At 69.3% G+C, this 108,340-nt stretch carries 94 protein-coding genes; 43 read left to right on the forward strand and 51 right to left on the reverse strand.

The genetic code is table 11. The annotated features are described in order from the left end of the window. Positions 1-27 precede the first annotated feature (27 nt). Positions 28-720 (forward strand): phosphorylase, encoded by a 693-nt coding sequence (locus tag E4V01_RS19230; protein ID WP_193763243.1) that lies wholly within the window; start codon positions 28-30, stop codon positions 718-720. Between the two features lie 215 nt (positions 721-935). Here the strand turns inward: E4V01_RS19230 and hpnH are convergent, their stop codons facing one another. Next, positions 936-2,099 carry an adenosyl-hopene transferase HpnH gene (gene hpnH, locus E4V01_RS19235; protein ID WP_003601722.1) on the reverse strand — a complete coding sequence of 388 codons (1,164 nt, stop codon included), beginning with the start codon at positions 2,097-2,099 and terminating at the stop codon, positions 936-938. A 747-nt stretch (positions 2,100-2,846) separates the two neighbouring features. Between hpnH and E4V01_RS19240 the strand changes: the two genes are divergently transcribed. Continuing rightward, the gene (locus E4V01_RS19240; protein WP_135299435.1) at positions 2,847-5,495 is read left to right on the forward strand and encodes an MMPL family transporter; all 2,649 of its coding nucleotides are present in this window, start codon (positions 2,847-2,849) and stop codon (positions 5,493-5,495) included. A gap of 113 nt (positions 5,496-5,608) precedes the next feature. Here the strand turns inward: E4V01_RS19240 and E4V01_RS19245 are convergent, their stop codons facing one another. From E4V01_RS19245 to E4V01_RS19270, 6 genes are all read right to left on the reverse strand, one after another. After that, entirely contained in the window at positions 5,609-6,133 is a 525-nt protein-coding gene (locus tag E4V01_RS19245) for a hypothetical protein (RefSeq protein ID WP_135299436.1), read from the reverse strand. Positions 6,134-6,505: 372 nt separating this feature from the next. Then, positions 6,506-7,348, reverse strand: a complete 843-nt coding sequence (gene hpnK / locus E4V01_RS19250) for a hopanoid biosynthesis-associated protein HpnK (RefSeq protein WP_135299437.1) — start codon at positions 7,346-7,348, stop codon at positions 6,506-6,508. A 130-nt stretch (positions 7,349-7,478) separates the two neighbouring features. Further along, positions 7,479-8,903 (reverse strand): hopanoid biosynthesis associated radical SAM protein HpnJ, encoded by a 1,425-nt coding sequence (gene hpnJ / locus E4V01_RS19255; RefSeq protein ID WP_003601712.1) that lies wholly within the window; start codon positions 8,901-8,903, stop codon positions 7,479-7,481. Positions 8,904-8,961: 58 nt separating this feature from the next. Then, on the reverse strand, positions 8,962-10,158 hold the full coding sequence (hpnI, locus tag E4V01_RS19260; protein ID WP_135299438.1) for a bacteriohopanetetrol glucosamine biosynthesis glycosyltransferase HpnI: 1,197 nt from the start codon (positions 10,156-10,158) through the stop codon (positions 8,962-8,964). Positions 10,159-10,331: 173 nt separating this feature from the next. After that, positions 10,332-10,955, reverse strand: coding sequence for a phospholipid-binding protein MlaC (locus tag E4V01_RS19265; RefSeq protein WP_135299439.1), 624 nt, complete (start codon positions 10,953-10,955; stop codon positions 10,332-10,334). After that, positions 10,946-12,079, reverse strand: coding sequence for an HpnL family protein (locus E4V01_RS19270; protein ID WP_135299440.1), 1,134 nt, complete (start codon positions 12,077-12,079; stop codon positions 10,946-10,948). Before E4V01_RS19270 ends, E4V01_RS19265 begins: the two co-directional genes overlap by 10 nt. A 211-nt stretch (positions 12,080-12,290) precedes the next feature. On the opposite strand from E4V01_RS19270, the gene E4V01_RS19275 reads away from it, so the two are divergent. Continuing rightward, positions 12,291-13,484 (forward strand): amidinotransferase, encoded by a 1,194-nt coding sequence (locus E4V01_RS19275; protein WP_135299441.1) that lies wholly within the window; start codon positions 12,291-12,293, stop codon positions 13,482-13,484. A 425-nt stretch (positions 13,485-13,909) separates the two neighbouring features. On the opposite strand, the gene E4V01_RS19280 is transcribed toward E4V01_RS19275, so the two are convergent. From E4V01_RS19280 to E4V01_RS19305, 6 genes are all read right to left on the reverse strand, one after another. Beyond that, the gene (locus E4V01_RS19280) at positions 13,910-14,122 is read right to left on the reverse strand and encodes a hypothetical protein (RefSeq protein WP_060770786.1); all 213 of its coding nucleotides are present in this window, start codon (positions 14,120-14,122) and stop codon (positions 13,910-13,912) included. 68 nt (positions 14,123-14,190) lie between these two features. Beyond that, positions 14,191-14,802: a glutathione S-transferase gene (locus E4V01_RS19285; RefSeq protein ID WP_135299442.1), complete on the reverse strand. Its 612-nt coding sequence runs from the start codon at positions 14,800-14,802 to the stop codon at positions 14,191-14,193. A 50-nt stretch (positions 14,803-14,852) separates the two neighbouring features. Next, a complete protein-coding gene (locus tag E4V01_RS19290; protein WP_135299443.1) occupies positions 14,853-15,995 on the reverse strand; it encodes an alpha/beta hydrolase fold domain-containing protein in 1,143 nt (380 codons plus the stop codon). A 124-nt stretch (positions 15,996-16,119) separates the two neighbouring features. Further along, positions 16,120-16,341, reverse strand: a complete 222-nt coding sequence (locus E4V01_RS19295; protein WP_003606993.1) for a hypothetical protein — start codon at positions 16,339-16,341, stop codon at positions 16,120-16,122. A gap of 93 nt (positions 16,342-16,434) precedes the next feature. Next, positions 16,435-17,283, reverse strand: coding sequence for a metallophosphoesterase (locus tag E4V01_RS19300; RefSeq protein ID WP_060772329.1), 849 nt, complete (start codon positions 17,281-17,283; stop codon positions 16,435-16,437). A 35-nt stretch (positions 17,284-17,318) separates the two neighbouring features. After that, positions 17,319-17,936, reverse strand: a complete 618-nt coding sequence (locus E4V01_RS19305) for a cation transporter (protein ID WP_060770782.1) — start codon at positions 17,934-17,936, stop codon at positions 17,319-17,321. Positions 17,937-18,135: 199 nt separating this feature from the next. Here E4V01_RS19305 and croR point away from each other — a divergent pair, with 199 nt between their 5' ends. The 14 genes from croR to E4V01_RS19375 all read left to right on the forward strand — a co-directional run bounded on the left by croR (position 18,136) and on the right by E4V01_RS19375 (position 33,382). After that, complete coding sequence (gene croR, locus E4V01_RS19310) at positions 18,136-18,609, forward strand: 3-hydroxybutyryl-CoA dehydratase (RefSeq protein ID WP_003606989.1); 474 nt, start codon at positions 18,136-18,138, stop codon at positions 18,607-18,609. Positions 18,610-18,616: 7 nt separating this feature from the next. Then, on the forward strand, positions 18,617-19,483 hold the full coding sequence (locus E4V01_RS19315) for an RNA methyltransferase (protein WP_135299444.1): 867 nt from the start codon (positions 18,617-18,619) through the stop codon (positions 19,481-19,483). 235 nt (positions 19,484-19,718) lie between these two features. Further along, on the forward strand, positions 19,719-21,218 hold the full coding sequence (locus E4V01_RS19320; RefSeq protein WP_135299445.1) for an ATP-binding protein: 1,500 nt from the start codon (positions 19,719-19,721) through the stop codon (positions 21,216-21,218). A 133-nt stretch (positions 21,219-21,351) separates the two neighbouring features. Beyond that, positions 21,352-22,944, forward strand: a complete 1,593-nt coding sequence (gene crtI / locus E4V01_RS19325; RefSeq protein ID WP_060770780.1) for a phytoene desaturase family protein — start codon at positions 21,352-21,354, stop codon at positions 22,942-22,944. Beyond that, positions 22,944-23,372 carry a DUF2141 domain-containing protein gene (locus tag E4V01_RS19330; protein WP_060770779.1) on the forward strand — a complete coding sequence of 143 codons (429 nt, stop codon included), beginning with the start codon at positions 22,944-22,946 and terminating at the stop codon, positions 23,370-23,372. The genes crtI and E4V01_RS19330 overlap by 1 nt, the downstream gene beginning before the upstream one ends. A 7-nt stretch (positions 23,373-23,379) precedes the next feature. Continuing rightward, a complete protein-coding gene (locus E4V01_RS19335; RefSeq protein WP_135299446.1) occupies positions 23,380-24,348 on the forward strand; it encodes an ABC transporter ATP-binding protein in 969 nt (322 codons plus the stop codon). Beyond that, positions 24,345-25,580: an ABC transporter permease gene (locus E4V01_RS19340; protein ID WP_135299447.1), complete on the forward strand. Its 1,236-nt coding sequence runs from the start codon at positions 24,345-24,347 to the stop codon at positions 25,578-25,580. Before E4V01_RS19335 ends, E4V01_RS19340 begins: the two co-directional genes overlap by 4 nt. An 88-nt stretch (positions 25,581-25,668) precedes the next feature. After that, positions 25,669-26,877: an ATP/GTP-binding protein gene (locus E4V01_RS19345; protein ID WP_135299448.1), complete on the forward strand. Its 1,209-nt coding sequence runs from the start codon at positions 25,669-25,671 to the stop codon at positions 26,875-26,877. Further along, on the forward strand, positions 26,874-27,452 hold the full coding sequence (locus E4V01_RS26705) for an RloB domain-containing protein (protein ID WP_135299449.1): 579 nt from the start codon (positions 26,874-26,876) through the stop codon (positions 27,450-27,452). The genes E4V01_RS19345 and E4V01_RS26705 overlap by 4 nt, the downstream gene beginning before the upstream one ends. A 189-nt stretch (positions 27,453-27,641) precedes the next feature. After that, positions 27,642-28,529 carry a type 1 glutamine amidotransferase gene (locus tag E4V01_RS19355; RefSeq protein ID WP_135299450.1) on the forward strand — a complete coding sequence of 296 codons (888 nt, stop codon included), beginning with the start codon at positions 27,642-27,644 and terminating at the stop codon, positions 28,527-28,529. 71 nt (positions 28,530-28,600) lie between these two features. Further along, positions 28,601-30,139 (forward strand): NAD(P)/FAD-dependent oxidoreductase, encoded by a 1,539-nt coding sequence (locus E4V01_RS19360; protein WP_135299451.1) that lies wholly within the window; start codon positions 28,601-28,603, stop codon positions 30,137-30,139. A gap of 11 nt (positions 30,140-30,150) precedes the next feature. After that, positions 30,151-30,966: a lysophospholipid acyltransferase family protein gene (locus E4V01_RS19365; RefSeq protein ID WP_135299452.1), complete on the forward strand. Its 816-nt coding sequence runs from the start codon at positions 30,151-30,153 to the stop codon at positions 30,964-30,966. Next, positions 30,963-32,108, forward strand: a complete 1,146-nt coding sequence (locus E4V01_RS19370) for a glycosyltransferase family 2 protein (protein ID WP_135299453.1) — start codon at positions 30,963-30,965, stop codon at positions 32,106-32,108. Before E4V01_RS19365 ends, E4V01_RS19370 begins: the two co-directional genes overlap by 4 nt. A 146-nt stretch (positions 32,109-32,254) precedes the next feature. Next, positions 32,255-33,382, forward strand: coding sequence for a Ppx/GppA phosphatase family protein (locus tag E4V01_RS19375; RefSeq protein ID WP_060770772.1), 1,128 nt, complete (start codon positions 32,255-32,257; stop codon positions 33,380-33,382). A 91-nt stretch (positions 33,383-33,473) separates the two neighbouring features. On the opposite strand, the gene E4V01_RS19380 is transcribed toward E4V01_RS19375, so the two are convergent. Next, positions 33,474-33,905: a nuclear transport factor 2 family protein gene (locus E4V01_RS19380; protein WP_193763238.1), complete on the reverse strand. Its 432-nt coding sequence runs from the start codon at positions 33,903-33,905 to the stop codon at positions 33,474-33,476. A 300-nt stretch (positions 33,906-34,205) separates the two neighbouring features. Here E4V01_RS19380 and E4V01_RS19385 point away from each other — a divergent pair, with 300 nt between their 5' ends. Beyond that, the gene (locus E4V01_RS19385; RefSeq protein WP_060770771.1) at positions 34,206-34,925 is read left to right on the forward strand and encodes an RlmE family RNA methyltransferase; all 720 of its coding nucleotides are present in this window, start codon (positions 34,206-34,208) and stop codon (positions 34,923-34,925) included. 190 nt (positions 34,926-35,115) lie between these two features. Next, positions 35,116-36,921 (forward strand): adenine deaminase, encoded by a 1,806-nt coding sequence (locus E4V01_RS19390; protein WP_135299455.1) that lies wholly within the window; start codon positions 35,116-35,118, stop codon positions 36,919-36,921. An 84-nt stretch (positions 36,922-37,005) separates the two neighbouring features. Here E4V01_RS19390 and E4V01_RS19395 read toward each other — a convergent pair whose 3' ends face one another. Beyond that, the gene (locus E4V01_RS19395; RefSeq protein WP_060770769.1) at positions 37,006-37,893 is read right to left on the reverse strand and encodes a DUF3313 domain-containing protein; all 888 of its coding nucleotides are present in this window, start codon (positions 37,891-37,893) and stop codon (positions 37,006-37,008) included. A 295-nt stretch (positions 37,894-38,188) separates the two neighbouring features. On the opposite strand from E4V01_RS19395, the gene E4V01_RS19400 reads away from it, so the two are divergent. Continuing rightward, positions 38,189-39,670, forward strand: coding sequence for an MFS transporter (locus E4V01_RS19400; RefSeq protein WP_135299494.1), 1,482 nt, complete (start codon positions 38,189-38,191; stop codon positions 39,668-39,670). Here the strand turns inward: E4V01_RS19400 and E4V01_RS19405 are convergent. After that, complete coding sequence (locus E4V01_RS19405) at positions 39,627-40,154, reverse strand: DoxX family protein (RefSeq protein ID WP_060770768.1); 528 nt, start codon at positions 40,152-40,154, stop codon at positions 39,627-39,629. The two genes, E4V01_RS19400 and E4V01_RS19405, sit on opposite strands and share 44 nt — an antisense overlap. Positions 40,155-40,364: 210 nt before the next feature. Here E4V01_RS19405 and E4V01_RS19410 point away from each other — a divergent pair, with 210 nt between their 5' ends. From E4V01_RS19410 to E4V01_RS19420, 3 genes are all read left to right on the forward strand, one after another. Then, on the forward strand, positions 40,365-40,616 hold the full coding sequence (locus E4V01_RS19410; protein WP_060770767.1) for an acyl carrier protein: 252 nt from the start codon (positions 40,365-40,367) through the stop codon (positions 40,614-40,616). Between the two features lie 19 nt (positions 40,617-40,635). Then, complete coding sequence (locus E4V01_RS19415) at positions 40,636-42,153, forward strand: AMP-binding protein (protein ID WP_135299456.1); 1,518 nt, start codon at positions 40,636-40,638, stop codon at positions 42,151-42,153. Positions 42,154-42,498: 345 nt separating this feature from the next. Next, entirely contained in the window at positions 42,499-43,794 is a 1,296-nt protein-coding gene (locus E4V01_RS19420; RefSeq protein ID WP_135299457.1) for a type III PLP-dependent enzyme, read from the forward strand. Between the two features lie 110 nt (positions 43,795-43,904). Here the strand turns inward: E4V01_RS19420 and E4V01_RS19425 are convergent, their stop codons facing one another. The 4 genes from E4V01_RS19425 to E4V01_RS19440 all read right to left on the reverse strand — a co-directional run bounded on the left by E4V01_RS19425 (position 43,905) and on the right by E4V01_RS19440 (position 49,877). Beyond that, entirely contained in the window at positions 43,905-45,581 is a 1,677-nt protein-coding gene (locus tag E4V01_RS19425) for a methyl-accepting chemotaxis protein (RefSeq protein WP_135299458.1), read from the reverse strand. Between the two features lie 285 nt (positions 45,582-45,866). Further along, complete coding sequence (locus E4V01_RS19430; protein WP_135299459.1) at positions 45,867-46,256, reverse strand: hypothetical protein; 390 nt, start codon at positions 46,254-46,256, stop codon at positions 45,867-45,869. Positions 46,257-46,362: 106 nt separating this feature from the next. Continuing rightward, entirely contained in the window at positions 46,363-47,886 is a 1,524-nt protein-coding gene (gene adh, locus E4V01_RS19435; RefSeq protein WP_135299460.1) for an aldehyde dehydrogenase, read from the reverse strand. Positions 47,887-48,074: 188 nt separating this feature from the next. After that, positions 48,075-49,877 carry a serine hydrolase gene (locus E4V01_RS19440; protein ID WP_135299461.1) on the reverse strand — a complete coding sequence of 601 codons (1,803 nt, stop codon included), beginning with the start codon at positions 49,875-49,877 and terminating at the stop codon, positions 48,075-48,077. A gap of 245 nt (positions 49,878-50,122) precedes the next feature. On the opposite strand from E4V01_RS19440, the gene E4V01_RS19445 reads away from it, so the two are divergent. Further along, positions 50,123-50,758: a hypothetical protein gene (locus E4V01_RS19445; RefSeq protein WP_135299462.1), complete on the forward strand. Its 636-nt coding sequence runs from the start codon at positions 50,123-50,125 to the stop codon at positions 50,756-50,758. 341 nt (positions 50,759-51,099) lie between these two features. Continuing rightward, the gene (locus E4V01_RS19450) at positions 51,100-52,266 is read left to right on the forward strand and encodes a multidrug effflux MFS transporter (RefSeq protein WP_060772327.1); all 1,167 of its coding nucleotides are present in this window, start codon (positions 51,100-51,102) and stop codon (positions 52,264-52,266) included. A gap of 38 nt (positions 52,267-52,304) precedes the next feature. On the opposite strand, the gene E4V01_RS19455 is transcribed toward E4V01_RS19450, so the two are convergent. Beyond that, positions 52,305-53,045, reverse strand: a complete 741-nt coding sequence (locus E4V01_RS19455; protein ID WP_135299463.1) for an SDR family oxidoreductase — start codon at positions 53,043-53,045, stop codon at positions 52,305-52,307. 81 nt (positions 53,046-53,126) lie between these two features. On the opposite strand from E4V01_RS19455, the gene E4V01_RS19460 reads away from it, so the two are divergent. Then, positions 53,127-53,783 carry a TetR/AcrR family transcriptional regulator gene (locus E4V01_RS19460; RefSeq protein WP_193763239.1) on the forward strand — a complete coding sequence of 219 codons (657 nt, stop codon included), beginning with the start codon at positions 53,127-53,129 and terminating at the stop codon, positions 53,781-53,783. A gap of 11 nt (positions 53,784-53,794) precedes the next feature. Here the strand turns inward: E4V01_RS19460 and E4V01_RS19465 are convergent, their stop codons facing one another. The 3 genes from E4V01_RS19465 to E4V01_RS19475 are packed head-to-tail and all read right to left on the reverse strand — an operon-like array spanning position 53,795 to position 60,593. Next, positions 53,795-54,697, reverse strand: a complete 903-nt coding sequence (locus E4V01_RS19465) for a transglutaminase family protein (protein WP_135299464.1) — start codon at positions 54,695-54,697, stop codon at positions 53,795-53,797. Beyond that, the gene (locus tag E4V01_RS19470) at positions 54,694-57,249 is read right to left on the reverse strand and encodes a circularly permuted type 2 ATP-grasp protein (protein WP_135299465.1); all 2,556 of its coding nucleotides are present in this window, start codon (positions 57,247-57,249) and stop codon (positions 54,694-54,696) included. Before E4V01_RS19470 ends, E4V01_RS19465 begins: the two co-directional genes overlap by 4 nt. Then, positions 57,246-60,593: a DUF2126 domain-containing protein gene (locus E4V01_RS19475; RefSeq protein WP_135299466.1), complete on the reverse strand. Its 3,348-nt coding sequence runs from the start codon at positions 60,591-60,593 to the stop codon at positions 57,246-57,248. The genes E4V01_RS19470 and E4V01_RS19475 overlap by 4 nt, the downstream gene beginning before the upstream one ends. Before the next feature lie 179 nt (positions 60,594-60,772). Here E4V01_RS19475 and E4V01_RS19480 point away from each other — a divergent pair, with 179 nt between their 5' ends. After that, entirely contained in the window at positions 60,773-61,933 is a 1,161-nt protein-coding gene (locus E4V01_RS19480; protein WP_060770755.1) for a putative zinc-binding metallopeptidase, read from the forward strand. Between the two features lie 114 nt (positions 61,934-62,047). Here the strand turns inward: E4V01_RS19480 and E4V01_RS19485 are convergent, their stop codons facing one another. From E4V01_RS19485 to msuE, 10 genes are all read right to left on the reverse strand, one after another. Then, the gene (locus tag E4V01_RS19485) at positions 62,048-62,740 is read right to left on the reverse strand and encodes a DUF2147 domain-containing protein (protein WP_135299467.1); all 693 of its coding nucleotides are present in this window, start codon (positions 62,738-62,740) and stop codon (positions 62,048-62,050) included. 238 nt (positions 62,741-62,978) lie between these two features. Next, the gene (locus E4V01_RS19490; protein ID WP_003606058.1) at positions 62,979-63,188 is read right to left on the reverse strand and encodes a hypothetical protein; all 210 of its coding nucleotides are present in this window, start codon (positions 63,186-63,188) and stop codon (positions 62,979-62,981) included. Positions 63,189-63,523: 335 nt separating this feature from the next. After that, on the reverse strand, positions 63,524-64,906 hold the full coding sequence (locus E4V01_RS19495) for an FAD/NAD(P)-binding protein (RefSeq protein ID WP_135299468.1): 1,383 nt from the start codon (positions 64,904-64,906) through the stop codon (positions 63,524-63,526). A gap of 34 nt (positions 64,907-64,940) precedes the next feature. Next, positions 64,941-65,903, reverse strand: coding sequence for an aliphatic sulfonate ABC transporter substrate-binding protein (locus E4V01_RS19500; protein WP_135299469.1), 963 nt, complete (start codon positions 65,901-65,903; stop codon positions 64,941-64,943). A gap of 82 nt (positions 65,904-65,985) precedes the next feature. Further along, positions 65,986-66,954, reverse strand: a complete 969-nt coding sequence (locus E4V01_RS19505; RefSeq protein ID WP_135299470.1) for a sulfonate ABC transporter substrate-binding protein — start codon at positions 66,952-66,954, stop codon at positions 65,986-65,988. Between the two features lie 16 nt (positions 66,955-66,970). Next, positions 66,971-68,146: an FMNH2-dependent alkanesulfonate monooxygenase gene (gene ssuD / locus E4V01_RS19510; protein ID WP_060772325.1), complete on the reverse strand. Its 1,176-nt coding sequence runs from the start codon at positions 68,144-68,146 to the stop codon at positions 66,971-66,973. Positions 68,147-68,174: 28 nt separating this feature from the next. Then, the gene (locus tag E4V01_RS19515) at positions 68,175-68,966 is read right to left on the reverse strand and encodes an ABC transporter ATP-binding protein (protein WP_135299471.1); all 792 of its coding nucleotides are present in this window, start codon (positions 68,964-68,966) and stop codon (positions 68,175-68,177) included. 39 nt (positions 68,967-69,005) lie between these two features. Beyond that, positions 69,006-69,854 (reverse strand): ABC transporter permease subunit, encoded by an 849-nt coding sequence (locus E4V01_RS19520; protein WP_135299472.1) that lies wholly within the window; start codon positions 69,852-69,854, stop codon positions 69,006-69,008. A gap of 8 nt (positions 69,855-69,862) precedes the next feature. Then, on the reverse strand, positions 69,863-70,846 hold the full coding sequence (locus E4V01_RS19525) for an aliphatic sulfonate ABC transporter substrate-binding protein (protein ID WP_135299473.1): 984 nt from the start codon (positions 70,844-70,846) through the stop codon (positions 69,863-69,865). Between the two features lies 1 nt (position 70,847). Beyond that, complete coding sequence (gene msuE, locus E4V01_RS19530) at positions 70,848-71,417, reverse strand: FMN reductase (protein ID WP_060770747.1); 570 nt, start codon at positions 71,415-71,417, stop codon at positions 70,848-70,850. 447 nt (positions 71,418-71,864) lie between these two features. Between msuE and E4V01_RS19535 the strand changes: the two genes are divergently transcribed. Further along, positions 71,865-73,040 carry an MFS transporter gene (locus E4V01_RS19535; RefSeq protein ID WP_060770746.1) on the forward strand — a complete coding sequence of 392 codons (1,176 nt, stop codon included), beginning with the start codon at positions 71,865-71,867 and terminating at the stop codon, positions 73,038-73,040. Positions 73,041-73,046: 6 nt separating this feature from the next. Here the strand turns inward: E4V01_RS19535 and E4V01_RS19540 are convergent, their stop codons facing one another. From E4V01_RS19540 to argS, 7 genes are all read right to left on the reverse strand, one after another. Next, positions 73,047-73,751 (reverse strand): metal ABC transporter permease, encoded by a 705-nt coding sequence (locus E4V01_RS19540; protein ID WP_135299474.1) that lies wholly within the window; start codon positions 73,749-73,751, stop codon positions 73,047-73,049. A 139-nt stretch (positions 73,752-73,890) separates the two neighbouring features. Further along, entirely contained in the window at positions 73,891-74,691 is an 801-nt protein-coding gene (tatC, locus tag E4V01_RS19545; RefSeq protein ID WP_003605996.1) for a twin-arginine translocase subunit TatC, read from the reverse strand. Beyond that, positions 74,688-75,164 (reverse strand): Sec-independent protein translocase protein TatB, encoded by a 477-nt coding sequence (tatB, locus tag E4V01_RS19550; RefSeq protein ID WP_135299475.1) that lies wholly within the window; start codon positions 75,162-75,164, stop codon positions 74,688-74,690. The genes tatC and tatB overlap by 4 nt, the downstream gene beginning before the upstream one ends. Before the next feature lie 144 nt (positions 75,165-75,308). Continuing rightward, positions 75,309-75,608 (reverse strand): twin-arginine translocase TatA/TatE family subunit, encoded by a 300-nt coding sequence (locus E4V01_RS19555; protein ID WP_135299476.1) that lies wholly within the window; start codon positions 75,606-75,608, stop codon positions 75,309-75,311. Positions 75,609-75,874: 266 nt separating this feature from the next. Next, entirely contained in the window at positions 75,875-76,903 is a 1,029-nt protein-coding gene (gene nagZ, locus E4V01_RS19560; protein ID WP_135299477.1) for a beta-N-acetylhexosaminidase, read from the reverse strand. Between the two features lie 269 nt (positions 76,904-77,172). Then, positions 77,173-78,591: an SPOR domain-containing protein gene (locus E4V01_RS19565; RefSeq protein ID WP_060770741.1), complete on the reverse strand. Its 1,419-nt coding sequence runs from the start codon at positions 78,589-78,591 to the stop codon at positions 77,173-77,175. 29 nt (positions 78,592-78,620) lie between these two features. Continuing rightward, positions 78,621-80,390, reverse strand: coding sequence for an arginine--tRNA ligase (gene argS, locus E4V01_RS19570; protein ID WP_135299478.1), 1,770 nt, complete (start codon positions 80,388-80,390; stop codon positions 78,621-78,623). 195 nt (positions 80,391-80,585) lie between these two features. Here argS and E4V01_RS19575 point away from each other — a divergent pair, with 195 nt between their 5' ends. Together E4V01_RS19575 and E4V01_RS19580 are read left to right on the forward strand one after the other, a co-directional pair. Further along, positions 80,586-81,137: a hypothetical protein gene (locus E4V01_RS19575; RefSeq protein ID WP_135299479.1), complete on the forward strand. Its 552-nt coding sequence runs from the start codon at positions 80,586-80,588 to the stop codon at positions 81,135-81,137. After that, positions 81,137-81,403 carry a type II toxin-antitoxin system RelE/ParE family toxin gene (locus E4V01_RS19580; RefSeq protein WP_135299480.1) on the forward strand — a complete coding sequence of 89 codons (267 nt, stop codon included), beginning with the start codon at positions 81,137-81,139 and terminating at the stop codon, positions 81,401-81,403. Before E4V01_RS19575 ends, E4V01_RS19580 begins: the two co-directional genes overlap by 1 nt. Here E4V01_RS19580 and E4V01_RS19585 read toward each other — a convergent pair. Next, positions 81,394-81,879 (reverse strand): thioesterase family protein, encoded by a 486-nt coding sequence (locus E4V01_RS19585; RefSeq protein WP_193763240.1) that lies wholly within the window; start codon positions 81,877-81,879, stop codon positions 81,394-81,396. The two genes, E4V01_RS19580 and E4V01_RS19585, sit on opposite strands and share 10 nt — an antisense overlap. Before the next feature lie 141 nt (positions 81,880-82,020). On the opposite strand from E4V01_RS19585, the gene E4V01_RS19590 reads away from it, so the two are divergent. Further along, a complete protein-coding gene (locus E4V01_RS19590) occupies positions 82,021-82,536 on the forward strand; it encodes a hypothetical protein (protein WP_135299481.1) in 516 nt (171 codons plus the stop codon). A 27-nt stretch (positions 82,537-82,563) separates the two neighbouring features. On the opposite strand, the gene E4V01_RS19595 is transcribed toward E4V01_RS19590, so the two are convergent. Next, positions 82,564-83,817, reverse strand: a complete 1,254-nt coding sequence (locus E4V01_RS19595; protein ID WP_135299482.1) for a deoxyguanosinetriphosphate triphosphohydrolase — start codon at positions 83,815-83,817, stop codon at positions 82,564-82,566. A gap of 126 nt (positions 83,818-83,943) precedes the next feature. Between E4V01_RS19595 and E4V01_RS19600 the strand changes: the two genes are divergently transcribed. From E4V01_RS19600 to trpS, 3 genes are all read left to right on the forward strand, one after another. After that, the gene (locus E4V01_RS19600) at positions 83,944-84,270 is read left to right on the forward strand and encodes an iron-sulfur cluster assembly accessory protein (protein WP_004447459.1); all 327 of its coding nucleotides are present in this window, start codon (positions 83,944-83,946) and stop codon (positions 84,268-84,270) included. Positions 84,271-84,410: 140 nt separating this feature from the next. Continuing rightward, a complete protein-coding gene (locus E4V01_RS19605) occupies positions 84,411-86,309 on the forward strand; it encodes a hypothetical protein (protein WP_193763241.1) in 1,899 nt (632 codons plus the stop codon). A gap of 207 nt (positions 86,310-86,516) precedes the next feature. Then, entirely contained in the window at positions 86,517-87,542 is a 1,026-nt protein-coding gene (gene trpS / locus E4V01_RS19610) for a tryptophan--tRNA ligase (protein WP_135299483.1), read from the forward strand. Between the two features lie 12 nt (positions 87,543-87,554). Here trpS and E4V01_RS19615 read toward each other — a convergent pair whose 3' ends face one another. The 3 genes from E4V01_RS19615 to E4V01_RS19625 all read right to left on the reverse strand — a co-directional run bounded on the left by E4V01_RS19615 (position 87,555) and on the right by E4V01_RS19625 (position 90,258). Next, positions 87,555-88,964 carry a septal ring lytic transglycosylase RlpA family protein gene (locus tag E4V01_RS19615; RefSeq protein ID WP_135299484.1) on the reverse strand — a complete coding sequence of 470 codons (1,410 nt, stop codon included), beginning with the start codon at positions 88,962-88,964 and terminating at the stop codon, positions 87,555-87,557. Positions 88,965-89,231: 267 nt separating this feature from the next. Continuing rightward, positions 89,232-89,585 (reverse strand): ribbon-helix-helix domain-containing protein, encoded by a 354-nt coding sequence (locus E4V01_RS19620; protein WP_060770734.1) that lies wholly within the window; start codon positions 89,583-89,585, stop codon positions 89,232-89,234. After that, complete coding sequence (locus E4V01_RS19625) at positions 89,569-90,258, reverse strand: ParA family protein (RefSeq protein WP_003607087.1); 690 nt, start codon at positions 90,256-90,258, stop codon at positions 89,569-89,571. Before E4V01_RS19625 ends, E4V01_RS19620 begins: the two co-directional genes overlap by 17 nt. A 361-nt stretch (positions 90,259-90,619) precedes the next feature. Between E4V01_RS19625 and E4V01_RS19630 the strand changes: the two genes are divergently transcribed. Then, a complete protein-coding gene (locus E4V01_RS19630) occupies positions 90,620-91,186 on the forward strand; it encodes a hypothetical protein (protein ID WP_135299485.1) in 567 nt (188 codons plus the stop codon). Between the two features lie 203 nt (positions 91,187-91,389). Here E4V01_RS19630 and E4V01_RS19635 read toward each other — a convergent pair whose 3' ends face one another. The 5 genes from E4V01_RS19635 to E4V01_RS19655 all read right to left on the reverse strand — a co-directional run bounded on the left by E4V01_RS19635 (position 91,390) and on the right by E4V01_RS19655 (position 99,808). After that, positions 91,390-92,727: a hypothetical protein gene (locus E4V01_RS19635; RefSeq protein WP_193763242.1), complete on the reverse strand. Its 1,338-nt coding sequence runs from the start codon at positions 92,725-92,727 to the stop codon at positions 91,390-91,392. 224 nt (positions 92,728-92,951) lie between these two features. Beyond that, positions 92,952-93,710, reverse strand: coding sequence for a precorrin-6A synthase (deacetylating) (cobF, locus tag E4V01_RS19640; protein ID WP_135299487.1), 759 nt, complete (start codon positions 93,708-93,710; stop codon positions 92,952-92,954). A 567-nt stretch (positions 93,711-94,277) separates the two neighbouring features. Continuing rightward, complete coding sequence (locus E4V01_RS19645) at positions 94,278-95,081, reverse strand: invasion associated locus B family protein (protein WP_135299488.1); 804 nt, start codon at positions 95,079-95,081, stop codon at positions 94,278-94,280. Between the two features lie 616 nt (positions 95,082-95,697). Next, positions 95,698-96,600: a DNA-binding response regulator gene (locus E4V01_RS19650; protein WP_135299489.1), complete on the reverse strand. Its 903-nt coding sequence runs from the start codon at positions 96,598-96,600 to the stop codon at positions 95,698-95,700. Next, positions 96,593-99,808, reverse strand: coding sequence for a hybrid sensor histidine kinase/response regulator (locus tag E4V01_RS19655; RefSeq protein WP_135299498.1), 3,216 nt, complete (start codon positions 99,806-99,808; stop codon positions 96,593-96,595). Before E4V01_RS19655 ends, E4V01_RS19650 begins: the two co-directional genes overlap by 8 nt. A 447-nt stretch (positions 99,809-100,255) precedes the next feature. Between E4V01_RS19655 and urtA the strand changes: the two genes are divergently transcribed. From urtA to E4V01_RS19695, 8 genes are all read left to right on the forward strand, one after another. Beyond that, positions 100,256-101,509, forward strand: a complete 1,254-nt coding sequence (urtA, locus tag E4V01_RS19660; RefSeq protein WP_135299490.1) for an urea ABC transporter substrate-binding protein — start codon at positions 100,256-100,258, stop codon at positions 101,507-101,509. Positions 101,510-101,619: 110 nt separating this feature from the next. Beyond that, entirely contained in the window at positions 101,620-102,546 is a 927-nt protein-coding gene (urtB, locus tag E4V01_RS19665; protein ID WP_135299491.1) for an urea ABC transporter permease subunit UrtB, read from the forward strand. A gap of 13 nt (positions 102,547-102,559) precedes the next feature. Next, positions 102,560-103,741, forward strand: a complete 1,182-nt coding sequence (urtC, locus tag E4V01_RS19670) for an urea ABC transporter permease subunit UrtC (protein ID WP_060770726.1) — start codon at positions 102,560-102,562, stop codon at positions 103,739-103,741. Positions 103,742-103,752: 11 nt separating this feature from the next. Continuing rightward, positions 103,753-104,541, forward strand: coding sequence for an urea ABC transporter ATP-binding protein UrtD (gene urtD / locus E4V01_RS19675; RefSeq protein WP_060770725.1), 789 nt, complete (start codon positions 103,753-103,755; stop codon positions 104,539-104,541). Between the two features lie 70 nt (positions 104,542-104,611). Further along, entirely contained in the window at positions 104,612-105,301 is a 690-nt protein-coding gene (gene urtE / locus E4V01_RS19680) for an urea ABC transporter ATP-binding subunit UrtE (protein ID WP_060772322.1), read from the forward strand. An 11-nt stretch (positions 105,302-105,312) separates the two neighbouring features. Beyond that, on the forward strand, positions 105,313-106,329 hold the full coding sequence (locus E4V01_RS19685; RefSeq protein ID WP_060770724.1) for an alpha/beta fold hydrolase: 1,017 nt from the start codon (positions 105,313-105,315) through the stop codon (positions 106,327-106,329). 163 nt (positions 106,330-106,492) lie between these two features. After that, a complete protein-coding gene (gene fmdA, locus E4V01_RS19690; protein WP_060770723.1) occupies positions 106,493-107,722 on the forward strand; it encodes a formamidase in 1,230 nt (409 codons plus the stop codon). Positions 107,723-107,724: 2 nt separating this feature from the next. Next, positions 107,725-108,042 carry an FmdB family zinc ribbon protein gene (locus E4V01_RS19695; RefSeq protein WP_135299492.1) on the forward strand — a complete coding sequence of 106 codons (318 nt, stop codon included), beginning with the start codon at positions 107,725-107,727 and terminating at the stop codon, positions 108,040-108,042. Positions 108,043-108,340 lie beyond the last annotated feature (298 nt).

Consider the following 108,340-nt stretch of genomic DNA (forward strand, 5'->3'; position numbering starts at 1 on the left):
CACCGTCACGCGGTGATCCAGCACCCGGTGGCTCTCGGCGCGGTGACGGGTGGAGCGGTCCTCGCGGTCGCGGGATTGGCCCGCGAGGCCCGCATCGCCGCCGGGCCGGGCGTCGAGACGATCCAGGCCGGCGGCAACCCCGAGCGGTTGCGGGCCGCGCTCGACCGGCGGTCTCCCGGTGACCTGCGCGCGGTCGTCAGCTTCGGAATCGCCGGGGGGCTCGATCCCGCCCTGCGGCCGGGCGACATCGTCGTTGGCACGCATCTCGACGCGGACCGGCTTTTCCCTGCCGATCCCGACCTTGCCCGCTGCCTGTCGGAGCGCCTGACCGGCTCGCCGGATCGCGTCGTCGCGGGCGGCCTCGTCGGCTCCGCGGTCGCGGTCATGACCGTTGCCGACAAGGCGGCGCTGCATGCACGCACCGGCGCCCTGGCGGTCGATATGGAATCGCATGTGGCCGCCGCCTACGCCGCCCGCCATGCCCTCCCCTTCGCGGCGATCCGGGTGGTCTGCGACCCCGCAGGACGCGCCCTGCCCGCCTTCGCGGCCTCGGCCCTGACGCCGGAGGGCGAGCCGGACATCCGGGCAGTGCTCGGTGCGCTGCTGCGCGGCCGCGCCCGGATCGGCGAGCTGATTTGGCTCGGCCGCGATTCCTCGGCGGCCTTTGCGGCGCTCGCCCGCTGCCGGGCGCAGCTCGGACCGGGTCTCGGGTTGCTGTAAGGCCGCCTGACGAGGCGCTCGATCGCCGGTAGCTTCCCCCTTGCCTCATGACGGTGCAGCGGGCGTGCCACACGGGGCGCTCAGCCATCGCTACGGCCGTGGCGCGCCTGCTTTCCATCAGGCGGAAGACGATCCAGCGCGACGCCGTCGAAACGAAAAGACCCGCGCGGCTTGTGCCGCGCGGGTCTCTCATGGGGAGCGGGGAAGCGCGTCGCTCAGGCGGCGGTGCGCTTGCGGGCTTCCTGCTTGGTGTCGACGCCCGAGGCTTTGATCTCGGACAGCTTCTGGGCGACGTTGCGGGAGAACACGAACTCGGCCGGGCGCTGGTTCTCCAGCGAGATCTCCGGCGCCATGTCGCCCTCGGTCTTGATGCCGCGGATCGCGTGGATCAGCGGCTTCCACGGCTTCTTGACCGAATCGACCACCGAAGAGGCCTCGTAGCCCGAGTGGACCATGCAGTCGGCGCACTTCTCGTAGTTGCCGGTGCCGTAGGAATCCCAGTCGGTCTCTTCCATCAGTTCCTTGAAGGTCGCCGCGTAGCCCTCGCCGAGCAGGTAGCAGGGCTTCTGCCAGCCGAACACGGTGCGGGTCGGGTTGCCCCACGGGGTGCAGTGGTAGGTCTGGTTGCCGGCGAGGAAGTCGAGGAACAGGCCCGACTGCTGGAAGGTCCACTTCTCGCGGCCCTTCTCCTTGCCGTGCCGGAACACGCCGCGGAACAGGTCCTTGGTCGCCTTGCGGTTGAGGAAGTGCTTCTGGTCCGGCGCGCGCTCGTAGGCGTAGCCGGGCGAGACGGTGATGCCGTCGATGCCCATGCGGGTCACCGAATCGAAGAAGTCGGCGATCTTGTCCGGCGAGGAATTGTTGAAGAAGGTGCAGTTGATGGTGACGCGGAAGCCCATCTCCTTGGCCTTCGCGATGGCCGCCACCGCCTTGTCGTAGACGCCGCGCTGGCACACCGAGCCGTCGTGCATCTCCTTGTCGCCGTCGAGATGGATCGACCACGTGAAGTAGGGGCTCGGCTTGTAGTCCTTGATCTTCTTCTCAAGGAGCAGCGCATTGGTGCAGACGATCGCGAACTTCTTCTGCGCGATGATGCCCTGCACGATCTGCGGCAGATCCTTGTGGAGAAGCGGCTCGCCGCCGGCGATCACGACCACCGGTGCACCGCACTCGCGCACGGATTCGAGCGCCTCGTCCACCGGCAGGCGCTTGTTCAGGATCTCGTCCGGGTAATCGATCTTCCCGCAGCCGGCGCAAGCGAGATTGCAGCGGAACAGCGGCTCCATCATCATGACGAGCGGGTAGCGCTTCCGTCCCGTGATGTGCTGCTTGAGGATGTAACCGCCGATCTTCGCGACGTACCGTATGGGGATTCCCAAGACGCGGCTCCTTGGATGCGCGGGTTCCGGACTTAGCCGGGCTGCTTAGCGTGAGAAGGACAGGAGTTCCAGCGCATTAGGCTGGAACTGTTCCGAGAGGGCGCGCTTTGAGCGCGATTTCGAGAGACTGTGTCGTGCCGGTCTCGCGGCCGGCCTCCGGCTTCGGGGACGAAGCCCGTGGTCGCGCGATCCGAACCGGGAATGATCGTCTGATTTCCGCATTCTGCGGCAGATTTTTGACCGTTCCTCTGCACAGACAAGCCGCAAGGGGCGAAACGGGGCGAAACACGTTCACGAATTCTTGCACGATTTCTCGTGCGGCGTCCGCGACCCCGTCTTGAAGCCGACATCGTTCGGAATGCTTGTGCGAAGCGATATCGCCGCGCAATCCGGTTGCAGTGCGCAATCGCACCGCCGCCGCCGGATCGGACCGGTTTGCCGGGCCGCGTTGCATTCCCCCGCTGGGACAAGTAGGTAGCGCGCCAATGACACGAATGATTGGCGCGGAGGCTTGAGCAAGCTCTTCGCGCGATCCGTGTTCGACGGACAGGGGTCGCCGGCCGTCGGCGCCCCTGCCCGGTTTATCGCTCGCGAGGGTCACGTCCCGCGGGCCAAGACGAGGATCGATTCGGCGCGTCGCCGCCTGCTGAGGACGCCGCGTCCTGTTCGCGGGGAGGACGGGACTTCGGCGTCCCGGCCCGTCGTCACGCGGGGACAGGTCGGATCGTTAGGCAGACAGGGTTTTACGTGATCGAACGTCTCGTCGCGTTTTCCGTCAGGCGCCGCTGGCTGGTACTGGTGGCTGCGGCGCTCCTCACGGTCGCGGGCGCGGGCGCGGCCGCCCACCTGTTCCGCATCAACACCGATGTCGAGCGGTTGATCGAGCCGAGCGTCTCCTGGCGCAAGGACGAGATCGCCTTCGAGAAGGCGTTCCCGCAGCGCACGAATCTCGTGGCCGCGGTGATCGACGGCGAGACGCCGGAGATCGCCGAGGAGGCCGCCGCACGCTTCGCCGAGGCGCTCAAGGCGCACCGCTCCGAGATCGAGACAGTGTACCGTCCCGACGGCGGCCCGTTCTTCGACCGCAACGGCCTCCTGCTGATGTCGCAGGAGGAGTTGGAGCAGACCACCCAGCGCCTGATCGAGCAGCAGGGCCTTCTCGGGCCGCTGGCCGCCGACCCGTCGCTGCGGGGCGTGATGCGGGTGCTCTCCCTCGGCGCGAAGGGCGTGAAGAGCGGCGACGCCAAGCTCGAAGACCTCGCCCAGCCGATGGAGCAGATCGACGAGACCCTGCGCAAGACCCTCGACGGGCAGCGCGCCCGCATGTCGTGGCAGACCCTGCTCGCGGGCGGGCGCAACGAGACCACGGACACCCGCAAGTTCGTGATGATCCAGCCGGTGCTCGACTACAACGCGCTGGAGCCGGGCCGCGAGGCGACCAAACTGATCCGGCGCCTGGCCGCCGAGCAGAACATCGATGCGGCGCACGGCCTGCGCATTCGCCTGACCGGGCCGGTCGCGGTGGCCGACGACGAGTTTGCGACGCTCGCCGACGACGCCCTCCTGAACTACTCGCTGACGACCGCCGCGATCGTCCTGTTCCTGTGGCTGGCGCTGCGCTCCGGCCCCCTCGTCATCTCGGTCCTGATCACGACCTTCGCGGGTCTCGTCGTGACAGCCGCCCTCGGGCTCATCATGGTGGGCGAGCTGAACCCGATCTCGGTGGCCTTCGCCGCCCTGTTCGTGGGGCTCGGCATCGATTTCGGCATCCAGTTCGCCGTCCGCTACCGGGCCGACCGCTACGAACTCGGCAGCGTCGATGCGGCTCTGCGCGGTGCAGCGCGCGGCGTCGGCTGGTCGCTGACGCTCGCGGCGGTGTCGCTGCTGGCCGGCTTCTTCGCCTTCCTGCCCACGCAGTTCCGCGGCGTGTCCGAACTCGGCCTCATCGCCGGCGTCGGCATGATCGTGGCCTACCTGTTCTCGCTCACCCTGCTCCCGGCCCTGATCGCGGTGTTCAACCCGCGCGGCGAGAAGCGGGCGGTCGAGACGACGTGGATGGCGGGCGTCGACCACTGGATCATCGAGCACCGCAAGTGGGTGTTGATCTTCGTCGGCGTGATCACCCTCGCCGGCATCCCGCTGCTCTTGAAGCTGCCCTTCGATTCCAACCCGATGCACCTTCGCAGCCCGAAGGTGGAGTCGATCGCGACCTATCTCGACCTGATCAAGGATCCGGCCACCAGCCCGAACTCGATCGATGTGCTGGCCCCGAACGTCGATGCGGTCCCTGCCCTCTCCAAGCGTCTGGAAGGGCTCGATGCGGTCGCCAAGGTGATCTCGATCGACACCTTCGTGCCCCGCGATCAGGACCAGAAGCTCGCCACGATCCAAGAGACGGCGCAACTCCTCGGCCCGGCCCTCAACCCGTCGCGCAAGCCGCCCCCGCCGACGGATGCGGAGAACGTCAAGGCGCTCAAGGAGACGGCCGCGGCGCTGAAAAGCATCGCGAACGGCGATTCGGCCGGCGCCAAGGCGGCGGACCGTCTGTCGGGCACCCTCGACACCCTCGCCGCCGCCCCGGCGGAGAAGCGCGAGGCCGCCAGCGTCGCGCTCACCACCGATCTGAAGACCCTGATGAGCCGTCTGTCCGGGCTGCTCGATCCGAAGAAGATCACCCTCGACAACCTGCCCAAGCCGCTGAAGGCCGAGTGGGTGACGAGCGACGGCCGTGCCCGCATCGAGGTTCACCCCAAGGGCGACTCGAACGACGACGAGGTGCTGCGCCGCTTCGCCAAGGAGGTGCAGACGATCGATCCCCACGCCACGGGCGCGCCGATCGCCACGACCGAATCGAGCTACACCATCCTCGGCGCCTTCGTGCAGGCGGGTCTGACGGCGCTCGCGCTGATCTTCATCCTGCTCTCGGTCGCACTGCGCAAACCCTGGGACGTGGCGATGACGCTCGGCCCGCTGGTGCTGGCGACGCTGTGGACGCTGATGGCGCTCAAGGTCATCGGCATGCCGCTGAACTTCGCCAACATCATCGCCCTGCCCCTGATGCTGGCGGTCGGTGTCGCCTTCCACATCTACTACGTGATCGCGTGGCGCGCCGGCGTCGTCGACATGCTGGCCTCCAGCCTGACGCGGGCGATCTTCTTCTCGGCGCTGACCACGGGCACCGCCTTCGGCTCGCTGATGCTGTCGAGCCATCCCGGCACCGCCAGCATGGGCGAATTGCTCGCGCTGTCGCTGTTCTTCACGCTGATCGCGGCCTTCTTCGTGGTCCCGGCCTTCCTCGGACCCCCGCCGAAGCGGCCGGATGCCGACCGCCCCGAGGGCAAGGAAGCCGGCCGCCCGCCGGGCACGGTCGCCCGCGAGCACGCGACGGTGAAGTAGCTGCCGGATCTGTCCGGTTGGCGGTTCGGCGTTAGAGCATCGTCCCGAAAGGTGGTTGCCGGCTTTCGGAAAGAAGATGATGCGAAAACAACAGCCTCAAGCATCGTCCTGGATCAGGGATCCAGGACGATGCTTGAGTCGCCCGCCAACCGGGCCTGGATCGCCTCCAGGATCCAGGCCTCGCGGGTCTTGCCCGCCTTGGCGGCAGCGGCATCGATCTGCAGCGACAAAGCCGGCTTGACCCGCAGGCTCAGGATGAAGGCGGTCTCGCCCTCGTTCGGGCCGGGGGGATCGTAGACGAGGCTCGTCAGCGCGGAGGCGAAGCGCCGGACCGCCTCGCGCTGGCGGTCGAGCGTCAGGCTTTCATCCCGGGCGACGAGCGGGCAGTATGCGGCGACCGCGCGATCGACGATGACCGTGCGCGGCACGCCCTGGGCCCTGAGACGCTGTATGGCGGATGCCAGCGCTGTGCCTGCATTCGTCTCGGGTTGCGGTGAAACGATCGCCTGGGTGAGGACGGCATCGGCCTCCGGGTGCGGCGCCGACGGTGGTCCGCAATCCAGCCCGGCGGACGAGGCGGCTGTGGCTGCCAAGCCCGCTGCGACGGCAAGGGAAACGACGGCGGCGCGACGTCTCATGGGTCCGCATTCCTCACGGCTTTGGAGGGGGCTGCGCGGGCCCCTTCGAGGCGGCCTCCGTTGCCCCGCTCCGCTTGGATGGTTCCGGGCAGTCCGCAGGCTTCGGCTCCGTTCGGAAGATGCCCTTCAACCCATCGACCGGCGTTGATTTCGATCAGCGTTGAGGCACCGTCGCACCTGAACCGGCCCCGGTGAATCAGCCCGGCTGCGTTCGACAGCGTCCCCTCACGCCGATCCCATCGCTCGATGGGGGTGGAACGCGGGCTCCTGCACGATCACGAAATCCTGCCGGTTACCGTCCATCCCTTCGCGCGGAGGCCTCAAGCAGCCTCATTTTTTCCGAAAGCCGGCAATCACATTCGGGACGATGCCCTATGGCAGGAAATCCGAGAAGCCGCCCCGCTTGGCTCCGCCCCGCTCGACGGCCTCCCGCGCCTGCGGCGCGATCAGCGCATCCCGCTCGGCGGCATAAAGGTAGCCTGGGGCCTCCCCGGGGAAGCCGCCTGCACTCGCCGGGTGGGTGTAGAGTTCGGTGAGCCCGTCGGGCAGGTGGCGCAGCAGGGCGGTGACGCGCTCCGGGGTCATCGCGCCGGACCAAGCAAGGCCGAGGGTCCGGGTCGGGATCAGCAGGCCCGCCTGCCGGGCGCGCACGGCGAGAAGGGCCGACCACGGCGCCGTGTCGAGAGCGGGCTTGGCTTGGAAGCCGGGCTCCGCGCGCCGCAGCAGATCGCGCGGCTCGCGCGGCACCCGCAGCGCCCGCATCCCGTAATCGCGGCCGATCCGCAGCACCATTCCGGCGATCAGCGGGTGAATGTGGAAATGCTTGTGCGCGTTGACGTGATCGAGCGGCAGGCCCGTGGCGCGGAACGCCTCGAACTGCGCCCGGATCTCGGCGGCGAGCTGCCGCCGGGCGCTCCCCTTGAGGGCAAGGTCGAGTCCGAGCCGCTCCATGTCGCGCCGCATCAGCCCCTGCGCGTCCGTCAGGTCGGGAAGCTCGGCGGGCGGCAGGGTCGGCCACGCCTCGACCAGCACGAGGTGCAGTCCGATCCGCAGGGACGGCGTCCGCCGCGCGCGGGCGACGGCGTCGTCGGCGCCGGGCGCGGAGACCATCAGGCTCGCCGCGGTGAGGATGCCGTCGCGATGGGCCTGTTCGACGGCCTCGTTGACCTCACGGCTGAGGCCGAAATCGTCCGCGGTGACGACCAGTCGCTTCAAGCTCTGTCCCTCTCGCGGGTGTCGAGAGGGCAAGCCCTCTCGCGGGTTCAGGGTCGGACCCCTGGAAGCAGGAAAGGCCGGGCGGGTGCCCGGCCTTTCCTGTTTGCTCGATGGCGCCGGCGGCTCGGCGTTACGCGGCGGCCTTGCGGTCCCGGAGGAAGTGCCAGAACTCGACGCCCTCGCGCAGGCGGCGCTTCATCATCTCGGGCGAGCGGACCATCTCGTTGACGATCGAGGCGATCTTCGGGGCGCGGAAGTAGAACTTCCGGTAGAACTCCTCGACCGCGGAGAAGATCTCCGAGTGCGACAGGTGCGGGTAGTGCAGCGGCGCGATCTGCACGCCGTTCTCGTCCACGAGTTCGGCGTTCTCGACGTCGAGCCAGCCGTTCTCCACCGCCTGCTTGTAGAGGAAGGTGCCCGGATAGGGTGCCGCCAGCGAGACCTGAATCGTGTGCGGGTTGATGCGCTTGGCAAACGCGATCGTTTCCTGGATCGTCTCCTTCGTCTCGCCCGGCAGGCCGACGATGAAGGTGCCATGGATGGCGATGCCGAGTTCGTGGCAGTTCTTGGTGAACTTCTCCGCGACTTCGACGCGCATGCCCTTCTTGATGTTGTTCAGGATCTGCTGGTTGCCGGACTCGTAGCCGACGAGCAGCAGGCGCAGGCCGTTGTCCTTGAGAACCTTCAAGGTCTCGTAGGGCACGTTGGCCTTGGCGTTGCAGGACCACGTCACGCCGAGCTTGCCCAGCTCGCGGGCGATCTCTTCCGCGCGCGGCAGGTTATCGGTGAAGGTGTCGTCGTCGAAGAAGAACTCCTTCGTCTGAGGGAATTCCTTCAGGCAGTACTTGATCTCTTCGATGACGTGCGCGACCGAACGGGTGCGGTAGGTGTGGCCGCCGACGGTCTGCGGCCAGAGGCAGAAGGTGCAGCGGCTCTTGCAGCCGCGGCCCGAGTAGAACGAGATGTAGGGGTGCTTGAGGTACCCGATGAAGTACTTCTCCATCTCGAGGTCGCGCTTGTACACGCTCGTGACGAAGGGAAGCTGGTCCATGTCCGTCATGATCTCGCGGTCCTCGTTATGGACCACGACGCCGTTGGCGTCCCGATAGGACAGACCCTTGATCTCCGACATCGGCACGCCGTCGGCGACTTCCTTGACGGTGAAGTCGAACTCGTTGCGGGCGCAGAAATCGATGCACGGAGCCTGGGCCATGGAGCCGGCGGCATCCACGGCGACCTTGGCGCCGATCAGGCCGGCGATCAGCCGCGGATTGGCGGCCTTGAGCGCCTCGACGGTCTTCACGTCGGACTTGAAGGACGGGACCGAGGTGTGGAGCACCACGAGGTCGAAATCGTTGGCCTGGGCCACGATCTCTTCGAGCTTGATGTTGTGCGGGGGCGCATCGATCAGCTTCGAGTTCGGCACCAGAGCCGCCGGCTGGGCCAGCCAGGTCGGGTACCAGAACGACTTGATCTCGCGCTTGGCCTGGTAGCGCGAGCCGGCGCCGCCATCGAAGCCGTCGAAGGTGGGGGCCTGCAGGAAGAGCGTGCGCATGGGGTTCAAGGCCTCAAGGCTCGAGCGTTGGAATGTATAAGGGCGAATGGTTTGAAGCTTAGACCGAAGTCGCGCGCGACTCGCGACCGAGGCCGTGCTCCGGAATCAGCGTACCGTCCGCAACCACACGGTAATCGTGACCTTTCCATGTCACCGCACCCGAGACGAAGCTCCAGGTGAAGTTGATGAAGGACAGCATGTCACGAATCGGCAACAGCCAGTAGGCGTGGGGGGAGAGCCCGAAGGCCCGCTCGATGCGCAGGCACAGCAGGATGCGGCAGGTGAGGGCCAGGGCGGCGACCGCGAGCGCGCCGGAGCCGGCGCCGGGCATCAGCGCGGCGAGCAGCGCCAGTGGGAAGGCGTGGGTCACGACAGATCCGGCATAGCCCTTCGGATCGACGTTGCGGATGGTGCGGTTCCAGCGCAGTTCGTGCCGCCACAGGCCGGACAGCTCGGTATCGACGCAGGCATGCCCGATGGTGAGGGCCGGAATCGCCACCGTGCCGCCCTCGGCGCGCAGGGCTTCGCCGATCGCGTAATCGTCGGCCAGATCGTCCTTGAACGCGCGGAAGCCGCCGATGCGGGCCAGCGATTCGGCCGTCATCGCGATGGTCGAGCCGAAGCAGGGCCGGGCGAGATCGAAGGTGGTGCCGAGGATGACGTTGGGCACGAACTGCACGTCGATGGCGAGCGCTGCGAGTTGGGCGCATAGGCCCCGGTCGCCCGGAACGCCGTGATAGAGGCAGGTCACGCCGGTCACACCCGGCTGCGACAGGGCGGCGGCGACGCGCTCGAGATAATCGGTCTTCACCGACATGTCGCTGTCGGCCAGCACCACGACGGCGTGGGCGATCCGCTCCGACATGTTGATGAGGTTGGAGACCTTGCGGTTCGAGCCGTGCTGGCTCGGATCCACCACGAGGTCGAGGCGCAGGGCGGGATGGGCTTCACGCAGGCGCTGCACCACGGCAATCGCCGGGTCGGCCGCGTTCTGGACACCGAACACGATCTGCACCGGGCCGGCATAATCCTGGCGGCAGAAGCTATCGAGGTTCTCGAAGAGGTCCGGCTCCAGGCCGCAGAGGGGTTTGAGGATCGTCACACCGGGGCGCGGCGCATCGGCCGCGAACGCGGGCGACGGCCGCGCGGCGAAACGGTCGACGAGCCAAGCCGCGAGCAGGGCATAGACGCAACCGGCGAGCGCCATCAGCAGAAGCACAGATGCGATCCAGGCCGGCAGCTCGTTCAGATCCATGGCGCGGCGTTGCTCGCTGCTGTCTTGGGGCGGGGCCGCGGGCGGCGGTCTGAAGTTGGTGAAGCCTGGACGCCGCCCCAAACGGGTCGCGGTCGGCTCCAGGCCTTATCGGTGGTCTCGTTCCTGCCGAATCGATGGCCGGCGGAGCGCTTCTCAATCCCTCGTCTCTGGCCCTACTCTCTGGGCGAGACTTTGACGGCGAGCATCCCATCGGTGCGTTCGCGCATAAATTTCAGCAGGCTGTCGGCGCCACCCTTGAGCGGGTCGGCGAAGCTCGCCCGCATCGAGGCGACCTCGCTGACATTGCCGTTGAGCAGCACGTCCTGCACCTTGTGGCCGGCGTTGACGACGTAATCGACCTCCGAATCGTCGCCGTCCTTGTTCGAGACGCGGGTCGAGACGATGCGGTTGGGCCCGCGCTCCTCGCTCTTCGGCTCGATCTGGAACTTGCCGCCCGCCGCCTGCGAGAGGCGATTGGCGTAGAGCGTGACGAAGTACCGGCCGAAGGTCTCGGTCAGCGCTTCCTGCTGCTCGGGCTTGAACGTTTTCCATTTCGGGCCGACGGCGGTGCGCACCATGGCGGGCGTGTCGAAGGTCTCGGCCAGGGTCTCGCCGACGATCGCGAGCCGGCTCTTGAGATCGCCCGCGCCGTTCTTCAGCGCCTCTTCGAACTTGGCGTAGAGACGCCGGATCGGCGCCACGGCCGGATCGTCGGCGGCCCGGACGGGGTGCGGTGTCGCCGTGAGGGCGAGCATCGCCACGGCGGCGGCAAGGAGGCTGCGGCGGTTCAGGCGCACTTCTGGAGCGCTCCAGCTTCGTTGTCGGAGGAAAGCGGGGCGGGGGTGCGGGGGGCGGAGAAGCCGTAGGCCGGGGCGAGCGGGGCACCGCCCGAGCGGCGGCCGAGCCGCGCCCGGATCGCCCCGAGCCCTTCGCGCACCGTCTCGGTGCCGTCGGTCTCGGCAGGCGCCGCGGCCTTGCGCTCCATCAGGCTCCAAAGGGCGAGGCTCGGCAAGCCGACGGCCAGATCGGCGACGCGCTTGACCAGGGAGAGGGCGAGCGCCGCCTCCGGCGGGATGCCGAACAGGGCGCCCAGAGCGATCAGCCCGCCCTCCTGGGCCCCGATGGCGCCGGGCACGACGAAGGCGGCGCCGCGCACGGCCTGGGCGAGGCTCTCGATCACCAGCGCGTCGAGGAAGCTGATGGAATAGCCCATCGCGTTGAGGGCGACCCACACCTCGAGGGTGCCGGCGACCCAGCCGACGAGGTGGATCAGAAGCGCCGCACCGACACGGGCGCGGTTGCCGTAGAGGCGGCGCAGGTTCTCGAACAGCACGTCGATCGCGCCGAGCGCACGCCACTCGCGGCCGGCGGCGAAGCGGCTCAGCGCGGCCTCGATCAGGCGGTGCCCGCTGCGGCGCTGGATGACGTAGAACGCGGCCAGCGCCGGAATGGCGACCAGCACGCCCCCCGCGACGGTGCGGACCATCGGCCCGTCGCCGGTGATCTGCATCAGCAGGAGGAGCCCGGCGATGGTGAAGACGAGCTGCGTGACCGCCTGGGTCATCAGATCGACGAACATGCTGGCGCCGGCCATGCCGCCCGGCGTGCCGCTGCGGGTGAGCAGGCGCGCGCCGATGAGGTCGCCGCCGACCTGCGCCACCGGCAGGAGCGTGTTGATGCCCTCGCGCACGAAGCGCAGCGCGATGCAGTCACGCAGGGTCGGGCCGGCGCCGCGGGGGAACACCGCGTGCCAGCCGAGGCCCGCCCAGGCGACCGCCGCAAAGCGGGCGAGCACGACGGCGAGCGTCCCCCAACCCGCGCTGACGACCGCGGCGGTGACATCGGACACGCCGGAAGACAGGAACAGCGCGAGCGCCGTACCCAATCCAACGATCGATGCCAGTGTTGTGAGACGCTTCATCAGCCTCTTTCGATCATCGGCGAAGGCTTGTGTTGTCGAAATCCCACCCGAAGCGACCATCGAAGCTTAGCCGGTGGTGGGAAGCGTTCCGGCAGGTTGCAGCTTTGATCTGCCCTGTCTATCACCCGATTGACACACCGGGGAGCAAAGCGGCGCCCGCGGTGGCCGCTGGCGACGATTGTCGCGCGATGCCGCTTCTAGGGAGCCTCAAATGGATCGCGAGCCGCAGATCACGGCGGATTCCGCCCTGGTCGACGACGCCTCGTCGACGGGTTTTTCGCAGGGCTACGAGGGCCGTAACGACCTGGGAGGACATTCTCCCGCGACCCGTAGCCCGGTGATGGCCTGGAACGAGTGGGATCCGCTGGAGGAGGTGATCGTCGGCTCGCTCGACGGCGCCACGATCCCGACCCACCACCTCACCGTGATCTTCAACCTGCCGCGGGCGGCCCAGCCGTTCTACCGCTTCGCCTCCGGCTGGAAGTATCCGAAGTTCATGAAGAAGCTCGCGCAGGCCGAGCTCGACAACTTCATCTCGATCCTGGCCGGCGAGGGCGTGAAGGTGCGCCGCCCGGATACGGTCGACTTCTCGAAGAAGTTCAAGGCGCCGCGCTGGACCTCGCGCGGCTTCTGCGTCGCCTGCCCGCGCGACCCGTACCTCGTGATCGGTGACGAGATCATCGAGAGCCCGATGTGCTGGCGCTCGCGCTACTTCGAGGGCGACGCCTACCGCTCGCTGTTCAAGGAATATTTTCGCAATGGCGCGCGGTGGACATCGGCACCGCGCCCTCAATTGACGGATGACCTCTACAACTACGATTATCGGGTGCCGAACCTGAAGGCCGGCGAACCGATGCAGTTCACGGTCAACGAGTTCGAGCCGGTCTTCGACGCCGCCGACTTCGTGCGCTGCGGCCGCGACCTGTTCGTGACCCGCTCGAACGTGACGAACCTGATGGGCATCGAGTGGCTGCGCCGCCATCTCGGCCCCGGCTTCCGCATTCACGAGATCGAGAGCCGCTGCCCGCAGCCGATGCATATCGATTCGTCGTTCATGCCGCTCGCGCCCGGCAAGGTGCTGGTCAACCCCGACTACATCGACGTCGAGAAGCTCCCGGCGGTGCTCAAGAAGTGGGACGTGCTGATCGCCCCGCGCCCCGACCCGGTCGAGGGCTTCATGAGCAAGATCTCGATGTGCTCGCCCTGGACCTCGATCAACGTGCTCGCCATCGACGAGAAGAAGATCGTCGTCGACCAGAGCCAGCCGACCCTGATCAAGGCCCTGAAGGATTGGGGCTTCGACCCGATCCCGGCGCCGTTCCTGTCCTACGGACCGTTTGGCGGCTCGTTCCACTGCGCCACGCTCGACGTGCGCCGCCGCGGCGTGCTGAAATCGTACTTCTAAAAAGCATCGTCCTGGATGCCTGATCCAGGACGATGCTTGAGGCGCTTGTTTTCGCATCATCTTTTTTCCGAAAGCCGGAGGTCGCCTTTCGGGATGATGCTCCAGGAAACGGCCCTGCCCGGCAGCGGGCGGGGCACTTCATCGATCCGGAGCCTGCCGCGCACGCCTCGCGGCGGGCTCTTTTCGTTTCCGGCCGCGGTCGTGCTCTTGGATGGCAGGGGCTCCGCCCCGCGAGGACGGTGCGGATCATCCACCCCGTCTTCATGCGCGTCGGCGACGTGATCCGGAAACGTCGTGTTGCGGGATGAGTGTCTCTCACAAAACGCCCGCCGCGCTGTCATCGCCAGAACGACAACGGTCAGAGACCGGGAGTTTTGTGAGGCACTGGCCTCTCGACCGGAACGCTTCGACCCGCAGAGGCAGGTTCACTCGCCGACATATCGTCCGGGCAGGCGCGTCGCCCGCTGGTAGGTCGTCCCGGCCAGCGCCAGCGCGCCGCCGTATTGCAGAAAGCCGTTCTCGGCGAGCCCGTCCGGCGCGAACGGAACCTGGAGCGCGAGCCGGGTCAGCGCATTGAGCGCGATGATCGCGAGGCAGAAGACGGCGGAGGCGAGCGAGGCGGCGACGAAATCGGGCATGGTGGATCTCCCGGCAGGGACGGCCCAAGCTTAGCAAGGGCCGAGCCAGCCGGAGGACCCATAAGAGGCTATCCGACGGGCGGACGGGTCGCGCGCATGGAGGGCCGCTCCTCGAAGCGCGCGAACCACGCGGCGAGCCGGGGCGCGTCGTCGCGCCAGGCGATATCGGAGAAACGCAGGTCGAGGTAGCCGAGCGCGCAGGCGAGCGCGATCGTGCCGATATCGACGCGATCGCCCGAAGCCTCCGCGTGCTCCTCGAACCACGCCAGCGCGCTCTCGATCTTGGCGGTCTGCCCCTCGATCCAGCCGGCCGAGCGCTCGGATTCGGGACGTGCGGTCAGCTCGTAGCGGATCAGCAGGGCGGCATCGAGTACGCCGTCGGCGGTGGATTGCTCGTTGAGCGCCTGCCACCGCGCGTCGCCTCCGGCCGGGAACAGCCGGCCGCCGCCGAGCGCGTCGAGGTATTCGCAGATCACCCGGCTGTCGGCGAGGCCTTCGCCGGAGTCGAGGATCAAGGTCGGTACCTGCGCGAGCGGATGCTGTGCCAGCACCGAGCGGTCGCGCTTGACCGGGTGGACGGCGCTCGGCAGCAGCTCCAGACGCCCGGCGAGGCCGAGTTCGTGGGCGACCACCATCACCTTCCGCACGAAGGGCGAGCTGTGCGAGTGGAACAGCTTCATCGGCTTGTCGGCATCCTTTGAGGTTTCGGGTCGAGGCGGAAGACGGGCGGTCAGCGCTGCACGGCGGCGGGCGTCGCCGGTACCTTCGGCATCTCGACGCCGAGGCGCTTGACCGGCCAGCCGTCGCCCCAGCGGCGCATGTCGCTGAAAGCGGGATCGTTCTTCAGGCTCTGGGCGTCCTTGCCGGCGAAGGCGGCCGTCGCCGCCATGTCGAAGGTGCGCCAGAAGGCGAGGAAATCGAGGCTGTCGGCGCGGGCGTTGTTGATCTGCGAGACCAGGGTCGTCTGCTCGCCCGAAAGCGCCATGTCGGCCGACCAGCGGAAGGGCGGCGGCTTCTCGCCGGGCGGGTCGGGCGGCAGCTTGATCGCGCCGCCGTCATAGGCCGCGTCGAGCCCGGCGGGCGAGGCGAGCGTCGCGGTGAGCGCGGGGAAGCCGTGGTCGTCCGAGAGCGCCCGCACCAACAGCTTGCGCTCCGGCGGCACGGAACGGGCGTCGCGCAGGATGCGCCGGGCGGCGGCATCGGCGGCCCGCGCGTCGCGGTCGCCGATCACCGTGACCAACAGGGTCTTGGGCGACATGCCGTCGAGATCGCCGAGCGGGATGCCGCGGGACTTGGCGTCCCGGGCGATGCCGCCGGGCATCACGACGTAGACGAGCTTCGGCGCGGGCAGGCCCTCCTGTGCGGCTTCCGCTGCGAGGTGGGCGGCAAGCGGGGCGCCTGCCAGATGCCCGATCAGGGCGAGACGGCCGGTATCCGGCTTCGCGTCGGCGTCGCCTGCGAGGTCCGCCAGCGCCGATTTGAGCAGGCGCGCGGCGATGGCCGGCGCGTCGGAGGGCCGGGTGCGGTTCACCTCTTGGAAGCGGGGAAACAGCACGAGCCAGCCATGGCGGGCGAGGTGGTCGATCCAGGCACCGTAGGCCTGCGGGTTCGGCGCGCCCCAGGCGTGCAGGAACACCGCCACCGGCCGCCCGCCCTCGGGCGCCGGGCCCGCCTTGTAGAAGGCATAAGTCGCCGCGCTCGCCTTGCCGACCGCGCGCTTGGTGATGGTGGCGGCCTTGTCGCCGACGCCGCCCGGTCCCTCCGCCGGCTGGGCCGGGGGCGCGGCGGCGAAGACCGGCCCGGCCACGGACAGGGCGGCCAGCATGCCCAGGGCGGGCCAACGCAGGGCGGCAAGTCCGGATTTCGGGCGCATCAATCTCTCGACGATCGGCGAAACACTGTGCCGATCCCCTCCGTTCGCGTGAATTTCAGGGCTCGACCGCGCCTGAATAGCAGATTCCGGCGCGGAGGCGACGCCGGAGGGGCAACGGTCCAAGCTATTCGCGTTCCTTCACCCGGCGGCACTCGGTCTTGAGGTAGCTCGTCTTGCCGACCTCGTCCCTCAGGTCGGTGCGGGCGATGATCTCCTGCCAGCCGTTGGTGCAGCCGAGTTCGTTCGCGACGCGGACCTTACGCACCTCGCTCGCCCGTTCGTCGTTGCAATCCTGCTGCGGGATGCCGTTGGCGCAGACGAGCACGACGGCGATGAAGGCATTCATGGCGAATCTCCCGCTTTTTTGTTGGCTTTTCCCGCCTGTGGCGAGCCGGAGCCTTACGCACGAAGCCGGCGTCGGGTTTCGTCCGTGAGAACGCTATCCCACCTCGACGATGAGATCGTTGCGAAACGTCTTTCCCTCCACCGGGTTGGCGAGCCAGCGGGTGCGCCCGATCCGCAGATCGTGCCCGGCATGGAAGTGGCCGGAGATCCAGAGATCGGGACGGTCCGCGTCGGGCAAGTCGTCGAGGATCGTGGTGGCGTAGAAGGCCGGCACCCACCACGGCACGCCGGGGCTGTCGCGGAACGCGTCGGCGGCGAGCGGGCTCGGCGGGTGGTGCGTGACGGCGACCGTGGGGCCCTGGTGGGGCTGGGCCAGCGTTTCGAAAAAAGCGGCCCGCTCGCGCAGATGGGCTTCCATCGCGTCGGCCGGCGACCAGGGCTCGCGGTCGGCCCGGCGGATCGAACCGCGGTACTCTCGCGATCCGGTGACGGGATCGGTCATCCGCGCGGCCGCATAGGCGACAGGGTCGTCGGGCCGGTCGGGCGTGTCGTCGGTGAGCCAGCGCCCGGCGAGTGACCAGTCGCTCCACAGTGTGGTGCCGACGAAGCGCACGCCGCCGATCACCGCCGCCTGCCCGCCCTGGAGCAGGTGGATGCGGCTGCCCAGCCCGTTCAGCCGGGCGACCTCGCGCTCGAGCGCGGCGAGGAGTTCGGGCGCCGTGCGCGGATCGCCCGTCGGGGCGTAGTGCTCGTGGTTGCCCGGCACCAGCACCACCGGCCGCTCGCCCGCCAGCGCCAGCACCGTGGCGAGCCCGGCTTCGGGCTGGCCCTCGTGCAGGTCGCCGGCGCAGACGAGCACGTCGAAGGCGGCCTCGGGCGGCGGGATCATCTCCGGGCGGCGGCGTTCGAGATGCAGGTCGGAGAGGGGAAAGAGGCGCAGCACGGCGTCCGTCGGTTCGAGGGAGAAGTCGGAAGGCGTCAGGCGCGGGCCTGCGCCGCTTCCTCGGCCGCGGCACGCCATTCGCGGCGGGCGGCCTTGAGCACGTCGAAGGCGGAATCGGCGTTGATGACGGCGATGCCGCCTGCCGCCACGAGATCGGGCCAGGGCGAGAGGGTCAGCGCGGTGGCGGCTCCTGCGATCATGATCGCGACGTTGGCGGCGACATCGTTGCGGGCGGAGAGGTAGGCTGCGCGGGTGAGGCTGCCATGGCCGTCGCGGTGGCGGGCGAGCATCAGCGCGCAGGCGAGGTTGACGAGGAGCGCGCCGAGGCCGGTCAGCGTCAGCGGCACGGGGGCCGGCGCGGTGAAGTCCGAGAATTTTTCGTAGGCCGCCCAGGCCGTGGCGAGGCCCGGCACCAGCAGGATGGCGGCCAGCAGGGTGCCGAGCCGCGCCCGGTTGCGCACGCTCCAGCCGATCCCTGCAAAGATCAGTAGGTTGATCGCGGCATCCTCCAGGAAGTCGAGGCTGTCGGCGATCAGCGCCACCGAGCCGATCGCGAGCGCCACGACGATCTCGATGCCGAAATAGCCGAGGTTCAGCGCCGCCACGCGGGCGACGACCGGGCGCAGACTCGGCGAGGGCGGCAGACGAGGCACCGGCGGGTTCCCGAGGGTGGGGCGAAGCGGGCCGGTGATGGACCGAGGCGCCCTGCCCTGTCGAGGCCCTTCCCAGCGGCGGGCCTCTCGGCCCATTGTCCGGCTGGATTTGCACGCGCGGCTGTGCAAGGCGAAAGATCTGCCAAAGGACAGCCAAGCCGCCTATCGAGCGGCGATCCGGACCGGGGAGGCGTTGACCATGTTGCCCGAACTGCGCGTGCTCTATTTCGAGGATCTCGAAGTCGGACTGACGGAGATTCTGAAGAAGGAGATCTCCTCCTCCGACGTGGTGGGCTTTGCCGAGATCACCGGCGACCGCAACCCGATCCACCTCTCCGAGCACTTCGCCGCGCGCACGCCCTTCGGCACCCGCATCGCCCACGGCCTCTACACTGCGGGCCTGATCTCGGCGGTGCTCGGCACCCGCCTGCCGGGGCCGGGCGCGGTCTACATCTCACAGACCCTGAACTTCCGCGCGCCCGTGCGCATCGGCGACATCGTCGAGGTGAAGGTCGAGGTGGCCGAGCTGATCCCCGAGCGCCGCCGCGCCCGGCTGGCCTGCACCTGCTCCGTCGGCGACGAGGTGGTGCTCGACGGCGAAGCCCTGGTGAAGGTGCCCAAGAAGGAAGAGGCCGATCCGCTCGCCATGCGCATGGGCGGCGGCCGCGCCTAAAAAACGCTTGCCCGAACCGATTGCCATCGACGATCCGGACGACCCGCGGCTCTGCGCCTACCGGGCCGTGCGCGAGCGCGACCTCGTGGGCCGGCAGGGCCGCTTCATCGTCGAGGGCGAGGTGACCCTGCGGCTGCTGTTCTCAGGGGATGCCCGCTTCGCCGCGGAATCGGTGCTGCTGGCGCCCGAGCGCTGGCCGGGCTTTGCGGACGTGCTGCGTGGGGACGGGCCGCCGGTCTATCTCGCCGGCAAGGACGTGATGAGCGCGGTGGCCGGCTTTCCGATCCATCGCGGCGTGCTGGCGGTGGGCCTGCGCGGCATGGAGCCTCCACCCGAGTCCCTGATCCCACCCGCCCCTGCCCCGGCCCTCGTCGTCGGGCTCGTCGGGTTGACCAACCACGACAATGTCGGCGGCCTGTTTCGTAACGCCGCCGCCTTCGCCGCCGACGCGGTCTGGCTCGATGCCGAGACCTGCGATCCGCTCTACCGCAAGGCGATCCGCGTCTCGGCCGGCGCGGCGCTGACCGTGCCCTTCGCCCGCGCGGCGAGCGGGGCGGCGCTGCTCGATCTTGCCGAACGCCACGCCCTGACGCCGCTCGCGCTCACCCCTAGCGGGAGCAAGACGCTCGATGCCCTGGATCCGCCGTCTCGCACGCTGCTGCTGCTCGGGACCGAGGGGCCCGGACTGCCTGAATCGCTGATGACCCGCGCCCGCCGCGTGCGGATCGCCATGGCGCCAGGCTTCGACTCGCTCAACGTCGCGACCGCAGGCGCGATCGCGCTGCATCATCTGGCGGGGCAGCGGCTTGCAGCTGAAGCCGAATTGTCCCGCGCCTTCCGCGCGCTCAGCGGCAGCGTCGATCCCGATCTCTGATCAGGTGCCATCCGCATCGTCGGAGCGGCGTGGCAGGCCGCCCCCGTCATGGCGAGGCGGAGCCGAGGCCATCCAGCGCTCGCCCTCTCCGGATGGGTCGCGCCGCTGGATCGCTTCGCGTCCGTTCGCGATTGACGGCAAGGGCTGCGGCCTCCCGCCTGTGGACGGCTCAGGCCCTCGCGGACCTCGGCCGGCCGGCGCATGTTAGAAGCAGCGGGCGCCAGCGGGGTACGGGATGGGCTACGAGATCGATCTGGGTCGGGCCGGCGACAAGCCCGGGTTGATGGACCTCACGGAGCTTCTGGCGACGCGCCTCCTCGTCCAGGGCAATTCCGGTTCGGGCAAGTCGCACCTGCTCCGGCGCCTGCTGGAGCAAAGTGCGGGCCTGGTGCAGCAGGCGATCATCGACCCCGAGGGCGACTTCGTCACGCTGGCCGAGCGCTACGGCCACGTCGTGATCGAGGCGGACGGCAACGAGGCGGAACTCCTGCGCATCGCCGCCCGCGTCCGCGAGCATCGGGTCTCCGTCGTGCTCTCGCTGGAAGGGCTCGACGCCGAGGACCAGATGCGCGCCGCCGCCGCCTTCCTCGGCGGCCTGTTCGATGCCGACCGCTCGCTCTGGTACCCGATGCTGGTGGTGGTGGACGAGGCGCAGCTCTTCGCCCCCGCCGCCGCGGGCGAAGTCTCCGACGAGGCCCGCCGCCTCTCGCTCGGCGCCATGACCAACCTGATGTGCCGCGGGCGAAAGCGCGGGCTGGCCGGCATCATCGCCACGCAGCGTCTGGCCAAGCTCGCCAAGAACGTCGCGGCGGAAGCCTCGAACTTCCTGATGGGCCGCACCTTCCTCGACATCGACATGGCGCGCGCCGCCGACCTGCTCGGCCTCGATCGCCGCGGGGCCGAGATGTTCCGCGACCTTGCCCGAGGCCATTTCGTCGGCCTCGGCCCCGCGCTCTCGAAGCGCCCGCTGCCGATCGCCATCGGCCCGACGGTGACCGAGAGCCGCAACGCCGCGCCCGACCTGCTCCCCCTGCCCACCATGGGCGAGGAGGCGCGCGCGCTGATCATGACGGCGTCGGCCGAGGAGGAGGCAAGGCCCCTCCCCGCGCCCCGGCCGAAGCCCGTCCGCGCGCCCGGCCCCGACGTGCTGGTCCAACTCGCCAATTACCGGCCGCCGGTGCGCGACGATCTGCCGGAGGAGGAGCCGATGGATCCGGCCGAGCGCGAGGCGGCGATGGCCGAGATCCTCGCCTCGGTGCTGGCGGATTCGGACGCTGCCGCCTGCACGCCCGCCACCCTCTACCAGGATTTCACCGTCCGCTGCCGCATCCGCCGGATCGGCGGCGAGGCGATGGGCCTGCCCGAATTCAAGCGGCGGCTCGCCGTGGCACGGGCCGGCGTCCAGGGCGCCACCGCCGAGGGACCCGGTTGGGAGCGGGCGCAGGAGATCGCCGCCGGCCTGCCCGAGGATCTGGCCGGGCTGTTCCTGCTCATCGCCCGCACGGCGCTCGAAGGCTCGCCCTGCCCGTCCGACGCGGCGCTCGCGGAGGCCTACGGTACCTCCTCGGCGGGGCGTGCCCGGCGCATGCTGGGCTACCTTGAGGAGCGTGGCGCCATCGTCATGCGCCGGGATCTGCGCGGTGCGCCGATCATCGCCGTGCCCGATCTCGACGCCGAGACGGGCCCGCAGATCGGCGCGGCCGCCGTGCTCCCGCTGCGTCGGCGACGGCCCTGAACGCGGACGGTTTCGGCCTGTCGATGGCCGGAACCTGTTGAGACCCCTGGTACGCGACAATCCGTGCCTCTTGCCCCTGGCCCGCTTCCGGCCAAGATTGCGCCGACGATGTGAGGTTGGGAGTTTTGGGACGTTGCTGCAGTCGCGGGAAGGTTTGCGTACCCTGTCGGGCCGCCGCACGATCGTCGTCGGGGCCGGCCCCGGCGGGCTTGCCACGGCGCTGCTCCTGGCCAAGGCCGGATTGCATGTCACGATCATCGAGCGCGACGCGACCGTCGGCGGGCGCACCAAGACCGTCGAGGCGCCGGGCGGGTACCGCTTCGACATCGGCCCGACCTTCTTCCTCTATCCGCAGATCCTCGCCGACATCTTCGAATCCTGCGGCGAGCGCCTGGAGGATCATGTCCGGCTGGAGCGGCTCGACCCGCAATACAACCTCGTCTTCGAGGGTGAGGGCGGCATTTCGGGGCAGATCCGTGCCACCGGCGACGTGCCGCGGCTGAAGGCCGAGATCGCCCGCCTCGCCCCCGCCGATGCCGAGAACGTCGAAAAATTCTTCGAAGAGAACCGGACCAAGCTTAACTACTTCAAGCCGGTGCTGGAGCAGCCCTTCGACAACATCCTGTCGATGGCGAGCCCGGCCATGCTGGCCGCCCTCCCCCATCTCCATCCCGGCCGCAGCGTGGACCGGGATCTCAAGCGCTACTTCGCCGACCCGCGGGTGCGCCTCGCCTTCTCGTTCCAGACCAAATATCTCGGGATGAGCCCCTTCCGCTGCCCGAGCCTGTTCACGATCCTCTCGTTCCTCGAATACGAGCACGGGGTCTACCATCCGGTCGGCGGCTGCGGCGCGGTCTCGGAGGCGATGGCGGGGCTCGCCCGCCGCATGGGCGTCGACATCCGCCTCGGGCAATCGGTCGAGCGGATCCTGTTCGAGGGCAAGCGCGCCTGCGGCGTGGTCGTCGGCGGCGAGACGCTGAAGGCCGATGCGGTGGTCGTGAACGGCGACTTCGCCAAGGTGATCCGCGATCTGGTGCCGGAGGAGCGGCGCCCGCGCTGGCGTGACGCCAAGATCGGCAAGGCGCGCCTCTCCTGCTCGACCTACATGCTCTACCTCGGCATCGAGGGCAAAATGCCCGAGAGCCTGGGCCACCACACCATCCTGCTGGCCAAGGAATACGAGCGCAACATCAAGGAGATCACCGGCGGCACGCTGCCGATGGAGCCTTCGATCTACGTGCAGCATGCCGGCTTCACCGATGGCGGCATGGCGCCTCCCGGCCACACCGCCCTCTACGTGCTGGTGCCGGTGCCCAACCTGAAGGCGGGCATCGATTGGGAAACGGTCGGCCCGAGCTACCGCAAGCTGATTCTGGAGCGCCTGAAGCTCCTCGGCCTTCCCGACATCGAGAGCCGCATCCGCTACGAGCGCGTCGTCGATCCCCGCGATTGGCGCGACGCGTTCGCGGTGCACGAGGGCGCGACCTTCAACCTCGCCCACGATCTCATGCAGATGCTGTGGTTCCGGCCCCATAACCGCTTCGGGCCGGGGCTCTACCTCGTCGGCGGCGGCACCCATCCGGGCTCCGGCCTTCCCGTGATCTACGAGGGTGCGCGCATCTCCGCCCGGCTCCTCATCGAGGATCTCGCCAAGGAGAAGGCGCCCGCGATCCTGGCGGACCTGCCGACGACCTCGCCGCTTGCCACGCAGGGCGATCCGAGCTGATGCGGGCCGCTTTTCTCGCGGGCCTTGCCGTGCTGGCTGCGTTTACGGGCCCGGCGCGGGCGGCAGGCCTGGAGGTGATCGTCGAGGGGGCCGAGCCGGGGCCGGGCGAAGTCTACGTCACCCTGTGTCAGGGCGGGCTGAGCGAGGCCGCCTGTCCGATCGGCCGGAGCGCTCCGGTCCGCGGCGGCGCCGAGCGCTTCGTCTTCACCGACGTGCCCGCGGGCGTCTGGGCGGTCGCCGCCTTTCAGGACGAGAACGGCAACGGCCGGCTCGACCGGACGGCGCTCGGCCTGCCGCTGGAGCCTTACGGTTTCTCCGGCGCTGTCGCGCGCCGGGCCCGGCCGGACTTTGCCAGCGCGAGCTTCGCCCTGCACGAACCCGGCACCGCTATGCGGATCCGCATCGCCCGTCCGCTGCCGCGGCGCTGACGGGCGAATGATGCACATCGAGGCCCCGCCCCTCGTCTCCGTCGAGGGCGCCGCCCTCGCCTATCGCGGCCGTCCGGCCCTGCGCGGGCTCGACCTCACCCTCGTCCGGGGCACGACGCTGGCCCTGCTCGGGCCGAACGGGGCCGGAAAGACCAGCTTGATCCGCCTGCTGGCCGGGCGGCTCAAGCCCGATGCCGGAAGCGTCCGCATCCTCGGCGGCGACCCCCATGCCGACCGTGCGACCCGCAAGCGGATCGGCTTCGTGCCGCAGGAAATCGCCCTCTATCCCCGCCTCACCGTCGCGGAGAATCTCGACGTGTTCGCCCGGCTCGCCGGCCTGAAGCGTGGGGAGCGCCGCGGGGCGGTCGCGGCGGCGATCGGGCGCTGTGCGCTGGCCGAGGTGGCGGGGCGGCTCGTCGCCACGCTCTCGGGCGGCTACCAGCGCCGGGTCAACATCGCCGTGAGCCTGCTCAGCGAACCCGACCTGATCCTGCTCGACGAGCCGACGCAGGGGGTCGATCTCGACGCGCGCGCGTCGATCCACGCCGTGCTGGCGGGCCTGCGCGCGGGGGGCGCCGGGCTCGTCATCAGCACCCACGATTTTTCCGAAGCCGAGCGCCTTGCCGACCGCGTCGCCATCCTCGCCGACGGACAGATCCGGCTCGAAGGGGCTCTGGCCGCGCTGATGCGCCCGTTTGAGGCCGCCCCGCCCGAGCACGAGGCGGTGCTGGAGAGCCCCCCGGACACCGCCGCCGAGGCGGCCCTGAGGCGCTCCGGCTTCTCGCCGCTCACGGGCGAGGCGCGGTTCTGGCGTGCCGACCACGGGGCCGCCGGCGGGCTCGACGGCGCGGCTCTGCTTGCCGCCCTGCGGGCAGCCGGCGTGCCGGTGGCCGAGATCCGCGTGCGCCGCCCCGGCCTGGAAACCCTCTACCGGGACAGCCTCGCTGGCCGTCCGGGCCGGGAGAGCGCGGCGTGATCGCGGCGGCATTCCGGGTGATGTGGCTCTCGCTCCTGCGCGACCGCGCGGCGCTGACCATGGCCTTCGTGCTGCCCACCGTCATCTTCGCGATCTTCGCGGCGATCTTCTCCGGCGCGATCGGCGACCGCATCCGCATCCATCTCGGGCTCGCCGACCTCGCGGGCACCGCCACCACGCAGCGCCTCGTCACGGCCCTGGAGGCCGAGCCGTCCCTTCGCATCGCGCGCCTGGACGTGGCGGACGAGGCGGCGGCCGTCCGCGCCGTGCGTCGCGGCGAGGTCGATGTGGCCCTGGTGCTGCGCAGCGACCTCGCGGCGCCCCCCGGCACGGATAAGGCTGGCCCCGACAAGGGGAACGCGGCGGCGAGCCAGCCGGTGCTGCTGATCGAGAGTCCGTCGCGGGCGCTCGCCACGCCGATCGCGCTGGGCCAGCTCCAGCGTGCTCTCAACGACGCGCTGCCCGACGTGGTGCTCTCGCGCATCGTCGCGGACGTCGAGCGCTCCGGCAAGATCGGGCCGGACGAGCGCGCCTTCCTCGACGAGGCCTTCGCCGAGCAGCGGGCGAAGAAGGAGCCGTTCTCCTTCACCCGTCTCGTCGAGACCCGCACCACCGCGAGCGGGCGCGGCAACGAGCGGGTGAGCTACTACGCGGGCGCCATCGCCGCCGTGTTCCTGCTGTTCGCGGCGATGCAGGGGGCGCTCTCCCTGGTGGACGAGCGCGAGGGCGGGCTGGCCGACCGCCTCGCCGCCGGCCCCGGCGGCCTGCCGGTGATCGTGCTGGGAAAATTCCTGTTCCTGCTCGGCCAGGGCGTGGTCCAGGCCGGGCTGATCTTTTCCGCCGCCGCGCTTCTGCACGGCGTCGATGTCTCCGGCCACTGGATCGGCTGGCTCGTCACCTCGATCCTCGTCTCGGCCATGGCGGCGGGCCTGGCGCTCGCCGCCTGCGCGCTCTCGGCGACCCGCCAGCAGGCGCATCTGGCCGCGACCTTCGGCGTGCTGCTGCTCTCGGCGGTCGGCGGCAGCATGGTGCCCCGCTTCCTCATGCCTCCCTGGCTGCAGCAGGCCGGCTGGCTCACGCCCAACGCCTGGGCGATCGAGGCTTATCAGGCGGCCCTCGGCGAGGGCGCGGCGGCGGCCTTGCCGGCCTGGGGCGTGCTGGCAACCCTGGCGGCCGTGGGTCTGGGGGTGGCAGTCGGGGTGGTAGGGCGTGCCAACTTCAGTCGCGGCTGAGCGGGCCTGAGGGAGCATTTTCAACGGTTTCTTGTAGCGTTTGCTTCTTGGCGCGCTAATCTTGCAGGCGAAAGGCTCGCGTGACCGCATGCTGTACCGCCTCGAAGTCGAGAATTTTGCATCGATCCGGGAGAGGCAGATCATCGATCTGCGGGTTGGTGCCGGTGTGGACGACGACGGTGGCCGATTCGGACCCCTTTGGAAGGGGGCCAAGGAGCGCGCTCCCAAGGTCGTGGCCTTGTTCGGGGCCAACGCCTCCGGAAAGTCGAATGCGCTCAAGGCCCTGTCGTTCATGGCCTGGTTCGTAACTAAAAGTTTTTCGGCGTCGCGTGGAAGCCCGATGCCATATGACCGGTTCAATCATTACGATACGCTCAATGCGCCAACACGCCTCGCCGTCCAGTTAAGTGGTGTGGAAGATATTAGGCGCATCAATGATCCGAGCGCTGCGCAATGTGGATATTTTTATGAATTCGCTCTAGGTGGTGAAAACAAGACGGTCGTTTTGTCGGAGTCTCTGTACTATCGACCGTCAGGCAGCGCGCGAAAGCTTAAGCTTTTTGAGCGGTCGCAAAATGGAACTGTTACGGCAACACATGCTTTTGGATTGTCTGATTATAAGCCTGCCTTGAAAAAGATTTTGCGGCAGGATGCTAGTGTCATTGCAACATTGGCACAGCTTGATCATCCCTACTCAATTGCGATCTGGGAAGCTGCCCGGCGCGTCAATACGAACATACTCATGGAACGCTTCGACAATTCTGAGCGTGAGGTCGTCCGCTTTTATGCAGAGCGTCCGACGCTAGTCGAAGCCTTGAACAAGGAAATCGGACGCCTCGATCTAGGTATTCAAAATTTGGAAATCCAGTTTGGTGCCGAGGGCCCTGTAGCCGTTTTTCATCATCAGGGACTGGCGGGTCCGATGCCGCTTTTCTATGAAAGCCACGGAACGCGACAGTTTATCAAACTATTTCCTTACTTGTGGGTTACTCTGCAGGATGGTGGAATCGCTATCATTGACGAACTCGACACGGCGATACACCCTCTCATTCTGCCTGAAATTATTCGTTGGTTCTATGATCCTGGCCGTAATCCGTATCATGCACAGCTTTGGATGAGCTGTCACAATGCTTCCCTTCTTTCTGAATTCAGCAAGGAGGAGGTGCTGTTTTGTGAGAAGGGACTGGATGGGCAAACGCGCATGTTCGGCCTGCGCGATATCAATGTACAGAGACGCGACAATTTTCAGAGGAAGTATCTCGGCGGCGCTTACGGCGCCGTTCCTGTCATCGGATGAGGCGAGGCCGCGCTCTCATCCCGCAGCGTCGGCGGGTCTTTCTCGCCTGCGAAGGTGAGAGCGAGCAGAGCTATGGCGCTCTGTTGTCCCGGCTGATCGATGCACAGCACCGTCGCACCTACCTCGATATCGTGCTCGTGCAGCCCGGAGGTGGCGACCCGCTGGCCATAGTCGAGCGAGCAAGCCGGTTGATGAGCGACCGCGTGCGGCGGTTCGGTGCCTACACAGAGCGAGCCATCTTGCTCGACACGGACAAGCTCGGACTGAGTCCAGAGCGTGACAGAAGGATCGAGGTACTCGCCGAACGTGAAGGTTTTCGGCTCATTTGGCAAAAGCCTTGCCATGAGGCGCTTCTGCTGCGGCACCTCGATGGCTGTGCGGCGTTGAGACCGGTCAATACGGCTCGTGCTGCGGAGGAACTTCAGCGCCGATGTGCCACCTATCGCAAGGGGATGGCGGCGATGCGCCTCGCAAACCTCATCGACGTGCACGGCGTGCTTCGGGCTGCTGCCGTCGAACCGGCCCTCGACGACTTCCTCACCGCCATCGAGTTTCCGCGGGATCCGGCTGGCTGATAAGTCAGCCATGCCATTGGCACCCACGATGCGGCGATAGGCGGCACTGAACCAATCGTCTGCATGAAAGAGTGTCTCAGAGTATGAGGCGGATCGCCCTGCGGCGACCTGCGCTCGCGACCTAGTGGCCTGGATCGGGCAGAGGCGGCTCTCGCCTGACCTCTTCTTTCCCAGGGCCGCCCCACCCCCATGACCAACGCAATGCTGCGCCTGCTGATCGCCGACGGCAACGACCGCGACGGCCGTGCAAAGCGCGAGGCCGCCGTCGGCCAAACCACCTCGCAGGCCTTCGCCGCCGTGGTGGCCGATCTCGCGCCCGAGGCGGCCTGCACGCTGGTGAACCCCGCCGATGCCGAGGCCGCGATCGGGTTCGATCTCGCCGGGTTCGACGGGATGGTGCTCACCGGCTCCACCCTGCGGCTCGCCGATGGCGGGCCGGCGGTGCGGCGCCAGCTCGACTTGATGCGCGCGGCTTTGGAGGCCGGGTTGCCGGTGTTCGGCTCGTGCTGGGGCATGCAGGTCGCCGCGGCGATCGCGGGCGGGGATGTCGGCGCGAACCCGCGCGGGCCGGAATACGGTTTCGCCCGGCGCCTCACGGCCACGGGGGACGGGGCCGCGCACCCGCTGCTCGCCAGTCGCGCGCCTGCCTGGGACGCACCCGCGATCCATTGCGATGCCGTCGTCGGCGCCCCCTCCGGCGCGCGGGTGCTCGCGGCGAATGCCGTGCTCGACGTTCAGGCGATCGAGATCCGCTACGGGCGCGGGCTGTTCTGGGGCACGCAGTACCACCCGGAAACCGACCTCGACGAACTCGCCGCGATGCTGCGGCTGAGCGCCGATGCGGTCGTCTCCGCCGGGCTGGCCGCCGATCACGCCGCGGTCGAGGCCTATGCCGGCGAGATTTCGGATCTCGACGGCAGCGAGGGCGCCGCCCGCCGCCATCGCGCGTGGCGTCTCGGAATCGGTACCGACGTGCTCGAATCCGGGCAGCGGCGCCGGGAAATCGGCAATTTTCTCGCGTCTCTGTCCACAGCCCGCGGCATGGTATGGACCGAGCGCGACCGGGTGGCACGTTGACCCGCCCTGCCGCGCATCTAGCTTTGCTTTGACGGTCTTCTTTTTCAGGCCGCGCGGGAGACGCGTTTCCAATGAGCCAGGGTTCTTCGGTCGCGGTCGTCGGAAGCGGGCTCGGTGGGTTGGCCTCGGCTTGCGTGGCGGCCGCGCGCGGCCATCGCGTCACGGTCTACGACAAGAACGACTGGATGGGCGGCAAGGCCGCGGTGCTGCACGAGGGCGGCTTCCGCTTCGATATGGGGCCGACCATCCTCACCGTGCCGCGCGTGCTGGAGCGCATCTTCGCCGAGGCCGGGCGCTCGGTGCACGATTACATGGATCTGCGCCGCCTCGACCCGCAATGGCGCTGCTTCTTCGATGACGGCTCGCGCGTCGATCTGATCGAGGACGTCGATGCCATGGCCGCCTCCATGGACCGGTTCGCCCCCGGGCAAGGGGCGGGCGACGGCTACAAGAAGTTCATCGCCGTCTCCGAGCATCTGCACGGCGTCTCGGAGCGGTTCTTCTTCTGGAAGGCGGTGCAGGATCTGTTCGACACGATCGACATCCGCGCCAACATGAACCCCGGTACGCTCCGCGACGTGCTCAGCCTTCGCATGCACGCCACCGTCGCGAGCACGATCCGCGGCAAGGTGAAGGATGCGCGCCTCGCGCAGATGCTCGACCACTTCGTGCAATATGTCGGCTCCTCGCCCTACGGCGCGCCGGCCGTGCTCTGCGCCATCGCCCACATGCAGACGGCCGAAGGCGTGTGGTACCCGATGGGCGGCACCCGCGCGGTGGCCGAGGGGCTGATGCGGCTCGCGACCGAACTCGGCGCCACGTTGAAGCCCGCCGACGAGGTGCTGGGCCTCGACATCGCCGCGGGCCAGCTGCGCGGCCTGCGCACTCGCGACGGCATCACGCCCTACGACGCCGTCATCTCCAACATGGATTCGGTGCGCACCTACCGCGAACTCGTCGGCGGCGAGGTCGGCAAGTCCTACGAGAAGAAATCCTTCGAGCCGGCCTGCTCCGGCGTGGTGCTCTATCTCGGGCTCAACAAGCGCTACGAGCACCTGAACCACCACGATTTCGTCTTCTCCCGCGACCCGGAGGAGGAGTTCGACTTCATCTACCGCAAGGGCGAGCCGGCCCCCGACCCGACCGCCTACCTCGCGGCCCCCTCCTCCACCGATCCGAGCGTGGCGCCCGAGGGCGGCGAGGCGCTCTACGTCCTCGTCCACACGCCGTATCTTCGGCCGCACCACGACTGGTCGAAGATGTTCCCGGCCTATCGCCGGACGATCCTGGAGAAGCTCAAGCGCACCGGCGGCATGCCGGATCTCGAGGAGCGCATCGTCGTCGAGCGCCACCTCACCCCGCAGGACATCCACGACCGCTACAAGGTGCTCAACGGCGCGATCTACGGGCTCGCCTCGCACGGGCGGATGATGGGCGCGTTCAAGCCCGGCAACCGCTCGCGGGAGGTGCGCGGCCTCTACCTCGCGGGGGGCGCCGCCCATCCGGGGCCGGGCATGCCGATGGTGATGATGTCGGGTTGGATCGCCGCCGACGCCCTCGATCAGGATCTGCGCGGCCGCGGGGAACCGGAGCTGCGCAAGACCGCCTGAGTTCTTTCGACATGGCGCGGGGCAAACCGCTTCCGCCCGAGCGCTCGGCTCCGCTCTGGCGGTTCATGGCCGCTTATTTCGACCGCTTCGTGCGGCGCCACCTGAACGCCCTGCGGCTGGCCCGCTGGGGCGTTCCGGCCGGCATCACAGGCGCGGCGCCGCTGGTGATCTACGCCAACCATCCGGCGTGGTGGGATGCGGCGATCCTGCTCGTCGCGGCCGACCGGCTGTTTCCGGGGCGCGAGAGCTTCGCGCCGATCGATGCCGCGATGCTGGAGAAGTACGGCATCTTCCGGAAGTTGGGCGCCTTCCCCGTCGATCTCGACAGCGCGCGGGGCGGTGCGCAATTCCTGTCCGCCTCCCGCATGATCCTGGGTGCGCCGAGCCGCGCGATCTGGATCACGGCGCAAGGGCGCTTCGCCGACGTGCGGGTTCGCCCGCTGGGGCTGAAGCCGGGCGTCGCGCGGTTGGCCGAGATCGCCCCCGAGGCGACCTTCCTGCCGCTGGCCGTGGAATACGCCTTCTGGGACGAGCGCGGGGCGGAAGCCTTCCTCGCCTTCGGGCAACCGCTCACCGCCGCCGAACTGCTTGCCCTGCCCCGCCCGGAGCGGCTCGCCCGGATGGAGACGGCGCTGACCGCCACCCTCGACCGGCTCTCGGGCGACGTGATCGCCCGCGATCCCACCCGGTTCGAGACGCTGCTGGCGGGCCGGCGCGGGGTCGGCGGCGTGTATGACGGATGGCGGCGGCTCGCGGCCGCGCTGACCGGCCGCCGCTTCGAGCCGGGGCACCGGGACGGCGATTCCGAGGAGACGCGGACCCGATGACACTGACTCTCCTCGCGCTCGTTGCCCTCGCGCTGGCCCTGCTTCCGGCGGGGCTGGCTGCGGTCAATCTCGCGATCCTGCACAGCCCCGAGCCCACTCCGAGCGACGGCCTCGTCTCGATCCTGATCCCCGCCCGCAACGAGGCGGCTGTGATCGAGGGCACGGTGCGGGCGGCACTCGCGAGCCGCGGCGTCCCGGTCGAGGTGATCGTCGGCGACGATCACTCGACCGACGGGACCGCCGAAATCGTCGAGCGCATCGCCCGCACCGATCCGCGCCTGCGGCTGATCGCCGTTCCCGCCCTGCCCGAGGGCTGGACCGGCAAGAACCACGCCTGCGCCGCCCTGGCCGAGGCGGCACGGGGCGAGCGCCTGCTGTTTCTCGACGCCGACGTCACGTTGGCACCGGACGGCGCGGCGGCGCTCGCCGCGCATGCCGTCCAGAGCGGCACCGATCTCGTCAGCGGCGTGCCGCGGCAGGTGATGGAGACTCTGGGCGAGCGCCTGACCGTGCCGATGATCGACTTCCTGCTGCTCGGCTACCTGCCGATCGCCCTGATGCGCGCCTCGCCCCGCCCCTCGCTCGGCGCCGCCTGCGGGCAGCTGATCCTGATCGCGCGCGAGGCTTACCGGCGGACCGGGGGGCACGGCACGATCCGCACCTCGCTCCATGACGGCGTGCGCCTGCCGCGGCTGTTCCGCGAGCAAGGGTTCCACACCGATCTCGTCGCGGGCCACGCGCTCGCGGCCTGCCGGATGTACCGAAATTTTCCGCAGAGCTGGGCCGGCTTCTCGAAGAACGCGCATGAGGGCATGGCGACGCCCGCTTCGCTCCCGGTCTGGACGGTGCTGCTGTTCGGCGGCCATATCCTGCCCTGGCTCGTTCTGGCCGCCGCCCTGGCGCTGGGCGCCGGGATACCCGCCGTCTTGGCCGCGGCCGCCGTCATCGTCTCGCTCGCGACGCGGGCGGCGATCACCCTCCGGGTCGCCGAGCCGCTCGCGACGATTCTCCTCCACCCCGCCACCGTCGTCACGGCGCTGGCGATCCAGTGGAACGTGCTGCTGCGCCCCGGACGTGCCGTATGGAAAGGCCGCAGCTACACAGTCGGCGGGCGTGCCAAGCCGCGGCAGGAACCGGGTTGAGGGGTCTTTCGCGAGACAATCCATGCGGCAAATCGTGTAAGGCCGGCCATCCAGCCTTTGCAGTTCCTGAACAACGCCTGTAGCCTTGGGGCCACGTCGGCCGGGCGTCTTGCCGGGCTGCATCGCCAGGAAGTTCGGTCGCGTCGATGAGGGATGAGAGCGCCGCCGCCGTGTCGGCCCGCCCCACCGCCGACCCGCAGACATCGCGGGAGGGTTCCCGCACGGTCACGGGCGGACGCCCGATCGAGAGCTTCCCCCCACGCTACGAAACCGGTCGTCACGGCCGGCGCGACGCCTATGCCGCGCTCGATCTCGGCACCAACAATTGCCGTCTGCTGGTCGCCGAGCCGACGCCCAACGGCTTCCGGGTGATCGACGCCTTCTCCCGCATCGTCCGGCTCGGCGAGGGGTTGGGCAATTCCAATCGCCTCACCGAGGCGGCGATCGAGCGCACGGTGGAGGCCCTGCGCATCTGCCGGGGCAAGATGAAGTCCCGCGCGGTGGCCCGCTCCAAGGTGATCGCGACCGAGGCCTGCCGGCTGGCCGTCAACGGCGCCGAGTTCGTGGCGCGGGTGCGCGCCGAAGTCGGGCTCGACCTCGAGATCGTGGACCGGCAGACGGAAGCCTATCTCGCCGTGACCGGCTGCGCCGCGCTCGCCGACCCGCGGGCGGAATCGGTCGTGATCTTCGATATCGGCGGCGGCTCCACCGAGATCGCGTGGCTCGACGGCGCGGCGGCCAACCCCTCGACCGACCCGACCTTGCGCATCCGCGCCTGGGATTCGCTGCCTGTCGGCGTGGTGACGCTGGCCGAGCGCCACGGCGGCACCGAGGTGACGCGGCGGACCTTCGAGGGCATGGTCGAGGAGGTCGGCGACCTCATCTCGCCCTTCGCGATCCGCGCTGCGGCCGCGGCCACCGCGCCCTATTTCCACCTGCTCGGCACCTCCGGCACCGTGACCACGCTTGCCGCCATGCATCTGCGGCTCGCCCGCTACGAGCGGCGCCGGGTGGATGGCCTCTGGATGAGCGACGACGAGGTCGGCGACGCGATCGAGGATCTGCTCGACACCCGCCTCGAACAGCGCGCCGACAACCCCTGCATCGGCCGCGACCGGGCCGACCTCGTGCTTGCCGGCTGCGCCATCCTGGAGGCGATCCGCCGGGTGTTCCCGTCCGAGCGCCTGCGCATCGCCGACCGGGGCCTGCGCGAGGGCCTGCTCATGAACATGATGCGCGAGGACGGCGTCTGGCGCCGCGGGCGGTATCGCTGAAACGTAGAGCCGTCGGACTCCATCGGTTCTACGTTCAGTTCTGAGATAAAGAGCAGTCGATGGTTCTGCCGTTCAAGCTCAGTTTGCGCGTCTAAAACAGGAATTGTGTCTTGTCTACCGATTTTTGTCGGGAGGAATGGTGGCCCGTGATGAGCCATTGCCCGTCGAATTCTTCAAATACGAAAAGAAATCTCGCTGGAATTATCTCCTTTTTGCGATTTTTGATTATTTCGAATGTGTAGAGGCCGCCGATTAAAACGGCGTCGTCTTTTCCGCTGGCGTGGTCGACTTGAAGATCTATCTTGCAGCTCAGCGAATCCTGACTTAGGAACTTTTCGAAATAGGCGCGGCGGGTTGCGGGTGTATTAGGAACGCCGTCTTCGAGTGTTGGAACAAGAAGCGCATTTTCTGTGTAGAGACGCGTGGTGTCATCGACACTCAATTTTTCCACCGCGGCAATCCATTGCTCCAGTGTCTTGTGTGCAGCGCTTCTGCACGAGGATGATTTCTCATCTTTTTGCATGGGCATTTCCTCTTATTGTTGAGTATGTGATCTGTGCAACTGATTTGAGTATAGTTTGCAGAGTCGATTCATCGGCGCAAGTTTGATTTCAACCTGAGCGAGATATTTTCGCGCGCAGCGAGCAATCGGCGCTTGCGATCCGCGGACGGTCGCGCCTTCACGCGCAGCGCGTGGCGCGTTAGAGCGATGGTTCGCTTTTTCGTGCGCGGCGCGTTGCCATCGAGACGCCTTCACCCGTCGCTGGAAATCGACTGCGACATCTCCGACTCCGATTCCGGGCAGACCCCAGGGGCCAACACCATGAGCGACCGGCGAGGCGGGACGAGCGGCCTGCGCGGCGACCTGAAGCAGCGGGTGAAGACCGGGCGCGGGCGCACCCTCTCCCAGAAGCGCTGGCTGGAACGCCAGCTCAACGACCCCTACGTCGCCCGCGCCAAGCGCGAGGGCTACCGCTCCCGCGCGGCGTTCAAGCTTCTCGAAATCGACGAGCGCTTCAAGCTCCTGAAGCCCGGACAGCGGATCGTCGATCTCGGCGCTGCCCCCGGCGGCTGGTCGCAGGTCGCGGCGCGGATCCTCGGCGACAGCGGCCGCATCGTCGGCATCGATCTGCTCGACATCGAGCCGATGCCGGGCGCGACCTTCATCACCCTCGACTTCCTCGATCCCTCCGCGCCCGAGCGCCTGACCGAGTTGCTGGGCGGGCGGGCCGACCTCGTCCTGTCCGACATGGCCGCCAACACCACCGGCCACAAGAAGACCGACCACCTGCGTATCATCGGGCTCGCCGAGACCGCCGCGGTCTTCGCCCGCGAGATCCTGGCGCCGGGCGGCGCCTATCTCGCCAAGGTGTTCCAGGGCGGCACCGAGGGCGATCTGCTGACCGAGCTGAAGCGCGACTTCGCCACCGTGCGCCACGTCAAGCCGCAGGCGAGCCGGGCGGATTCGAGCGAACTCTACGTGCTGGCCACGGGCTTCCGCGGCGAGTCCGGCGCGAAGGACGCGGCGGACGAACAGGCGTGATACGCGCCGCTTGATCGAAGCGGGGCGCGTATCGCTCAGCCCGCGCGGCGCCTGAGCGTCGGCTAGATCCGCCATCCCGAAGGGATCGACCGGATTTGGAATGACCTGTCACCGGCGGCTGTGTCCGGCCTTCCATTTCGTGGCACGATGCCTGCGCGTCCTGCCCGAGAGTCGCGCAAGGAAGGCCCCGATGACCGCCCAACCCCTCACCCGCTTTTCCGTCGCGCCGCTGGCCCGGATGACGCGGCACCTCGCCGATGTCGCCGCAGGCCGCGCCGAGCCCGATCTGGTGATCACGGGTGCGCGGGTGCTCTCGACCTATTCCGAGCGCATCCTGCCCGACCGCGAGATCTGGATCGCGGGCGGGCGCATCGCCGCGGTGAAGCCGGCGGGCCACCATCGCGGCGCCGCCCCGCGCTACGATGCGCGCGGCGGCCTGATCGCGCCGGGGCTGGTCGATCCGCATCTGCACATCGAGAGCAGTATGGTGACGGCCTGTGCCTACGCCGAGGCCGCGCTGATCAACGGCACCACCACGATCGTCTGCGACAGCCACGAGATCGGCAACGTGCTCGACGTGAACGGCGTGGAATGGATGCTGGAGGATGCCCGCGCGGCGCCCCTCAACATCTTCCTGACCGTGCCGAGCACGGTGCCCGCCACCACGCCGGATCTCGAGACCGCGGGCGGCGACCTGACGGCGGAGAAGATCGGTGCCCTGTTCGACGCGTGGCCCGAGGCGATCGGGCTCGGCGAGAAGATGGATTTCGTCGCGGTGGCCAGCGGGGACGAGCGGGCGCACGCCATCATCCGCGCCGCGCTGGAGCGGGGCCGCCCGGTTTCCGGCCATGTCTACGGCCGCGACTTCGTGGCGGCCTACGCCGCGAGCGGCGTCACCGACACCCACGAGGCCGTGGATGCCGATATCGCCGACGATCTTCTGGAAGCCGGTCTCTGGATCTTTCTGCGCGGGGGGCCGCCGACCACGCCCTGGCACTCGCTGCCCAAGGCCATCGGCACCGTGACCGAGTACGGCGCCGCCTGGAAGCGGGTCTGCGCCTGCACCGACGACCGCGACGCCGACGACCTGCTGGCGTTCGGCCTCGACTGGGTGGTGCGCGAGGCGGTGGCGCGCGGCATCCCGAAACCCGCGGCCTGGGCCATGGGCTCCTTGCATGGGGCTACCCGCTACGGCCTCGACGGTGAGGTCGGCGGCCTCGGCGGCGGACGCCGGGCCGATCTCGTGCTCCTGAACGACGATCTCAAGCCGCAGGCGACATGGTATGGCGGGCAACAGGTGGTGGAGGATCGCCGGCCGACGCCGCGTCTCGAAGAGGCGCTGGCCCGGCCCTACCGCTACCCGGCCCCTGCCTACGGCACGGTCCGCCTGCCCGATCCCGTTCCCGCCCTGATCCCGGCGCTGCCCGCCGGGCCCTGCACGGTCAACGCGATCCGCACCACGCTGCCCGGCATCGAGCTGACGCATGAGCGCGTCGCGCTCACCCCCGGTGCGGATTGGGCGGCGACGCTCGCCGCGCACGATCTCTGCCACGTCGCGGTGGTCGAACGGCACGGCCGTTCCGGTGGCGTCGCCCACGGGCTGCTCTCGGCCTTCGGCTTGAAGCGCGGCGCGGTGGCGAGCAGCGTCGGCCACGATTCGCATAACCTCATCGTCGCGGGGCTGAACGAAGCCGACATGCGGGTGGCCCTCGACGCCATCGCCGCCCATCAAGGCGGCGTCTGCGTCGTCGAGGAGGGGCAGGTCGTCGCGATGGTGGCGCTGCCGGTGGCGGGCCTCCTCTCCGACAAGCGCGTGGGCGCGGTGGCGGAGGAGGTGAAGGCGCTCAAGCGCGCCTGGAAGCGGGCCGGCTGCAGCATCCCCTATATGGGCTTCAACCTGATCCCGCTCGCGGTGATCCCGCAGATCCGTATCACCGACAAGGGCGTGGTACTGGTGCCGGAGATGCGCCGGGTGCCGCTGTTCGAGGCGGCTTGAAACCGCTTCGAAGCGCCGAGTGTCCCCCTCTCCCCGCAAGCGGGGCGAGGGAATCCATGTTGAACGAGGCGATCGGACAGGGGCTCAGCGCGCGGCGGAGACGCCCGGCCCCTTGTCGGTCCATTCCGGCGGCAGGCCGATCATGTCGGCGAGGATGCCGTCGAAGCCGGGCGCCCGGCCGAAGGCCTCGCAATCCGGGTCGAGGGGGGCCTCGCCCAGCGTGGTGATGCGGATGCGGTCGTAGGTCGGGAGCTGCAGCTCGCCCTTGAACGGATCCTTGCCGGTGGCGAGGTAGGAGCCGAAATCCTGGCCGAACTCGCCGGCCAGATCGTAGGCGTCGCTGGCGGCCGAGAAGCGGGCTTGGTTGGTAAAGGAGTTGGCCGCACCCGCCCAGATCATCGCCGCGCGCTGGCGGTTGCGGGCGTCGACCGCCTCGGATTCGATGGTCAGGCTGCCGAGCCCGATCGGCAGCCGCGGCACCGGCACCCGGCCCAGGGTGTTGGCGAAGCCGATGCCGACTTGGCCGGCCACCGAGATCGCCGTCGTGGCGGCGACGGTCGCGCCGGAGGCCGGAATGTTGGTGAGATCGACCCGCGTGATCGCCGAGCGGACGGTGAGGTCGGCGCGGCCCGACGACACCACGTCGTAGCGCAGCGAGAGGTCGTAGCAGAGCGCCCGGTCGGCGGCGTTGGCGATCAGGCGCCGTTCCACCGGCGAAAGGCCGGGGCCGGAGACCGCCTCGGAAAACACGGTCGGGACGATGCGCACGGTGCGCACCGTCTGCGGCAGGGTCGGATCGATGAACAGCTTGGACTCGGAGGCGACGGCGTCGCTGGCCACGAACTGGTCGCGGCGCGAGAGGGCGCCGCCGTCGGTGAGCACCACGTCGCCGCAGCCGGCCAACCCGGCGAGAAGGGCGGCGGCGAGTGCGAGACGGGAAACGCCGGGACGAAGGTTCGACCGCAGGGGCATCAGGCTCTTTCGCGGGATGGAGGCCGGCGCCAGGGGACGCTCGGGGACGCGTATCCTGCCGTGACCGGCGGGACAGCATCGCTTTTCGGGCGGAAGCCTAGCCTTAAGCCGGCGGTCCCGGAAGGATTGGACGGGGGACGGCACGCGTATCCCGCGGGCCTGTGACCGTTCAGCCACGTTGTTTCATCCCGCCCCTACGCAACGTCGGGTTCCGGCGTCGCCTTCGTGCAACGTCGCCGCGCCTCGCGCGCACCCCTTGCGCAACCTTCGGCGCGTCGCGCACTTCTCCCTGCCGATGCGCCCCGCCCAGATCGTCCCCCTCGTCGTCGCCACCGCTTTGTTCATGGAGAACACCGACTCGACGGTGATCGCCACGGCCCTGCCCGCGATCGCGGCGAGCCTCGGTGTCGATCCGATCGCCCTCAAGCTCGCGCTCACCGCCTATCTCGTGAGCCTGGCGATCTTCATCCCGGTCTCGGGCTGGGCCGCCGACCGCTACGGCGCCCGCAACGTCTTCCGCGCCGCCCTGTGCGTGTTCATGGCGGGCTCGCTTGCCTGCGCCGCCGCGAACTCGCTCACCGGCTTCGTCGCCGCCCGCTTCGTTCAGGGGGTCGGCGGGGCGATGATGGTGCCGGTGGGCCGCCTCGTGATCCTGCGCTCGGTGCCGAAATCCGAACTCGTCGGGGCGCTCGCCTACCTCACCATCCCGGCGCTGATCGGCCCGATCCTCGGGCCGCCGCTGGGCGGCTTCATCACCACCTATGCCGACTGGCGCTGGATCTTCTTCATCAACATCCCGATCGGGCTCGCCGGCATCGTCCTCGCGACCCTGTATTTCGGCGACATCCGCGAGGAAACGCGCCCACCGCTCGACGTGACGGGATTCCTGCTCTCGGGCGGCGGGCTCGCCCTTCTGATGCTCGGCTTTGCAGCGACCGGGCGCCACCTCCTGCCGGACGGCGTGTCCTGGGCCTGCATGGCCGGCGGGATCGTGCTCGTCGGGCTCTACCTGCGCCACGCCAAGCGCACCGAGCATCCGCTCATCCGCCTCGACCTGCTCAGGCACGACACCTTCCGCGCGGCGGTGACGGGGGGGAGCCTGTTCCGCATCGGCACCGGAGCCATCCCCTTCCTGCTGCCGCTGATGCTCCAGATCGGGTTCGGGCTCGATCCGCTGCGGTCCGGGCTCATCACCTTCGCCGCGGCCGCGGGCGCCCTGCTCATCAAGATCGTCGGCCCGCGCATCCTGCGCGCCTACGGATTCCGCCGGGTGATGGTGACGAACGCGCTGGTCGCGTCCGCCTTTCTTTCCGCCAACGGGCTGTTCACGGCGCAGACCCCGCACTGGATCATCGTCGGCGTGCTGTTGCTCGGGGGCTGCGTGCGCTCGCTGCAATTCACCTGCGTCAACGCCATCGCCTATGCGGATCTCGAATCGCGGGAGATGAGCGCGGCCACGAGTCTGGCCAGCGTCGCACAGCAATTGTCACTCAGCCTCGGCGTCTCCATCGGCGCTCTGGCGCTGGAGGGCGCCGCCGCCTGGCACGGCCATGCCGGGATCGAGGCGGCAGATTTCTCCCTCGCCTTCCTCGCGGTGGCCGCGGTCTCGGTGGGCTCGTTCTTCGTGTTCCGGCGGCTGGCGCCGGATGCGGGCGCGGAGGTGTCCGGCCAGCGACGGGTCGCCGAGGCCGTGCTGAGACCTGCCGATGGTTCGCCCCAAAGTATCGTCCCGGTTACGCCGCAGCCCGCGCCGGAGCCCGGCCGCCCGCCCGCTTGACGCCGCCGGACTTAGGCCGCGCGGGCGCCTTGGCCGCCGCCTTGGCGGGGGCTCGTGCGGGCGCCGAGGCTTCACCGGACCCGAAGATGCCGCGCCAGCTCCAGGCGCCGGGGCCGGTCATCGCGTACATCAGGAAGGCGCCGGCCAGCCCGAGATCGGCGAGGAGGAAGCTGCGCTCGGTCACCGCGGCGGCCCCGACATGGAGCCAGAACGGGTGCAGCAAGGCGGCCATGCCGGCCACGAAACCAGCCATGGCCAGCCCGGTGAGCCGCGGCATCACACCGAGGATGACCGCCAGCGGTCCGAACACCTGCACGATCACCGCCGCCGTCGCGATGGCGTTGGGGGCGGGACAGCCGGCCCCGGCCAACGTCACCGCGAAGCCGGAGACGTTGAGCGCCCGCGCCACGCCGGTCGGCAGCAGGGCCGAGGCCATGAGGAGACGGGCGGCGAGAAGGACGCCGTTCTGGGCTGAACCGAACACGGGCCGAGGACTCCGGGAAAGAAGGAATGCCGGGAAGCCTCGGGGGGCAGCGTGAATCGCCGGTTAAGGAGACAGGGCGAAGCGACGGATGTCTGGGGATCGTTCATGAACCATGCGCCCACCATGGACTTGCCCTTGCGTTGGGCTTAAGTCCGCAACCCGAGACCAGCACAGGACGGATCGAGGGGCATTCCAGCCGTGGTTCAGTCGATGGCCGATGTGCGCGAGGCGATCTTCGCCTTCATCGCGGCCCGCAACCCGGGCCTTCCCCCCGGCGCCGTCACCGGGGAGACGTCCCTCGTGACCAGCGACGCGCTCGATTCGATCGGCATCCTCGACCTGATGATGCATCTCGGCGACCGCTTCGGCGTCGAGGTCGACGAGGACTGCTTCGACCTCGCGAATTTCGCCAGCGTCGATACGCTGGCTCATTTCATCGACGACCGGCGTTCCGACGTCTGATCCGCGCCTGACCCGTCCCATGCCCCCGACGCTGCTGCACCACCTGCTCGACGGAGCCGGCGCGGACGATTCCCCCGCGATCGTCGAGGGGGGCGAGACTCTCACCTATGGCGGTTTCCGGGCCCGCGTCGCCGCTTTGGCGGGGCGCTTGGCGCGTCTCGGCCTGCGGCCGGGCGACCGCGTCGCGATCCTGCTGCCGAAATCGATTCGCGAATGCGTCGCGATTTTTTCCGTGAGCGCGGCCGGCGGCGTGTTCGTGCCGATCCACCCGTCCTTGCGCCCGCGTCAGGTCCGCCACATCGTCGCCGATAGCGGCGCGCGCGTGTTGCTGACCGATGCCGCCCACGCCGCCGGGCTCGAGGGGGCACTCGACGACCTCGCGGACCTGCGCATCCTCGATGGAGAGACGGGGGACGACGGCGCGGCCCTCGTCCCCGGCGAGCCGGCGCCGGAGGGGCTGGCGGCGATCCTCTATACCTCGGGCTCGACCGGCCTGCCCAAGGGCGTGATGCTCTCTCACGCCAACCTGATCGCCGGCACCCGCATCGTGCGGACCTATCTCGGCATCAACCCCGCAGACCGCCTCCTCTCGGTGCTGCCGTTCTCGTTCGATTACGGCCTCAACCAGCTCCTCACGAGCGTGGAGCAGGGCGCGCGCATCGTGCTGCTGACGCCCCGGCTCGGCGACGACGTGGTGCGGGCGCTGGAGGCGCACCGCATCACCGTGCTGGCGGGCGTGCCGACGCTGTGGACGCTGCTGACACGGGCCGCGCCGCATCTGACCAAGGCGGACCTCTCGGCCCTGCGGGCGATCACCAATTCCGGCGGCAGCCTCGCGCTGCCGACGATCGAGCGCCTGCGCACGCGGCTGCCGCACACGGCCGTCGTGCTGATGTACGGCCTGACGGAAGCCTTCCGCTCGACCTACCTGCCGCCGGGGGAGATCGACCGGCGGCCGGACTCGATCGGCCGCGCCATCCCCGAGACCGACATCTTCGCCGTCACCCTCGAAGGGCGCCGGGCCCGGCCCGGCGAGCCCGGCATCCTGCATCACCGAGGCCCCACCGTCTCGATGGGCTACTGGAAGCGGCCCGCGGACACCGCCCGCGTGCTGGTGCCCGACCCGTTCCCACCGCCCGGTTCCGCGCCGGGCCTCGTCTGCCGCTCCGGCGACCTCGTGGTGGAGGATGAAGACGGCTTCTTCCGGTTCATCGGCCGCGAGGACACGATGATCAAGACGCAAGGGTTTCGCGTGAGCCCGACCGAGGTCGAGGCGGCTTTGATGGAAACGGGCGCCTTCCGCGCCGCCGCCGTGATCGGCCTGCCCGATCCGAGCCTCGGCCAGCGCATCCATGCCGTGACCGTCCCTGCGGAGGGCGCGCCGGGCACGGCGGACGTGCTGCAACGCCTCCGCACGGCGCTGGCGCCCCATCTCGTGCCCCGCACCATCGAGGCGGTCGCCGCGCTTCCCGTCACGCCCAATGGCAAGGTCGATTACAAGCGCCTCACCGCCGAGCGCGCGGCGGTGGAAATCTAGAGCATCATCCCGAAAGGTGGCCTCCGGCTTTCGGAAAAAGATGATGCGAAAACAAGAGGCTAGAGCATCATCCCGAAAGGTGGCCTCCGGCTTTCGGAAAAAATATGATGCGAAAACAATAGGTTAGGACAGCGTCCTGGATCCATTGTCGAGGACGCTGCTCTAGGACCGATGCGCGCGCCGATGGTCTCCCATCCGCTGCCCTCATCCTGAGGTGCCGCGCAGCGGCCTCGACGGATCATCCCGTTCGCGCGCGATCCCTGGAGCACCCTTCGAGGGCGCCGCTGCGCGTCGCCACCGCAGGATAAGGTTGAGGATGGGGCAAGTCTCCCTCATGAGGTCGTCATGACCCAGGCTGTCTCTCCCGACCTCGCCGCTGCGCTGATCGCCGAGAACTTCTCGCGCGATGGGAGCGGCGTGCTGCAGGTCGGCGGCCTGCCGCTGACCGACCTCGCAAAGGATTTCGGCACGCCGCTCTTCGTCTACGACGCCGACACGATGCGCCGGACCTACCGGGCGCTGTGCGCGGCACTCGCGGGCTTCGCGGAGGTGGATTTTTCGGTCAAGGCGAACCCCAACCCGGCGGTGATCCGCGTCTTCTCCGAGGAGGGCGCGGGGGCCGAGATCGCTTCCGGCGCCGAGTTCGACGCCGCGACCAGAGCGGGTGTTCCTCCGGAAAAGATCCTCTTCGCCGGCCCAGGCAAGGGCGCGGCCGACCTCGACCGGGTGATCGGCCGCGGCATCGGCGAGATCCATCTCGAAAACCGCGAGGAGATTGTTCGCGTCGCGGCGGCGGCCGAGCGTCACGGCGCGCGCGCGCGGGTGGCGCTGCGGATCAATCCCGGCGCGACGGCGCAAGGCGGGGCGATGCGGATGGGCGGCAAGCCCTCGCCGTTCGGCTTCGACGAGGAAGACATCGAGGCCGCCATCGACACGGTGGAGGCCGCCCCGCACCTGTGCCTCGTCGGGCTCCACCTGTTCGCGGGCACGCAAGGGCTGAAGGCCGATACCCTCCTCGGCCAGTGGACCTACGGGCTCGGACTTGCGGCGCGGATCGCGAACAGAATCGGGCGGCCGCTGGAGACAATCGATCTCGGCGGCGGCCTCGGCATCCCGTACTTCTCCGGCGACACCGCCCTCGATCTCGGCGCGATCCGGGCCGGGCTGCCCGGCCTGATCGCCACCCTGCGGGCCGAGCCGCTGCTGGCGAGCGCCCGCGTGGTGCTGGAGCCCGGCCGCTACCTCACCGGGCCGGCGGGCGTCTACGTGGCGCGGGTGCTGGCGGTGAAGGCGTCGCGCGGCAGCCGCTTCGTCATCACCGACGGCGGCATGCACCACCATCTCGCTGCGAGCGGCAATCTCGGCCAGATCGTCAAGCGCGACTTTCCCCTCGCGGCCGTGACCGATGCGGGCGGTGCGCCCGCGGCGACCGCGGTCGTCGGCCCGCTCTGCACGCCCCTCGACATGCTGGCCCGGGCAGCCCCCTTGCCGCCGCTGGCCGAGGGCGACCTCGTCGCGGTGCTGCAATCGGGGGCCTACGGGCTCACCGCGAGCCCGACGGGATTCCTGAGCCACCCGACACCGGCCGAGCTGCTGGTGGAGAGGGGCGAGGCCCGCGAGATCCGGGCGCGCGGGCCTTGATCCTGGCGCGTTCGCAAGACCGCGCGCCGCTTGCGGAAGCCCCCATCGCGCTTGCGCGACGGGGGCCTCGGGTGCCGCTCGGGATGTGGTGATGCGGCTTGGTGCTTCGATCAGGCGGCTCGCACCGTGGCGAGGAAGCGCTGAACCTCCGTCGACAGGGTCTCGGACTGGCGTGACAGCTCCGCGGCGGCGCTCAGGACCTGGCTCGCGGCAGCGCCCGTCTCCTCGGCCGCGCCGGCCACGCTGCTGATGTTCGTCGTCACCTCGCCGGTGCCGATCGCGGCCTGGGCGACGTTGCGCACGATCTCCTGCGTCGCCGCCCCCTGCTCCTCCACCGCGGCGGCGATGCTCGACGCCACGCCGTTGATCTCCCTGATGCGGCTGGCAATGCTGCCGATGGCCGCCACCGCCTGCCCGGTCGCCCCTTGGATCGTGCCGATCTGGGCGGCGATCTCATCGGTGGCGCGCGACGTCTGGGTGGCGAGCTCCTTCACCTCGGACGCGACGACGGCGAAGCCGCGGCCGGCTTCGCCGGCACGGGCGGCCTCGATCGTCGCGTTCAGCGCCAGCAGGTTCGTCTGACCGGCGATCGTCGAGATCATCGAAACGACGTTGTTGATCTGGGCCGCGGCGCTCGACAGGTTCTGCACCAGCACCGCCGTATGGTCGGCCTCGCCGACCGCGCTCTCGGCCAAGTCCGCCGAACTCGCCACCTGGCGGCCGATCTCCTGAACCGATGCGCCCAGTTCCTCGGCCGCGGCGGCCACGGTCTGCACGTTCGCCGCCGCCTCCTCGGCCGCGGACGCCACGGTCAGGGATTGCGACGCCGTCTCGGTGGCCGTTCCCGACATGCTCTGGGCCGTCGCCTGCAACTGGCTGGCGGACGCGGTCACCATGCCGATGATCCCGCTCACCATCGTCTCGAAATGATCGGCCATCTGTCGCATGCCGGCCTTGCGCTGCTCCTCGGCCGAGGCGCGGGCGAGAGCGGTATCCTCCTCCAGCTGGCGCGTATGGATCAGGTTCGTGCGGAACACCTCGACGGCGGATGCCATCTCGCCGATCTCGTTCCGGCGGCCCTTGGACGGCACCTCCCGGGCGGTATCGCCGCTCGCGATGTCACGCATCGCGCCCGTCATCTGCTCGATCGGCCGGGCCACGCCGAAGATGGAGAACGCCGTGGCCAGGATCGTGACGACGAGGCCCACGACCAGCATCGTGACGGCCGTATCGATCGCCTGAGACTGTTGGATCTGCGCGGCCGCTCCGGCGGCCTTGCTCGCCTCGAAGTTCAGATCGACGAGCCGGGTCGCGGCGGCGGCGGCGGCACGATAGCGGGTGTGATTCTCCGTGCGGAACAACACCAGCGCCTGATCGGCGCTTGTTTCGGCGAGCCGCAGCAGGTTGGACCAATCCTGCTTCAGCACGCTGACCTTCTGGATGAGATCGTCGTAGGCGGCCTGTTCGGCGCTGCTGGCGACGAGAGCCTTATACTTGGCGATCTCTGCGTCGCGCGCCTCCATCAGCTCATCCGCCAATGCGAGGTCTTCTTTCCTGATTTTATCATTAGGCGCTGTCAGGAACCGCAGCTGCGTGGTTCTGACTTGCAGAATGAGCCTGTTGATGCGGCCCGCCTGATTGAGGGACGGAATTGCGTTGGTGATGATGACGTTCGTGCTCTCGCCATTCGTTTGAAGGGCTTTGATCGAAACGATTCCCTGAATGGCGGATACGATCGTCAGGATGGCAAGCATGCTGATGAGTGTCGCTTTGATGCTGATTTTCATCTTTCACCCCATGCCAATTTCCTCTCGTGCCTACCCCTTGTTCGATAATAGGACGTAAAGTCGAACGTGGCGTCCGGGGCTCAATCCGTGTCATTCAGCGAAATATAATGAGCGTGTCCGAGAAGTTCGGTGGCCCTATATTTCGAATTGCAGAATATTCTCCGTCGAACCGGCGGTTGAATATGAGGCTGAGATTTCCCTTGGCTGACCTCGCAACAGGGCCGAACTCGGTCTCGAACTCCCGGGGGCTCTCATTCGAGGCCAGGCGAAGCCTCGCCCGCAGCCTCAGCCCTGCCGTCGCTCGAACCGGAACGGGCGATGCCCGTCCGCGGATGCCCGCATGCCGACCGTCCACAGGCCGCCCTCGTCGCCGTGCAGGCTGAAGGGGAGCGCATAGCAGACCGTCTCTTCCCCGGCCTCTTGCCCGGCGTGATCGCGGAATTCGACGTCGTCCAGCCACCAGGGCTCCTGCGCGCTGCCGCAGGCCTTCGCTCTGTCCACGAAGAGGTCGAGATGGGACGAGGCCGCGTCGCGAAGGCGCGCGAGCGAAGCGGTCACCCCTGCCGCCAGCGCCGCCTGGGCGCGGCCGATCTCGCCGTCCGCGTCGCTCAGATAGACGCGGACGTGATCGATCTGCCCGACCCAGCCCACCGGTCCCATGCGCGTGTACCGCAACCCCGCGGCCTCATCTTTGAGCCCGCACGCCGTCCTCGCACATCAAAAAGCCCCGGCCTTGCGGCCGGGGCTGAAGTCGGTCTCGAAATTTCTCCGGATTAAAAGCTCAGAAGAACCCGAGCTTCTTCGAGGAGTAGCTGACGAGCATGTTCTTGGTCTGCTGGTAGTGGTCGAGCATCATCTTGTGGGTCTCGCGGCCGATGCCGGACTGCTTGTAGCCGCCGAAGGCCGCATGCGCCGGGTAGGCGTGGTAGCAGTTCGTCCAGACGCGGCCGGCCTGGATGGCGCGGCCGAAGCGGTAGGCGCGGGTTCCGTCGCGGGTCCACACGCCGGCGCCGAGGCCGTAGAGCGTGTCGTTGGCGATGGAGAGCGCCTCCGCGTCGTCCTTGAAGGTCGTCACCGAGAGGACGGGCCCGAAGATCTCCTCCTGGAAGATCCGCATCTTGTTGTGGCCCTTGAACACCGTCGGCTGCATGTAGAAGCCGTCGGCCAGATCGCCCTCGCGGGTGCCGCGCGAGCCGCCGGTGAGGCACTCGGCGCCTTCCTGGCGGCCGATATCGACGTAGCTGAGGATCTTCTCGAGCTGCTCCGAGGAGGCCTGCGCACCGATCATCGTCGCCGGATCGAGCGGCGAGCCCTGCGTGATCGCCTCGACGCGCTTGATCGCGCGCTCGATGAAGCGGTCGTAGATCGACTCGTGCACGAGCGCGCGGCTCGGGCAGGTGCAGACTTCGCCCTGGTTGAGGGCGAACATGGTGAAGCCTTCGAGCGCCTTGTCGAAGAAGTCGTCGTCCTCGTTGGCGACATCCCCGAAGAAGATATTCGGCGACTTGCCGCCCAGCTCCAGGGTCACCGGGATCAGGTTCTGCGAGGCGTACTGCATGATGAGGCGGCCGGTGGTCGTCTCACCGGTGAAGGCGATCTTGGCGATGCGCGGGCTCGAGGCGAGCGGCTTGCCGGCCTCCAGGCCGAAGCCGTTGACGACGTTGATCACGCCCGGCGGCAGCAGGTCGCCGATCAGCTCCATCACCACGAGGATCGAGGCGGGGGTCTGTTCGGCGGGCTTGAGCACCACGCAGTTGCCGGCGGCGAGCGCGGGGGCGAGCTTCCACACCGCCATCAGGATCGGGAAGTTCCACGGGATGATCTGGCCGACGACGCCGAGCGGCTCGTGGAAGTGGTAGGCCACCGTGTCGTGGTCGATCTCGGAGATCGCGCCTTCCTGGGCGCGCACGCAGCTGGCGAAGTAGCGCCAGTGGTCGATGGCGAGCGGGATGTCGGCGGCGGTCGTCTCGCGGATCGGCTTGCCGTTGTCCCAGGTCTCGGCCAGCGCGATCAGATCGAGGTTGTCCTCCATCCGGTCGGCGATCTTGTTGAGGATGCGGGCGCGCTCGGCCGGCGCGGTGCGGCCCCAGGCATCCTTGGCGGCGTGCGCGGCGTCCAGCGCCTTGTCGATGTCCTGCGCCTCGGAGCGGGCGACCTCGCAGATCACCTTGCCGGTGATGGGGGAGGTGTTCTCGAAATAGCGGCCGCTGACCGGCGCGACCCACTGACCGCCGATGAAGTTGTCGTAGCGCGCCGAGAACGGCGATTTCGTCTTGGCATCCGCCAGGAATTCGGGCTTGTTCATCGCGTTTCCTCCATTGCGCTTATTCGTTGACCGCTCTTGCCGCCGGTCTTGCCGCGTCTTGGCGGGAGACAAGAGCAGTCGCCTCGTCCGATCAAGATGGACTTTTGTCCAACGCGGCTTCTGACGGCCGCCGACTTGACTGTCTTCGCAATTGTTGTTGCCTGCCGCGGGGGGCGGCTGCGGCACCATCAGTTAGACCTTTTCGGCTCCCCTGGCGACCCCGCCCTTTGTCCAAGAAGCGGGGGCGTGGCGCCCTCGTCGGGCAGTCGGGGCGCGTCGGTCTCGAGGCCGTTCTGCTGCAGGATCAGGCCGGCGACGCGGCCGGTCTCGTCGGCGGTGAAGCGGATCTGCGCATCGACCGCGCGCAGGAAGAACGCGCGCTCGCCCTCGGGGACGAGTTCGTTGCGCGGCTGCCGAGTGGTTTGCGCGAAGATCCGCCCGTCCTCGACGGTCACCGCGATCTCGGAGCCCGGCCCCAGGGCGTAGCGGCCGGCGAGCGCCGCCAGACCGGAGCGGTCGATGGCGACTTCGCGGTGCTCCTGCGGCGGCTCGGCGAGCGCGGCCCGCGCCTCCTCCGCGGTCACGCGCGGCCCGGTCCGGTCGCGGCCGTCGCGACGCAGGATCACCCCGGTGGGCGTGCCGTCGGGCTCCGTCTCGAAGGTCAGGCGCATGTCGGCGACCGGGCTGACGAAGGTGCGGTCGCTCTCGGGCAGGAAGGGGAAGGCGGGCTCCCGCATCCCCGGCCCTTCCGCCCGCGCCGTCAGTCCCCGGCCCTCGCGGGCGACGGTGAGGAAGGCGCGGGGGCCGAGGCGGTAGGTGCCGGGGTAGCGGTCGAGGATCACGTCCTCCAGCACGATCTCTTCGGGCGCCGCGTAATGGCCGAGATGGAGGGCCGCGAGGTCGCGCGCGATCTTCTGCGCCGGCGCGGTCTCGGTGTTCGAGAGTACGATCACCGTGAGCCGGTCGTCGGGATAGACGTCGTTGATCGAGAGGAAGCCGGGGATCGCGCCGGCATGGCCGAGGACGCGGTGGCCGCTCGTCCTGTCGCCGGGTTTCCCGAACGCGCGGGAGACGAACCAGCCGAGGCCGTAGCCGGTGCCGCGATCCTCGAACATCGCCGCGCGCGAGGCCTCGGAGAGCAGGCGCGGGCCGGCGAGCGCCTCGTCCCAGGCGAGCAGGTCGTCGACCGTGGAATAGAGCGCACCCGCGGCAAAGGCCGAACTCGCCGCCATCGGCACGGCGTTGCGCCACTGCGCCCGCCCCCTCCGGTAGCCGGCGGCCCGCCGCGGCAGGATCACGGTGAGGTCGTCGTAGCCGGTCTGCTTCAGCCCCAGCGGCGCGAGGATGTTTTCGCGCAGGTACCCCTCGTAGGAGAGGCCCGAGGCGGCCTCGATCACCATCCCGAGCAGCACGTAATTGGTGTTGCTGTACTCGAAGCGTGTCCCCGGCGGGAACAGCAGCGGGTCGCCCGCCGTCAGCGCCACGATCTGCGCGGGCGTGTGATCGACCCGCGCGATCTGGTCGTAATAGTTCGGAAGCGCCGTGAAATTGATGATGCCGGAGCGGTGCTGGAGCAGATGGCGCAGGCTCACCCCCGCCCAGGCCTCCGGCACGGACGGAACCCAGCGCCGGACGGACTCGTCGAGCCCGAGCCGGCCGGCCTCGGCGAGCTTCAGCACGGCGGCGGCGGTGAAGGCCTTGGTCAGCGAGCCGATGCGGAAATGGGTCTGCGGTGTGTTGGGAATCTCCCACTCGCGGTCGGCGAGGCCGTAGGCTTGGCGGAAGACCGGCCGCCCGTCCCGGGCCACGAGGATGACGCCCGAGAACAGGCCCGCCTCGACGTAAGGGGCGACGAGGCCCCGCGCCCGCGCCGTGTCATCGTCTTGCGCACGCGCTGGGCTCAGGGTCGCCAGCGCGATCGCGACGGCGAGCCAGGCTGCGCGAACAGGCAGCGGGCGCGAAGGGGCACGGCTCACGGTGGCACGGTTCACGGGCTCCTGTTCTCCTTATGGTCAGTGGCTTGACTGCGAACTTGGCAGGAAACTTGGCAGCGAAGCAGAGGCCGGCTTTGCGGCTGCGACGTGGCGGATGCGGCCGCGCACGGAGCGAGCCGCCCCCCGGATGCCATCACGCTTTCGCCGCGACCCGCTGCGACAAGCCCCCGGCGCGGGCGAAAGCCGCAGCGCTTGCGGGGTTTTCCTCGGCGCCGCCGACAAGACACCAGAGGCAGACGATCATGACGATCCTATCGCGTAGCCTGTTCGCCGCTTCTTTCTCCGCTCTCCTCGCAGGGGCCTCCCTGGTTCCGGGCATCGCACTCGCCCAGGCGAAGCCGTCCGCCGCCCCGCAGAGCACGACGCCCGCCCAAGCCCCTGCCCAAGCCCCTGCGCCGGAGCCGGGCAAGGAGATCGCGCTGACGCAAGGACAGATCGACGGCCTCCTCGTCGCCCAGCCCGAACTCGCGGCGCTCCCCGGCGCCGCGCCCGACAAGCCCGATCCGAAGGCCGAGGCGCAGGCTCAGGCCCAGGCCGAGGCGCAGGCTCAGGCCGAGGCGATCGTGAAGCGGAACGGTTTTGCGAGCCTCGAAGAGTTTCAGGATGCCAGCGACACCGTCGATGCGGTGCTCGGCGGCATCGATCCCGAGACGAAGAGCTATGTCGGCGCAACGCCGTTGCTGAAGAAGCAACTGGCGGCTCTCCAGGCCGACAAGGCGATGCCGGCCAAGGAGAAGGCCGAAGCGGTCAAGGAGATCAAGGCGGCGCTCGCGGCGGGCGAGCCCGAAAAGCCGTCGCCGGCCAACATCGCCCTCGTGACCCAGAACTACGCCCGGCTCAGCGCGGCGATGGCCGAAGGCGACGGGAAGCCGAAATAGGCGCCGCCTCGCAGACAACCCTCCTCCCCGTCGTCCTCCCCGTTCGGGAGAGGGATAGCGCCGGCTTCCCCCGCGTTAGGACACGCCGACCCTTTGATCCCCTGCGCCCGGTCCCAAGCCGGGTGCTGCCCCTGAGAGCATCCTCGACCGTGATATCCTCCCCTCGGCCCACCCTCGGAAGCCCGGTCTCCGAGGCCTCGCCGGGCGGTTCGCCGGGGGCGGCCCGGAGCGTGCCCGCGGGCATGCCGGCGAGTCCGTCCCCTTCGAACCCATCCCCTTCGAGTCCATCCCCTTGGGTGGGGCCGGGCTTTGCCGAGTTCGTCGGCATCGTCGCGCTGATGATGGCGGTCACCGCCATGTCGATCGACAACCTGCTGCCGGCCTTCCCGATGATCCAGGAGCGGTTCGGGGTCGCCGACCCCAACAGCCTGCAGCTCCTCGTCTATGTCTACATGATCGGCTTCGGGGTGGCGCAGATTGTCTACGGGCCGGTCTCGGACGCACTCGGGCGGCGGCCGACGCTGCTGATCAGCCTCGGCATCTACACCGCGGGCTGCATCCTCTCGATGCTGGCGCCGAGCTTCGAATGGCTGCTCGCCTCCCGCATCATCCAGGGCATGGGCGCGGCGGGCGGCCGGGTGCTCGCCACCGCGATCGTGCGCGACCGCTTCTCCGGCCGCGAGATGGCGAGCGTGATGTCGCTCATCATGATGGTGTTCCTGATCGTGCCGATGCTCGGGCCGGCGATCGGCGCGACCATGCTGCTGCTCGGCTCGTGGATCTGGGTGTTCGTATCGATGCTGGCGCTGGGCGGCATCCTCACCCTGTGGTTCGCCCTGCGCATGCCCGAGACGCTGCATCCCGAGTACCGCCGCCCGCTCTCGTTGCGGGCGACGGGGCAGGCGCTCGCCACGGTGCTGCGCACCCGCGCGGCGGTCGGCTACGCCACGGCGCTCGGCCTGCTGACGGGCTGCATCATGGGCTATGTCGGCTCGGCCCAGCAGGTGTTCGACACCGGGCTCTATCATCTCGGCGGCCTGTTCCCCGTCGCCTTCGGCGTGGTGGCCGGGGCCATGGGCGCGGCGACGCTGATCAATTCCCGCCTCGTGCGCCGGCTCGGGATGCGCACGCTCTCCCACGCGGGCGTCACCGCCTTCACCGCGGTCGGCCTCGTGCAGGTTGGCATCGGCCTGCACTATCAGGGGCATCCGCCGCTGGTGCTGTTCCTGTCGGTGCTGGCGCTCAACCAGTTCCTGATCAGCTTCGCCCTGCCGAACTTCAACGCGCTGGCGCTGCAGCCGCTCGGGGCGATCGCCGGCACGGCCTCGTCGTTCCTCGGCTTCTACACCACGATCCTGGGCGCCTTCTGCGGCTTCGTCATCGGGCACGCCTTCGACGGCAGCGTGATGCCGGTGGCCTACGGCTACGCCCTGCTCGGCGGGCTGGCCCTGCTCACCGTGGCCTGGACCGAGCGCGGGCGCCTCTACCGGGCCGGCGTCTCCGGCTGAGATCGGCGGCCCGGAGCGCGTCCGGGCCCCGGGGTTGGTCAGGCGTTGGCGCCGCCATCGACCGTGAGGGTGGTGCCTGTGATCTGCCGCGCAGCCGGGCTCGCCAGGAAGGCGACCGCGGCGGCCACGTCCTCGGGCCGCCCGTAATGGCCGAGCGCGGTCATGGCGCGCTGAAGGTCCGATTGCGCGCCGTCGGACGGGTTCATGTCGGTCTCGGTTGATCCGGGCTGCACGAGGTTCACGGTGATGCCCTGGGGCCCGAGTTCGCGGGCGAGCCCACGCGTGAACGACAGCAGGGCGGACTTCGTCATCGAGTAGACCGTCACGCCGGGAAACGGCACACGCTCGCCGAGGCACGAGCCGATGGAGATGATCCGTCCGCCCTCCCCGAGATGCGGGATCGCCGCCTGCGAGGCCAGCACCACGGAGCGAATGTTCACGGCCAGCAGCGCGTCGATATCGGCGAGCGGCATCTCCGACAGCGGACCGCCGCGGGCGATGCCGGCATTGTTCACGAGAATGTCGAGCCCGCCGAGTTCCCCGGTGGCCGCCTCGACCGAGCGCTTCACGGCCGCGGCATCCGCGCTGTCGGCCTGGATGGCGACGCCGCGCCGGCCCCGCGCCTCGATCGCGCGGACCACCTCGGCAGCCCGCTCGGCCGAGCGCTCGTAGGTGATCGCGACATCCGCGCCCCGTTCCGCCAGCGCCAGCGCGATGGCGGCACCGATCCCACGGGAGGCGCCGGTCACCAGGGCGCGTCGACCTGCCAGTTCGCTCATGAATTGATCTTTCTGTGTCGAATGACACATAAATGGCTAGGAGCGTTGCGAGGCGGGGTCAAGCGAATTATAGAATGAACGATGCAGAATTCTGAACCGGTCCCTGCTCCTGGTGACGCGCCGCCGCGCCGCGGTCGCGGCCGGCCGCGGGCCTTCGACCGTGAAGCGGCCCTGACCCAGGCCATGCACGTGTTCTGGCGCAAGGGTTTTGCAGCCACGGCCATCTCCGAGCTGACTGCGGCGATGGGGATCGGCTCGCCGAGCCTCTACGCGGCGTTCGGCTCGAAGGAGGGTCTCTACACGGAGGCCCTGCGCCACTACCGGGAGCGATACGAGGCGCATGTCTGGGACAACTTCGCTGCCGCCCCGACCGCGCGCGGGGCCGTCGAGGCCCTGCTGATGGACACCGCGGCCGCCCTGACGCAGGTCTGCGCGCCCGAGGGGCCGCGCGGCTGCATGGTGATGCTCTCGGCCGTCGGCGGCGAGGGCCATGCGGATCTCGGCGCCAGCGTGCGGGCGGCGCGTGCCCTCGGATTCGAGCGCGTCGTGGCGCGGCTGAGCCGTGCGGCGGCGGAGGGCGAATTCGGTGCCCCGGTCGATATCCCCGCCCTCGCCCGCTTCGTCATGACGGTGCAGGGTGGCCTGTCGCTCCAGGCCCGCGACGGCGCGAGCCGGGCCGAGCTGGAGGCGATCGCCCGTCTGACGATGGCGGGATGGGACGCCAGGGTCGCCGCCTGATCGCGCGGCCCTCAGGCCGTCTCGTCCTCGGGGATGACGTCGACCTCGACGGTGAGCTTCTGCTCCCCGGCGGAGGCGACCATGCCATCGATGGGGGCGACGTCGGCGTAATCGCGTCCGCGCGCCACGACGATGTGGTCGTCGCGCACGACGCAGGCATTGGTCGGGTCGAGGCCGATCCAGCCACCCTCCCCCGCGCCCGTCTCGGGCCCGCACCAGAGGGCGACCCAGGCGTGGCTGGCATCCGCCCCGCGCAGGCGCGGACGCCCGGCCGGCGGCCGGGTGCGCAGGTAGCCGCTGACATAGGCCGCCGGCAGGCCGAGCCCGCGCAGGCCGGCGATCATGACGTGGGTGAAATCCTGGCAGACGCCCGCCCTCAGGGCGAAGGCTTCCGCCAGCGGCGTCGAGACGGTGGTCGCCTTGGCGTCGAAACGGAAGTCGTCGCGGATGCGCTGCATCAGCTCGACCGCACCGCCATAGGCGCTGCGCCCCGGCGGGAAGCTGGCGCGGGCATAGTCCGTCACCGCCGGTTCGAGCGGCACCCGCTGGCTGCGGAACTGGAAATGCGCCGGCCCGTCCGGCCCCAGCGAGGGCAGCGCCAAGGCGGCCGCGCGCACGACCTCCCAGGCCGCGCCCGACTCGGGCGGCGGCGGGGCCGGCCGCTCCACGGCGACCCGTGAGACCGCCTCGACGGTGAATTCGCGGTGGGGCTCGTCGAGGGTCAGGGTCAGCGTGTCGAGGCCGAAGAAGTCGCGCCGCTCGAGACGGCTGCTCGGCGTGGGCGTGACGTGAAGCGCGCTCTCCAGCACCCGCTGCCCCTCGCCGTCGCGGGGGCGAAGGCGCAGGTTGCAGCGCGCGAAGCGGACCGCCCGGGCATAGCGGTAGGTCGTCAGGTGACGCAGGCTGTAGATCAAGCGAGACCCGTGAGCTTCTCGGGCCGCAGGGCATCGGGACCGTTGGGGAAGTAGCGGCCGGCGATCCCGTCGGCCAGGCCCTCCAGATCCGTCTCGAACCGCTCCAGGGCCTCGGCGTCGAACGCGGCGGCCTCCGCCGTCTGGAGCGTGCTGGCCAGCGCCAGCGCCCGGCGGCGGTGCGGCTCGGGCAGTCCGTCGGCGGCGAGCGCCGGCAGGGCTTCGAGATGGGCTACCATCGCCTGGAGCTGGTAGGCGACGGATCGGGGATTGTGGGGGTCGAGCACCGCCATGTCGCACACCGCATCGCGGCTCACGCCGACGAGGTAGCGGGCACCGTAGGCGATCTGCGAATCGGCGAGCGAGAGCATCACGCCGAGATCCTCGGCGCCGGCCTCCTCGCCGCAGAAGCGGAGCGCGAAGCCGCAGGTGTTGATCGCCCGCTCGATGCGCCGGCCCATATCGGCGAAGCGCCAGCCGGCGGCGTGGCCCATATTTTCGTGGATCAGACCGGTGAGCGCGGCGAGATGGCCGAGCGCCCGCTCGGCCTTGCCGAAGAGCTGCGCCTCGGTCGGCGCCCAGGCTTCCGTATAGGCCAGGGTGTCGCGCAGGTCGGCCAGAGCCCGCCAGGATTCGGCCGGCAGCCGCTCGCGCAGGGAGGCGGCGATGCGCCGGGCCTCCAGCACATGGGCGAGGCCCGAGCCGTGGAGCGTCTTGCCGGGAAGCGTCTTGCCGGAGAGCGCCTCCCCGGCCACGGCCGCGGGCGGCAGATCGACCGCGGTCACCGCGCCCCAATCCTTGAGCAGCGCGCGGATGGCGAGCGCCGTCGGCGCACCCTCTTCGCCCGAGGCGTCGGCGGCGATCGCCTCGCTGAACACGCCGAGATGGGCCTGGACGAGGCGGATCACCGCTTCCGCCCGCTCGAGGTAGCGCCCGAACCAGAACAGGTTGTCGGCCGCCCGCGACGGCAGGTGGCCGGCGATGCGGCGGATGCGGGGCGCGCTCGTGTGCACCAGGGTCGGCGTATCGACAGGCGTGTCGGACAGAACCCAGACGTCGGCGGAGCGGATGCCGGCGCGCATCTCGCTCGGGTCGGCGCCCTCGTGCTCGGCGACGCGGCAGAAGGCGCTCGGCAGCACGCGCCATCCGTCGGGCGTGGCGGCGGCGAAGACGCGCATGACGAAGGGGCGCGCGACGAGCCGCCCGTCCTGCCACGCGGGCATGGTCGAGAGCGGCGCGGGTTCCTGCGCCACCCAGTCGAACGGCCGCTCGCGGAGGGCCGCGACGGCGCGGGCACGGGCGGCGTCGAGCGCGGGGCCGGCCAGCATCGCGTCGCGCTCCGGGCCGCGCACCGGGGTGGCGGCGGGGCGGAGCGTCAGGCGGTCGAGGTTAGCCAGCGCGTGGTCGAGGCCGTCCGGATCGCCGCACCACCACGTGCGGGGCCCCGTCAGCTGCAATTCCTCGCCGGTGAGCCGCCGGGCGATGGCCGGCAGGTAGGGCGCGAGCGCGGCTGATTCGAGCACGCCGGAGCCCGGCATGTTGCCGACCACGGCGCCACCGCGGCGCAGCACCTGGAGGATGCCGGGCACGCCGAGGCGCGAATCCGAGCGCAGCTCCATCGGGTCGAGATAGTCGGCATCGATCCGGCGCCAGACCGCATCGGTGCGCTTCAGCCCGGCGATGGTGCGGACATGCAGGAGCCCGTCGCGCACCACGAGGTCGTCGCCCTCCACCAGCAGGAAGCCGAGATAGCGCGCGAGCGCGGCCTGCTCGACATAGGTGCTGCTGTAGGGCCCCGAGGTGAGAAGGCAGATGCGCGGGTCGCTGCGGGCGCAGGCGGCGGCCAATCCGGCGCGGAACGCCTGGAAGAAGCCGGGCAGGCGCTCGACATGGAGGTCGGCGAACAGGTCCGGGAAGGCGCGGGCGAGCACCATCCGGTTCTCCAGCGCGTAGCCGAGGCCCGAGGGTGCCTGGGTGCGGTCGGCCAGAACCTGCCAGCGCCCGTCGGGGCCGCGGCCGACATCGGCGGCGTAGATCGGCAGCCAGCGCCCGCCGGGCGGAGCGATGCCGTGGACAGGCCGGAGATACTCGGGATGCCCCGCGACCACGCTCGCGGGCAGAAACCCGTCCGCGACGAGCCGGCCCGCGCCGTAGATGTCGGCGACGATGCGCTCCATCAGACCGGCGCGCTGGACGATCCCGGCCGACAGCTCCGCCCAGTCGGCGGCGTCGATGACGAGCGGCAGCGAGCCCAGCGGCCAGGGATGCTCGCGCCCGTCGCCGTAGACCCGGTAGGAGATGCCCGCGTCGCGGATATGCCGCTCGGCGGAGAGGAAGCGGGCGGCGACCTCGCGGTCGTCGAGCCGGGCGAGGCGCTCCAGAAAGCGCGGCCAGCCGCCGCGCAGGTTGCCCCCTGCATCGACCAGCTCGTCGGCGAGGCCGGGGCGGGGCACGTAGCCCTCCGTCCAGCGGCGCATGCGTGCAGCCGGGTCGTCGGCCGCCCAGGCGGAGGCGTCGGGCGGTGGCCCGTCCGCGAGGGCGGCCGATGCGCTCATCGGGGTGCGGGTGTGCGCAGGTCGAGGGTCAGGGGGAAATCGCCCGTGCGCTCCTCGGCCGGTACCGCGAGGCGGCCGGGGGTGTGGCCCATGGCCTCGAACCGGGCGAGGCGGCGGCCTTCCGCCTCGTAGGCGTTGATGGGGAAGCTGTCGTAGTTGCGCCCGCCCGGATGGCTGACATGGTAGCGGCAGCCGCCGATCGAACGGCCGCTCCAGGCATCGAAGATGTCGAAGGTCAGCGGCCCGTGCGGCGGGATCGTCGGGTGCATCGAGGAGGCCGGCTGCCACGCCTTGAAGCGCAGGCCCGCGACCGCCTCGCCGCTGGCGCCGGTCGGCGTCATCGGCAGGCGCCGGCCATTGCAGGCGATGACGTGCCGGCCGGGGACGAAGCCCTCGACCTTCACTTGGAGTCGTTCGACGGATGCGTCCACGAAGCGCACGGTTCCCCCGGCGGCCCCCTCTTCGCCCAGCACGTGCCACGGCTCCAGCGCTTGGCGCAGTTCGAGGCCGACGCCGCCCTGCTCCACCCGGCCGAAGACGGGGAAGCGGAACTCGCGTTGAGCTGCGAAGGCCTGAGGGTCGAAGTCGTAGCCGCCGCCGCGCAGGTCTTCCAGCACGGAGAGGAAGTCCGCCCAGAGGAAATGCGGTAGCATGAAGCGATCGTGCAGGGCCGTGCCCCAGCGGACACAGCCGCCGGTCTGCGGCTCGCGCCAGAGCCACGCCACGATGGCCCGCAACAGCACCTGCTGCGCGAGGCTCATGCGCGCGTCCGGCGGCATCTCGAAGGAGCGGAATTCGAGCAGGCCGAGCCGGCCCGTGGCGCCGTCCGGCGAGAACAGCTTGTCGATGCAGATCTCGGCGCGATGGGTGTTGCCGGTGACGTCGGCGAGGATGTTGCGGAACAGCCGGTCCACCAGCCAGTGCGGGATGTTGGCCCCATCCGGCTCCGGCACCTGCGCCAGCGCGATCTCCAATTCGTAGAGCCCGTCATGGCGCGCCTCGTCCATGCGCGGCGCCTGGCTCGTCGGGCCGACATAGAGCCCGGCGAACAGGTAGGACAGGCACGGATGCCGCTGCCAGAACAGCACGAGGCTCTTCAAGAGGTCCGGCCGGCGCAGGAACGGCGAGTCGGACGGGGTCGCGCCGCCGAGCACGACGTGGTTGCCTCCGCCGGTGCCGGTGTGGCGCCCGTCGATCATGAACTTCTCGGCGCCCAGGCGCGTCTGCCGGGCCTCCTCGTAGAGCCCGCGGGTGATGCCGACCGCCTCGCGCCATGAGGCGGCGGGGTGGACGTTGACCTCGATCACGCCGGGATCGGGCGTGACCTTGATGACCGAGAGACGCGGATCGTAGGGCGGCTCGTAGCCCTCGATGTGGATCGGCTGGCCGATGGTCTCGGCGGCGCGTTCGAGATGTCCGACGAGGTCGATGTAGTCGTCGGCCCGCTCCAGGGGCGGCATGAACACGCAGAGCACGCCGTCGCGGGGCTCGACCGACAAAGCGGTGCGCACGGCCACGCCCTCGATGCCGGCGCCGTTGGCCCGGTCCGCGCCCTTCGGCAGGGGGGCGTCCCGGGGACCACCCGGTTCGACGGGCAGGTCGCCGCGCGCCTCGAGCGGGTCCTGCGGGTGGTAATAGGGGTAGGAATCCGGCGGAACGTGGGGAAGCGAGCCGAGCGGCAGGCGGAAGCCCAGCGGCGAGTCGCCGGGGTTCAGGTAGGCGCCGCCGCGGCGGAACTTCCAGGTCTCCGAGATCCAGGCACGGCCCTCCCCCGCCGCGAGGTTGGCCAGCGGCAGCACGTAGCCGACGGGCGCGTCGAGGCCGCGCCCGAACACACGCCTGAACCGGGCATCGGTCTCCAGGCTGCCGGTTTGCGGTTCCGCGGTCGTGACGTTGACCGGCAGCTCGCTCTCGCGGGTCCGCCAATGGACGGCGTCCTCGTAGGCCGGGAAGACGAAGCGGGCGAGTTCGAGCCGCTCGGCGAGCGTGCCGATCAGCCGCTCGGCATCCGTGATGGCGGCGGTCTTCGGGCCGTCCTCGACGGCGATCAGCTCGGCGTTTTTCCAGATCGGCACGCCGTCCTTGCGCCAGTAGAGGGCGAAGGCCCAGCGCGGCAGGCTCTCGCCGGGATACCACTTGCCCTGGCCGTAATGGAGCATGCCGCCGGGTGCGAAGCGGTTCCGCAGGCGGCGGATCAGCTGGTCGGCCAAGCCCCGCTTGGTCGGCCCGACGGCGGCGACGTTCCATTCGGGGGATTCGAAGTCGTCCACCGAGACGAAGGTCGGCTCGCCGCCCATGGTCAGGCGCACGTCCTGCTCGGCCAGATCCGCGTCGATGCGCTCGCCGAGGGCGTCCATCGAGGTCCAGACCTCGTCCGAGAACGGCTTGGTGATGCGCGGCGCCTCGGCGACGCGGCTGACCGTCATCTCGTAGGCGAACTCGACCTTGGCCGGCTCGGCGAGCCCGGAGATCGGCGCGGCGGCATTGTAATGCGCGGTGGCCACGAGCGGGATGTGCCCCTCGCCCGTGAGCAGGCCCGAGGTCGCGTCGAAGCCGATCCAGCCGGCACCGGGCAGGTAGACCTCGGCCCAGGCATGCAGGTCGGTGAAGTCGGTCTTGGTGCCGGCCGGGCCGTCCACGGCGGTGGTGTCTGGGACGAGCTGGATCAGGTAGCCCGAGACGAAGCGGGCAGCGAAGCCCAGCCGGCGCAGCACCTGCACCAGCAGCCACGCGGAATCGCGGCACGAGCCGCTCTGAAGATTCAGCGTCTCGGCCGGCGTCTGCACGCCGGGTTCCATGCGCACGCCGTAATTCACCTCCGCCCGCAGCAGCGCGTTGAGCGCCACGAGGAAGGTGACCGTGTGGGTCTCCTCGGGAATGCGCGTGAGGAAGGCGTCGATCTCCGGCCCGTGCGCGTCGTCGAGAACGAGGTAGGGCGCGAGCGCGACCTTCAGATCCGCTTCGTACTCGAAGGGATGGCGCTCGGCGTAGGGCTCGACGAAGAAGTCAAACGGGTTGATGACCGCGAGGTCGGCGGTGAGATCGACCTCGATGCGCAGTTCCGTGGTCTTTTCCGGGAAGACCAGCCGGGCGAGCCAGTTGCCGGCCGGATCCTGCTGCCAGTTGATGAAGTGGTTCTCCGGCGTCACCTTCAGCGCGTAGGCCGGCACACGGGTTCGCGCATGCGGCGCCGGGCGGAGCCGGATCGTCTGCGGCCCCAGCGCGATCGGCCGGTCGTAGCGGTAATGCGTGACGTGGTGCAGGGCGGCTTGGATCGACACGGAGGCTCCGAAGGCTTCTGCGATTGTCTTGGACGGGGCGGTGCGCTCGGCCGCCGGTTGCATGCCTTACTACAGTTCAGGCGGCCGGAAGGAGCAATCGGAATAGCAAGAACCGTGCAGTGGCCGCCGGCCGGCATGGAACTTCGTCCGGCTCACACCCTTGGTTAGGGCGGAGGCCGCGGGAGCGACGGTGCGGCCCGGTTCTTGTAAGAACCCCGCGACGGCCGGAGCGGGGGCCTCCCATGAAAATCTTCCAGTGCCAAGCCTGCGACCAGCCGCTGTCGTTCGAGAGCACCGCCTGCGAGAGCTGCCAGCGGCGGCTCGGCTATGTCTGCGACCGGCACGAAATCTCGGCGCTGGAGCCCAGCGGAGAGGATCAGCGCGGGCCGCTGTTCCGCGCCTACGCCCATCCCGGTCGCAAGTACCGCCTCTGCGCCAATGCGGCCCATGACGCCTGCAACTGGATGGTGCCGGCGGAATCCGATGAGGCCTTCTGCGTCGCCTGCCGCCACAACCGGATGGTGCCGGACCTGGGCGTCGGGACCAATCTCGACCGCTGGCGCCGGATCGAGGCGGCCAAGCACCGGCTGTTCTACTCGCTCCTGCGCCTCGACCTCCCGCTGGTGACGCGGGAGCAATATTCCGACGGGCTCGCCTTCGATTTCCTCGCCGAATCCGCCGGACCGCCGGTGATGACCGGCCATCTCGATGGGCTCATCACCCTATCCATTGCCGAGGCCGACGACGTCGAGCGGGAGCGTCGCCGCAAGCTGTTCGGCGAGTATTACCGCACCCTGCTCGGCCACTTTCGCCACGAGATCGGGCATTACTTCTGGAACCTGCTGGTGCGCTTCGACGCGAGCCTGCCGACCTTCCGCGCTCTGTTCGGCGACGAGAGCGCCGATTACGGAGCCGCGCTCCAGCGCCATCACGCCGAGGGGCCGCCGCCGCACTGGGAGGAGTCGTTCGTCTCGTCCTACGCGACCGCCCATCCGTGGGAGGATTTCGCCGAGACCTTCGCCCACTACCTGCACATCATCGACACGCTGGAGACCGCCAGCGCTTTCGAAATCCGCCTGAAGCCGAAGCTGCGGGCCAAGGCGGAGCCGGCGGCACCGGCCACCTGCATCGATTTCGATCCCTACGAGACGCCGGACTTCGAGCGGGTGGTCGAGGCGTGGATCCCGCTCACCTACGCCGTGAACTCGCTCAGCCGCTCCATGGGGCAGCCGCCGCTCTATCCGTTCACGCTGACGCCGTCGGTGATCGCCAAGCTCGCCTTCGTGCATGAGCGGATCTACGCCGCGCGCGCGCCCGGCGGCTTCACCGACGAGGCGAGCGCCGAGATGCTGAAGGCGGTGATCGCGGGTTTGCGCCAGCGGGTGGCAACCCCGACGACCTGAGCTGCTTTCGCCGGGGGCCGAAAGCGATCCGTCATCACAAGGCATGCCGGATGGGGCTTTCGCCTCGTCCGGCATGCCTGCCGCAGCGGTCGTGTGACCCGTTCGTGCAGCCGTTTACTGCGCGGGGGCCGGCGCCGCCGGAGTCTTGGGGGCGGCGGGCTTCGGCGCCGGCTTCGTCGCGGGGCCTGCGCTGCCGGTGGCGGCGGGCGCGCTGGCGGCCGTGCCGGGGGCGGGTTTGGGGGTCCATTCGGCGTCGGCGCGGGGCCCGTTCGGGCCGTTGGTCGGGCCGGTGAGCTGGCCGGGCTGGGTGTCGGTGACCTTCTTCCAGGTCTGCGACTGGCACAGGAAGGCGATCAGGCAGCCCTTGACCGTCAGTTCCTCCGGCTCGTCCGACCAGACCGTGACGTCGTAGAACTTGCCGTCCTCGGCGTTGTAGATCTTGCCCTCGTAATGGGCATCCTCGTTCAGCTTGAGGCCGAGGATGAGCTGATGCCCGAGCGCGGCGCGGGTGCGCTTCTTCGCATCGGGGTTGCGGAAATCGACCCGCGGCTTGCCCTCGTCGTTGAGCGGCGTCTTCAGCCACACCGCATAGCCGCACAGGTTCTTCTCCTGCGGGCCGCACTTCTCGACGCGGATGCGCGCCTTGCCGTCCTGCGTCAGCCAGGTGCCGCTCGGGTCATGCTGGGGCGCCGCGGCCGAGGCGGGAGCCACCGACAGACCGCCCAGGGCGGCGAGGCCGGCGGCGAGGGCCGCGACGCGGCCGGTGCGGAGGAAAGGCGCACGCGCACCGATCGGTCCGAAGATCATGCAAACATCCCCACTCGGGCGCGGCGGCGAGTCCGGGCCGCACCGTTCATCCTGACGATGGGGCGGCCCGCGCACGGACCGTTGCCCCTTCGCCGCAGCCATCGAATCGGAAGGTGACCGGATCATGACCGCCGCGGGGCGGTTCCGACGCAATTTGCCGGTCGTCGCACGCCCCATGCGAAAAGGGCCGGTGCCTGTGGCACCGGCCCTTTTCGGATTACTTCGGGCGAGGCGCGACTTACTCGGCCGGGGCGAGGTCGGCGGTGAAGTGGCCGCACCAATCCTTGGAGGCGACGACCGGCCACAGGCCCTGGCTCTGCGGGTCGGGCTGGCTCACCGGCGGGTTGAAACGGCACAGGCCCTGGTCGCCCGCGGCCTGGGCACCGTTGGTCTTGTGGTCGTCGAAGAAGCGGCAGCTCTGGCAGGCGGCGTTGCTCGAGGTGGCCATGATCTCTCTCCGGTTTTCGTTCGATCGTTGCTCGTTGGCGGGTCCGTCGTGGGGGGCGTTCGGCCCCCGCACGTCCCGCCGTCACCACCCTTGATTAGAACAGGTCCAAACTTTGAGCAAGCTCTTTAGAACGATTCCGAATTGTGAGCCGGCGCGCGAAAGGTGGCGTCCGCCGCCATGAAACCTCAAGTTGATCAACGGTTTGCGGCGAGAGCGGGGGATGCCGGGCGATTGGACAGGCAACGCGCCGTCCCTCACGAATGCGTGAGGCGGTGGAGAGGCAAGGCTCTCCGCCGCTTCGGGACGTTTCGTTGGACGACTTGAACGAGGCTGCGCTACGCCGCGGCGGCGTGGTCGAGGGCGGCGGCCACGAGGCCGGCCAGTTCCGCCGCCTCGTTGCGGATGTCGGGCACCGCGGTGCATTCCCACAGGACGCCGCGCAGGAGCGGCCCGAGGATCCAGAGCGGTCCCCCGCCCTCCCCGGCCGCGTCGCGGACCGCCCGGTAATCCACGCCCGCATCGAGACCGAGTCCGAACGGGCCGGGAAGCACGAGGCCCCGATCGAGCAGCCGCCGCAGCAGCGGGTCGCGGCTCTGCGGGAGATGGCCGAAGCCGGTGGCATCGATCATCGCCTGGACGGCGAGGCGCTCCGGGCGCTCGGCCCCGCGCAGGCGCAGCGTCACCACCGCCTGCGCGGCCTCGTCCTCGATCACGATCAGGCGCCCGGCCCGCACCGTGAGGGCGCCGCGGGCGATCTCGTCGGCGATGGTCTGCGCGGCGGGTGGGGCGGTGCGGTGGCGGTGCACATCCCAGAACGGGCGCAGGTGGCGCTGGAACCGGGCCTGCTCCCGCGGCGGCAGGCTGCGCCAGATCGTATCGGTGAGCGGACGCAGGGCGTCGATGACGCCGTGCCACCCGACGCCCCGTTCCGCGGCCCGCGCGACGTCTGAGCGGATGCGGGCGAGGAGCCGCCTCAGGGAGGCGAAGTCGGCCGGCCTCAGGTCCGGCATGGGCCAGAGGTCGGCAGGGGCGTGGGCGTTCGGCAGCAGGCCGCGGCGCGACAGGGCGAGGATCGCCCCGGTAAAGCCCTGCGCCCGCAGGCTCGCCACCGCGTCGAGCATGGTGAGGCCGGTTCCGACGATGAGGACCGGCGCGTGCGGGTGCAGGCGGCCGAAGCTGTCCGGGGCCCAGGGGTCGAGGCTATGCCGGCTCTTGGGGGCCGCCGAGGCCAGATTGCCCATGGCGAGCACGGCGCCGGCGACCCGGTGGGTCTGCCCACCCTCGGTGCGCAGCAGGAAGCCGCCGGCCCGCGGCTCCAGATCGACCACCGCGTCGTTGACGAGGCGCAGGCGCGGCACCCCCGGCCCGGTGACGGCCGCGGTCAGCAGGTCGGTGAGATAGCTGCCGTAATGGCCCCGCGCCACGAAGGTGCCGGCCGACGTCGTCACGACGCCCTCGCCGAGATCGGCGCCGGAGAGCCACTCTTCGAAATGGCCCGGCCGGTCGGGAAAGGCGCTCATGTTGGCGGCGCGCACGTTGAGGAGGTGGGCCGGGTTGCCGGTGCCGTAAGCGAGCCCGCGCGCGAAGCTGCCCCCGCGCTCGCACAGCAGCACCGGCTGCTCCGGCGGCAGGGTCTCGAGAAGCTGGAGTGCGGCCATGGTGCCGCTGAACCCCGCGCCGATCACCGCGATGGGGGGCAGGCTCGCCTGACGGGTCATCGTGTTCGATCCCTTAGCGTGAAACTCCCTCGGGTCAGCGTGACGGCGATTCCCAGACCGGCAGCGCGGATGCATCCACGGCGCGGGGCAGCAGCCCCTCGGCGCGGAAGGCGTCGGCGATGGTCTGCTGCTCGGACAGCCCCGCGCGGTTCACCGGCTCGACCCGGTAGGAGCGGCGGGCATTGGCCTGTTTGACGATCTCGGGCTCGATCTTCCACAGGGCGCCCAGCCGCGCGGCGGCCGCATCCGGGTCGGCCTTCACCCAGGCCCCGGCCTCGCGCAGCTTGGCGACGAGCAGGGTCAGCACGTCGGCGCGCTTTTCGGCGTAGGCGTCGGAGGCGAGGTAGTAGCGCTTGTAGGCCGAGAGCCCGGTGCCGTCCCGCAGGATGCGCGCACCCGCCTGGATCTGCGCGGCGGAGAGGAACGGGTCCCAGGCCACCCAGGCATCGACGCTGCCGCCCGCCAGCGCGCTACGCCCGTCCGCCGGGGTGAGATAGGCCGGATTGATGCTCTTGAAGGGCAGCCCCTCCGCCTTCAGCGCGGCCAGCAGCAGATAGTGGCTGCCGGCGCCCTTGGTGACCGCGACCTTGCGGCCCTTGAGGTCGGCTACCGTCTTGAGCGGGGAATCGCCCGCCACCAGGATTGCCTGCGCCTCGGGCGAGGCCGCTTCCTGCGCGATGTAGGTGATCCGGGCATTCGCCGCCTGCGCAAAGACCGGCACGGTGTCGGCGACGTCCGCCGAGACGTCGATGCGGCCGACATTCAGCGCCTCCATGATCGGCAGGCCGCTGGTGAATTCGTGCCAGGACACGCTGACGCCGAGTGGCTTCAGGGCCGTTTCCAGGGTCGCGTCCTCGCGCAGCAGCGAGATCAGCGCCGAGGAGCGCTGATAGCCGATGCGCAGGGTGGATTCCTCCGCCGCGGCCGGGGTGAGACCGGGGGCGAGGCCGAAGGTGAGACCGGCGAGGACGAGACGGGAGGCGGACCGGCGGTTCATGGGGGGCTTTTCGGGTTTTCTCGGCGGCATTCCCCTCTCCCTTATCGGGAGGGGGCAGGGATGAGGCGATTGCGGGAAAACATCAGCTTCCCGGCTTGCGCACGGCGCCGGCGATATCGACCGTCTTCGGCACGAGCTTGAGCCCGTGGAAGGTGTCGGCGATGCGCTGCTGCTCCTTCGTCACCGCCTCGTCGAGGGGGCGGATGCCGTAGGTCTGACGCTTGAGGGCGATGCTCAGGATCGGCGCCGGGATGCCGACGGAGGGACTCAATTCCTTGGCCACCGCGTCGGTGTTGTCTCCCGCCCAGGCATCGACTTCGGCAATCGCCGCGACGATGGCGTCGAGCGCGGGGCCGTTCTCGGCGACGAAGGTCTTGGAGGAGAGATAGAACTGGTGGTTCGGCACGAGGCCGGTGCCGTCGGCGAGCACCCGGGCGTTGCCGCCGGCTTCGGCTGCCGCGAAGTAAGGGTCCCAGATCACCCAGGCATCGACCGAACCGCGCTCGAACGCCGCCCGCGCATCGGCGGGTGCGAGGTAGACCGGGGTGATGTCGGCAAGTGTCAGACCCGCCGCCTCGAGGGCCCGCACCAGCAGGTAGTGGACGTTCGAGCCCTTGTTGAGCGCGACCTTTTTTCCGCGCAGATCGGCCACCGATTGCACGGCACTGGATTTCGGAACCAGGATCGCCTCGCCCTTCGGCGCGGCGGGCTCGTGGGCGACGTAAGCCAGGACGTCGCTCGCGGCCTGGGCGAAAATCGGCGGGGTCTCGCCCGCCGAGCCGAAATCGACGGCGCCCGCGTTCAGCGCTTCCATCAAGGGCGGGCCGGAAGGGAATTCCGACCATTGCACCCGGTAGCCGAGCGCTTTGAGTTTGGGCTCCAGGCTGCCGCGGCCCTTCAGCAGCACCAGCGTGCCGTATTTCTGGTAGCCGACCCGCACCACCCGCTCGTCGGCATGGGCGGCGAGCGTGAGGCTGACGAAGATCAGCGCGGCGAGCGCCAGCCAGAGGCGCGGCAGCAGCGAAGGCGCGGTGACGGCGCGGGCGGGCATCGGCGAACCTTTCTGCTCAGTGGGCGCTGACGCGGCGGGTCGGCACGATGTCGTTGGCGATGACCTCGCCGAACGGGCCGTTGTTGCGCGCCGTGCTCGGCGCCGTGCCGGTGGTGGCGCGCAGGGGGAGCTTCGGGAAGACGAGTTCGGCGAAGCGGTAGGCCTCCTCCAGATGCGGGTAGCCGGAGAGAATGAAGCGGTCGATGCCGAGATCGATGTACTCCTTCATCCGGTCGGCGACCTGATCGGCCGAGCCGACCAGAGCCGTTCCCGCCCCGCCGCGCACGAGGCCGACGCCGGCCCAGAGGTTGGGTGAGACCACGAGCTTGTTCCGGTCGCCGCCGTGCAGCGCCATCATCCGGCTCTGGCCGACGGAATCCTGGCGCTTCAGGGTCGCCTGTGCCTGGGCGATGGTGGCGTCGTCGAGCCGCGAGATCAGCCGGTCGGCCGCCTCCCAGGCCTCGCTTTCCGTCTCGCGCACGATGACGTGCAGGCGGATGCCGTAAGAGAAGGTTTTGCCTTTTTTTTCGGCGGCCTCGCGAGCCTTGGCGATCTTTTCCGCGACGCCGGCCGGGGGCTCGCCCCAGGTGAGGTAGACCTCGCAATGCTCGGCCGCGACCTCGATGCCGGCGGGCGAGGAGCCGCCGAAATAGAGCGGCGGATAGGGCGCCTGGACGGGACGGAAGATCACCCGGCCGTTCTCGGAGCGCAGGTGCTTGCCCTCGAAGTTCACGGTCTCGCCGGCCATCAGCCCGCGCCAGATGTGCAGGAACTCGTCGGTGACGACGTAGCGCTCGTCGTGATCGAGGAAGACGCCATCGCCCTTCAGCTCCACCGGATCACCCCCGGTGACGACGTTGATGAGGAGGCGCCCGTCGGAGATCCGGTCCAGCGTCGCGGCCATGCGCGCGGCCATCGACGGCTCCTGCAGGCCGGGGCGCACGGCGACGAGGAAGCGCAGGCGCTGTGTCAGCGGGGCGAGCGCCGAGGCGACGACCCAGGAATCCTCGCAGGAGCGGCCGGTCGGCAGCAGCACGCCGTAATAGCCGAGGTCGTCCGCCGCCTGGGCGATCTGACGGAGATAGGGCAGCGAGACGTCGCGGGCGCCTTCCGCGGCGCCGAGATAGCGGCCGTCGCCGTGGGTGGGCAGGAACCAGAGGACGTCGGTCTTGCCGTCGGTCTGTACGCTCATGGAATACGCTCCGGAAATCGCAAAAAAGTCAGGCGCGGTGGCCGAGAAGCCGGTCGAGGATGCGGCCTTCGAGTTCGGCCAGCGCCGGGTCGCCGCGGCGGCGCGGGCGCGGCACGTCCACGGCGACATCCAGCGCGATGGCCCCCTCCTCCACCACGAGGATGCGGTCGGCGAGTCCCACCGCCTCGCCGACATCGTGGGTGACGAGGATCGCGGTGAAGCCCTGGGACTCCCAGATCCGCTCGATCATCGCCTGCATCTCGATGCGGGTGAGGGCGTCGAGCGCCCCGAGCGGCTCGTCCAGGGCGAGCAGCGCCGGGCGGCTCACCAGGGCGCGGGCGAGCGCCACCCGCTGGCGCTGGCCGCCTGACAGCGTCGCGGGCCAGTTGCCGGCCTTCTCCGCCAGCCCGACCTCGTCGAGGACGGCGAGCGCCCGCTTGCGCCGCTCGGCACGGCCGATCTCGCGTCCGAGCCCGACCGCGACGTTGTCGGCGACCCGCGCCCAGGGCAGCAGCCGCGGCTCCTGGAACATGATTTTCCTGGATTGGGTCGCGCCGTTTCCGTCACCACCGTTGACGGTGACGCGGCCGGCGGTCGGCTCCTCGAGACCGAGGATCAGGCGCAGCAGGGTGCTCTTGCCGCAGCCGGAGCGGCCGACCACGGCGACGAACTGCCCGGCGGGCACGTGCAGGTCGAGCCCGCGGATGACCGGGGCGCCCCCGTCGAAACTTTTTGAGAGGCCGCGCAGGGTGATGGCAAGGCCGGCGTCGCGAGGGCGCGCGGGGGCGTCCTCGACGCGCAGGGCAGTGGCAGCGGACATGGAACTCACTCGCGGAAGAATGACGCGCGGACAGAAGGATCAGGCGTTGCGGTAGGCCGGGTTCCAGGCGAGGCAGGTGCGCTCGAGCGTCCGGGTCAGGCTGTCGGCGATCTTGCCCAGCCCGGCGTAGATCAGGATCGCCAGCACCACGACATCGACCAGCATGAACTCGCGTGCCTGCATCGCCATGTAGCCGAGGCCCGAATTGGCCGAGATCGTCTCGGCGACGATCAGCGTCAGCCACATGATGCCGAGCGCGTAGCGCACGCCGACGAAGATCGAGGGCAGCGCGCCGGGCAGCACCACGCGCCAGAACAGCTCGCGCCGGTTCATGCCGTAGACCCGGCCCATCTCGATGAGCTGCGGATCGACCGAGCGGATGCCGTGCAGGGTGTTGGCGTAGACGGGGAAGAACACGCCGAGCGCCACGAGGAAGAGCTTGGCCCCCTCGTCGATGCCGAACCACAGGATCACCAGCGGGATCAGCGACAGGTGCGGAATGTTGCGCACCATCTGCAACGTGGTGTCGGTGAGTTTTTCCGAGAGGTTCGACAGGCCGTTGGCGAGCCCGAAGCTCAGCCCGATGCCGCCGCCGACGAGGAAGCCGGCGGCCGCGCGGGCGAAGCTGACCCACAGGTTCTCCCAGAGTTCGCCGGTCTGGGCGAGGCGCCAGCCGGCGGCGGCGACGTCGAGCGGCGCGGGCATGAAGCGCGTCGAGACGAGCCCGAACGAGGCCGCCGCCTGCCAGCCGGCCAGGACGAGAGTCGGCAGCAGCCAGGGCAGCAGCCGGCCCGTGGGCAGGCGCAGGGGCTTGCGTTGAAGCGGCGCGGCGGCCTCGGCGCGGTGCGCGCGGCCGGGAAGCGATCGGATCGCGGCGGAATCGGCCATGGTTCGGCTCATCCGTTGTTCTGGGTCTTGTTGGGGGGTGCCGGCAGCGTCCAGACGATGTCGGACACGCGCACGGAGCGGGGGATGACGCCAATGGCGTGGAAGCGGTCGGCGATGCGCTGCTGCTCGGCGGTCACCGCCGCATCCATCGGCGCGATGACGAAGCGGATGCGATCCACCGCGCGGCGCGTGGCAGCCAGCGGTACGCCGGTGATCTTCGACAGGCTCGCCGCGACGCTGGGACGATTGCCCTCGCACCACACCGCGACGGTGCCCAGCGCGGCGATGGCCGCCTTCAGCACCTCGGGCCGCTCCTCGGCGAAAACCTTGTTGGCGAGGAAGAAATTGTTGGTGGCCGTGATGTCCGGGGCCTGGACGAGGATGCGCGCGCCCTGCCCTTCCTCGGCGATGGCGAAGTAGGGATCCCACACCGTCCAGGCGTCGATCGTGCCGCCGGCAAAGGCGGCCGCGCCATCGGCCGGCGCCAGCAGGACGGGGGTGATGTCGCGATAGGACAAGCCCGCCTTCTCCAGCGCGGCGACGGTGAGGTTATGCGCGCTCGACCCCTTGGCGAAGGCGACGCGCTTGCCCTTGAGGTCGGCGAGCGTGGCGATCGGGGAGCCCTTCGGCAGCAGGATCGCCGAGCCCGAGCCGCCGTTGGGCTGGGCCGCCGCGTAGACGAGGTTCCCACCCGCGGCCTGGGCGAAGATCGGCGGCGCGTCGCCGGTCTGGCCGAAATCGATCGCGCCGAGATTCAGGGCCTCCAGCAGCGGCGGCCCGAACGAGAACTCGACCCAGCGCACGCTCACGCGCTGCGGCTTCAACGCGGCCTCGATCGCGGCCTGCTCGCGGGCGACGGCGAGGATGCCGTTCTTCTGGTAGCCGATGCGCAGCACGCCCGGCTCGCTTGCGCGGGCAAGGCGGAGCGGAAGCGCGGTGCCGGCCAAGGCGAGGCCGGCCGCAAGGAGGCGGCGACGGTCGAGCATCGTCATCTCAGCGCGTCGCGGCCGTCGCCAGCGGTGCCGAGACGACCTGCGCGACGTCGAGCAGCCGGGCGAGTTCGGCGGCGGCCTGCGCCACACGGGCCCGCACGATCTCGTCGGCGACCCGGCCCTCGGCGATTTCGGTGTCGCCGGCATAGACGGCGGTCGGCACGGTCTGCGCCGAGAAGAAGCCGAAGAGCGGGCGCAAGGAGTGCTCGACCACCAGCGCATGGCGCGGCCCGCCGCCGGTCGCGGTGAGCACCACCGGCTTGGCCGCAAGCGCCTCGGGGGCGACGAAGTCGATCAGGTGCTTGAACAGCCCCGCATAGCTGCCCTTGTAGACCGGCGAGCCGATGATCAGCGCGTCGGCCGTCTCGATCGCCTCCACGATCCGCGCCGCCGGCAGCGGCAGGGCCGAACGGCTCGCGACCGCGATGCCGGTGCCGGCATCGACGAGATCGTAGACCTTCAGGTCGATCGGACGTTGGCGCGACAATTCGGCGGCCACCGCCTCGACCAGGGTGCGGGTGCGGGAGGGGCGGTGCGTGTTGCCGGAGAAGGCAACGATCCGTGCGGGCATCGCGAATGATCCGAGGCAGGGCCGCGGCCATGGAAGAGCGGTGCCAGAAACCTCCTGAAGGAGTGTCTCAAGCCTCAAATCTTCGAAGGGCTGCGGAGCGTTGTTGGGGCGTTGTTGTCGTGAAATTTAAAGACTTGGAGTGGGGCAAATCAACGGATTGTTTTTGCGTTGTTTTCCTGGAGCGGAGGACAGTTCTCTCGCTTCGCGCGGCAAGGCAGAGAGATTCTTTTTGCGCTCGTCCGTGGCCTGTGGTCGCTCCAAGGGGGGCATCAAGGGGAGCATCGAAGGGGCCCATCGTCCGGGCCGGGGTCGGAGCCCTCTGGCGCGGTCGTTCTGACGTGAGTGCAGGTCTGCCTCCCGGTCATGCGCCTGTCGCGTCCGCCCGAGATGACCATGTTGCGGCGCTTGTATTGCAGCGCAGCACACGCGCTGCCCGGAGCATTCTGCATGGCATCCCTGCCGATCCTCGCGCTCGCCGTCGCCTCCTTCGGCATCGGCACCACCGAGTTCGTCATCATGGGCCTCCTGCCGGAGATGGCGCGCGACTTCGACGTCACGATTCCGCAGGCGGGCCACCTCGTGTCCGGCTACGCGCTCGGTGTTGTGATCGGCGCGCCGCTCGTGGCGATGGCGACGGCGCGCCTGCCGCGCAAAGCGGCCTTGCTCGCCCTGATGGCGGTGTTCATTCTCGGCAACCTCGCCTGTGCCCTGGCGCCGAGCTACGCATGGCTGATGGCCGCGCGGGTCGCCACCGCCTTCGCCCACGGCGCCTTTTTCGGCATCGGCGCCATCGTCGCGCGCAACCTCGTGCCGCGGGAGAAGCGCACGCAGGCCGTTTCCCTGATGTTCGCCGGGCTGACGCTCGCCAACGTTCTCGGTGTGCCCCTCGGAACCGCGCTCGGTCAGGCGTTCGGCTGGCGCTCGACCTTCTGGGCGGTGGTCGGCATCGGGGTCGTGGCGGGGGCGGCCATCGCGCTCGCCCTGCCCGGCGGAATGCCCGGCACGCGGGGCGGCCTCGCACGGGAGTTCCGGGCGCTCGGGCGCTGGCCGGTGCTGCGGCCGATGCTGGTCTCGACCCTGTCCTCGGTGAGCTTCTTCACCGTCTTCACCTATATCGCGCCGTTCCTGCTCACCGTGACGCATCTGACGCCCGGCGGCGTGACGGGGGCGCTGTTCGCGGCCGGTCTCGGCCTCACGATCGGCAATCTCGCCGGCGGCTGGTTCGCCGACCGCAGCCTGATGCGCACGGTGCTCGGCAGCTTTGCCGGCCTCATCGCGGTGCTCGTCGTGTTCTCGCTGGTCGCGCCCTTCACCTGGCCGGCACTGGCGGTGCTGGTGCTGTGGAGCGGGCTCGCCTTCGCCCTGGTCTCACCGCTTCAGGTCTGGGTGGTGGAGGCGGCCAGCGACGCCCCGAACCTCGCCTCGACCCTGAACCAGGGAGCGTTCAATCTCGGCAACGCGCTCGGCGCCTGGCTCGGAGGCACGGCGCTGACGTTGGGGGCGGGTTATTCGGAGTTGCCGGCCCTGGCTGCGGCCGTCTCCCTTCTCGGCCTCGGACTTGCCGCCACGGCGGCGGCGCGGCCCCTGTGGCCGTCCCTGGCGCCAAGCCAGGGACGGTCGTGACGCGGCTTACATCGGCGGGGTGAGGCCATCCTTGCCGACCGCGACGAGCTTGCCTTCGAGCTTGCCGCCGTCCTTGGCCGCGACCACGAAGATCTTCGCGCCCGGCGTCAGGATCGACTTGTCGGCGGGGTCGAAGGCGACGATGGGAGCCTTGGGCGGCACCACGATCGTCTTCGAGCCGTCCTTGTCGTAGGTCACGGTGAGCGTGCGCTCGCCGCCGCTGCCGGAGCCGGCATTGCTGCTCGCCACGGTGGCGTTGGTCATCGAACTCTTGACCTTCGGCGCGCCGCTTGCCCCGGCGCCGCCGGCCTTCACGGTGCCGTTGGTCATGGAACTCTTCACCACCGGCCCGCCGCCGCCCGCCGTGTGGTCGGGGATCGCGTCCCAGCCGTAATGGCCTTCGGCCGTGCCGCGCATGGATTCGGGGAACAGCACCACTTCGAGCGCCGTCATCGGGTTCTCGCCCTTGGTGGCGGTGCCGATGAAGGTGCCTTCCTTGATCTGGTCGAGGCTCGACTTCACCACCCAGGCGAACTTGGCGCCGCCGACCTGCACCGTCTCGGAGGTGCCGTCGGTGGTCTTGATCGTGACCGTGCCGGCGTCGCTTTTCTCGATGGTGCCGCGCACCCGCTGAAGCTCTGCCGCCTGGGCCGTACTCGCCAGCGTCGTCAGGGCGGCGACCGCTAGGGCGGTCCGCATCGTCTGGAACATGAGATCTTCTCCGTTTGAGGTCGGAGAAGGGTGGCGCGGGACCGGAGCCTTTCAAGATTGCGCGCAAAATGGTGATGCGCAATCTTGCTTATATTCTCCTCAGACGCCGGGGCCGACTGGCGCGCCGATCAGCCCTCGCTCAGTCCTCGATCCCCTGCGCCCGACGCCGGGCGGCGCGGATCTTCTCCATGCGCGAGACCGAGAACACCGAGGCCTCGTAGAGAAGCAGCATCGGGATCGCCAGCGAGAGCTGCGAGATCACGTCCGGCGGCGTCAGCACCGCGGCGGCGACGAAGACCAGCACGATGGCGTAGCGCCGCTTTTCCCGCAGGAAGGCCGCGTCGATCACGCCGATCTGGCCCAGAAGCGTGAGGATCACCGGCATCTGGAACGCGAGCCCGAAGGCGAAGATCAGCGTCATGATCAGCGAGAGGTACTCGTCGACCTTCGGCAGGAGCTTGATCGTCGCCTCGCCCGGCTGCCCGATCTGCTGGAGCGAGACCGAGAACTGGATCAGCAGCGGCATTGCCAGGAAGAAGACGACGAGCGCACCGAGCAGGAAGAAGATCGGCGTCGCGACGAGATAGGGCAGGAAGGCCTGGCGCTCGTTGCGGTAGAGGCCCGGCGCGACGAAGGCATAGACCTGCGTGGCGATGACGGGGAAGGCCAGGAAGCCCGCGCCGAACACGCTGAGTTTGATGTTGGTGAAGACCTGTTCGAGGAAATGGGTCGCGATCAGCTCGGCATTCTGCGCCCCCACGATCGAGACGTAGGGATAGACGAGGATGTTGTAGATCTGTTTCGAGAAGAAGAAGCAGCCGAAGAACATCACGATGAACGCGATCAGCGACTTGATCAGTCGCGAGCGCAGTTCGATCAGGTGCTCCAGAAGGGGTGCCCGCGAGGCCTCGATCTCGGCCTCATCGCGCTCGTCGCTCATGGAGTCGGGCCTGTCTCGGGCTTGGTGCCGGGGGGGGTGGAAGAGGTTTCGACGGCGGCGTGTGCCGGAGCCCCGTGCATCTGCTCGGCCTGCTGGCCGGGCGTCGGCCGGGGCACGTCGAAGCTGCCGGTGTCCTTCACATCGACATCCTTCGCCTCAGCATCCTTGCTGCCGGAGCCGGGACGGCCCTCGACCGCGCTGCGGATCTCGTTGCGGATGGTGTCCACGGGGTTGAAGGTCGGGCGCGCGGAATCGACGGTGCGTTTGACGCCCTCGACGTCGCGGCGGACCTCTTCCAGCTCCGCCTCGCGGATCGCCTCGTTGAACTGCGACTGGAACTCGCCGGCCATGCGCCGGACCTTGGTGGTGATCTGGCCCAGCGTGCGCAGGGCCTTCGGCAGATCCTTGGGTCCGATGACGATCAGGGCGACGCCGCCGATCAGCATCACTTCGCCCCAGCTCATGTCCAGCATTGCGTCGTCCGTCCCGCGGGGCCGCGCCTGTCCAGGACGGGCGTGCGGCCCGCGCTATCCTGCCCGGAGCCGATCTTCAACCGTGCCCGAAAGCCGGCGCAGCCCTTACGCGCCCCTTTGCACGCCCCGTGTCGAGCCCGTCGGTCAGACGGCCTTATGGTCGCCCGCCGGAACATGGGGTTGGACGTGCGGCTGAACATGCGGCGGCTGCGGGGCGGTGCCCGGCGCGCCCTGGTGCGGCAGCGTGCGGACCGGGTCGTTCGGGCCCACCGGGGGAACGCTCGTCGCCGTATTCGGCTGGGTCTCGTCGTCGGCCATGCCCTTCTTGAAGGCCTTGATGCCCTTGGCGACGTCGCCCATCAGCTCCGACACCTTGCCGCGGCCGAACAGCAGCATGACGACGACCGCCACGATGACCCAGTGCCAGACACTCATGCTGCCCATGGCAACCTCCTACGCCGCACCAACTCCGGCGGCGCCTCCACTTGAATTGGGGCGAACCTAGGGATCGAGTGGCGCGAACACAAGCAGTGCAGGGCGCACAAGCGGGCAAAGGCTGCGCAGCCCTTGCCCTTCTTTGTCGCACTCCGCCTCGTTGCCGGGCGTGTCGTCAGGCCGTCGGGCGCGAAAAGCGCCCCGCAGAGCGAACGCCAAGGCCGCGGCGGCGGCTGCCGGCGTTCGAGGCCGGAAAAGAGGCGATGAGATCGCTGTTATGCGATCGCGAAGGCCGCATCGAAGCGGGCACGCGCCTCGGCGACGTCGAGAGCGTCCGGAGGCGCGAGGCGGGCGAGCGCGGCCCCGGCCCGGCGCGCGCCCTCCCCCGCGAGATCCGCCGCGGCTTCGGCGACGGCGCGCATCTCCTCCATGCGTCCGTTGCAATGGAGAACCACGTCGATGCCGGCGCGGTAGGCCGCCTCGGTCCGCTCGCGGAACGGGCCCTCAAGCGCGTGCATCGACAGGTCGTCGGTCATCAGGAGGCCGTCGAAGCCGATCTCGCCCCGCACGATCTCGCGGATCACGCGCTCCGACAGGGTGGCGGGCCGCTCGGGGTCGAGGGCGGTGAACACCACATGCGCGCTCATGGCGAGCGGCAGGTCGGCTAGCGCCCGGAACGGGCGGAAATCGCTCTCGCCCAGACTGACGCGGTCGGCCTCGACCACGGGCAGGTCGAGATGGCTGTCGCAGGTCGCCCGGCCGTGACCGGGAATGTGCTTGATGACCGGCAGCACGCCGCCCGCCATCAGCCCTTCGGCGACGGCACGGCCGAGTTCGATCACCCGCTCCGGCGTGTCGCCGTAGGCCCGGTCGCCGATGATGTTGTCCGAGCCCGCGACGGGAACGTCGAGCATCGGCGCGCAATCGACGTTGATGCCCACCGACGCGAGGTCGTGCGCCATCAGCCGGGCGCCGAGCCGGGCCATCGCCGCGGCGGCGTCGCCGAGGGCGCCGAAGCGGCCACCCGCCGGATATTTCGGCCAGTGCGGCGGGCCCATGCGCTGCACCCGCCCACCCTCCTGATCGATCAGGATCGGCGCATCCGCCCGCCCGACCGTCTCGCGCAAGGCGGCGGTCAGGGCGCGCACGTCGTCCGGCGTGCCGATGTTTCGCTTGAACAGGATGAAGCCCCAGGGCCGCAGATCGCGGAAGAAGGCGGTTTCCTCCGGCGTCAGCGCCGGGCCGGAACAGCCGAGGATGACGGCGCGGGGCGTGCTGGCGGAGGTCATGCTGGCGGACGTCATGGGGCCGGCGTTCCTCGGATGGGGGGAAACGGGCGAGAGGGCTTGCAGCAATCGCGGGGGGCGAGCACGGACTCGATCCCACTCACGCCCTCATCCTGAGGTGCCGCGAAGCGGCCTCGAAGGATCTTCCAGGGATCGCGCGGGATCCGGAGGATCCTTCGAGGCCCGCTGACGCGGGCACCTCAGGACGAGGGGGCGGATGGGATGCGCGCAGACGAGCCGGTTCCGGGCATGTGCCGAAGCCGGCCGATAACACGCGCGGTGTCAGCTCAGTTCTTGGCGACGAAGCACTGGCCGCCCGCACCCTGCAGCGCGCTGCACAGGCTGGACGCCTCGTTCTTGGCGAGAGGCCCGACGCGGACGCGGAACAGGGTCTTGCCGTTCACTTCGGCCTGCCGGATCAGCTCGGGCTTGCCGGAGAGCTGGCTGTACTTGCCCTGCATCTCGCGGAAGGCGGCCCGCGCCTCGCTCTCGCTGCCGCGCACGCCGAGCTGAACCGAGTAGCCGCTGACCGGCGCCGTGAGCGCCGCGGAGGCGGGGGCCGGCTCGGAGGTGCTGGCGGTGGTCTCGGGCGAGACGGAGGCGACGCGCTGCGGGGCCTTCGGACGCGCGGCGGGCGTGGCCTGCGGCTCAGGCGGCGCTTCGGCGACGGGCGTGGTCGCCGGCGCCGTGGCCAGGGTGCGCGACGCGGAACGGCGGGGCTCCGACGACGGCGTCGCGGTGCTCGCAGCGGTGTCGGGCATCGTCATGGTCGGGATCGCCGAGACCGGTGCCTGGGCGGTCTCGGCCGGAGGCGCCGGCGGCTGGTGGACCGGGGTGTCCGGCTTGACCGAGACGGTGCGCACCCGGCGCGGCTCGCCGAACGTGTCGGACAACGTGCCGCCGGGCGTCGCCCCGCCCTGCCCCGGTTCGCCGCCGTCGCTGCGGGCGGCCGCGGTGCGGGCGGCTTGGTTGACGTCGAGCGGCTGCTCTTCGCGGTTGACGATCTTGATCTGACCGTCCTTGGCGTTGCGGTCGTAGATCTGTTTGTTCTGATCGGGAATCTCGACGCCGTCGGTCGCTGTGGGCTGCACCTTCAGCGGGGTCTTGTCGGCGAGAACGGTGATCGGGCCGCCGCTGCCGCCGCCATGGGTGCCGCGCCACGCCAGGGCACCGCCGACGCAGACGGCGACCACGGCGAGGCCGGCGCCGACCTGGACGAGGCGGTTGCGGGCGCGCGGACGGTCCGCAGGCCGCGTCCGGTAATTCTCGTCGGCCTCGGCGAAGGCCGCCGGATCGGTCGTGCCGTCGGCGTACATGCCCTGCTCGACGGAGGCGAGATACTGGTCGAAGGCGTCCGCCGGGCTCTGGGATTGGCCGAGGGTCTGGCCATGCACCTCGGCATGCGCCTGAGTCCGGGCCGGGTCGTGGGCGGGTTCGTCCACGAAGGTCGGCTCGACGCGGGCCGGACGGCCCGTCTCCGACGCGCGCGTCACCGGAGCCGCCTCCTGGGCGGCACCCTTCTCCCGCGCTTCCAGCAGGGCGCGGAAGGGATCGTCCTGCCCAACGATGCGGGCAAGCTCGGCGAGCGGGTCGCCCTTAGGAGCGGCCTGCGGCGCCTTCGCCCGGATCGCATCCTGCGACGTCTGACGCAGCTCGCGCTCGAAGGCATCGAAATCGACCGTCGCGCGCGAAGCGTGTCCCGTCATGGCCTCATCCTCTCAACAGCCGTCCTCGGTCACCGCATCTCATTGGGTGCGGAGACGCCCAAAACCGCGAGGCCGGAGGCAAGAACGCCGCCCAAGGCCTCCACGAGGGCCAAGCGGGCCCGGGTAGACTTTCTGTCGGTTGGATTAACAATCCGTAATTGCGGCAAGTCTTTGCCCTTGTTCCAGAAACTATGCAGCGAGCTGGCCGTTTCATAAAGATAGAAGGCGATTCGGTGCGGTTCGTGCGCCGCCGCCGCTGATTCGAGCACCCGTGGATACTGAGCAATCAGGCGCATCATCTCGATCTCGCCGGGATCGGTGAGCACCGACAGGTCCGCATCGGCCAGCAGCGCCGCGGGCGAGAAATCCTCGCCCGGCAGCGCCTCGCGGGCTTGGCGCAGCACCGAGAAGCGGCGGGCGTGGCCGTACTGCACATAGAAGACCGGGTTGTCCTTCGACTGCTCCACAACCTTGGCGAGGTCGAAATCCAGCGTCGCGTCGTTCTTGCGGTAGAGCATCATGAAGCGGATCGCGTCGCGGCCGACCTCGTCGATGACGTCGCGCAGCGTCACGAACTCGCCCGCGCGTTTCGACATCTTCACCGGCTCGCCTGCGCGCAAGAGCCGCACGAGCTGGCAGAGCTTGACGTCGAGCCGGGCCTGCCCGTCGCTGACCGCCTTCACCGCCGCCTGCATCCGCTTGACGTAGCCGCCATGATCGGCGCCGAGCACGTCGATGAGCTCGTTGGCGCCGCGCAGCCACTTGTCGCGGTGGTAGGCGATGTCGGAGGCGAAGTAGGTGAAGGAGCCGTCGGACTTCAGCAGTGCCCGGTCCACGTCGTCGCCGAACTGGCTCGAGCGGAACAGGGTCTGCTCCCGGTCCTCCCAATCGTCGGGCAACTGGCCCTTGGGCGGCGGCAGGCGCCCCTCGTAGACGAGGCCCTTCTGCCGCAGCGCGTCGAGCAGCTCCGCGACCTTGTTGCCCCCTTGGCCGCCGTTCTCGCCCTGGAGCGTGGCTTCCGAGAAGAACACGTCGTGGCGGATGCCGATCGCCGCGAGATCCTCGCGGATCATCGCCATCATCGCGTCGATGGCGAAGCGGCGCACCAGCGGCAGCCATTCGTGCTCGGGCTGGTCGAGGAGCGCCCGGCCGTGCGTCTGCGCCAGCCTCATACCGACCGGCTTGAGGTAGTCGCCGGGGTACAGACCCTCGGGGATGGTGATCGTCTCGCCCAGCGCCTCGCGGTAGCGCAGGTAGGCGGAGCGGGCGAGCACATCGACCTGCGCACCGGCATCGTTGATGTAGTACTCCCGCGTCACCGGCCGGCCGGCGGCGGCGAGCAGGTTTGCGAGCGCATCGCCGAACACCGCGCCCCGCCCGTGGCCGACATGCATCGGCCCGGTGGGGTTGGCCGAGACGTACTCGACGTTGACCGGGCCGCCCGGCATTTGTCCGCGCCCGAAGTTCTCGCCCTCGCCGAGCGCCGCCCGGATCACATCCTGAAAAACCTCCGGCGCGAGCCGCAGGTTGATGAAGCCGGGGCCCGCGACACTCGCCTCGACGATGCGGAGATCGGTGCGCAACTCTTCGGCCAGCGCCTCGCCGAGCGCCTTCGGGTTCTGCTTGGCCTCCTTGGCCAGCACCAGGGCGGCGTTGGTGGCGAGATCGCCGTGCGCGGCGTCGCGCGGCGGCTCGACCACGACGCGTGACAGGTCCAGCCCCTCGGGCAACCGGCCGGAGCGGGTGAGGGATTCGAGCGCCTCGCGCACGCGCGTCTCGAAGAGGGCGAAGATGTTCATGAGGCTCAGGTGTTCGTCGTTACCGCGTGCCGGCCGACCCGCGCGTCGGGCAGCCGGAACCGTCCGGGGCGGCATAGCAATGGCGGGCGGGAGTGTCACGGCGCCGTTCGGCGGCCTCGCGCCACGCATCGATCCCTTGGTGTTCGGGGCAGGCGCGAATACATTTGGTGACACCGGAGGTTGGGAGAGGCTGCGATGGCTGCAGGTGCGGTGATTGCGATGGACGCGATAGGGCGCGGTCTGGCCGTTCCAGGCATCCATGAGCCACGTCGTTACGACGCGTATCGCCAGACACTGGTGCGCGAGGAGGCGGAACGCCTGTATGCCGGGGCGGAGCAGGAACTCGCCCGCTGGCGTGAAAGTCTGCAGTTGGCGACCGAGCGATTTCGCGAGGCCTTTCGCAGGGCTGAGCATCCGGCGCCGGAGATGCGCGCCTTTCTCGATACCGTCATCGCGGCTGTCAGTGCGAAGATTGACGCGGAGGCGGCCGGCGCCGGATCGGTCGAGAAGGAATGGCGGAAGGAGGCGATCCCGGAAGAAGCGTCCGCCGCCGCGCGCAAACCCTGGATTGCGGATCTCGCGGGACGGATGAATGGGCTGGAGCATGCGTGGCGCGACGAGCGCGTCCGCTTCTACTACGCACTGCTTGCTCTGCGTGCGGACCACGATCCCGAGGCAAGAGGGGGCCCCGCTTTCGAGACGCCGGAGGACCTTGAGGCTTTCCTCGAGACGATCGAACCCATCTGATGGCGACGGTCCGGCTGACACCGAAATTCGTGAAAGCCTTGCAGAAGCTCGGGCATCAACAGATCGAGCGCGCCAAGAAATCCTTGCTGCAGTTCCAATCCAATCCGCGACACCCGTCGCTGCATTTCGAGAAACTCAGCGGCTCGAGCTATTGCACGATCCGCGTCGACATGAACCACCGTATCGTCGTGCGGGATGAGGGCGACGATCTCTATGAGATGGTCGATATCGGCAACCACGATTACGTGGATCGCTCCTACGGGTGAGATGTGCCGGACGCGCCCGCGCCGACAAGTTCCGCCAGTACGGCCCGCAGCCGCTCGGGCAGCGGGATCGGCCGGCGTGTGGCGCGGTCGACATAGACGTGGACGAAGTGGCCCTGCGCGGCCGCCTCCGCCGCGTCATCGCGAAAGATCGCGATCTCGTAGCGTACGCTGGTGCGGCCGAGATGGGCCACCCGTACGCCCGCGGTGATCCGGTCGGGGAAGGCGACGGGGGCGAAGTAGCGGCAGCCCGTCTCCACCACGAGGCCGATGACGGGGGAGCGGGCGATGTCGAGGGCGCCCGCCTCCACCAGGATCCCGTTCACCGCCGTGTCGAAGAAGGCGTAGTAGACGACATTGTTGACGTGCCCGTAGACGTCGTTGTCGCCCCAGCGCGTCGTCAGCGGCACGAGCCGGGGATAGGCGGCGCGGGTGTCGCGCAGGGTTGTGCGGTCGGCGCTCAATCGGTCCTCCGTCATTTGGCCCTATCCCTTGTCCCCTGCCGCCTTTCGCGCAGGGAAAAGGCACTCTCTCGGTAGAATGCAGCGTTGCACGCAGAGCGCGAACGGCGGCGTTGTCGTGGCGAGATCCTGCCAAGATCCTGCATGGAGTTTGCCCCGATGAAGTCCTTCGCCCTCGCCGCCACGGCCCTCGCCACCCTGATCCTCGCACCCGCAACCGCCGAGGCCCGCGAGTTCGGCGGTCATGGCGGGTATGTCGGCGGCGGTCGCCATCAGGGCGGCTACGGCCATCACGGCTATGGTGCGCGCTTCGGTCAGGCCGGCCGCATCGGTGGGTATCGCGGTGGGTTCGCCGGTCATCGCGGCGGCTTCGGTCATCGCGGCTTCGGATATCGCGGATACGCCGCGCGCGGCATCTATGGCCGCGGCTACGGCTACGGTTACGGACGGGGTGCCGGCATCGGCCTCGCGGGGGCCGGAGTCGGTCTGGCCGGGGCCGGGGCCGGGCTCGGGCTGGGCCTCGGGCTCGCCGGCGGCGCGCTGAGCGGCGGCTACGGCTGGGGTGGTTACGGCGGCTACGCCGCGCCGGCTTATGGCTACGGCTACGCGCCCGTCACCACCGGCTACGCCCCCATCTACAACACCGGTTACGGCGCGGGCTGCGTCTGCGAATGAGATCGTGAGCCTTCCGCTGGCGGCGCCTCACGGCTCCGTCAGCGGAAGGCCACGGCTCGGCGGGCTCCAGTGCAGGTTGGGCGTCGCCGCAAACAGCCGGCTATGCTCCAGCACCGCGTAGGTGTCGGTCATGCCGGCGATGTAGTCGGCGATGCGCCGGGCGAGACGGGCCTCGCTGGCATTCTCCAGCCCCTCCGACCATTCGGCCGGCATCCGCGCCGGGTCGGCGCGGAAAGCCGAGAACAGGTCGTCGACGATGGTCGCGGCCTTGGCCCGCACCGCCATCACTTCCGGGTGGCGGTACATCCGCGCGAACAAGAAGCGCTTGATGTCCGCATCCGCCGTGGCGATGGCCGGCGAGAAGGCGATGACCGGCTCCTGCGCGGCGCGGATGTCGCCGACGCTGCGGGGGGCCAGCGCGGCGATGCGCGCCTCGCTCTCGCGGATCACGTCCTCGACGAAGCGCGTGATGACCCGGCGCGCCAACTCATGGATCTTCCGCGACGGCTCCAGTCCGGGATGCAGGGTGTCGATCTCGTCGAGCAGCCCGTTCAGGAACGGCACGGCCGTGAGGTCGGAAAGATCGAACAGACCGGCCCGCAGGCCGTCGTCGAGGTCGTGGGCGTCGTAGGCGATGTCGTCGGCGAGCGCGGCGCCCTGCGCCTCCGGGCCGGCGAAGCGCGACAGTTCGAGGTCGTTGGTCGCGTTGTATTCGAGCAAAGCCATCGGGATGCCGTCGGCGGCGTAACGCAGGACCGGCGCGCCGGAGGCGTCGAGGAGCGGGCCGTTATGCTTGACCAGCCCCTCCAGCGTCTCCCAGGTCAGGTTGAGGCCGTCGAAGCCGGCATAGCGCCGCTCCAGCCGGGTGACGATGCGCAAAGCCTGGGCGTTGTGGTCGAAGCCGCCGTAATCGGCCATGCAGGCGTGCAGCGCGTCCTCGCCGGTATGCCCGAAGCAGGTGTGGCCGAGGTCGTGGCTCAGCGCCAGCGCTTCGGCCAGATCCTCGTCGAGGCCGAGCGCGCGGGCGAGCGCCCGAGCGATCTGGCTGACCTCCAGGCTGTGGGTGAGCCGCGTGCGGTAATGGTCGCCCTCGTGATGCACGAAGACCTGCGTCTTGTGTTTCAGCCGCCGGAAGGCGGTGGAGTGGATGATCCGGTCGCGGTCGCGCTGGAAGTCGCTGCGGGTGGGCGAGAACGCCTCGGGGATCAGCCGCCCGCGGGTTGCCGCCGGATCGGTGGCGTAGGGCGCCCGCCAGCGCTCGCCGTTCTGCCGCACCTGCACAGCCCTTCCTTCCGCAGCCGCGTTGCGGCCGGCCCTCGCACCCCATATCTTGGGTGGGGTGAAGCCCGCGGCAATCGCGGGCTCTTACCTTCACGACACCGGTTCGAGAAACGGGGCCGCGCCACGATGGCCGACATCAACCTCACCGCCCGCGCCGCCAAGCGGATCAACGAGATCATGGGTGCCGAGCCCCCCGGCTCGTCGCTGCGCATCAGCGTGAACGGCGGCGGCTGCTCGGGCTTCTCCTATGCCTTCGACATCACCAGCGCCCGCGAGGGCGACGACGTGGTGATCGAGCGCGACGGCGCCACCGTGCTCGTCGATCCGGTCTCGCTCGAATATATGGGCGGCGCGACCATCGACTTCGTGAACGACCTGATCGGCCAGTCCTTCAAGATCGAGAACCCGCTCGCCACCGCCTCCTGCGGTTGCGGCACCTCCTTCGCGATCTGAGGCGAGCCCGACCCGACGATCGGGCGCGAAGCGGCGGCGCCGTGGCACCGGCGCAATTGCCACGCCTGTGGAAAACCGGCAGGGATGGAAGTCTCACGGCCCTTCTCCGATCTCCTGCCAGCCTGCGATCTGATCCAGCCATGACGTCATCGACGCGCCGTCCCGTTCTCATGCGGGCACTGCTCGCCTCGGCTTGCGCGGTCGCGCTGCTGACAGGGCCCGCGCCCCTGGCGCCGGCCGTGGCACAGGAGGCGGCGTCCGCGGTCCAGGATCTCGTGCTCGACAACGTGAGCCTCGCCTTCGGCGACACGCTCGTCACCGCGCCGAAGGTGACGGTGAGCGGCACGCGCCTCTCCCGCGACGATCTGCTCGCGATCTTCAGGACCGACGCGAAGGACGCGAAGGATCCGGTCAGGGAACTCTGGCCCGCTCGGCTTCAGCGCCTTGATGCCGGCAGCCTCACCATGCCGGAGCTGCGCGTCGAGCGCCGCGACGGCGACCGGCGGCAGGTCGTGACCTATCGCGACGTGGCCGCGCGCACGATCCGGGCGGGGCGCATCAGCGAACTGACCGCGGCCGGCGCGACGCTCACCGTCGAGGGTGCGCCGCAGGCGGGCAGCGGCAGCTATGGCCGCATCCGCGCCGAGGAGGTCGATCTCACCGCGCTGGCGCGCCTCTACAGCGAGGCCGGCGACGCGGGCAGCCCGCTCCAGCGCCTCTACGTGGCGCTCGCCGTCGAAAGCATCGCCTTCATCGACGAGCGCGGCACCACGGTGTCGATCGCCCGCCTGACCGGCCGCGACCTCGCCGGACGCCAGACGCCGGCGACTTGGCGCGGCGCCGTGGAGGCGTTGGGCGATGGCGGCCTGGCCGAGGACGACCGGGCCAAGCGTGCCCGCTCGGCCGGCCTGCTCGCGGATCTCGCCGAATCAGTCTCGGTCGGCAGCCTTGAGGCGACGGACCTGACCGTGAAGGAGGTGAAGGGCGATGACCCGCTCTCCTTCAGCATCGGCCGCATGAGCTATGCGGGCGGAGCTGAGGCCGGCATCACGCTCGCCGAGATCGGCTTCGGCGCCAAGGAGGCGCAGGGCAAGATCGCCCGCCTCTCGCTCACCGGCTTCTCCCTGGAGCCGACCATCGCCGCCCTGCGCCGGCTCGCGAAGGCACCGCTCCCCGCCGGCACCGATCTCGGGAAGGGGGCCGCTCCGGCGCCGGACCTGCAGGAGGCGGAACTGCGCCGCCTGACCCCGGTCATCGGTACGCTGACCCTGTCCGATCTCGGGCTCGATCTCGCGCAGGTGGCGGTGTCGCCCCCGGCCGTACCGGGCGATCCGCTCAAGGCGGCGAAGCTTGTTCCGCTCCCGCCGCTCCATATCGGCCTGCGCGGCGCCAGCATGAGCTTCGGGCCGCCCAAGGACGGCGTGCCGACCGAGACCCGTTTCACGCTCACCGGCCTCACCATGCCGGCCTCCGCCGTCGAGGGCGTTCCCGGTCTCGGCTCGCTCGGCCTCTACGGCTACCGCGACCTCGATCTCGATGCCACGGCCGACACCGCCTGGAGCGAGGACAAGCGGGAACTGAGCTTCAAGGCGCTGTCGCTCTCCGGCAAGAATATGGGTCGCCTCCACCTTGCCGCCACGCTCGGCGGCATCGGCCCCGAAGTGTTCGACCCGGATGCCGCGGTCTCGGGCTTTGCCATGCTCTCGGCCACCGCCAAGGCGCTGGACCTGACGCTGGAGAATGGCGGCCTGTTCGAGCGCTTCATCGACGCCCAGGCGAAGGTGCTGAGCCTCAAGCCCGACGAACTGCGCAAGGAATACGTGACGGCGAGCGTGATCGGCGTGCCGGTGATCCTCGGCAACTCGGCGGCCGCCAAGGCGATCGGCGCGGCGATGGGCAAGTTCGTGGCCAAGCCCGGCACGCTCTCGATCAGCGCCAAGGCGAAGAGCGGCGAGGGTCTCGGCATGGTCGATGTCAGCACCGCCCCGACCCCGGCGGCGGTCCTCGACAAGCTCGAGGTGAATGCCAAGGCCGAGTAGCGTTTCCCGCCTTGGTTGAATCCCCTGGCGGTGATACGAGGCGGCATGACCGACGCTGTGCAAAGGCCCGTCTCGCTCTGGTGGCGCTCCCTTTAGGGAGCGGCATCGTTCGGTCATGACAGACGAACCCTGCCGCCGTGAAGCGGCAGGCAGCGTCATTCCGGCAAGTCTCTCCTCACGGCGGCTCACTTCTCAGGAGCTGCCCCCATGAATCCCGAAACCTGTGATCCGCGTCCCGTCATCGTCACGGGCGACCGCCCCACCGGCCCGCTGCATCTCGGCCATTACGTCGGCAGCCTGAGGAACCGCGTCGCGCTCCAGGCGACGCACCGGCAATTCGTGCTGGTCGCCGATGCCCAGGCTCTGACCGACAACGCCCAGGATCCCGATCGCATCCGGCGCAACATCCTCGAAGTCGCCCTCGACTATCTCGCCGTCGGCATCGACCCCGCCCTCTCGACGGTGTGCGTGCAATCGGCGCTGCCGGCTTTGGCCGAGCTGACCCAGCTCTATCTCAACCTCGTCACCGTGGCCCGGCTGGAGCGCAATCCGACCGTCCGCCAGGAGATCCAGGCCCGTGGCTTCGGCCGGGACATTCCGGCCGGCTTCCTGTGCTACCCCGTGGCCCAGGCCGCCGACATCACCGCCTTCCGCGCCACCCTGGTGCCGGTGGGCGAGGATCAGGCGCCGATGATCGAGCAGACCAACGAGATCGTCCGCCGGGTGAACCGGCAGGCCGGGCGTCCCCTCCTGCCGGAGGCGCGGGCGCTGATCCCCGAGACCGGGCGGCTGCCCGGCATCGACGGGCGGGCCAAGATGAGCAAGTCGCAGGGTAACGCCGTGGCTCTCTCGGCCCCGCCGGAAGCGATCCGTGAGGCGGTGCGGCGGATGTACACCGATCCCGGCCATCTCCGGGTCTCCGATCCCGGACGTGTCGAGGGCAACGTCGTGTTCACCTATCTCGACGCCTTCGACCCGGATGGCGCGGCGGTCGCCGAATTGAAGGCGCGTTACCGGCGCGGTGGACTCGGCGACACGGCGGTCAAGGCGCGGCTGGAAGCCGTGCTCGACGCCTTCCTCGCGCCCCTGCGCGAGCGGCGGGCCGCGTTGGCGCAGCGCCCGGACGAGGTGCTCGACCTGTTGCGCGACGGGACGAAACGGGCGCAACGCCTGACCGCGGACACGCTGGAGGCGGTCCGCGACGGGCTCGGCGTGTTCACCCTCGCCGCTTGAGACGGGGTCGCGTCAGTTCGCCGCCACCTGGGAGCGTTTCGCCTTGGTGCCGGATGGGCCGGGCGTCTGGGCCACGGCCGTCTTGGTCGCCGTCTTGGCGGCGGGCTTGGTGCCCGGCGTTGGCGCCGTGCCGGTGAGCTTGGCGATCGCCTGCTTCGAGCTGGGCGGCATTCCCGCCATACGCGAGGCGGGTTCGGGCGCCGCGGCTTTGCCGGTGGGCTTGGGCGTGCCTTTGACGGTTCCGGCGGCGGCGAATTGCGGGGCCGGCGTCTTGGTGGCTGCCGCCTTCATCGGCACCGCTTGCGCGGTACGGACGGGCACGGAGACGCCCTTCACCGGCGTGGAGGCCAAGCGCGTCGGGGCCGGAGCGGTCGCATCCTTGTGCCGGCCCTGTGCCGGCTGAGCGGAGCGGCCGGTTTCGGCCATCATGCGGCGCGGCTCGATCGCCGGCTTGGCCGGGGCGGCGGCGAGCGCCACCGGAGCCGGACGGAACGGCGCGGCGCGGGCGGCCGTCGGCTGCAACGCCGCCGGGACGGCGACCGCGGCGCTGGCCAGCACGACCGGCGCGGGCCGGGCCGGGCGCGAGGCCGGTGCTGCGGTCTCCGGCGCCTCGTCGTCGCGCTCGCCCGCCGGGCGGAAGGCGAGTGCGCGGGAGGCGCGTTCGAGCCGCTCGGGCGCGGCCTCGGGCTCGGAGGGGCCGAGATCGGCCATCATCACCGGCGCGCGCCCGATCGCGGCGGGGCGACCGTCGGTGCGCAGGGTGGCGAGCAGCTTGCGATCGTCGCTGCCGGCGACGGAGGCTTTGCCGGCATACTCGACGCGCACCCGCGCCGTGCCCTTGCGGTGGAATTCGAGCGCGCGGGCCGCCTCCTCGGACACGTCCATCAGACGGTTGGCATGGTAGGGGCCGCGGTCGTTGACGCGCAGGATCATCGAATGACCGTTGTCGAGGTTGGTCACCCGGACATAGCTCGGCAGCGGCAGCGTGGGGTGCGCGGCGGCGATGGAGTGGCGGTCGAAGACTTCGCCGTTGGCGGTGACCCGGCCGTGGAAGGCGCTGCCGTACCAGGAGGCGAGGCCCTCGCGCACGTAGCCGCGGGCATCCTCGCGCGGCACGTAGGTCTTGCCCGCCACCACGTAGGGCTTGCCCGAGAAGCGCCGCCCGCCCCCCTTCGGGATCACGTCGCCCTCGTTGTAGAGGCGGCGGCTCGCCTTCACGCCGTATTTCGGATCGATCTCGCTGCCCGAGGATGCGCCGCCCGCGAGCTTGGCCGGATTATTGGCGCAGTTGGCCGTCGTCAGCGCCACCGCGCAGACCGCGAGGAGCTGCAGGGCCGGTCGCAGGACCGGCATCGCACCCCGCGTCGGAGCGTCCGCGGCCGTCCTGATCGATGCCAAATCCCGTGGCATGACATGAGTCATGTCGCTCGCCCGCTCCCCGCCTACGCCACAGATTCCCCCAAGGCCGCGGAAAGCTGGGCCTTAAGGGGATCACGCTACGCCGAGCCGGAACAGACGTCCGGCCGTCCCCAGACGATCGTCCGGACGCGGTAAAGGAAGGCTGAACGGGCGGTCAGGTAGCGGGAGCGCCGAGGCGTTGCGCGCGCAGACAGTCGCAAGGACGCGAGAGGAAAGCTGCGCCGCGCATCATGACGGGCCACGTGAAGCGAAGGGCAGCGTCCCGTTTTCTCAGCGCGGGTTCTCGCCCAGCACCTGCTCGATGGAGCGGGCGCCGCGCTGCTTGAACAGCAGGTCGAGGGCTTCGAGCATCAGGGCGTGCATCTTGGTACGCTCGGCATAGGCCAGATCCCGGAGCTGGTCGTAGACCGGGGGCTCCAGATAGACCGACATCTGCTTGGCGCGCTCCTTGAGGGTCCCGGCCCGTGCCGGAGGCGCCGAGGCCGCCAGATCGAGCCGGACGATTTCCGCTCCGGCCGGACTGTTCGCCTTTGCGGCCGACCGGGCTCCGCCCTTCCGCGGCCCGCCGGCCGGGCCGGCGGAGGCGACGATCGAGGCGAGGTCGAGCTTAGGCGGCCTTGACATGCTTTCTCGTATCCTTGGCCGTCTCTGCGGCCGCTCCCTTGCGGGTCCGCTGCCCCGTCGCCTGCATGCGGCGCTCGATCCAGCTCCACAGCCGGCGCACTTCGCCCGCGGCCTGACCCTTCGGATTGAATTCGGTGACGCCCTGGCCGACGCCGATGGCGTCCTGATGGTCGTTGCGCGCCACGATGTTGACGTCGGGCAGGATGCCGAGCACCGCGAGCCCATCGGCGGCATCGCGGATGCGGTAGGAGCGCGGCGGGGTCTGGTTCAGGACGAAGGCGAACTTCTTTTCCAGGCGGTAGACGGCGGCGAGCGTCGGCTTGAAGGCGCGCAAGTCGGCGGGGGTCGGCCGGCAGGGGATGATGCACAGATCCGCCGCGCGGATCGCCGAGAGCGTCCCGTTGGAATCGATGCCGGGGGTGTCGATGAACACGTAGTCGTAGGACGATTCCGCCAGCCGTTCCATCACGAGGTCGATCTGCGTGGCGTCGATCTGGGCCACTTCGGGGCCGTCGGCGGTGCGGTGATCGAGCCAGTCGGTGATCGTGGCCTGCCGGTCCATCTCCAGGATGCAGACCGCGTGCCCCGCTTCCTGTGCGGCGACCGCAAGCGAGATGCACAAGGTGCTCTTGCCGCTGCCTCCCTTCTGCGTCACGAACGTGATTGCTTTCATGCCGGCCACCCCACCGCTCTCGGTTTCGTCGGGCTGCCGGTCCTGTGATCCCGGGGCCACCCAGACCCCGGATTTCGCCTAACATAGTTAACCGTCCGTTAAGGCCGACGCCGGGCCCCTTCTTTCGCATTCATTGACTTGAGGTTGAATTTGCGCCGTTGCGCCACCTGAGCGCTTTACGAGGTGCGTTGCCTTCCGCTACTATAACTTAAGGCAAGTTTGGTCGCAGAAAACATACCTGAGATTGCTATTGGCGGCCGGTTCGGCCGAGGTAGCCGCTTTCTTTAGGTCGATCCTGGGGCTCGCCGAGCGTCCAGGCTGCGGTCTTGCGCGCCCGGATATGTTCTGCCGGTGCCCTGAGATGACGGTTTTTCAACCTGACCTTCGTTCCGCCTTCGCCGGCTCCGCCTGCATCGGTGCCTGGGCCCATGATCCGGATTCCAACCGGCTCGCCCTGTCCCCGGTCCTGGCGCGGCTCCTGGCCGTACCGGCGGCCTCGGCGGCCGGAGCACCTCTGGCGCTGGCGCTGGCGGCTGTGGAGGCCGAGGATGCGATCCGGCTGGAAAGCGTGCTGCGGGCGGCGGGGGAAGACGGACGACCCTTCGAGGCCGAGTTCCGCACGCGGCCCGGCCCGGACGGTCCGCGCTGGCTGCGCCTGATGGGGCAAAGCGCGCGCGATCCCGAGACGGGGGCACTTACGACCCAGGGGCTCGCCTTCGACCTGACCGAAGGGCGCCGGCCGGTCGAGTCGGAGGCCCATCAAGCTCAGCGGCAGGCCAACCGTCTCGCCGACCATGCCGCGGCGATGAAGGGATTGGTGGCGGGCCTGCGCAACCCACCCCTGGCCCGCCTCGTCGACGAGGTCGCCGTCGAGGTCGGTCACGAGCTTGCCCGCCATCTCCGCGGCACCCGAGGGCAGGTGCACTGACGGACGCGACGGCCCGGATTTAGAGCATCGTCCCGAAAGGTGGTTGCCGGCTTTCGGAAAAAGATGATGCGAAAACAAGAGCCTCAAGCATCGCCCTGGATCAGGTCTCCAGGACGATGCTTGAGTGTCTCTCACAAAACCCCCGCCGCGCTGTCATCGCCAGAGCGAGAACGGTCAGAGACCGGGCGTTTTGTGAGGCCCTCCTATCGCGGCTGCGCGGAGGCTTCGAGCGCGGGGCGGGAGCGTGTCGGCGACGCGGGGAAGAGGAGCCGGCGCAAGGCCTGTGCCGCCTCGGGCATGGGGCGGGCCAGCGCGGCCGCGAAGGCTTTTCGCAGGGCCGAGCAGCCTCGCCCGCGCGCCGGATTCGGTGAGGCCGTCACCGTCGCCACCGCGAGTGCGGCCTGCCTCGTCGAGGCCTCCCGGAGGGGCTGGGGCGCCGCCTCCGTCGCCCTCAACCCGAGCGCCCGCGACAGGATCGCCCGTCCCTGGGCAAGCTGTGCCGCGCCCAGGCGCGGCCGCGTCAGCACGGCGCCGACCCCGTCCTCGGCCCATGCGCAGATGCGCCTCCGGTCCGGACTCGGACGCCGCATCGTCTGCAGGATCATCCGTCCGAGATCGGTCAGGGCGGCCGGGTCGGCCTCGGCGAGGCTTCGCGCCACGGCCTGCGCGGCCATCCGGCGGACACCGTCGACGGCGTCCCCCTCCGAGCGGCCCCGGCGATAGCCGTCGAGGTACCACGCGGCGATCGGCGCGATCGTCCCCGGTGCGCCGGCCTCGACCGCATCCAGCAGCGGCACGTCGCGCAGGATCACGGTGCGGGCCCGCTCCGGGTCGGCACCGTCGTCGAGGGTGGAATCGGGAAAGCGGTAGGCATCGACCCGGCCGGTGGCGACGCCGGCCCTCACCAGGGTGTCGGTGTCGGGGATCATCAGGTCGTCCGGCCGGACCTTGAGGGCGGCATCGACGAAATCGGCGCTGATTCCCGCAGCGAGGTAGGCGGCGCGTTCGGGCGCGCTGTCGGCCGCGATCTCGACGCCGAACGGACCGGTCTCGTAGGGCGCATGGAAGCCGAGCCGCGCCTCCGCCAGGACCAGCCGCTCGCGCCCGCGCACGAAGGCCAGCGTGCAGGCGGACACGCAGTAATCCGGCACGTAGGTGATGAGGCCGTGCTCCGCGATCAGCGCGCCGATGGCCGCGCCCTCATCGACCAGGCCGCCCTCGCTGGTGAGATGGATGCGCTCGACCGTGCGGTGGGCCTCGATCAGCCCGGCGAGCCGCTCGGCCGCCCCCTCGGTCAACTCGCCGGACAGGCGTATGTCGCGTTCGCCGGGCCCGAGGACGATGCGGGTCGAAGGCGCTTCCGGCGCGGTCGCGTGGAGATCGGTGCGGGCCGTGAGCCCGCCGCCGACCGGATCGATCGCTCCGCGCGGGCTCGTCGGCCGGCCCGGGCCGGAGAGCAGGATCCCCGCCATCACGGCGCCGGCCAGCCCGAGCGAAACGCAAGCAACACCGCGCACGGCCCGCCGCGAGCAAGCCGCCATCATTCGCCCCCACAGGATGGTTCGGGTTCTTGTTCGACCCGAGAAGTGTCCATCGCGAGAGCGGCGAAGCAAGGCCTTTGCCAGGGCGAAAAAGCGACCGGAGGCGACCCTTGTCGCCGGGGATGGAAGGGCGGGAAGGAATCGGTTTCGAGCCGCATCGTTTGCGGCAGGGGCTTCCCCGCCTCGACACTATGTCGCAGCGCGAGGGCGGAGCGTCGGCGGCGTCAGGACGCGGGTCTGAGCAGCAGATAGATGTCCATGATCCAGCCGTGGCGGGTGCGGGCCTCCGCGCGCACCCGGCGGATGTCCTCGGCCACGTCACCGAGCCGGCCGGCGACGAGCAACTCGTCCGGCGTGCCGAGATAGGCGCCCCAGTGGATCGTCAGATCGGGGTCGAGCCCCTCGAAGCGCGGGTCGCCGTCGAGCATCACCACGGTCGCGCCGGGCTCCTCGCCCAAACCGTCGCGGAGCCGCCGGCCGGTGGTGATCCGCACCGGCTCGCCGATGCGGTGCAGCGGGATGCGGTGGGCGGCGGCGAGCGCCTGCACGCTGGTGATGCCGGGGATCACGTCGTAGGTGAAGCCGACGCGGCCGCGGGCGAGCACGCGCTCCAGGATGCGCAGGGTGCTGTCGTAGAGGGACGGGTCGCCCCAGACGAGGAAGGCCCCCCGCTCGTCCTCGCGCAGATGCTCGGCGATCAGATCCTCGTAGAGGGCCGCGCGGGCCGCGTGCCAGTCGTCCACCGCCACGCCGTAATCCGTGGGGCGGCGGTCGCGCTCGGGATCGGCTGCCTCGACGAAGCGGTAGGGCCGTCCCGCGATGTAGCGGTCGCAGATCTGGCGGCGCAGGCCGAGCAGGCCGGCTTTGGCTTCCCCCTTGTCGAGGGCGAAGACCGCATCGGTCGCCTTCAACGCCTGGATGCCCTGAATCGTCAGGTGCTCCGGGTTGCCGGTTCCGATGCCGATGACGTGGATGTGTCGCAAGGTTCACGCTTCCGGCCGGGCCTGATCCCGGCGACATCCCCGCGAGGGGAGACATGGCATGGAAGCGGCTTCTTAACGGATCCGGGCTAGTAAGGGAGCCTCAGGATCGGACGGCGCTCGGAGTGGCTGAGGCTTCAGCCCACCAGCGCCGTGAGGCAGGTACCGAACAGGGTGACGAAGGTCATCGTCGCCATGAACTTGATGTCGTCGATGCGCTGGCTCATTGCCTGAACTCCGTTGCGGCTCCTTCGCGGCCGCCGTGATCGTTAAATAACCCCTAACCTTGTGCAGTGGGATTGCGCGGTGCGTTTCGTCACCATTGCTCCCGCTATCCCAGAGGCCGCCCGGCGAAACATCCTTAACGACGACTTGGCGGTTGACTGTTGCCGCCCGGCTGATCTGGGACAGGCCGAACGCACGACGCCCCTTGCGGTTGCGTTTGCCACTTCGCTTTGAGCGATCGAGGGGCGGCCGGGCGTTCCGCGCCCGCCGCTCCGAGAACGGGAAAGCCCCGCCGTGGCGAGCACGGCGGGGCTTTCCTTGTCGAAATCCGTTGAACGGCGCGGCTTACTTCGGCGCAGCGTTGGCGGCCGGGGCTGCGGGAGCCGGGGCGGCGCCGGCCGAGCCCTGCTGCTCCAGCTTCTTGCGCATGTCTTCGCTGCGCTTCTCCATCTCGGCCTGGAGCTTCTTCTGCTGCTCCTCAAGCACCTTCGGGTCGATGGCCGGGCCGTCGAAGGCCTTGCCGAAGCCGGTGAGCGGCACCGCGAACACCACCTCGCGCTGGGTCTGGTTCTGGACCCGGACGTTGAGCGTCGTGCCCTTCTTGAAACCGGTCATCAACTCGTTCGAGACGCCGCCGGCCTCGGCGAAGCAGCCGTTGGGGAAGCAGACCGCGAACTTGCCGCCGGTCACTTCCTTGCCGTCGACATCGAAGCGCATGCCGGGCGCCAGCATCAGGCCGAGCGGCAGCAGGAAGCGGACGACCTTCACCTCCTGCTTCGTCGCGGCGTTCTTCATGTCGTAGACCGCGACGGCGAGCACCGGCTGGCCGTTGTCCGACACGAAGTCGCGGGTGGTGTAGCAGACGTCGGTGCCCGAGCCCTGGTCCTTGCCGCAGACCTTGGTCCAATCGGCCTGGCTCGGCTCGGACTTCACGTTGATGAGCTGCGGGCCGGCGCCCTGGGCCTGCTGCTGGGCCGGCGCGGCCGGCTGGGCCTGCGCGGGGGCCGGGGCCGGGGCCGGAGCGGCCGGCTTCTTCTGCGCGAACGCGGTCCCGCCCAGGCCGGCGCCCAGGCCCGCCATGGCGAGGAACGCGGCCACGCGCAGTGGGCGCGCGGAAGGCTTGGCCATGGAGAACTTGGCAAGGAACATCGGCGTTATGACCCCTTCAACGGATGGCGCGTAGCGACGTGACGCGGTGCTCACTCGGTCCGCCGCAGCCCTGCGGGATGGCCGCAGGCCCGGCCGATCGGTCCGAGGCGCGGCCTTCCTGGCGGTGCGCCGGATCGGCATAGGCAGCCTCGGGCGCGGCACGATTTCTACCCGAACGAGACGGCGGCCTGCTTTCCCCTGGAATGCGGCGAAGGCATGACGCCTGCGCCGTACACCCCTGCATGCGCCGCCTCAAGTCGCATGCCCGGCCCGTACGCGAATTGAAGAGCGATTTGGCCGATTTCACGCCTTGAGAGGTCGTGTTCGGGCCTCGCCGGCCCATCGGGAACCTGCCTCAGCGGGGCGGTTGAGCGGGCTTCGGGCGAGCCCTGCCGCTTCGCCTTGCAGCCTGGGCGGCCCTATGGGCCGGTTTTCGAACGAGGGAATGACGCTCAGGAGCCGTATCCGATCCCGTTGCATCAGGCCGGCGTCTCTCGATCATTGTTTTGGCGCGCACTCCGACGAACCGGGCACCACTTCGTCGGAATGCGCTCTATCAGGACGAGCCCTGGATCGCTTCGGCTTCACCTCGCGATGACGAGCGTGCTTTGGCGGGTCAATCCAGATCGCGCAGGTGCCGCGCCGCGACCGCCGCGGCGGCGGTTCGGTTCTCGACGCCGAGCTTGGCGTAGATGCCTTCGAGGTGCTTCGTCACCGTGCGGGGGCTCAATCCCAGGATCTCGCCGATGTCGCGGCTCGACTTGCCGCGGGAGAGCCAGAGCAGCACCTCCGCTTCGCGGCCGGTGATCGGCAGGCGCTCGCGCAGCCGTTCCAGCCCGGCGGCGGCGGGATCGCCGGAGAGGCGCAGCAGGATCTCCGGCCCGGTGCGGCCGATGAAGCTCAAGGTGTGGATTCGCCCCTGCGCGTCGGTGAGCGTGAGGGGTGCGGCGGCGCCGGCCAGGCATTTGGCCAGCCAGTCGCGTCCGCTCGGAGGAAGGCTCAGCGGCTCGCTCGCTCCGAGCGCGGCGAGCACCTGCGCGGCCTGCGGCGTGCACCACAGGACCGCGCCCGCGGCATCGACCGCGAACAAGGTGCGCCCGGCGGTGTCGAGCGCCGCCCGGGCGCTCTGCGCGGCCCGCGCGCTCGCGAGATGGACGCGGATGCGCGCCAGGATCTCGTCGGGGGCGATGGGCTTGGTGACGTAGTCGGTCCCGCCCGCGCCCAGGCCCTTCACGATGTGCTCGGTCTCCGACAGCCCGGTCATGAAGATGATGGGGACGTGGGCGAGATGGCCCTTGGCCTTGAGCCGGCGGCAGGTTTCGAACCCGTCCATGCCCGGCATCACCGCGTCGAGCAGGATGATGTCGGGGGTGATCTCCTCCACGAGGTCGAGGGCGAGGTCGCCGCCCACCGCCACCAGCACCGTGGCGCCGGAGCGCTCGATCGCCTCGGTGAGGAAGCTGAGCGTGTCGGGGGAATCATCGACGACGAGGACGATGTCGCGCCGCGTGTCAGGCATCGCGGGCCAGCCCCTCCAGAACGCCGACATAGCGGCGCATGTCGTAGGCCGTCACCAGCCCGCGCATCTGCGCGATGAAGGCGGGCGGCACGGCGGCGTCGGTCTCCAACTCGGTGAGCTTGGCCTCGATGCCGCGCACATGGCCGATGCGGCCGAGACGCAGCAGCGCGGCGACGTGCTCGGCCGGCACGGTTCCTCCGCGCGCCGCATCGTCCTTCGCGGCTTGGGCCGGACGCTCGGGGCGCATGATCGGGCGGGTTTCCGGGGTGGGGCCGGGCAGCGGGCGGGCGGTACCCAGAAGCCCGGTGATTCTCTCCAAAAGATCCTGCATGTCGAACGGCTTGGCGATGATGTCGTCGTGCGGCGCATCCGCGCCGCGGCTCGGGCTGATCTCGTGGACGTTGGCCGACATCATCGCGATCCGGGCGGTGAAGCCGGTCTCTCGCAGCGTTCGCGCCACCTCCCAGCCGCTCATGCCCGGCATGGCGATGTCGAGCAGGATCAGGGCCGGCTCGCGCTCCCTGGCCAAAGCGAGGCAGGCCGGACCGTCCGGCGCCTCGGCGACCGTGAAGCCGAGGGGCTCCAGAATTTCGCGCATCAGCGCGCGGTGGGCGGAATCGTCGTCGGCGACGAGAACGAGGCGGCCCGGCTCGGACAAGGCGGGCCGCATCACCGCCGCGGGGGCCGGGACCGCCGCGGGCGCGGGGCGGTTCACCGAGGCCAGCATCAGCCGCACCCGGAAGCAGGTGCCCTCCCCGACCCGGCTCTCGACGGTGATCTCGCCGCCCATTACCTGCGACAGCAGATGCGCGATGGTGAGCCCGAGCCCGGTGCCGGGCGCCGCGCGCGCGGCGGGCATCGAGCCGCGCTCGAACGGCTCGAAGATCCGGCCGAGATCGGCCTCCGGAATGCCGAGCCCGGTATCGCGGATCGTGAAGACGGCGACCTGTCCGCGATAGGTCATCTCCAGCGCGACCTCGCCCTGGGGCGTGAACTTGATCGCGTTGGAGAGGAGATTGAGCAGGATCTGGCGCAGGCGCTTCTCGTCGGTCGCCACCACCGCCGGCAGGATCTCCGGCCGGGTGAAACGGAACGTCAAGCCCGCGCCCTCGGCCTGGAGCCGCACCATGTCGACGATCTGGGCGAGGAAGTCGGCGAGCCGGATCTCGTTGCGGTGGGTCTGGAGCCGCCCCGCCTCCATCCGCGAGATGTCGAGCAGGCCGTCGATCAGCCCCGAGAGGTGCTGTGCGCTGCGGCGGATCACCCGGATGCCGTTGCGGCGGGGTTCCGGGATGCTCGGGTCGCCTTCCAGCAACTGCGCGTAGCCGAGCACGGCGTTGAGCGGCGTGCGCAACTCGTGGCTGATGCCGACGACGTAGCGGCTCTTGGCGAGGTTGGCGGCCTCCGCCGTCTCCTTGGCCTGCTGCAGCTTGGCGTCGGTGACCTTGTGGGCGGCGATCTCGGCCTCGTAGAGGGCGGTCTGGCGCGCGGTTTCCTCCTGCGCGACGCGGCGGCTCTCCTGGGCCAGCACGAACAGCCATGCGACCACGCCCAGAATCACGATCAGGATGAAGAACAGGCTGGTCAGCGCCGCGCGCAGGGTTTCCGCGTGCTCCGGATGCGCGGCGGCGGCACCCGCGTGGACGATGACGAGAATCAGCCCGATCACCGTGATCAGGGTCAGCATCAGCGCGAGGTAGCGGCCGAGCGGCGCGCCGATCCAGGCGGCGGTGCGGGCGGGCAGCACGCGGGCGAGCGCGTCGTGGGCCTGCACCTCCAACCGTCCGTGCGGCTTGCACAGGTCGCCGCAGCGGGCATCGAGCGAGCAGCACAGCGAGCAGATCGGCCCGGAATAGGCCGGGCACTGGGCCATGTCCTCGGCCTCGAACGGGTGCTCGCAGACCCGGCAGGTGATCTCCGGCCGGTCCCAGGCGGTCTGCGGGTCGCGGGCGAGGTAGCGCTTGCCCCCGGTCGCCAGGGCGATGGCGGGTGCGGCGGTGAAGGCGGTGGCGAGCGCCAGCATCGGCGCGAAGGGCTGAAGCGCGTCGCCGAACAGGCCGGCATGGATCAGGCAGCCGGCGAGCAGCGAGAGCACCATCGCCCCGGTCCCCACGGGGTTGATGGCGTAGAGATGCGCGCGCTTGAACTCGATGCCCGGCGGCGACAGCCCGAGCGGCTTGTTGACCGCGAGATCGGCCGCGAGCGCTCCGACCCAGGCCGAGACCACGCAGGCATAGAGCGGCAGCGTGCTCTCGATGGTCTTGTCGATGCCGAGTTCCATCAGCAGCAGCGCGATGGCGACGTTGAACACGAGCCAGACCACCCGGCCCGGATGGCTATGCGTGAGGCGCGAGAAGAAGTTCGACCACGCGATCGAGCCGGCATAGGCGTTGGTCACGTTGATCTTGAGCTGCGAGATCACCACGAACAGGCCGGTCAGCGCCAGCGCGACGCCGGGCGAGCCGGAGACGTAGCCGAAGGCGACCGCGTACATCTGCGTCGGCTCGGCGGCGCGCTCGGGCGAGACGCCATGGCCGAGCGCCAGCACCGTGAGGAAGGCGCCGAGCAGGATCTTGAGCATCCCCGGTACGATCCAGCCGGCGCCCGCCGAGAGCACCCCGACCCACCAGCGCCAATCGCCCCTCTCCTGGGGCGGCGGCATGAACCGCAGGAAGTCGACCTGCTCGCCGACCTGGGCCAGCAGTGCCAGCAGGATGCCGGACGCGAGCCCGAACAGGCGCAGGTCGAAGCCCGCGCCCGCGGCTTCCAGGCCGGGATAGTCGGTGAAGGCTTCGAACGGCACCGGCCCCGAGAGCCAGATGCAGAGGAGCGGCAGCAGGTTGAGGCCGATCCAGAGCGGCTGCGTCCAGAGTTGGAACCGGCTGATGAGGCGGATGCCGTAGACCACCAGCGGGATCACCGCCCCCGCGCTGACGATGTAGCCGATCCAGAGCGGCAGGCCGAGGCAGAGCTGCAGCGCCAGGGCCATGATCGCGGCTTCGATGGCGAAGAACAGGAAGGTGAAGCCGGCATAGATCAGCGAGGTGATGGTCGAGCCGAGATAGCCGAAGCCCGCTCCGCGGGTGAGGAGGTCGATATCGACCCCGTAGCGCGCGGCGTAGATCGTGATCGGCGCGGCGGTGGCGAAGATGATGAGCCCGACGACGAGCACGGCGGCGAAGGTGTTGGTGAAACCGGTGGCGAGCACCAGCGTGCCGCCGATGGCTTCCAGCGCCAGGAACGAGAGCGAGCCCAAAGCCGTCTGCGCGATGCGGAAGGACGACCAGCGGCGCGCCTTCTTGGCGGTGAAGCGCAGGGCATAGTCTTCCAGCGTCTCGTCGGCGACGAGGCGGTTGTAGTCCCGACGGATCGGGATGATGGACCGGGCGCTCAGGGGGCCGTCCTCACGATGGGCGGATCACCGGCTTGCAACGGATGTGCCGGCCGGATTGTCCGTCACGGCGGGGCACGGACATCCCTAACGCGCGGCGCTCACGGAATCGAGAGCGGCACGCTACGGTCCGGTCTGCCGGGCGGACATACGCAAAACAGCGTATGGGCCGTGACCCACCATCAAGCCTAGCCTTCCCCTCGGTCGAGCACGGCCGCCAACCGGCAGAGCCGTGCCGAGACAAGATACAGGGGTTGAGGCACGATGGCGGACGACAAGAAGGGCCTGGACTCGGCCCTGCGGCGCAAGCTTCTCATGGGTCTCGCGGGGCTTCCCGCGCTGGCGATGATGCCGCGGATGGCGTTTGCCGCCGCGCCGACCTCGGCCGTCAACACGACCGGGCTCGCGGTGACCGACAGCGAGGTCACGGTCGGCATCCTGCACTCGGCCACCGGCACCATGGCGATCTCCGAGACCGGCTCGATCCAGGCCGAGAAGCTCGCGATCGTCCAGATCAACGAGATGGGCGGCGTGCTCGGCCGCAAGATCAAGGTGATCCAGGAGGACGGCGCCTCCGACTGGCCGACCTTCGCCGAGAAGGCCAAGAAGCTCCTCGTCAACGACCATTGCGCCGCGGTGATGGGCTGCTGGACCTCCGCCTCGCGCAAAGCCGCGCTGCCGGTGTTCGAGCAGTATAACGGCCTGCTCTACTATCCGACCTTCTACGAGGGCCTGGAGCAGTCCAAGAACGTGATCTACACCGGCCAGGAGGCGACGCAGCAGATCCTCGCCTCGCTCGACTGGGTCGCCAAGGAGAAGGGCGCCAAGTCCTTCTTCATGGTCGGTTCCGATTACATCTGGCCGCGCACCTCGAACAAGATCGCCCGCAAGCACATCGAGAACGTGCTCAAGGGCACGGTCGCTGGCGAGGAGTACTTCCCCCTCGGCCACACCCAGTTCAACTCGGTCATCAACAAGATCAAGCTCAAGAAGCCGGACGTGATCTTCGCCGACGTGGTCGGCGGCTCGAACGTCGCCTTCTACAAGCAGCTCAAGGCGGCCGGCATCGACCTCAACAAGCAGACCCTGCTGACGATCTCGGTCACCGAGGACGAGATCGACGGCATCGGCGGCGACAACATCGCCGGCGCCTATTCCTGCATGAAGTACTTCCAGTCGCTGAAGAACCCCAACAACGAGAAGTTCGTCTCCGCCTTCAAGAAGATGTGGGGCGACAAGACCGTGATCGGCGACGTGACCCAGGCCGCCTATCTCGGCCCGTTCCTGTGGAAGATGGCGGTCGAGAAGGCCGGCTCCTTCGATGTCGACAAGGTCGCCGCGGCCTCCGCCGGCATCGAGTTCAAGGAGGCGCCGGAAGGCTACGTGAAGATCCACCCGAACCATCACCTCTGGTCGAAGACCCGCGTCGCCAAGGCCCTGCCGAGCGGCCAGTTCGAGGTGGTCTACGAGAGCCCCGAGCTGATCGAGCCGAACCCCTTCCCGAAGGGCTACCAGTAGTCGCGGACGCTCCGGTCCCCTCCCCGTGCGGGAGGGGACATCCACGACATGACGGGCGTGGCCCGACACTTGCTGCGCCCTCCCAAGATATTCCGCCGGAGTCACAAGCCATGTTCGGCGACTATTCGCTCGCAGACCTCAGCTCGATCTTCGTGATGCAGGGCTTCGCGGGCCTCATCCTGTTTTCCGTCTACGTTCTGATGGCGCTCGGGCTGGCGATCATCTTCGGCCAGATGGGCGTCATCAACATGGCCCACGGCGAGTTCATGATCCTGGGTGCCTACGTCACCTATCTCTGCTCGTCCTTCTTCCAGACCTACCTGCCCTCGCTGTTCGGCGTGTACTTCTTCGTCGCCATGGCGCTGGCCTTCCTGGCCTCGGGGGCGATGGGGATGCTGGTGGAATGGGCGCTGATCCGCCACCTCTACAAGCGGCCGCTCGACACCTTGCTCGCGACCTGGGGCCTCTCGCTGATCCTGCAGCAGGCCTACCGCACGATCTTCGGTCCGCGCGAGGTCGGCGTCGAACTGCCCTCGTGGATGATGGGCTCGATCCCCGTCACCGATTCCATCGAGGTGCAGATCAACGGCCTGTTCGTGATCGCGGTCACCACCGTCATCACCGTGGGCGTCGCGGTGCTGATGTACCGCTCGCGCTTCGGCGCGCAGATCCGCGCGGTGATGAGCAACCGCCCGATGGCGGGTGCCGTCGGCATCGATACGGAGAAGGTCGATCGCACCACCTTCGGCCTCGGCTGCGGCATCGCCGGCATCGCCGGCTCGGCCTTCACGATGATCGGCTCCACCGGGCCGACCTCGGGCCAGCTCTACATCGTCGACACCTTCCTGATCGTGGTCTTCGGCGGTGCGGCGAGCCTGCTCGGCACGATCGCCTCGGCCTTCTCGATCTCGCAGACCCAATCCACCCTCGAATTCTTCCTCTCCGGCTCGATGGCCAAGGTGCTCACCCTGCTCGCGGTGGTGGGAATCCTGATGTTGCGGCCGCAGGGCCTGTTCACCCTCAAGGTCCGTCGCTGAGGAGCGCGCCCCGATGACGAACCAGAAGACGAGCCCCATGCAGTCCCTGTCGAAGGCGGTTACCGTCAACGACAACCCCTTCATGAAGCCGGTCGAGTGGGTCAGCCTCGCGCTGCTGGCCGGCGTGATCCTCGTGGTCCTGCCGCTCGTGCTCGACGGCTTCCGCCTCAACCTCGTCGGCAAGTATCTCACCTACGCCTTCGTCGCGCTGGGCCTCGTCATCTGCTGGGGCTATGCCGGCATCCTCTCGCTCGGCCAGGGCGTGTTCTTCGGGCTCGGCGGCTACTGCATGGCGATGTACTTGAAGCTGGAGGCGTCCAGCGTCGAGAATACGAAGATCCAGTCGACGCCGGGCATTCCCGACTTCATGGACTGGAACCAGATCACGGAGCTTCCCTGGTTCTGGCACCCGTTCCAGAGCCTGCCGCTGACGCTGCTCCTCGTCGTCGCGGTGCCGGTGGCCTTCGCCTTCCTCATCTCGGTGGCGATGTTCAAGCGCCGCGTCGGCGGCACCTACTTCGCCATCATCACCCAGGCCATCGCCGCGATCCTGACGATCCTGATCGTCGGCCAGCAGGGCTATACCGGCGGCATCAACGGCATCACCGATCTGCGCACCCTCCATGGCTGGGACATCCGCCAGGATAGCGCGAAGTACATCCTCTACTTCGTCAACGGCGGCCTGCTGATCGGCTGCATCCTGATGGCGCAGTACGTGAAGAAGTCGAAGCTCGGCCGCATCCTCGTCGCCATGCGCGAGAAGGAGGACCGGGTCCGGTTCTCGGGCTACTCGGTGGCGGGCTTCAAGGTGTTCGCCTTCTGCCTCGCGGCGGCCTTCGCGGCGATCGGCGGCGCGATGTTCACCCTCCAGGTCGGGTTCATGTCGCCCTCCTTCGTCGGCATCGTGCCCTCGGTCGAGATGGTGATCTACACCGCCGTCGGCGGGCGCCTCTCGCTGTTCGGCGCGGTCTGGGGGACGCTGCTCGTCAACTTCGCCAAGACCTCCTTCTCCGAGTCCTTCCCCGACATGTGGCTGTTTGGCCTCGGCGCCCTGTTCATCGCCGTGGTGCTGATCTTCCCCAACGGTCTCGCCGGCATCTGGCGCGAGCACATCGAACCCCGCCTGTTCCGCAAGGCCAAGGGTCTGGCCCCCGTCGCCGGCCCCGCCCTGCCCCACGGCACCCCGGCCGAGTGAGGACGAAACCCATGAACGCGGCCATCCTCCCTTCATCCGCTCCGATCGGCACGCCCGCTGACGAGAAGGACTTCCTGCTGGCGGTCGAGGCGCTCACCGTCTCCTTCGACGGGTTCAAGGCAGTCAACGACGTCTCGTTCTACGTCGATCCGGACGAGATCCGGGTCATCATCGGCCCGAACGGCGCCGGCAAGACCACGGTGCTCGACCTGATCTGCGGGCGCACCCGTGCCAGCTCCGGCTCGATCAAATACAAGGGCCAGGAACTGACGAAGCTCTCCGAGAGCGCGATCGTCCAGGCCGGCGTCGGGCGCAAGTTCCAGACGCCCTCGATCTACGACGACCTGACGGTGTTCGAGAATCTCGAGATCTCGTTCCCCCGCGGCCGCTCGGTGTTCGGGGCGCTGACGTTCAAGCGCGACGCCGAGGTGCGCGACCGTATCCACGAGATCGCGCAGACGATCTTCCTGAAAGATCAGCTCGACGAGCGCGCCGAGTTCCTGAGCCACGGCCAGAAGCAGTGGCTGGAGATCGGCATGCTGCTGATCCAGGACCCGGAGCTGCTGATGCTCGACGAGCCGGTGGCCGGCATGAGCGTAGGCGAGCGCATCAAGACCGCCGAACTCTTGAACCAGATCATCAAGGGCCGCTCGGTGCTCGTCATCGAGCACGACATGAAGTTCGTCGAGGACATCGCCCACCGGGTCACCGTGCTCCACCAGGGCAAGGTGCTCTCCGAAGGGTCGATGGAGCGGGTCAAGAACGACCCGAAGGTCATCGAAGTCTATCTTGGTCACTGAGGGCGAACGGATCATGCTCCAGACTTCCCCCTCCCCCCTCGTGCCGCCGGTGATGCCGGGCACCCAAGCCATGTTGTCGATCTCCGACCTCCACTCGGCTTACGGCCAGAGCGAGGTGCTGCACGGCATCGATCTCGACGTCGCGCCGGGCGAGATCGTCGCCGTGATGGGTCGCAACGGCATGGGCAAGTCGACGCTCATGAAGACGCTCATGGGCATCGTGCCGACGAAGTCGGGCAGGATCACCGTGGACGGCACCGACGTGACCGCTCTGAAGAGCCATGCCCGCGTGGCGAAGGGGCTGGCCTACGTGCCGCAGGGCCGGATGATCTTCTCCACCATGACGGTGCAGGAGAACATCGAGACCGGGCTCACCGTCACCGGTTCCCGGAAGGTGCCGCAGGACCTCTACACGATGTTCCCGGTGCTGCTGGAGATGAAGGGCCGGCGCGGCGGCAACCTCTCCGGCGGCCAGCAGCAGCAGCTCGCCATCGCGAGGGCGCTTGCCAGCAAGCCGAAGGTTCTGCTCCTCGATGAGCCGACCGAGGGCATCCAGCCCTCGATCATTCGCGAGATGGGGCGTACGCTGAAGAAGATTCGCGACGAGCGCGGTCTGTCGATCGTCGTCTCGGAGCAAGTGCTAAGCTTTGCCATGGACGTGGCCGACCGGGTTCTCGTGATCGAGAACGGGTCGATCGTCCACGAAAGTTTACGTGCCGACATCGACGAGGCGCAGGTCGCCCGCTTCCTCTCGGTCTGAGGATCTTCGTGATGGCCGATTACGAGATCTTCGAACTCGGCGACGTCGTCCTGCAGTCGAAGCAGACGATCCGCGGTGCCCGGCTCGCCTACAAGACCTACGGCACGCTCAACGCGGCACGAGACAACGTCATCGTCTATCCCTGCTGGTATTCCGGCACGCATCTGGAGAACGAATGGCTGATCGGGCCGGGCAAGGCGCTCGATCCGGGCCGTTACTTCATCATCGTGCCGAACATGTTCGGCAACGGATTGTCGTCCTCGCCGAGCAACACGCCCGCCCCCTTCAACGGGCCGCGCTTTCCCAAGGTCACGGCCTACGACAACGTGGTGCAGCAGCACCGGCTGGTGACGGAAAAGTTCGGCATCGAGCGGATCAAGCTCGTGACCGGCTGGTCGATGGGCGCGCTCCAGACCTTCCACTGGGGCGCGATCTTCCCCGACATGGTCGAGCGCATCCTGCCGTTCCAGGGCTCGGCCAAGTGCTCGCGGCACAACTTCGTCTTCCTGGAGGGCGTCAAGGCGGCGCTCCAGGCGGATGCCGCCTTCGCCGACGGGTTCTATGCCGAACAGCCGCAGAAGGGCCTGCGCGCCGCCGCCCGGGTCTATGCCGGCTGGGGCTTCTCGCAGACCTTCTACCGGGTCGAGGCCGACCTGAAGCAGATGGGCTACGCCTCGCTCGAAGACTTCCTCGTCGGCTTCTGGGAAGGCTGGCTGTTGGAGAAGGACGCCAACAACCTGCTCGCCATGCTCTGGACCTGGCAGAACGGCGACATCTCCGCCAACGACCTCTACGGCGGTGATTTCCGGAAGGCGCTCGGCGCGATCAAGGCCAAGGCCTTCGTGATGCCGGCCTCGACCGACTTGTATTTCCCACCCGAAGACAGCGCCATCGAGGTCGAGCATATGCCGAACGCCGAGCTGCGCACGGTCGAGACCTATTGGGGCCACTTTGCTGGCGGCCCCGGCACTTCGCCCGAGGACATCAAGGTGTTGGATGCGTCGCTGAAGGAGCTGCTCGCCAGCTGAGCCATCCGCGGGGCGCCGCGGCGACCCGCCCGACCCGATCCGGCGCCGACCCGTGCCGGATGAACGAAGAACGACGACAACGATCCACGCGAGCGGCCGGACCGACACCGGACACGCAACGGGGACGGCTGCCTGAATTCCGGACAGTAAAGGAGAAAAGGAAATGCCCGAGACTCTGATCAAGGTCGATCTCACGCAGTCGGCCTATGACAACGACATGGTGCACAACCGCTGGCACCCGGACATTCCGATGGTCGCGACCGTGAAGCCGGGCGACGACTTCATCGTCGAGACCTACGATTGGACCGGCGGCTTCATCAAGAACAACGATTCCGCCGACGACGTGCGCGACATCGACCTGTCGATCGTGCACTTCCTGTCCGGCCCGATCGGCGTCGAGGGCGCTGAGCCCGGCGACTTGCTCGTGGTCGATCTGCTCGATATCGGCGCCAAGCCCGAGAGCCAGTGGGGCTTCAACGGCTTCTTCTCGAAGAACAACGGCGGCGGCTTCCTCGACGAGCACTTCCCCCAGGCCCAGAAGTCGATCTGGGATTTCGAGGGCATGTTCACCAAGTCGCGCCACGTGCCCGGCGTGCGCTTCCCCGGCCTGATCCATCCGGGTCTCATCGGCTGCCTGCCCGATCCGAAGATGCTGGAGACCTGGAACACCCGCGAGAAAGCGCTCTACGACACCAATCCGAGCCGGGTGCCGGCGCTGGCCACCCTCCCCTTCGGCCCGACCGCGCATATGGGCCGGCTGAAGGGGGACGCGAAGGACAACGCTGCGGCGACGGGCGCCCGCACGGTGCCGGGACGCGAGCACGGCGGCAATTGCGATATCAAGGATCTGTCGCGCGGCTCGAAGATCTACTTCCCCGTCTACGTGCCGGGTGCGGGCCTCTCGATGGGCGACCTGCATTTCAGCCAGGGCGACGGCGAGATCACCTTCTGCGGCGCCATCGAGATGGCGGGCTGGGTCCACCTCAAGGTCAGCCTGATCAAGGACGGCATGGCAAAGTACGGGATCAAGAACCCGATCTTCAAGCCGTCGCCGGTCACCCCGAAATACGACGATCACCTGATCTTCGAGGGTGTCTCGGTCGACGAGTACGGCAAGCAGCATTACCTCGACGTGACGGTCGCCTACCGCCAAGCCTGCCTCAACGCGATCGAGTACCTGAAGAAGTTCGGCTATTCGGGCGCGCAGGCCTACTCGATCCTCGGCACCGCCCCGGTCCAGGGCCACATCTCCGGCGTCGTCGATATCCCGAACGCCTGCGCCACGCTCTGGATTCCGACCGGCATCTTCGACTTCGACATCAACCCGTCCGAGGCCGGGCCGACGAAGTTCCTCGACGGCTCGATCCAGATGCCGCTCTCGCCGGATCTTTGATCATGCCCGTCTACGATTACGCCTGCGAAGCCTGCGGTCCCTTCACCGTGCTGCGCCCGATGGCGCAGTTCAAGGACCCGCATGACTGCCCGGATTGCGGCGGGGAATGCCAGCGCGCCTTCCTCACCGCCCCGCGGATCTCCGGCATGGATGCGGGCCTCAAGGCGGCCCACGCCACCAACGAGCGCAGCCGCCACGAGCCGCGGCGCTCCCGTAGCCATGGAGCCGGCTGCGGCTGCTGCTCGCCGAAGAAGACGGCGGCCGCACCCGCGTCGGCCAAGAGCTTCCCGAACGCGCGGCCCTGGATGATCAGCCACTGATCGAACGGCCGCCTCGGCGGCGGGCGCCCGGTGTGCCCGCCGCTCCCCCTCCGGGAGGAGGAATCGAACCGAAGAACAGCTCCGCGAGGGAGCCGCCGGCCGCGACACGACAAGCGGGACGAACCCTGTGGGCAGGTCGGTGCAGAGGACGGGTTGGGGACTGACGATGACGAAACGAGTGACACAGACACGGCCGAGGCGCAGTCGCGGCGTGAGAATCGGAACGGCGGGAGCCCTGCTGGCGGCAAGCCTTACCACGGCGACGGGCGCCCTTGCGCAGCAGGCCTCGCCGGTGGGC

Origin of the sequence: Methylorubrum sp. Q1 (genome assembly GCF_004683995.1) — a bacterium.
Classification (GTDB): domain Bacteria; phylum Pseudomonadota; class Alphaproteobacteria; order Rhizobiales; family Beijerinckiaceae; genus Methylobacterium.

What these genes read in the sequence shown, in the direction of transcription:
- E4V01_RS19425 (WP_135299458.1), bottom strand. Translation starts at nt 45,581, where the DNA reads ATGAAAATCAGCATCAAAGCGACACTCATCAGCATGCTTGCCATCCTG.
- E4V01_RS19620 (WP_060770734.1), bottom strand. Translation starts at nt 89,585, where the DNA reads ATGTCAAGGCCGCCTAAGCTCGACCTCGCCTCGATCGTCGCCTCCGCC.
- trpS (WP_135299483.1), top strand. Translation starts at nt 86,517, where the DNA reads ATGAATCCCGAAACCTGTGATCCGCGTCCCGTCATCGTCACGGGCGAC.
- E4V01_RS19445 (WP_135299462.1), top strand. Translation starts at nt 50,123, where the DNA reads ATGACGATCCTATCGCGTAGCCTGTTCGCCGCTTCTTTCTCCGCTCTC.
- E4V01_RS19540 (WP_135299474.1), bottom strand. Translation starts at nt 73,751, where the DNA reads ATGTTCCAGACGATGCGGACCGCCCTAGCGGTCGCCGCCCTGACGACG.
- E4V01_RS26705 (WP_135299449.1), top strand. Translation starts at nt 26,874, where the DNA reads ATGAGGCGAGGCCGCGCTCTCATCCCGCAGCGTCGGCGGGTCTTTCTC.
- urtE (WP_060772322.1), top strand. Translation starts at nt 104,612, where the DNA reads ATGTTGTCGATCTCCGACCTCCACTCGGCTTACGGCCAGAGCGAGGTG.
- E4V01_RS19395 (WP_060770769.1), bottom strand. Translation starts at nt 37,893, where the DNA reads ATGCCCCTGCGGTCGAACCTTCGTCCCGGCGTTTCCCGTCTCGCACTC.
- E4V01_RS19280 (WP_060770786.1), bottom strand. Translation starts at nt 14,122, where the DNA reads ATGCCCGATTTCGTCGCCGCCTCGCTCGCCTCCGCCGTCTTCTGCCTC.
- E4V01_RS19470 (WP_135299465.1), bottom strand. Translation starts at nt 57,249, where the DNA reads ATGAGCGCATCGGCCGCCCTCGCGGACGGGCCACCGCCCGACGCCTCC.
- fmdA (WP_060770723.1), top strand. Translation starts at nt 106,493, where the DNA reads ATGCCCGAGACTCTGATCAAGGTCGATCTCACGCAGTCGGCCTATGAC.
- E4V01_RS19490 (WP_003606058.1), bottom strand. Translation starts at nt 63,188, where the DNA reads ATGGCCACCTCGAGCAACGCCGCCTGCCAGAGCTGCCGCTTCTTCGAC.
- E4V01_RS19335 (WP_135299446.1), top strand. Translation starts at nt 23,380, where the DNA reads ATGATGCACATCGAGGCCCCGCCCCTCGTCTCCGTCGAGGGCGCCGCC.
- E4V01_RS19455 (WP_135299463.1), bottom strand. Translation starts at nt 53,045, where the DNA reads ATGAGCGAACTGGCAGGTCGACGCGCCCTGGTGACCGGCGCCTCCCGT.
- E4V01_RS19410 (WP_060770767.1), top strand. Translation starts at nt 40,365, where the DNA reads ATGGCCGATGTGCGCGAGGCGATCTTCGCCTTCATCGCGGCCCGCAAC.
- E4V01_RS19515 (WP_135299471.1), bottom strand. Translation starts at nt 68,966, where the DNA reads ATGTCCGCTGCCACTGCCCTGCGCGTCGAGGACGCCCCCGCGCGCCCT.
- E4V01_RS19385 (WP_060770771.1), top strand. Translation starts at nt 34,206, where the DNA reads ATGAGCGACCGGCGAGGCGGGACGAGCGGCCTGCGCGGCGACCTGAAG.
- E4V01_RS19535 (WP_060770746.1), top strand. Translation starts at nt 71,865, where the DNA reads ATGGCATCCCTGCCGATCCTCGCGCTCGCCGTCGCCTCCTTCGGCATC.
- ssuD (WP_060772325.1), bottom strand. Translation starts at nt 68,146, where the DNA reads ATGAGCGTACAGACCGACGGCAAGACCGACGTCCTCTGGTTCCTGCCC.
- E4V01_RS19505 (WP_135299470.1), bottom strand. Translation starts at nt 66,954, where the DNA reads ATGCCCGCCCGCGCCGTCACCGCGCCTTCGCTGCTGCCGCGCCTCTGG.
- E4V01_RS19420 (WP_135299457.1), top strand. Translation starts at nt 42,499, where the DNA reads ATGACCCAGGCTGTCTCTCCCGACCTCGCCGCTGCGCTGATCGCCGAG.
- E4V01_RS19390 (WP_135299455.1), top strand. Translation starts at nt 35,116, where the DNA reads ATGACCGCCCAACCCCTCACCCGCTTTTCCGTCGCGCCGCTGGCCCGG.
- E4V01_RS19565 (WP_060770741.1), bottom strand. Translation starts at nt 78,591, where the DNA reads ATGACGGGACACGCTTCGCGCGCGACGGTCGATTTCGATGCCTTCGAG.
- E4V01_RS19485 (WP_135299467.1), bottom strand. Translation starts at nt 62,740, where the DNA reads ATGATCTTCGGACCGATCGGTGCGCGTGCGCCTTTCCTCCGCACCGGC.
- E4V01_RS19685 (WP_060770724.1), top strand. Translation starts at nt 105,313, where the DNA reads ATGGCCGATTACGAGATCTTCGAACTCGGCGACGTCGTCCTGCAGTCG.
- E4V01_RS19520 (WP_135299472.1), bottom strand. Translation starts at nt 69,854, where the DNA reads ATGGCCGATTCCGCCGCGATCCGATCGCTTCCCGGCCGCGCGCACCGC.
- E4V01_RS19290 (WP_135299443.1), bottom strand. Translation starts at nt 15,995, where the DNA reads ATGCGCCCGAAATCCGGACTTGCCGCCCTGCGTTGGCCCGCCCTGGGC.
- E4V01_RS19355 (WP_135299450.1), top strand. Translation starts at nt 27,642, where the DNA reads ATGACCAACGCAATGCTGCGCCTGCTGATCGCCGACGGCAACGACCGC.
- argS (WP_135299478.1), bottom strand. Translation starts at nt 80,390, where the DNA reads ATGAACATCTTCGCCCTCTTCGAGACGCGCGTGCGCGAGGCGCTCGAA.
- E4V01_RS19330 (WP_060770779.1), top strand. Translation starts at nt 22,944, where the DNA reads ATGCGGGCCGCTTTTCTCGCGGGCCTTGCCGTGCTGGCTGCGTTTACG.
- E4V01_RS19630 (WP_135299485.1), top strand. Translation starts at nt 90,620, where the DNA reads ATGACGGTTTTTCAACCTGACCTTCGTTCCGCCTTCGCCGGCTCCGCC.
- urtB (WP_135299491.1), top strand. Translation starts at nt 101,620, where the DNA reads ATGTTCGGCGACTATTCGCTCGCAGACCTCAGCTCGATCTTCGTGATG.
- E4V01_RS19645 (WP_135299488.1), bottom strand. Translation starts at nt 95,081, where the DNA reads ATGTTCCTTGCCAAGTTCTCCATGGCCAAGCCTTCCGCGCGCCCACTG.
- E4V01_RS19575 (WP_135299479.1), top strand. Translation starts at nt 80,586, where the DNA reads ATGGCTGCAGGTGCGGTGATTGCGATGGACGCGATAGGGCGCGGTCTG.
- E4V01_RS19495 (WP_135299468.1), bottom strand. Translation starts at nt 64,906, where the DNA reads ATGACCCGTCAGGCGAGCCTGCCCCCCATCGCGGTGATCGGCGCGGGG.
- urtC (WP_060770726.1), top strand. Translation starts at nt 102,560, where the DNA reads ATGACGAACCAGAAGACGAGCCCCATGCAGTCCCTGTCGAAGGCGGTT.
- E4V01_RS19695 (WP_135299492.1), top strand. Translation starts at nt 107,725, where the DNA reads ATGCCCGTCTACGATTACGCCTGCGAAGCCTGCGGTCCCTTCACCGTG.
- E4V01_RS19275 (WP_135299441.1), top strand. Translation starts at nt 12,291, where the DNA reads ATGGATCGCGAGCCGCAGATCACGGCGGATTCCGCCCTGGTCGACGAC.
- E4V01_RS19360 (WP_135299451.1), top strand. Translation starts at nt 28,601, where the DNA reads ATGAGCCAGGGTTCTTCGGTCGCGGTCGTCGGAAGCGGGCTCGGTGGG.
- E4V01_RS19375 (WP_060770772.1), top strand. Translation starts at nt 32,255, where the DNA reads ATGAGGGATGAGAGCGCCGCCGCCGTGTCGGCCCGCCCCACCGCCGAC.
- E4V01_RS19615 (WP_135299484.1), bottom strand. Translation starts at nt 88,964, where the DNA reads ATGACTCATGTCATGCCACGGGATTTGGCATCGATCAGGACGGCCGCG.
- E4V01_RS19365 (WP_135299452.1), top strand. Translation starts at nt 30,151, where the DNA reads ATGGCGCGGGGCAAACCGCTTCCGCCCGAGCGCTCGGCTCCGCTCTGG.
- E4V01_RS19525 (WP_135299473.1), bottom strand. Translation starts at nt 70,846, where the DNA reads ATGACGATGCTCGACCGTCGCCGCCTCCTTGCGGCCGGCCTCGCCTTG.
- E4V01_RS19400 (WP_135299494.1), top strand. Translation starts at nt 38,189, where the DNA reads ATGCGCCCCGCCCAGATCGTCCCCCTCGTCGTCGCCACCGCTTTGTTC.
- E4V01_RS19555 (WP_135299476.1), bottom strand. Translation starts at nt 75,608, where the DNA reads ATGGGCAGCATGAGTGTCTGGCACTGGGTCATCGTGGCGGTCGTCGTC.
- E4V01_RS19245 (WP_135299436.1), bottom strand. Translation starts at nt 6,133, where the DNA reads ATGAGACGTCGCGCCGCCGTCGTTTCCCTTGCCGTCGCAGCGGGCTTG.
- E4V01_RS19370 (WP_135299453.1), top strand. Translation starts at nt 30,963, where the DNA reads ATGACACTGACTCTCCTCGCGCTCGTTGCCCTCGCGCTGGCCCTGCTT.
- E4V01_RS19285 (WP_135299442.1), bottom strand. Translation starts at nt 14,802, where the DNA reads ATGAAGCTGTTCCACTCGCACAGCTCGCCCTTCGTGCGGAAGGTGATG.
- urtD (WP_060770725.1), top strand. Translation starts at nt 103,753, where the DNA reads ATGAACGCGGCCATCCTCCCTTCATCCGCTCCGATCGGCACGCCCGCT.
- E4V01_RS19635 (WP_193763242.1), bottom strand. Translation starts at nt 92,727, where the DNA reads ATGGCGGCTTGCTCGCGGCGGGCCGTGCGCGGTGTTGCTTGCGTTTCG.
- tatC (WP_003605996.1), bottom strand. Translation starts at nt 74,691, where the DNA reads ATGAGCGACGAGCGCGATGAGGCCGAGATCGAGGCCTCGCGGGCACCC.
- croR (WP_003606989.1), top strand. Translation starts at nt 18,136, where the DNA reads ATGTTGCCCGAACTGCGCGTGCTCTATTTCGAGGATCTCGAAGTCGGA.
- hpnJ (WP_003601712.1), bottom strand. Translation starts at nt 8,903, where the DNA reads ATGCGCACGCTCTTCCTGCAGGCCCCCACCTTCGACGGCTTCGATGGC.
- E4V01_RS19295 (WP_003606993.1), bottom strand. Translation starts at nt 16,341, where the DNA reads ATGAATGCCTTCATCGCCGTCGTGCTCGTCTGCGCCAACGGCATCCCG.
- E4V01_RS19500 (WP_135299469.1), bottom strand. Translation starts at nt 65,903, where the DNA reads ATGAACCGCCGGTCCGCCTCCCGTCTCGTCCTCGCCGGTCTCACCTTC.
- E4V01_RS19270 (WP_135299440.1), bottom strand. Translation starts at nt 12,079, where the DNA reads ATGAAGCGTCTCACAACACTGGCATCGATCGTTGGATTGGGTACGGCG.
- E4V01_RS19460 (WP_193763239.1), top strand. Translation starts at nt 53,127, where the DNA reads ATGCAGAATTCTGAACCGGTCCCTGCTCCTGGTGACGCGCCGCCGCGC.
- urtA (WP_135299490.1), top strand. Translation starts at nt 100,256, where the DNA reads ATGGCGGACGACAAGAAGGGCCTGGACTCGGCCCTGCGGCGCAAGCTT.
- E4V01_RS19650 (WP_135299489.1), bottom strand. Translation starts at nt 96,600, where the DNA reads ATGCCTGACACGCGGCGCGACATCGTCCTCGTCGTCGATGATTCCCCC.
- tatB (WP_135299475.1), bottom strand. Translation starts at nt 75,164, where the DNA reads ATGCTGGACATGAGCTGGGGCGAAGTGATGCTGATCGGCGGCGTCGCC.
- adh (WP_135299460.1), bottom strand. Translation starts at nt 47,886, where the DNA reads ATGAACAAGCCCGAATTCCTGGCGGATGCCAAGACGAAATCGCCGTTC.
- E4V01_RS19625 (WP_003607087.1), bottom strand. Translation starts at nt 90,258, where the DNA reads ATGAAAGCAATCACGTTCGTGACGCAGAAGGGAGGCAGCGGCAAGAGC.
- E4V01_RS19580 (WP_135299480.1), top strand. Translation starts at nt 81,137, where the DNA reads ATGGCGACGGTCCGGCTGACACCGAAATTCGTGAAAGCCTTGCAGAAG.
- E4V01_RS19415 (WP_135299456.1), top strand. Translation starts at nt 40,636, where the DNA reads ATGCCCCCGACGCTGCTGCACCACCTGCTCGACGGAGCCGGCGCGGAC.
- E4V01_RS19345 (WP_135299448.1), top strand. Translation starts at nt 25,669, where the DNA reads ATGCTGTACCGCCTCGAAGTCGAGAATTTTGCATCGATCCGGGAGAGG.
- E4V01_RS19585 (WP_193763240.1), bottom strand. Translation starts at nt 81,879, where the DNA reads ATGACGGAGGACCGATTGAGCGCCGACCGCACAACCCTGCGCGACACC.
- E4V01_RS19475 (WP_135299466.1), bottom strand. Translation starts at nt 60,593, where the DNA reads ATGCAACCGGCGGCCGAGCGCACCGCCCCGTCCAAGACAATCGCAGAA.
- E4V01_RS19600 (WP_004447459.1), top strand. Translation starts at nt 83,944, where the DNA reads ATGGCCGACATCAACCTCACCGCCCGCGCCGCCAAGCGGATCAACGAG.
- E4V01_RS19380 (WP_193763238.1), bottom strand. Translation starts at nt 33,905, where the DNA reads ATGCAAAAAGATGAGAAATCATCCTCGTGCAGAAGCGCTGCACACAAG.
- E4V01_RS19320 (WP_135299445.1), top strand. Translation starts at nt 19,719, where the DNA reads ATGGGCTACGAGATCGATCTGGGTCGGGCCGGCGACAAGCCCGGGTTG.
- msuE (WP_060770747.1), bottom strand. Translation starts at nt 71,417, where the DNA reads ATGCCCGCACGGATCGTTGCCTTCTCCGGCAACACGCACCGCCCCTCC.
- E4V01_RS19590 (WP_135299481.1), top strand. Translation starts at nt 82,021, where the DNA reads ATGAAGTCCTTCGCCCTCGCCGCCACGGCCCTCGCCACCCTGATCCTC.
- E4V01_RS19605 (WP_193763241.1), top strand. Translation starts at nt 84,411, where the DNA reads ATGACGTCATCGACGCGCCGTCCCGTTCTCATGCGGGCACTGCTCGCC.
- E4V01_RS19480 (WP_060770755.1), top strand. Translation starts at nt 60,773, where the DNA reads ATGAAAATCTTCCAGTGCCAAGCCTGCGACCAGCCGCTGTCGTTCGAG.
- nagZ (WP_135299477.1), bottom strand. Translation starts at nt 76,903, where the DNA reads ATGACGTCCGCCAGCATGACCTCCGCCAGCACGCCCCGCGCCGTCATC.
- E4V01_RS19450 (WP_060772327.1), top strand. Translation starts at nt 51,100, where the DNA reads ATGGCGGTCACCGCCATGTCGATCGACAACCTGCTGCCGGCCTTCCCG.
- hpnI (WP_135299438.1), bottom strand. Translation starts at nt 10,158, where the DNA reads ATGGATCTGAACGAGCTGCCGGCCTGGATCGCATCTGTGCTTCTGCTG.